The sequence below is a fragment of the Nocardioides sp. SRI_004 genome (assembly GCF_057586415.1).
Window position 1 is genome coordinate 57,672 of sequence record NZ_JBYCZV010000008.1, and the last position, 110,533, is coordinate 168,204.

Annotated in this window: 115 protein-coding genes, 4 tRNA genes and 1 pseudogene (2 of these 120 only partly in view); 43 read left to right on the plus strand and 77 right to left on the minus strand. The window is 69.9% G+C overall.

Features of this window, described 5'->3' with window-relative positions; translation table 11 throughout:
- On the minus strand, window positions 1–1,168 hold the 5' portion of the coding sequence (locus AC2YHB_RS12560) for a nitrite/sulfite reductase (RefSeq protein WP_179651747.1). The gene continues 566 nt to the left of window position 1, outside the view; the window shows 1,168 of its 1,734 coding nt (coding positions 1–1,168); its start codon is at window positions 1,166–1,168; its stop codon lies beyond the left edge, outside the window.
- Between the two features lie 380 nt (window positions 1,169–1,548).
- Between AC2YHB_RS12560 and AC2YHB_RS12565 the strand changes: the two genes are divergently transcribed.
- Entirely contained in the window at window positions 1,549–3,000 is a 1,452-nt protein-coding gene (locus AC2YHB_RS12565) for a glycine hydroxymethyltransferase (RefSeq protein ID WP_179651745.1), read from the plus strand.
- An 81-nt stretch (window positions 3,001–3,081) separates the two neighbouring features.
- On the opposite strand, the gene AC2YHB_RS12570 is transcribed toward AC2YHB_RS12565, so the two are convergent.
- The gene (locus AC2YHB_RS12570) at window positions 3,082–3,774 is read right to left on the minus strand and encodes a response regulator (protein ID WP_036544909.1); all 693 of its coding nucleotides are present in this window, start codon (window positions 3,772–3,774) and stop codon (window positions 3,082–3,084) included.
- Window positions 3,771–5,369, minus strand: coding sequence for a sensor histidine kinase (locus AC2YHB_RS12575; protein WP_308645698.1), 1,599 nt, complete (start codon window positions 5,367–5,369; stop codon window positions 3,771–3,773). Before AC2YHB_RS12575 ends, AC2YHB_RS12570 begins: the two co-directional genes overlap by 4 nt.
- Window positions 5,370–5,517: 148 nt before the next feature.
- Here AC2YHB_RS12575 and AC2YHB_RS12580 point away from each other — a divergent pair, with 148 nt between their 5' ends.
- Window positions 5,518–6,891, plus strand: a complete 1,374-nt coding sequence (locus AC2YHB_RS12580; protein WP_179651741.1) for a cation:dicarboxylate symporter family transporter — start codon at window positions 5,518–5,520, stop codon at window positions 6,889–6,891.
- Here AC2YHB_RS12580 and AC2YHB_RS12585 read toward each other — a convergent pair.
- Window positions 6,879–8,015, minus strand: coding sequence for a phosphotransferase (locus AC2YHB_RS12585; protein ID WP_179651739.1), 1,137 nt, complete (start codon window positions 8,013–8,015; stop codon window positions 6,879–6,881). The genes AC2YHB_RS12580 and AC2YHB_RS12585 overlap by 13 nt on opposite strands.
- A 104-nt stretch (window positions 8,016–8,119) precedes the next feature.
- Between AC2YHB_RS12585 and AC2YHB_RS12590 the strand changes: the two genes are divergently transcribed.
- The 5 genes from AC2YHB_RS12590 to AC2YHB_RS12610 all read left to right on the plus strand — a co-directional run bounded on the left by AC2YHB_RS12590 (window position 8,120) and on the right by AC2YHB_RS12610 (window position 11,466).
- On the plus strand, window positions 8,120–9,097 hold the full coding sequence (locus AC2YHB_RS12590; protein ID WP_179651737.1) for a YihY/virulence factor BrkB family protein: 978 nt from the start codon (window positions 8,120–8,122) through the stop codon (window positions 9,095–9,097).
- 179 nt (window positions 9,098–9,276) lie between these two features.
- Entirely contained in the window at window positions 9,277–10,392 is a 1,116-nt protein-coding gene (locus AC2YHB_RS12595; RefSeq protein ID WP_051932199.1) for a potassium channel family protein, read from the plus strand.
- A gap of 147 nt (window positions 10,393–10,539) precedes the next feature.
- Complete coding sequence (locus AC2YHB_RS12600) at window positions 10,540–10,710, plus strand: hypothetical protein (RefSeq protein ID WP_179651735.1); 171 nt, start codon at window positions 10,540–10,542, stop codon at window positions 10,708–10,710.
- A gap of 86 nt (window positions 10,711–10,796) precedes the next feature.
- A complete protein-coding gene (locus tag AC2YHB_RS12605; RefSeq protein WP_179651733.1) occupies window positions 10,797–11,207 on the plus strand; it encodes a hypothetical protein in 411 nt (136 codons plus the stop codon).
- 88 nt (window positions 11,208–11,295) lie between these two features.
- The gene (locus tag AC2YHB_RS12610; RefSeq protein ID WP_179651731.1) at window positions 11,296–11,466 is read left to right on the plus strand and encodes a hypothetical protein; all 171 of its coding nucleotides are present in this window, start codon (window positions 11,296–11,298) and stop codon (window positions 11,464–11,466) included.
- On the opposite strand, the gene AC2YHB_RS12615 is transcribed toward AC2YHB_RS12610, so the two are convergent.
- The 7 genes from AC2YHB_RS12615 to AC2YHB_RS12645 form a co-directional block, all read right to left on the minus strand.
- Window positions 11,457–13,460 carry a hypothetical protein gene (locus AC2YHB_RS12615; protein ID WP_179651729.1) on the minus strand — a complete coding sequence of 668 codons (2,004 nt, stop codon included), beginning with the start codon at window positions 13,458–13,460 and terminating at the stop codon, window positions 11,457–11,459. The two genes, AC2YHB_RS12610 and AC2YHB_RS12615, sit on opposite strands and share 10 nt — an antisense overlap.
- 66 nt (window positions 13,461–13,526) lie before the next feature.
- Window positions 13,527–14,945, minus strand: coding sequence for an exopolysaccharide biosynthesis polyprenyl glycosylphosphotransferase (locus AC2YHB_RS12620; RefSeq protein WP_179651727.1), 1,419 nt, complete (start codon window positions 14,943–14,945; stop codon window positions 13,527–13,529).
- Complete coding sequence (locus tag AC2YHB_RS12625; protein WP_179651725.1) at window positions 14,942–15,439, minus strand: glycosyltransferase; 498 nt, start codon at window positions 15,437–15,439, stop codon at window positions 14,942–14,944. The genes AC2YHB_RS12620 and AC2YHB_RS12625 overlap by 4 nt, the downstream gene beginning before the upstream one ends.
- Entirely contained in the window at window positions 15,439–15,888 is a 450-nt protein-coding gene (locus tag AC2YHB_RS12630) for a polysaccharide biosynthesis protein (RefSeq protein ID WP_036544917.1), read from the minus strand. Before AC2YHB_RS12630 ends, AC2YHB_RS12625 begins: the two co-directional genes overlap by 1 nt.
- Before the next feature lie 115 nt (window positions 15,889–16,003).
- Window positions 16,004–16,687, minus strand: coding sequence for a response regulator (locus tag AC2YHB_RS12635; RefSeq protein WP_036544920.1), 684 nt, complete (start codon window positions 16,685–16,687; stop codon window positions 16,004–16,006).
- Window positions 16,684–18,096 carry a sensor histidine kinase gene (locus tag AC2YHB_RS12640; protein WP_179651722.1) on the minus strand — a complete coding sequence of 471 codons (1,413 nt, stop codon included), beginning with the start codon at window positions 18,094–18,096 and terminating at the stop codon, window positions 16,684–16,686. The genes AC2YHB_RS12635 and AC2YHB_RS12640 overlap by 4 nt, the downstream gene beginning before the upstream one ends.
- 261 nt (window positions 18,097–18,357) lie before the next feature.
- Entirely contained in the window at window positions 18,358–23,799 is a 5,442-nt protein-coding gene (locus tag AC2YHB_RS12645) for a PKD domain-containing protein (protein WP_487354038.1), read from the minus strand.
- A 341-nt stretch (window positions 23,800–24,140) separates the two neighbouring features.
- On the opposite strand from AC2YHB_RS12645, the gene AC2YHB_RS12650 reads away from it, so the two are divergent.
- Genes AC2YHB_RS12650 through AC2YHB_RS12670 form a run of 5 tightly spaced genes read left to right on the plus strand, consistent with a single transcriptional unit; the run spans window position 24,141 to window position 30,398 of the window.
- Window positions 24,141–25,583, plus strand: a complete 1,443-nt coding sequence (locus tag AC2YHB_RS12650) for a hypothetical protein (protein WP_487354039.1) — start codon at window positions 24,141–24,143, stop codon at window positions 25,581–25,583.
- A complete protein-coding gene (locus tag AC2YHB_RS12655) occupies window positions 25,580–27,112 on the plus strand; it encodes an oligosaccharide flippase family protein (RefSeq protein WP_179651716.1) in 1,533 nt (510 codons plus the stop codon). Before AC2YHB_RS12650 ends, AC2YHB_RS12655 begins: the two co-directional genes overlap by 4 nt.
- Complete coding sequence (locus AC2YHB_RS12660; protein ID WP_036544927.1) at window positions 27,109–27,984, plus strand: sulfotransferase family protein; 876 nt, start codon at window positions 27,109–27,111, stop codon at window positions 27,982–27,984. The genes AC2YHB_RS12655 and AC2YHB_RS12660 overlap by 4 nt, the downstream gene beginning before the upstream one ends.
- Window positions 27,981–29,225 carry a class I SAM-dependent methyltransferase gene (locus AC2YHB_RS12665; protein ID WP_179651714.1) on the plus strand — a complete coding sequence of 415 codons (1,245 nt, stop codon included), beginning with the start codon at window positions 27,981–27,983 and terminating at the stop codon, window positions 29,223–29,225. The genes AC2YHB_RS12660 and AC2YHB_RS12665 overlap by 4 nt, the downstream gene beginning before the upstream one ends.
- A gap of 6 nt (window positions 29,226–29,231) precedes the next feature.
- Entirely contained in the window at window positions 29,232–30,398 is a 1,167-nt protein-coding gene (locus tag AC2YHB_RS12670) for a hypothetical protein (RefSeq protein ID WP_179651712.1), read from the plus strand.
- Window positions 30,399–30,452: 54 nt separating this feature from the next.
- Here the strand turns inward: AC2YHB_RS12670 and AC2YHB_RS12675 are convergent, their stop codons facing one another.
- The 4 genes from AC2YHB_RS12675 to AC2YHB_RS12690 form a co-directional block, all read right to left on the minus strand.
- Window positions 30,453–31,892, minus strand: coding sequence for a cellulase family glycosylhydrolase (locus tag AC2YHB_RS12675; RefSeq protein WP_179651710.1), 1,440 nt, complete (start codon window positions 31,890–31,892; stop codon window positions 30,453–30,455).
- Window positions 31,893–32,014: 122 nt separating this feature from the next.
- On the minus strand, window positions 32,015–32,935 hold the full coding sequence (locus tag AC2YHB_RS12680) for a glycosyltransferase family 2 protein (protein ID WP_179651708.1): 921 nt from the start codon (window positions 32,933–32,935) through the stop codon (window positions 32,015–32,017).
- Window positions 32,932–33,663, minus strand: a complete 732-nt coding sequence (locus AC2YHB_RS12685) for a CDP-alcohol phosphatidyltransferase family protein (RefSeq protein WP_179651706.1) — start codon at window positions 33,661–33,663, stop codon at window positions 32,932–32,934. The genes AC2YHB_RS12680 and AC2YHB_RS12685 overlap by 4 nt, the downstream gene beginning before the upstream one ends.
- Window positions 33,651–35,693: a hypothetical protein gene (locus AC2YHB_RS12690; protein WP_179651705.1), complete on the minus strand. Its 2,043-nt coding sequence runs from the start codon at window positions 35,691–35,693 to the stop codon at window positions 33,651–33,653. The genes AC2YHB_RS12685 and AC2YHB_RS12690 overlap by 13 nt, the downstream gene beginning before the upstream one ends.
- A 208-nt stretch (window positions 35,694–35,901) precedes the next feature.
- On the opposite strand from AC2YHB_RS12690, the gene AC2YHB_RS12695 reads away from it, so the two are divergent.
- Together AC2YHB_RS12695 and AC2YHB_RS12700 are read left to right on the plus strand one after the other, a co-directional pair.
- Window positions 35,902–36,741 (plus strand): hypothetical protein, encoded by an 840-nt coding sequence (locus AC2YHB_RS12695; protein WP_179651704.1) that lies wholly within the window; start codon window positions 35,902–35,904, stop codon window positions 36,739–36,741.
- On the plus strand, window positions 36,719–37,417 hold the full coding sequence (locus AC2YHB_RS12700) for a helix-turn-helix transcriptional regulator (protein ID WP_179651703.1): 699 nt from the start codon (window positions 36,719–36,721) through the stop codon (window positions 37,415–37,417). The genes AC2YHB_RS12695 and AC2YHB_RS12700 overlap by 23 nt, the downstream gene beginning before the upstream one ends.
- 186 nt (window positions 37,418–37,603) lie before the next feature.
- Here AC2YHB_RS12700 and AC2YHB_RS12705 read toward each other — a convergent pair whose 3' ends face one another.
- Together AC2YHB_RS12705 and AC2YHB_RS12710 are read right to left on the minus strand one after the other, a co-directional pair.
- Window positions 37,604–38,278, minus strand: a complete 675-nt coding sequence (locus tag AC2YHB_RS12705; protein WP_179651702.1) for an HNH endonuclease family protein — start codon at window positions 38,276–38,278, stop codon at window positions 37,604–37,606.
- A 142-nt stretch (window positions 38,279–38,420) separates the two neighbouring features.
- Entirely contained in the window at window positions 38,421–38,942 is a 522-nt protein-coding gene (locus AC2YHB_RS12710) for a hypothetical protein (RefSeq protein ID WP_179651701.1), read from the minus strand.
- A 176-nt stretch (window positions 38,943–39,118) separates the two neighbouring features.
- On the opposite strand from AC2YHB_RS12710, the gene AC2YHB_RS12715 reads away from it, so the two are divergent.
- Entirely contained in the window at window positions 39,119–39,403 is a 285-nt protein-coding gene (locus tag AC2YHB_RS12715; RefSeq protein ID WP_179651700.1) for an excalibur calcium-binding domain-containing protein, read from the plus strand.
- 42 nt (window positions 39,404–39,445) lie between these two features.
- Here AC2YHB_RS12715 and AC2YHB_RS12720 read toward each other — a convergent pair whose 3' ends face one another.
- Complete coding sequence (locus AC2YHB_RS12720) at window positions 39,446–40,090, minus strand: potassium channel family protein (RefSeq protein ID WP_218864782.1); 645 nt, start codon at window positions 40,088–40,090, stop codon at window positions 39,446–39,448.
- Between the two features lie 59 nt (window positions 40,091–40,149).
- On the opposite strand from AC2YHB_RS12720, the gene AC2YHB_RS12725 reads away from it, so the two are divergent.
- From AC2YHB_RS12725 to AC2YHB_RS12735, 3 genes are all read left to right on the plus strand, one after another.
- Window positions 40,150–41,043: a Dyp-type peroxidase gene (locus AC2YHB_RS12725; RefSeq protein WP_179651698.1), complete on the plus strand. Its 894-nt coding sequence runs from the start codon at window positions 40,150–40,152 to the stop codon at window positions 41,041–41,043.
- A gap of 312 nt (window positions 41,044–41,355) precedes the next feature.
- Window positions 41,356–42,456, plus strand: a complete 1,101-nt coding sequence (locus AC2YHB_RS12730; protein ID WP_056757064.1) for a tyrosine-type recombinase/integrase — start codon at window positions 41,356–41,358, stop codon at window positions 42,454–42,456.
- Window positions 42,457–42,587: 131 nt separating this feature from the next.
- Complete coding sequence (locus AC2YHB_RS12735) at window positions 42,588–43,148, plus strand: hypothetical protein (RefSeq protein WP_257751206.1); 561 nt, start codon at window positions 42,588–42,590, stop codon at window positions 43,146–43,148.
- A gap of 100 nt (window positions 43,149–43,248) precedes the next feature.
- On the opposite strand, the gene AC2YHB_RS12740 is transcribed toward AC2YHB_RS12735, so the two are convergent.
- Genes AC2YHB_RS12740 through AC2YHB_RS12750 form a run of 3 tightly spaced genes read right to left on the minus strand, consistent with a single transcriptional unit; the run spans window position 43,249 to window position 48,056 of the window.
- Window positions 43,249–43,806: a hypothetical protein gene (locus AC2YHB_RS12740; protein ID WP_056756832.1), complete on the minus strand. Its 558-nt coding sequence runs from the start codon at window positions 43,804–43,806 to the stop codon at window positions 43,249–43,251.
- A 33-nt stretch (window positions 43,807–43,839) separates the two neighbouring features.
- Window positions 43,840–45,015, minus strand: coding sequence for a cytochrome P450 (locus AC2YHB_RS12745; RefSeq protein ID WP_056757062.1), 1,176 nt, complete (start codon window positions 45,013–45,015; stop codon window positions 43,840–43,842).
- A gap of 32 nt (window positions 45,016–45,047) precedes the next feature.
- A complete protein-coding gene (locus AC2YHB_RS12750) occupies window positions 45,048–48,056 on the minus strand; it encodes an MMPL family transporter (RefSeq protein ID WP_487354040.1) in 3,009 nt (1,002 codons plus the stop codon).
- An 89-nt stretch (window positions 48,057–48,145) separates the two neighbouring features.
- On the opposite strand from AC2YHB_RS12750, the gene AC2YHB_RS12755 reads away from it, so the two are divergent.
- Together AC2YHB_RS12755 and AC2YHB_RS12760 are read left to right on the plus strand one after the other, a co-directional pair.
- Complete coding sequence (locus AC2YHB_RS12755) at window positions 48,146–48,748, plus strand: TetR/AcrR family transcriptional regulator (protein WP_056757058.1); 603 nt, start codon at window positions 48,146–48,148, stop codon at window positions 48,746–48,748.
- 143 nt (window positions 48,749–48,891) lie between these two features.
- Window positions 48,892–49,251 (plus strand): PaaI family thioesterase, encoded by a 360-nt coding sequence (locus AC2YHB_RS12760; protein ID WP_235536120.1) that lies wholly within the window; start codon window positions 48,892–48,894, stop codon window positions 49,249–49,251.
- 94 nt (window positions 49,252–49,345) lie between these two features.
- Here AC2YHB_RS12760 and AC2YHB_RS12765 read toward each other — a convergent pair whose 3' ends face one another.
- Window positions 49,346–50,359, minus strand: coding sequence for a helix-turn-helix transcriptional regulator (locus AC2YHB_RS12765; protein ID WP_056756829.1), 1,014 nt, complete (start codon window positions 50,357–50,359; stop codon window positions 49,346–49,348).
- 125 nt (window positions 50,360–50,484) lie between these two features.
- Here AC2YHB_RS12765 and AC2YHB_RS12770 point away from each other — a divergent pair, with 125 nt between their 5' ends.
- From AC2YHB_RS12770 to AC2YHB_RS12830, 13 genes and pseudogenes are all read left to right on the plus strand, one after another.
- A complete protein-coding gene (locus AC2YHB_RS12770; RefSeq protein WP_056756828.1) occupies window positions 50,485–50,805 on the plus strand; it encodes a 2Fe-2S iron-sulfur cluster-binding protein in 321 nt (106 codons plus the stop codon).
- A gap of 22 nt (window positions 50,806–50,827) precedes the next feature.
- Window positions 50,828–52,201, plus strand: a pseudogene (locus AC2YHB_RS12775) (cytochrome P450); the annotation flags it as partial.
- An 11-nt stretch (window positions 52,202–52,212) separates the two neighbouring features.
- Window positions 52,213–53,430: an NAD(P)/FAD-dependent oxidoreductase gene (locus AC2YHB_RS12780; RefSeq protein WP_056756823.1), complete on the plus strand. Its 1,218-nt coding sequence runs from the start codon at window positions 52,213–52,215 to the stop codon at window positions 53,428–53,430.
- A 155-nt stretch (window positions 53,431–53,585) separates the two neighbouring features.
- Window positions 53,586–54,953, plus strand: a complete 1,368-nt coding sequence (locus AC2YHB_RS12785; RefSeq protein WP_200958934.1) for a cytochrome P450 — start codon at window positions 53,586–53,588, stop codon at window positions 54,951–54,953.
- Window positions 54,950–55,672, plus strand: coding sequence for a transglutaminase-like domain-containing protein (locus AC2YHB_RS12790; protein ID WP_056756807.1), 723 nt, complete (start codon window positions 54,950–54,952; stop codon window positions 55,670–55,672). Before AC2YHB_RS12785 ends, AC2YHB_RS12790 begins: the two co-directional genes overlap by 4 nt.
- Entirely contained in the window at window positions 55,669–57,198 is a 1,530-nt protein-coding gene (locus AC2YHB_RS12795) for an aldehyde dehydrogenase family protein (protein ID WP_056756804.1), read from the plus strand. The genes AC2YHB_RS12790 and AC2YHB_RS12795 overlap by 4 nt, the downstream gene beginning before the upstream one ends.
- A complete protein-coding gene (locus tag AC2YHB_RS12800) occupies window positions 57,195–58,028 on the plus strand; it encodes an SDR family oxidoreductase (RefSeq protein ID WP_110205675.1) in 834 nt (277 codons plus the stop codon). The genes AC2YHB_RS12795 and AC2YHB_RS12800 overlap by 4 nt, the downstream gene beginning before the upstream one ends.
- An 84-nt stretch (window positions 58,029–58,112) precedes the next feature.
- Window positions 58,113–59,138, plus strand: coding sequence for a BtrH N-terminal domain-containing protein (locus AC2YHB_RS12805; protein ID WP_200958932.1), 1,026 nt, complete (start codon window positions 58,113–58,115; stop codon window positions 59,136–59,138).
- A gap of 74 nt (window positions 59,139–59,212) precedes the next feature.
- Entirely contained in the window at window positions 59,213–59,788 is a 576-nt protein-coding gene (locus tag AC2YHB_RS12810; protein ID WP_082606256.1) for a PaaI family thioesterase, read from the plus strand.
- Window positions 59,789–59,891: 103 nt separating this feature from the next.
- Entirely contained in the window at window positions 59,892–60,557 is a 666-nt protein-coding gene (locus AC2YHB_RS12815; RefSeq protein ID WP_235536118.1) for a lysophospholipid acyltransferase family protein, read from the plus strand.
- A gap of 862 nt (window positions 60,558–61,419) precedes the next feature.
- The gene (mobF, locus tag AC2YHB_RS12820; protein ID WP_238694882.1) at window positions 61,420–64,116 is read left to right on the plus strand and encodes a MobF family relaxase; all 2,697 of its coding nucleotides are present in this window, start codon (window positions 61,420–61,422) and stop codon (window positions 64,114–64,116) included.
- Window positions 64,117–64,286: 170 nt separating this feature from the next.
- Window positions 64,287–64,526, plus strand: coding sequence for a PLC family EF-hand domain-containing protein (locus AC2YHB_RS12825; RefSeq protein WP_056756790.1), 240 nt, complete (start codon window positions 64,287–64,289; stop codon window positions 64,524–64,526).
- Window positions 64,519–64,716, plus strand: a complete 198-nt coding sequence (locus tag AC2YHB_RS12830; RefSeq protein WP_056756787.1) for a helix-turn-helix domain-containing protein — start codon at window positions 64,519–64,521, stop codon at window positions 64,714–64,716. The genes AC2YHB_RS12825 and AC2YHB_RS12830 overlap by 8 nt, the downstream gene beginning before the upstream one ends.
- 99 nt (window positions 64,717–64,815) lie before the next feature.
- Here AC2YHB_RS12830 and AC2YHB_RS12835 read toward each other — a convergent pair.
- The 3 genes from AC2YHB_RS12835 to AC2YHB_RS12845 all read right to left on the minus strand — a co-directional run bounded on the left by AC2YHB_RS12835 (window position 64,816) and on the right by AC2YHB_RS12845 (window position 65,104).
- Window positions 64,816–64,890 (minus strand) — tRNA-Val (locus AC2YHB_RS12835).
- Between the two features lie 14 nt (window positions 64,891–64,904).
- Window positions 64,905–64,978 (minus strand) — tRNA-Cys (locus AC2YHB_RS12840).
- Window positions 64,979–65,031: 53 nt separating this feature from the next.
- Window positions 65,032–65,104: transfer RNA gene (locus tag AC2YHB_RS12845), tRNA-Gly, on the minus strand.
- Between the two features lie 169 nt (window positions 65,105–65,273).
- Between AC2YHB_RS12845 and AC2YHB_RS12850 the strand changes: the two genes are divergently transcribed.
- Window positions 65,274–66,101 carry an aminotransferase class IV gene (locus tag AC2YHB_RS12850; protein WP_179651696.1) on the plus strand — a complete coding sequence of 276 codons (828 nt, stop codon included), beginning with the start codon at window positions 65,274–65,276 and terminating at the stop codon, window positions 66,099–66,101.
- Here AC2YHB_RS12850 and AC2YHB_RS12855 read toward each other — a convergent pair.
- Entirely contained in the window at window positions 66,082–67,260 is a 1,179-nt protein-coding gene (locus AC2YHB_RS12855) for a GAF domain-containing protein (RefSeq protein WP_179651694.1), read from the minus strand. The two genes, AC2YHB_RS12850 and AC2YHB_RS12855, sit on opposite strands and share 20 nt — an antisense overlap.
- A 93-nt stretch (window positions 67,261–67,353) precedes the next feature.
- Here AC2YHB_RS12855 and AC2YHB_RS12860 point away from each other — a divergent pair, with 93 nt between their 5' ends.
- The 5 genes from AC2YHB_RS12860 (at window position 67,354) to AC2YHB_RS12880 (ending at window position 71,320) form a co-directional block, all read left to right on the plus strand.
- Window positions 67,354–69,189: a flavin-containing monooxygenase gene (locus AC2YHB_RS12860; RefSeq protein WP_179651692.1), complete on the plus strand. Its 1,836-nt coding sequence runs from the start codon at window positions 67,354–67,356 to the stop codon at window positions 69,187–69,189.
- A 73-nt stretch (window positions 69,190–69,262) separates the two neighbouring features.
- Window positions 69,263–69,337 (plus strand) — tRNA-Val (locus AC2YHB_RS12865).
- 132 nt (window positions 69,338–69,469) lie between these two features.
- Window positions 69,470–69,739, plus strand: coding sequence for a DUF3263 domain-containing protein (locus tag AC2YHB_RS12870; RefSeq protein ID WP_487354041.1), 270 nt, complete (start codon window positions 69,470–69,472; stop codon window positions 69,737–69,739).
- Window positions 69,740–69,767: 28 nt separating this feature from the next.
- Window positions 69,768–70,352 (plus strand): hypothetical protein, encoded by a 585-nt coding sequence (locus AC2YHB_RS12875; protein ID WP_487354042.1) that lies wholly within the window; start codon window positions 69,768–69,770, stop codon window positions 70,350–70,352.
- On the plus strand, window positions 70,349–71,320 hold the full coding sequence (locus AC2YHB_RS12880) for an ImmA/IrrE family metallo-endopeptidase (RefSeq protein WP_487354043.1): 972 nt from the start codon (window positions 70,349–70,351) through the stop codon (window positions 71,318–71,320). Before AC2YHB_RS12875 ends, AC2YHB_RS12880 begins: the two co-directional genes overlap by 4 nt.
- Window position 71,321: 1 nt before the next feature.
- Here AC2YHB_RS12880 and AC2YHB_RS12885 read toward each other — a convergent pair whose 3' ends face one another.
- Window positions 71,322–71,477: a hypothetical protein gene (locus AC2YHB_RS12885; RefSeq protein WP_487354044.1), complete on the minus strand. Its 156-nt coding sequence runs from the start codon at window positions 71,475–71,477 to the stop codon at window positions 71,322–71,324.
- A gap of 30 nt (window positions 71,478–71,507) precedes the next feature.
- On the opposite strand from AC2YHB_RS12885, the gene AC2YHB_RS12890 reads away from it, so the two are divergent.
- Both AC2YHB_RS12890 and AC2YHB_RS12895 read left to right on the plus strand, forming a co-directional pair.
- The gene (locus AC2YHB_RS12890) at window positions 71,508–71,816 is read left to right on the plus strand and encodes a hypothetical protein (protein ID WP_487354045.1); all 309 of its coding nucleotides are present in this window, start codon (window positions 71,508–71,510) and stop codon (window positions 71,814–71,816) included.
- A gap of 139 nt (window positions 71,817–71,955) precedes the next feature.
- A complete protein-coding gene (locus AC2YHB_RS12895; RefSeq protein ID WP_487354046.1) occupies window positions 71,956–72,378 on the plus strand; it encodes a hypothetical protein in 423 nt (140 codons plus the stop codon).
- 62 nt (window positions 72,379–72,440) lie between these two features.
- Here AC2YHB_RS12895 and AC2YHB_RS12900 read toward each other — a convergent pair whose 3' ends face one another.
- The 34 genes from AC2YHB_RS12900 to AC2YHB_RS13065 form a co-directional block, all read right to left on the minus strand.
- Window positions 72,441–72,644 (minus strand): hypothetical protein, encoded by a 204-nt coding sequence (locus AC2YHB_RS12900; protein ID WP_487354047.1) that lies wholly within the window; start codon window positions 72,642–72,644, stop codon window positions 72,441–72,443.
- 94 nt (window positions 72,645–72,738) lie between these two features.
- Window positions 72,739–73,017: a phage fiber-tail adaptor protein gene (locus tag AC2YHB_RS12905; protein WP_487354048.1), complete on the minus strand. Its 279-nt coding sequence runs from the start codon at window positions 73,015–73,017 to the stop codon at window positions 72,739–72,741.
- A complete protein-coding gene (locus AC2YHB_RS12910; RefSeq protein ID WP_487354049.1) occupies window positions 73,014–74,555 on the minus strand; it encodes a glycine-rich domain-containing protein in 1,542 nt (513 codons plus the stop codon). Before AC2YHB_RS12910 ends, AC2YHB_RS12905 begins: the two co-directional genes overlap by 4 nt.
- A gap of 26 nt (window positions 74,556–74,581) precedes the next feature.
- Window positions 74,582–74,914, minus strand: a complete 333-nt coding sequence (locus AC2YHB_RS12915) for a phage tail fiber protein (protein ID WP_487354050.1) — start codon at window positions 74,912–74,914, stop codon at window positions 74,582–74,584.
- Window positions 74,915–74,966: 52 nt separating this feature from the next.
- Window positions 74,967–76,832: a hypothetical protein gene (locus AC2YHB_RS12920; protein ID WP_487354051.1), complete on the minus strand. Its 1,866-nt coding sequence runs from the start codon at window positions 76,830–76,832 to the stop codon at window positions 74,967–74,969.
- Window positions 76,829–77,026: a hypothetical protein gene (locus tag AC2YHB_RS12925; protein WP_487354052.1), complete on the minus strand. Its 198-nt coding sequence runs from the start codon at window positions 77,024–77,026 to the stop codon at window positions 76,829–76,831. Before AC2YHB_RS12925 ends, AC2YHB_RS12920 begins: the two co-directional genes overlap by 4 nt.
- A 4-nt stretch (window positions 77,027–77,030) precedes the next feature.
- Window positions 77,031–77,333 carry a ubiquitination-like system serine protease family protein gene (locus AC2YHB_RS12930; protein WP_487354053.1) on the minus strand — a complete coding sequence of 101 codons (303 nt, stop codon included), beginning with the start codon at window positions 77,331–77,333 and terminating at the stop codon, window positions 77,031–77,033.
- A 4-nt stretch (window positions 77,334–77,337) separates the two neighbouring features.
- On the minus strand, window positions 77,338–77,571 hold the full coding sequence (locus AC2YHB_RS12935; RefSeq protein WP_487354054.1) for a hypothetical protein: 234 nt from the start codon (window positions 77,569–77,571) through the stop codon (window positions 77,338–77,340).
- Entirely contained in the window at window positions 77,568–78,296 is a 729-nt protein-coding gene (locus tag AC2YHB_RS12940) for a hypothetical protein (RefSeq protein WP_487354055.1), read from the minus strand. Before AC2YHB_RS12940 ends, AC2YHB_RS12935 begins: the two co-directional genes overlap by 4 nt.
- A 2-nt stretch (window positions 78,297–78,298) precedes the next feature.
- The gene (locus AC2YHB_RS12945; RefSeq protein ID WP_487354056.1) at window positions 78,299–78,916 is read right to left on the minus strand and encodes a hypothetical protein; all 618 of its coding nucleotides are present in this window, start codon (window positions 78,914–78,916) and stop codon (window positions 78,299–78,301) included.
- Entirely contained in the window at window positions 78,913–79,536 is a 624-nt protein-coding gene (locus AC2YHB_RS12950) for a hypothetical protein (RefSeq protein ID WP_487354057.1), read from the minus strand. The genes AC2YHB_RS12945 and AC2YHB_RS12950 overlap by 4 nt, the downstream gene beginning before the upstream one ends.
- Complete coding sequence (locus AC2YHB_RS12955) at window positions 79,533–79,829, minus strand: hypothetical protein (RefSeq protein ID WP_487354058.1); 297 nt, start codon at window positions 79,827–79,829, stop codon at window positions 79,533–79,535. Before AC2YHB_RS12955 ends, AC2YHB_RS12950 begins: the two co-directional genes overlap by 4 nt.
- Complete coding sequence (locus tag AC2YHB_RS12960; protein ID WP_487354059.1) at window positions 79,826–80,887, minus strand: hypothetical protein; 1,062 nt, start codon at window positions 80,885–80,887, stop codon at window positions 79,826–79,828. Before AC2YHB_RS12960 ends, AC2YHB_RS12955 begins: the two co-directional genes overlap by 4 nt.
- A complete protein-coding gene (locus AC2YHB_RS12965; protein WP_487354060.1) occupies window positions 80,884–82,767 on the minus strand; it encodes a hypothetical protein in 1,884 nt (627 codons plus the stop codon). The genes AC2YHB_RS12960 and AC2YHB_RS12965 overlap by 4 nt, the downstream gene beginning before the upstream one ends.
- Window positions 82,764–86,600, minus strand: coding sequence for a phage tail family protein (locus AC2YHB_RS12970; protein WP_487354061.1), 3,837 nt, complete (start codon window positions 86,598–86,600; stop codon window positions 82,764–82,766). The genes AC2YHB_RS12965 and AC2YHB_RS12970 overlap by 4 nt, the downstream gene beginning before the upstream one ends.
- A gap of 11 nt (window positions 86,601–86,611) precedes the next feature.
- Window positions 86,612–86,926: a hypothetical protein gene (locus AC2YHB_RS12975; protein ID WP_487354062.1), complete on the minus strand. Its 315-nt coding sequence runs from the start codon at window positions 86,924–86,926 to the stop codon at window positions 86,612–86,614.
- Between the two features lie 107 nt (window positions 86,927–87,033).
- Window positions 87,034–87,648, minus strand: coding sequence for a hypothetical protein (locus AC2YHB_RS12980; protein WP_487354063.1), 615 nt, complete (start codon window positions 87,646–87,648; stop codon window positions 87,034–87,036).
- Window positions 87,648–87,881: a hypothetical protein gene (locus tag AC2YHB_RS12985; RefSeq protein ID WP_487354064.1), complete on the minus strand. Its 234-nt coding sequence runs from the start codon at window positions 87,879–87,881 to the stop codon at window positions 87,648–87,650. Before AC2YHB_RS12985 ends, AC2YHB_RS12980 begins: the two co-directional genes overlap by 1 nt.
- A gap of 94 nt (window positions 87,882–87,975) precedes the next feature.
- Complete coding sequence (locus AC2YHB_RS12990) at window positions 87,976–88,497, minus strand: phage tail tube protein (RefSeq protein ID WP_487354065.1); 522 nt, start codon at window positions 88,495–88,497, stop codon at window positions 87,976–87,978.
- A 6-nt stretch (window positions 88,498–88,503) separates the two neighbouring features.
- On the minus strand, window positions 88,504–88,971 hold the full coding sequence (locus tag AC2YHB_RS12995) for an SAP domain-containing protein (RefSeq protein ID WP_487354066.1): 468 nt from the start codon (window positions 88,969–88,971) through the stop codon (window positions 88,504–88,506).
- A gap of 12 nt (window positions 88,972–88,983) precedes the next feature.
- Window positions 88,984–89,367: a hypothetical protein gene (locus AC2YHB_RS13000; RefSeq protein ID WP_487354067.1), complete on the minus strand. Its 384-nt coding sequence runs from the start codon at window positions 89,365–89,367 to the stop codon at window positions 88,984–88,986.
- On the minus strand, window positions 89,364–89,756 hold the full coding sequence (locus tag AC2YHB_RS13005; protein WP_487354068.1) for a hypothetical protein: 393 nt from the start codon (window positions 89,754–89,756) through the stop codon (window positions 89,364–89,366). Before AC2YHB_RS13005 ends, AC2YHB_RS13000 begins: the two co-directional genes overlap by 4 nt.
- 1 nt (window position 89,757) lies before the next feature.
- Complete coding sequence (locus AC2YHB_RS13010; protein ID WP_487354069.1) at window positions 89,758–90,204, minus strand: DUF6093 family protein; 447 nt, start codon at window positions 90,202–90,204, stop codon at window positions 89,758–89,760.
- 2 nt (window positions 90,205–90,206) lie between these two features.
- Window positions 90,207–90,584, minus strand: coding sequence for a hypothetical protein (locus AC2YHB_RS13015; protein WP_487354070.1), 378 nt, complete (start codon window positions 90,582–90,584; stop codon window positions 90,207–90,209).
- A gap of 58 nt (window positions 90,585–90,642) precedes the next feature.
- On the minus strand, window positions 90,643–91,044 hold the full coding sequence (locus AC2YHB_RS13020) for a hypothetical protein (protein ID WP_487354071.1): 402 nt from the start codon (window positions 91,042–91,044) through the stop codon (window positions 90,643–90,645).
- The gene (locus AC2YHB_RS13025; protein WP_487354072.1) at window positions 91,044–92,090 is read right to left on the minus strand and encodes a major capsid protein; all 1,047 of its coding nucleotides are present in this window, start codon (window positions 92,088–92,090) and stop codon (window positions 91,044–91,046) included. The genes AC2YHB_RS13020 and AC2YHB_RS13025 overlap by 1 nt, the downstream gene beginning before the upstream one ends.
- Window positions 92,091–92,125: 35 nt before the next feature.
- Window positions 92,126–92,521, minus strand: a complete 396-nt coding sequence (locus AC2YHB_RS13030; RefSeq protein ID WP_487354073.1) for a head decoration protein — start codon at window positions 92,519–92,521, stop codon at window positions 92,126–92,128.
- A 38-nt stretch (window positions 92,522–92,559) separates the two neighbouring features.
- Complete coding sequence (locus AC2YHB_RS13035; RefSeq protein WP_487354074.1) at window positions 92,560–93,390, minus strand: hypothetical protein; 831 nt, start codon at window positions 93,388–93,390, stop codon at window positions 92,560–92,562.
- A 115-nt stretch (window positions 93,391–93,505) separates the two neighbouring features.
- Complete coding sequence (locus AC2YHB_RS13040) at window positions 93,506–93,757, minus strand: hypothetical protein (protein ID WP_487354075.1); 252 nt, start codon at window positions 93,755–93,757, stop codon at window positions 93,506–93,508.
- A complete protein-coding gene (locus AC2YHB_RS13045; RefSeq protein ID WP_487354076.1) occupies window positions 93,750–95,297 on the minus strand; it encodes a hypothetical protein in 1,548 nt (515 codons plus the stop codon). Before AC2YHB_RS13045 ends, AC2YHB_RS13040 begins: the two co-directional genes overlap by 8 nt.
- Before the next feature lie 3 nt (window positions 95,298–95,300).
- Window positions 95,301–96,785, minus strand: a complete 1,485-nt coding sequence (locus tag AC2YHB_RS13050) for a hypothetical protein (RefSeq protein WP_487354077.1) — start codon at window positions 96,783–96,785, stop codon at window positions 95,301–95,303.
- Between the two features lie 25 nt (window positions 96,786–96,810).
- Complete coding sequence (locus AC2YHB_RS13055) at window positions 96,811–98,505, minus strand: hypothetical protein (RefSeq protein ID WP_487354078.1); 1,695 nt, start codon at window positions 98,503–98,505, stop codon at window positions 96,811–96,813.
- Between the two features lie 10 nt (window positions 98,506–98,515).
- Entirely contained in the window at window positions 98,516–99,175 is a 660-nt protein-coding gene (locus AC2YHB_RS13060) for a phage terminase small subunit (protein ID WP_487354079.1), read from the minus strand.
- Between the two features lie 503 nt (window positions 99,176–99,678).
- Complete coding sequence (locus AC2YHB_RS13065) at window positions 99,679–100,047, minus strand: hypothetical protein (RefSeq protein ID WP_487354080.1); 369 nt, start codon at window positions 100,045–100,047, stop codon at window positions 99,679–99,681.
- 144 nt (window positions 100,048–100,191) lie between these two features.
- Between AC2YHB_RS13065 and AC2YHB_RS13070 the strand changes: the two genes are divergently transcribed.
- Window positions 100,192–100,917 carry a hypothetical protein gene (locus AC2YHB_RS13070; protein ID WP_487354081.1) on the plus strand — a complete coding sequence of 242 codons (726 nt, stop codon included), beginning with the start codon at window positions 100,192–100,194 and terminating at the stop codon, window positions 100,915–100,917.
- A gap of 54 nt (window positions 100,918–100,971) precedes the next feature.
- Window positions 100,972–102,309, plus strand: a complete 1,338-nt coding sequence (locus AC2YHB_RS13075; RefSeq protein ID WP_487354082.1) for a hypothetical protein — start codon at window positions 100,972–100,974, stop codon at window positions 102,307–102,309.
- Here the strand turns inward: AC2YHB_RS13075 and AC2YHB_RS13080 are convergent.
- The 16 genes in view from AC2YHB_RS13080 to AC2YHB_RS13155 are tightly spaced (each overlapping or abutting the next) and all read right to left on the minus strand, a layout consistent with a single transcriptional unit that may run on beyond the window.
- The gene (locus AC2YHB_RS13080; protein WP_487354083.1) at window positions 102,306–103,568 is read right to left on the minus strand and encodes a hypothetical protein; all 1,263 of its coding nucleotides are present in this window, start codon (window positions 103,566–103,568) and stop codon (window positions 102,306–102,308) included. The genes AC2YHB_RS13075 and AC2YHB_RS13080 overlap by 4 nt on opposite strands.
- Entirely contained in the window at window positions 103,565–103,918 is a 354-nt protein-coding gene (locus tag AC2YHB_RS13085) for a hypothetical protein (protein ID WP_487354084.1), read from the minus strand. The genes AC2YHB_RS13080 and AC2YHB_RS13085 overlap by 4 nt, the downstream gene beginning before the upstream one ends.
- Complete coding sequence (locus AC2YHB_RS13090) at window positions 103,915–104,106, minus strand: hypothetical protein (RefSeq protein ID WP_487354085.1); 192 nt, start codon at window positions 104,104–104,106, stop codon at window positions 103,915–103,917. The genes AC2YHB_RS13085 and AC2YHB_RS13090 overlap by 4 nt, the downstream gene beginning before the upstream one ends.
- Window positions 104,096–104,581: a hypothetical protein gene (locus tag AC2YHB_RS13095; protein WP_487354086.1), complete on the minus strand. Its 486-nt coding sequence runs from the start codon at window positions 104,579–104,581 to the stop codon at window positions 104,096–104,098. The genes AC2YHB_RS13090 and AC2YHB_RS13095 overlap by 11 nt, the downstream gene beginning before the upstream one ends.
- On the minus strand, window positions 104,578–104,823 hold the full coding sequence (locus AC2YHB_RS13100) for a hypothetical protein (RefSeq protein ID WP_487354087.1): 246 nt from the start codon (window positions 104,821–104,823) through the stop codon (window positions 104,578–104,580). The genes AC2YHB_RS13095 and AC2YHB_RS13100 overlap by 4 nt, the downstream gene beginning before the upstream one ends.
- On the minus strand, window positions 104,816–104,977 hold the full coding sequence (locus AC2YHB_RS13105; protein ID WP_487354088.1) for a hypothetical protein: 162 nt from the start codon (window positions 104,975–104,977) through the stop codon (window positions 104,816–104,818). Before AC2YHB_RS13105 ends, AC2YHB_RS13100 begins: the two co-directional genes overlap by 8 nt.
- Window positions 104,977–105,714 carry a dATP/dGTP pyrophosphohydrolase domain-containing protein gene (locus AC2YHB_RS13110; RefSeq protein WP_487354089.1) on the minus strand — a complete coding sequence of 246 codons (738 nt, stop codon included), beginning with the start codon at window positions 105,712–105,714 and terminating at the stop codon, window positions 104,977–104,979. The genes AC2YHB_RS13105 and AC2YHB_RS13110 overlap by 1 nt, the downstream gene beginning before the upstream one ends.
- Entirely contained in the window at window positions 105,711–106,538 is an 828-nt protein-coding gene (locus AC2YHB_RS13115) for an ead/Ea22-like family protein (RefSeq protein WP_487354090.1), read from the minus strand. The genes AC2YHB_RS13110 and AC2YHB_RS13115 overlap by 4 nt, the downstream gene beginning before the upstream one ends.
- The gene (locus tag AC2YHB_RS13120; protein WP_487354091.1) at window positions 106,535–107,179 is read right to left on the minus strand and encodes a hypothetical protein; all 645 of its coding nucleotides are present in this window, start codon (window positions 107,177–107,179) and stop codon (window positions 106,535–106,537) included. The genes AC2YHB_RS13115 and AC2YHB_RS13120 overlap by 4 nt, the downstream gene beginning before the upstream one ends.
- Window positions 107,176–107,463, minus strand: a complete 288-nt coding sequence (locus tag AC2YHB_RS13125; protein WP_487354092.1) for a hypothetical protein — start codon at window positions 107,461–107,463, stop codon at window positions 107,176–107,178. The genes AC2YHB_RS13120 and AC2YHB_RS13125 overlap by 4 nt, the downstream gene beginning before the upstream one ends.
- On the minus strand, window positions 107,460–107,699 hold the full coding sequence (locus AC2YHB_RS13130) for a hypothetical protein (protein WP_487354093.1): 240 nt from the start codon (window positions 107,697–107,699) through the stop codon (window positions 107,460–107,462). Before AC2YHB_RS13130 ends, AC2YHB_RS13125 begins: the two co-directional genes overlap by 4 nt.
- Window positions 107,696–108,211, minus strand: coding sequence for a hypothetical protein (locus tag AC2YHB_RS13135; protein WP_487354094.1), 516 nt, complete (start codon window positions 108,209–108,211; stop codon window positions 107,696–107,698). Before AC2YHB_RS13135 ends, AC2YHB_RS13130 begins: the two co-directional genes overlap by 4 nt.
- Window positions 108,208–108,873 carry a hypothetical protein gene (locus AC2YHB_RS13140; protein WP_487354095.1) on the minus strand — a complete coding sequence of 222 codons (666 nt, stop codon included), beginning with the start codon at window positions 108,871–108,873 and terminating at the stop codon, window positions 108,208–108,210. The genes AC2YHB_RS13135 and AC2YHB_RS13140 overlap by 4 nt, the downstream gene beginning before the upstream one ends.
- On the minus strand, window positions 108,870–109,697 hold the full coding sequence (locus AC2YHB_RS13145) for a hypothetical protein (RefSeq protein WP_487354096.1): 828 nt from the start codon (window positions 109,695–109,697) through the stop codon (window positions 108,870–108,872). The genes AC2YHB_RS13140 and AC2YHB_RS13145 overlap by 4 nt, the downstream gene beginning before the upstream one ends.
- Entirely contained in the window at window positions 109,697–109,927 is a 231-nt protein-coding gene (locus AC2YHB_RS13150; RefSeq protein ID WP_487354097.1) for a hypothetical protein, read from the minus strand. The genes AC2YHB_RS13145 and AC2YHB_RS13150 overlap by 1 nt, the downstream gene beginning before the upstream one ends.
- Window positions 109,927–110,533, minus strand: partial view of a hypothetical protein gene (locus AC2YHB_RS13155; RefSeq protein WP_487354098.1) — the 3' portion only. The gene runs 194 nt beyond the window's last position; 607 of the gene's 801 nt are visible here — the last part of the coding sequence; the start codon falls outside the window, past its right edge — the gene reads right to left on this strand; the stop codon is at window positions 109,927–109,929. Before AC2YHB_RS13155 ends, AC2YHB_RS13150 begins: the two co-directional genes overlap by 1 nt.

Consider the following 110,533-nt stretch of genomic DNA (forward strand, 5'->3'; position numbering starts at 1 on the left):
GCGTGAGGCGGGCGCCCGTGACGCCGTACTCCTCGAGCAGGTCGGCCAGCTGCACCAGCAGCGTGCCGGAGACCCGGCCGGCGGTCGGCGCGACGCCGACGTAGAACTTGCCGTCCTTCTGCTCGTGCACGCCGATGTGGTCGCGGTGGCCGACCGGCGACTCGGGCGAGGCGAGGGTCTCGAGCTTCTTGCCGAGGTACTCGTTCTCGAGGACCTCGCGGAACTTCTCGACACCCCAGTCGGCGACCAGGAACTTCAGGCGGGCCCGCGAGCGGAGGCGGCGGTAGCCGTAGTCGCGGAAGATGCCGGCGACACCGGCCCACACGTCGGGGACCTCGTCGAGCGGGATCCAGACGCCGAGCTTCTGGGCGAGCATCGGGTTGGTGGACAGGCCGCCGCCGACCCAGACGTCGAAGCCGGGGCCGAGCTCCGGGTGCACGGTGCCGACGAAGGAGACGTCGTTGGTCTCGGGGGAGACGTCGTGGCTGGGGTGGCCGGTGAGCGCGGTCTTGAACTTCCGCGGGAAGTTCGAGAAGTCCTTGTTGTTCAGGTAGCGCCGCTCGATCTCCTCCAGCGCCGAGGTGCCGTCGATGATCTCGTCCTTGGCGACGCCGGCGACCGGCGAGCCCAGGAACGGGCGGGGCGAGTCGCCGCAGGCCTCGAGCGAGTGCAGGCCGGCCGCGTCGAGGCGCTCCCAGATCTCCGGGACGTTCTCGATCTCGATCCAGTGGTACTGGATGTTCTCGCGGTCGGTCACGTCGGCGGTGTCGCGGGCGAAGTCGACGCCGATCTGGCCGAGGGCACGCACGGCGGCGGGGGAGAGCAGCTTGCCGTCGGAGCGGACCCGCAGCATGAAGTAGCGGTCGTCCAGCTCCTCCTCCTCCATCGAGCCGGTCCGTCCACCGTCGATGCCGGGCTTGCGCTGGGTGTAGAGGCCCATCCAGCGGAAGCGGCCGCGCAGGTCGGCGGGGTCGATCGAGTCGAAGCCGCGCTTGGAGTAGATGTAGAGGATCCGGTCCCGCACGTTGAGCGGGTCGTCGTCCTTCTTCGACTGCTCGTTCTTGTTGAGCGGCTCGGTGTAGCCGAGCGCCCACTGACCCTCGGCGCGCTTGGGGCGCGGGATCTCGGTGTGCTTGGCTCGTTCGGGCTTGAAGCGCAGGTCGGGCATGCGGAGAGGAGGTCCTTCGCTGATGGGCGCGCCGGGGAGTCAGGCGCGCGGCTCGGGTGGATGCGGCGGCGGCGTCAGCGGGGCCAACACATCATGCTGCGCGTGCGCCCGAAGTCCACGTGGCGTCGTACCACGAGGTGCGCATGGGTGGCAGCGGTGACCATGTCAACGAGTCTCATCCTTCGGACTGCCCGCCACCAAATCTGAATCTCATGATGTGGACATCCGTCTCGGAATATGGAATGCACGGCCCGGATCGCACCGTGGCCACGCGGGACCTGCGACGCACGTCACACGAGGCGGCGCCTCTCACCACACCAGTCCCGGCGGTGCACCCCGGGGCGCCGCCGGGGTCGGCGCGCCCCACTACGCTGTCGCCCATGAGCGACAACTCCGTCAACGGCGAACTCGTCAGCAGCGCCTACCGCCAGGCGCTCGAGGTCATCGCGTCCGTCGAGCCCCGCATCGCCGACGCCACGCGCCAGGAGCTCGCCGACCAGCGGGCATCGCTCAAGCTGATCGCGAGCGAGAACTACGCCTCGCCGGCCGTGCTCCTCACGATGGGCACCTGGTTCAGCGACAAGTACGCCGAGGGCACCGTCGGCCACCGGTTCTACGCCGGCTGCCAGAACGTCGACACCGTCGAGGCGCTCGCCGCCGAGCACGCGCGCGAGCTGTTCGGCTCGGAGTACGCCTACGTGCAGCCGCACTCCGGCATCGACGCCAACCTGACGGCGTACTGGGCGATCCTGGCGCACCGCGTCGAGGGCCCCTGGCTGCAGGACGCCGGCGTGAAGAACATGAACGACCTCTCCGACGCCGACTGGGAGAAGCTGCGCCACGAGCTCGGCAACCAGCGCCTGCTCGGCATGAGCCTCGACACCGGCGGCCACCTCACCCACGGCTTCCGCCCGAACATCAGCGGCAAGATGTTCCACCAGCAGCAGTACGGCACCGACCCCGAGACCGGGCTCATCGACTACGACGCCCTGCGCGCGAAGGCCAAGGAGTTCAAGCCGCTCATCCTGGTCGCCGGCTACTCCGCCTACCCCCGCCGCGTGAACTTCGCGAAGATGCGCGAGATCGCCGACGAGGTCGGCGCCACCCTCATGGTCGACATGGCGCACTTCGCCGGCCTGGTCGCCGGCAAGGTGTTCACCGGCGACGAGGACCCGGTCCCGCACGCCCACATCGTCACCTCGACGTCGCACAAGTCGCTGCGCGGCCCGCGCGGTGGCTTCATCCTCGCGACCGAGGAGTACGCCCCGAGCGTCGACCGCGGCTGCCCGATGGTCCTCGGTGGCCCGCTGTCGCACGTGATGGCCGCCAAGGCCGTGGCCTTCGCCGAGGCGCGCACGCCGGAGTTCCGCACCTACGCCAACGCCGTCGCCGACAACGCCAAGGCGCTCGCCGAGGGCCTGATGAAGCGCGGCACCAAGCTGGTCACCGACGGCACCGACAACCACATCGTGCTGCTCGACGTCTCGTCGTTCGGCCTCACCGGCCGCCAGGCGGAGTCCGCCCTGCTCGACGCCGGCGTCGTGACCAACCGCAACTCGGTCCCGTCCGACCCCAACGGCGCCTGGTACACCTCCGGCATCCGGATCGGCACCCCGGCGCTCACCAGCCGCGGCTTCGGCGTCGACGAGTTCGACCAGGTCGCCGACCTGATCGTCCACGTCCTGCAGAACACCGAGGCCGGTACGACGTCGGCGGGCGCCCCGTCGAAGGCGTCGTACGTCCTGGGCGAGGGCGTGGCCGACAAGGTCCGTGCCGCGTCGGCCGAGCTGCTCGACAAGCACCCGCTCTACCCGGGCCTCGACCTTTCTTGATGGCGCGAGCGCGGCTCCGCCGCAGGGCGGGCAGCAAGCTGCCTGGCGACGGCTCCCGCCGCGCTGCCGCGCGTTGCTGACCTACCTCCAGCTGTAGCTGACCTCGGGCCGGCCGCCGCTGGGTCCGTACCGGACCCCGCGCGCGGCCAGGCCCTGGTCCGCCAGGTGCTCGAGGTAGCGCCGCGCGGTCACCCGGGAGGCGCCGACGACGGCGGCGACCTCGCTCGCGGACAGGTCGTGCTCCGCCTCGCGCAGCGCCGCGGTCACCGCACGCAGCGTCTCCGCGCTCATGCCCTTCGGCAGCGGCGCGCTGCCCGTCGGCCGCAGCGACCCCAGCAGCTGGTCGACCTCGTCCTGGACCACCTCGTCCGGGGCGGCGTCGAGCCGGGCGCGGTACTCGGCGTACTGCTCGAGCTTCGCGCGGAAGGTGGCGAACGTGAACGGCTTGAGCAGGTACAGCACCACCCCCTGTACGACGGCCTGCCGCACCACCCGCGTGTCCCGCGCCGCCGTCACCGCGATCACGTCGCACAGGTGCCCGGCGGCACGCAGCCCGTTGAGCAGCCCGAGCCCGTGCCCGTCGGGCAGGTTCATGTCGAGCAGGACGAGGTCGACCGGGGTGCCGGCCTCTCGGGCCGCGTCGAGCGCGCGGACCGCCTCCCGCGCCGACCGGGCGACGCCGGCGAGGGCGAAGCCGGGGACCCGGCCGACATAGGCCGCGTGCGCCTCGGCGGCCAGCGCCTCGTCCTCGACGACGAGCACCCGGACGCTCACCGTCCTGCCTCCGCCGGGGTGAGGGCCAGGGTCACGGTGAACGCGGCGCCGCCGAGGGGCGAGCGGCCGACGACGATCTCGCCGTCGTGGCGGCGGGCGACCTGTCCGACGAGGGCCAGCCCGAGGCCGCGACCGGTGCCCGGCTCGGCCTTCGTGGTCCAGCCCCGGTCGAGCACACGGGCGGAGGCGTCGTCGTCGAGGCCCGGACCGCTGTCGCCGACGGTGATCGTGACCGAGCGCTCGTCGCCGGAGAGCCGGACCTCGACCACCCGGGGATCGGCCTCGGCGACGGCGTCGAGGGCGTTGTCGACGAGGTTGCCGAGCACGGTCACCAGGTCGCGCGGCGCGATGCCGGTGCCGGACGGCAGCTCCCCGACGATGCGCAGCTCGACGCCCCGCTCGGCGGCCTCCGCGGACTTGCCGAGCAGCAGGGCCGCGACGACGGGGTCGTCGACGGCGCCGACCACCTGGTCGGTCAGCAGCTGGGCCACCTGCAGCTCGTCGGTGGCGAACGCGACCGCCTCCTCGGTCCGGCCCATCTCGATGAGGGAGACCACCGTGTGCAGGCGGTTGGCCGACTCGTGGTTCTGCGAGCGGAGCGACTCCGTGAGGCGGCGCACGACCTCGAGCTCGCCGGTGACCGAGCGCAGCTCGGTGTGGTCGCGCAGGGTCACGACGGCGCCGACGTCGCGGCCCTCCCACTGCGCCGGGGCGGAGGAGACGACGAGGATCCGCTCGCCGGCGAGGTAGAGGTCGTCGGACTCGGCGGTGCGCCCGCGGGCGGCGGCGACCAGCGCCGGCGCGAGGCCGAGGTCCTCGATCCGGGTGCCGACCACGTCGTCGGGCAGCGCGAGCAGGCGCCGGGCCTCGTCGTTGACCAGCTGGACCCGCCCCTCGCCGTCGAGGAGCAGCAGGCCCTCCCGGACGGAGTGCAGGACGGCGGAGTAGTACTCGTACATCCGGGCCAGCTCCTGCTCGCCCATGCCGTGGGTCAGCCGGTGCAGCCGGCGACTGAGCAGCCAGGCACCGGCCATCCCGGCGAGCAGCACGAGGACGCCGCACAGGACCACGATGCTGACGTCGCGCTTGAGCCCGCGGTTGATGTCGCTGACGGTGATCCCGACCGACACCAGCGCCACCACACGACCGTCGTCCTCGACCGGGACGACCGAGCGGACCGACGGGCCGAGCGAGCCCTTGTACTGCTGGGTGAAGATCCCGCCCTCGGGTGCGTCGCCGAGGTCGCCGACGAACTTGCCGCCGATCAGGCTCGGGTCGGGGTGCGTGTAGCGGGTGCGGTCGAGGTCCATCACCACCACGAAGTCGGTGTCGGTGTCGCGGCGGACCTCCTCGGCCCACGGCTGGAGGGTCGCGGTCGGGTCGTCGCTGCGCAGCGCGGCGCGGACGGTGGGGGAGTCCGCGACGGTGAGGGCGACGGCCACCACGCGCTGGGTGGCCCGGCTGCGCGAGTCCCGCCGGGCGTCGTACGACGCCATCAGGATCCCCGTGACGACGAGCAGCAGCACCGTGCCGACCTGGAGGAGCAGCACCTGGCGCGCGACCGGGCGGTCGCGGAGCAGGCGGGGGCGGGGCACGGCGCCATTCTCGCCCACCGGAGGACCGCGGATGTGACGCAGGCCACGAACACAACGAACACAACGGTGACGACCGTCACCTCCGGGCCGAGAGTTGGCGAGGACGCCCCACCGGGGCACCCGGAACGGACCGGACCAGGAGGACCCCATGAGCACCACCAGCACAGGGACGCAGCCGAAGCACGGCTCGCGCGCCACCCACTACCTCTACCTCGCCGTCATCGGCGCGGTGCTGCTCGGCATCGCGACGGGGCTGCTCTTCCCGACATTCGCGGTCGAGCTCAAGCCGCTCGGCGAGGGCTTCGTCAACCTGATCAAGATGATGATCCAGCCGATCATCTTCTGCACGATCGTGCTCGGTGTCGGCTCGGTGGCCAGCGCCGCCAAGGTCGGCCGGGTCGGTGGCCTGGCGCTCGTCTACTTCATGGTGATGTCGACGGTCGCCCTGACCATCGGCATGGTCGTCGGCAACTTCCTCCACCCGGGCGACGGCCTGCACGTCACCGCCGACGGTGCGGCGATCGCGCAGGAGAAGGCCGCGGAGGGCCACTCCGACACGACGGCCTTCCTGCTGGGGATCATCCCCGACTCGCTGTTCAGCTCGCTGACCAGCGGCAGCGTGCTGCAGACCCTGCTCGTCGCGCTCCTCGTCGGCTTCGCCCTCCAGCGGATGGGGGCGTCCGGTGCCCCGGTGCTCACGGTCGTCGGCCACCTGCAGCGCCTCGTCTTCCGCCTGCTCGGCATGATCATGTGGGCCGCGCCGGTCGGCGCCTTCGGTGCGATGGCCGCCGTGGTCGGCACCGGCGGCGCGGACGCGCTGAAGAGCCTCGCCGTGCTGATGATCGGCTTCTACGTCACCTGCGTGCTCTTCGTATTCGTCGTCCTGGGCGCCCTGCTCAAACTCACGACCGGCATCAACATCTTCGCGCTGCTGCGCTACCTGGGCCGCGAGTTCCTCCTGATCCTGGCCACCTCGTCCTCCGAGTCGGCCCTGCCGCGGGCGATCGCGAAGCTCGAGCACGCCGGTGTCGACAAGACCACCGTCGGCGTGGTCGTCCCCACCGGGTACTCGTTCAACCTCGACGGCACCGCGATCTACCTGACCATGGCGTCGATCTTCATCGCCGAGGCCGTCGGGAGCCCGCTGGCCATCGGTGAGCAGGTCTCGCTGCTGCTGTTCATGATGATCGCCGCCAAGGGCGCCGCGGGCGTCACCGGCTCGGGCATGGCGGTCCTCGCCGGCGGCCTGCAGTCGCACCGCCCGGAGCTCGTCGACGGCGTCGGCCTGATCGTCGGCATCGACCGGTTCATGTCCGAGGCCCGCGCCCTGACCAACTTCGCCGGCAACGCCGTCGGCACCGTGCTGGTGGGCCACTGGACCGGCAGCATCGACCGGGCGCAGATGGAGCGCGCCCTGTCCGGCGAGGACCCGTTCGACGAGACCACGATGGTCGACGACCACCAGCCGGCCGCCGCGCCGGAGCCGGGGGACCGGCTCGCCAAGGAGCCTCAGCCGGTCTGATCGACGAGGTCCAGCGCATGGCGGGCGATGGCGGCCCTGGTGGCCGCCATCGCCCGCAGCGCGTCCGTGGGCTCGGCGTCGAGGTGCTCGAACGGGATCGCCGAGAGACCGCTGAACACCAGCAGGTGCAGGGCGTGGGCGCGGCGGACGGTCGCGAGGTCGAGCTCCAGCCCCTCGGCGGCCAGCCCGTCGACGTACGACGCCAGGCAGGCCTCGCCGCGCTCGGCGAGGTCGCTCCCGTCGCCCCGTCCGAGCTGGACCTCGCCGACGAGGAGCTGGCCCAGGTCGAAGCCGACGGGCAGCGCCATGAAGAACCCGAAGTCGATCATCGTGAAGCCGTCCCGGTCCGGGCGCACCAGCAGGTTGTTGGGGCAGGCGTCCCCGTGGCCGACGAGCTCCGGCAGGGCGAGCAGCTCGTCGGTCAGCTCCGGCAGCCGGTCGACCGCGGCCAGCAGCCGTGGACGGAGGTCCACGAACGTCCCCGCGACGAGCGGGTGCCGCCAGATGCCCTCGTCGCCGAGGATCGGCAGCACCTGGTGGCCCAGCCGGCCGTCGACGTAGCTGCGCACGTCCCACTCCCGGCTGCCGATCCGGGCCAGGGCGCGGATGCCCGGACGGGCGGCGAACCGCCCGAGCAGGTGGGCCGCCCGCCGGTAGCGGTCGAGGTCCCACGCCACCTCGACCGTGGGCACCACCTCCAGCCACACGGCGTACGCCCGGTCGTCGATCTCGTGGATGCCGACCGCCCGCGGCATCGCCAGTCCCTCGGGCAGCAGGTCGCCGAGGCCGGCGCGGTAGACCGCGCCCTCCGTGCGCCACGGCACCATCCCTGCGGCCCACTCGCGCACCTCCGGCGGCACCATCTCGAAGAAGGGCGAGCGTGACCACTCGTGCACGTGCTTCACGAACAGCGTGAAGTCCCGCTCGTGGCCGTCGATCGATGCCGTGCCCCGCACCCACCACCGCCCGCCGGTCGTGATCGCCGGCAGCTCGTAGTCGACCTGCACCGCCTGTGAGCGCAGCACGGTGACGGAGGCGTCGCCGGCGTCGTACAGGGTGGCGACCATGGCCGCGAGCGTGGCGTCGGAGACATCGGCGGGGCCGAGGGCGGAGCGGTCGTGCACGGCGTCCTCCGGAGCGTGAACCCGAGCTGAGCGATGCAGATCACCCGACTCTAGGCCGCTCGGGATGCCTCGGTCAGGGTCTTGCGGCAGATAGCGTGAGGGCCATGGCGGACGATCCGGGGACCCAGGCCCGGCCGTCGTACCTCCGCAACGCCGTGGACCGTCTCCCGGGGCCGGTACGACGGTTCTTCCACCTCGTGTGGCGGCTGATCGTGACCACGGTCAGCTCCTGCCTGCGCTACCGGGTCACGGGGCTGGCCGCCGAGGGGGCCTTCTTCGCCGTCCTGTCGGTGCCGCCGCTGATCTTCGCGCTCGCCGGCGGTGTCGGCTACGTCACCGAGCACTTCACGGCCGCCCAGGTCGAGGAGGTGCGCCGCGCCGTCATCGACCTCTTCTCGGCCTTCCTCACCGACACGGCGGTCAACCGGGTGATCGTGCCGACGATGAACGACGTGCTCGAGGGCGGCCGCTTCGACGTGATCTCGCTCGGCTTCGTGCTCGCGCTCTGGTCGGGGTCCCGCGCGCTCAACGTCTTCGTCGACACCATCACGATCATGCACGGGCTCGGCGGGCACCGGGGGATCGTCAAGACCCGCGCGCTGGCCTTCGTGCTCTACATCCTCGCCGTCATCACCGGGGCGATCACGCTGCCGCTCGTGGTCGCCGGACCCAAGCTGGTGCGCTCGTGGCTGCCGAACCGCGCCGAGTTCCTGATGGGCTTCTACTGGCCGCTGATCGTGGTGATCTGCATCTGCTTCCTCGCCACGCTCTACCACGTGTCGGTGCCGGTGCGGACCAACTGGAGCTTCAACCTGCCCGGCGCCACCTTCTCGCTGATCAGCTGGATCGGCGGCTCCTACCTGCTGCGCTGGGTGCTCACCGTGACCGCGCAGGACTCGCACTCGATCTACGGCCCGCTGGCCGCGCCGATCGCCATCCTGATCTGGCTCTACATCGCCGCGCTGGCCGTGCTGATCGGGGCCGGCGTCAACGCCGCCTTCGACGAGGTCTTCCCGCAGGAGACCACGCAGCGGGCGCGCCGGGAGCTGATGGCCCGCCTCCTGCGCCGCCCCACGGACTGACGGCAGGCCACCCCGGATCCCGCCTGCTGCGCGGCGCCTCGGACTCGATCTGGCCGCGTTGGCGACGCTCGACGTGCGCCCAGCATGCGGTCGCGCCGCCGCCTTGCCAGATCGGCCCGAAACGCCGCTCGCGACGCCGGTATCCGGGGCGGCCAGCCGGGTGGAGTAGGTTCCGGGCCGTGGGTGACCAGACAGGAGCGCCGGCGAACAGCCCCTCGGTGGGCCGGGTCGCGCTGCCCGAGCGGATCCGCTCGCCGTGGTGGGAGCTGGGCCGGCGGCTGCTCGCGGCGCTGGCGATCCTCGTCGGCACCGTGATGCTCGTCTACTTCGACCGCGAGGGCTACCGCGACTCCGGTGACGCCACCGCCGACGACCCGTTCGGCACGGTCTCGCTGGTCGACGCGATCTACTACACGACCGTCACGCTGAGCACGACCGGCTACGGGGACATCTCGCCGGTCAGCGACCCGGCGCGACTGGTCAACGCGTTCATCATCACCCCGGCCCGCATCGCCTTCCTCGTGCTGTTGATCGGTACGACGCTCGAGGTGCTCGCGCAGCGCGGGCGCGAACTTTTCCGCATCGCCCGATGGAGGAAGCAGATGGGACACCACGTGGTGGTGATCGGCTACGGCACCAAGGGCCGCAGCGCCGTGGAGACGCTGGTCAACAACGGCCTCGACCGCGAGCACGTGGTCGTGGTCGACCCGAGCCCGGTCGCGCTGGCCGACGCGCACGCCGACCAGCTCGCCGTGATCACGGGCGATGCCACCCGCCGCGGCGTCCTGCAGCGCGCCGGGGTGGCCGACGCCGACCAGGTGATCATCACGACCGGGCGCGACGACTCCAACGTGCTCGCCGCGCTGACCGTGCGCCAGCTCAACCCGGACGCCTGGATCGTCGCGGCGGTCAGCGAGCAGGAGAACGCCCCGCTCATGCGCCAGTCCGGCGCCGACTCGGTCATCACCTCCTCCGACGCCGTCGGCCGCCTGCTGGGCCTCTCCACGCTGTCGCCGACCCTCGGCACGGTGATGGAGGACCTGCTCACCTACGGCGAGGGCCTGGAGGTCGCCGAGCGCGAGCTCCTCGTCAACGAGGTCGGCATGCCGCCGCAGTCGCTGCCGGACCAGGTGATCGCGGTCGTGCGCGACGAGAAGGTCTACCGTTACTTCGACCCGGTCGTGACCCTGCTCGCGCGCGGCGACCGGCTGGTCGTCGTACGGCCGGCCAAGGAGCTGCCCTGGGCGCCGCGCCCGGGGACCCACAACGAGGACTTCGCGGCCGACGAGGACTGAGCGCGGACCGGGGCGGGACCCCGGCCGGGACCGATGGCTCACCCGGACTACCCGGGGTGCCGACGATCGTGCACACTTGCCCGCCACGCGGTCACCAGGACCTTCGGTCCGCGACAACGGGGGTCCGCACCCACCATGCTGAGGGCCATGGGGAAGGACTACGGACCGTGGGTCAGGCACGACTGGTGCCCTCGCTGCTTTCGTCGGACCGAGCAGACGCGGTGGTACCGCCGGCTGCTCGGTGAGCCGCCGGAGCTCGACGAGCGCCGCACGCGCTGCAACGAGTGCTCGAACGACCCGGGCCTGGTCGCCAGCTGACCTCCGCACCGTCGACCACCGGCAGGGTTGACCTCCGCGCTTTGGGTACCGCTCTGGCGAACCTGAACCCACGCAGGAGGATCGACATGAGCAAGAACGCCACCCAAGACCTCGCCCAGGGCCTCGCCCACGACCTCAAGGACGTCGCCGACGACCTTCGCGGCATCGTCGAGACGGTCGTGGTGCCCAAGGTCGGGTCGGCCGTCCACGCCGCCGCCGAGCGCGTGCCGGACACCGTCGTCGACCGGCTCCCGGCCAGCGTCGCCGACCACCTCCCGACGCAGCGGAGCCACCGCGGGCGCAAGCTGCTGCTCGCCGGCGGCCTCGCCGCGATCGCCGCGGCCGCCTTCGCGTTCGCCAAGCGCTCGAAGGGCTCGGCGCCCGCCCCCACGGCGACCCGCTCGCCGTCGTACCCGCGACCGGTGGCGGAGGACTCTCCCACGCCGACCGACGTCCTGGACGACCCGCTGGCGGACCCGGCCGACCGCCGCAACTGACCCGCGGCCCCCTTCCCGTCATTCGAACACATGTTCTATTCTGTGACGCATGGCGGGGGTTCGGCACGTATGGGTGAGGCCGGCCTTCGTGCCGACCGAGCTCGCCGGGCTGGTGCTCGAGTGGCGCTCCGGCGACAAGGGCTGGGAGGGCTACGTCATGTACGCCGACCGTGAGGGCCGGATGGTCATGGAGTGGCTCCCCGCAGCCAACCTGCGGCCGATCAAGAGCTCGCCGCAGACCGGCTCGGCCTACGGCTGAGCGGCGCCCTGGAAGAGGAACATGGCGCGCGAGGACCATCCGGATCCGCTGGGTGCGATGGTCGTGCTCGTCCCCGCCAGGGCGCCGTGGATGCCCCACGTGGCCCGGTTGAGGGAGCCGTCGCTCGAGGCGAAGTAGAGCTGGCCGTCGGCCACGAAGGCGCCGCGCATCGTGCCGTAGGCCACCCCGGGCACCGAGTCCACGGAGAAGCGCTGCTGCCCGACCACACCCGACTCCGTCTCGAAGGAGCGACGGAACAGCCGGTTCGAGCCCAGCTTGGTGAAGTACATCCACCCCCGGTCGTAGAAGAGGGTGGTGACCAGCGGGACGTCACCGTTGTGCCAGTCGTCCTGGTAGACGATCTGGTCCGCCGTGTTGATCGTGACCGGTGCGCCGTACGTCGTGCCGTCGAAGGAGCGGCGGGTCAGGGTCCGGTTGCCGTACGCCGTGTAGAGGTCCCCGTTGACCATGAACGCACCGACCACGGTGCCCCAGCCGGTCCCGTTCGGGGCGTCGCTCGACGCCGTCACCTGGCTGCCGTCGAAGCTGCGCCGCAGCAGCTGCGACTGCGCGGTCGCGACCCGGTAGACCTCACCGGGCAGGGTGCCGTCCCGGCGGGCCGGCAGCCGGTTGCCGGTCGACAGGGGCAGGAACGCGACCTTCCGGTGGGTCTCGCCGGCGAAGACGTCGGTGTCCGAGCCGACGAAGAGGCCCTGGTCGGTCGCGACCATGTCGCGCACGCCGACGCCGAGGGTGCGGGTCGGGTTCCACGAGTACGGCAGGCCGTTGTGCGTGCTCAGCGCAGCGATGCCCGGGCGCGACACCGCGCCCTCGTCGGCGGCGTCGCCGCGCCCCGGGTTGTTCTGCCAGCGCTGGTGGCCCCCGGCGTACACGACGTCGTCGGTGACCTCGACGGACCAGGTCGTGTCGCCGCCCGTGTAGGCGGTCCAGGTCGGCGTCACGGCACTGCCGCTGGCCCCGCGCTCGAACCGGGCAACGACGTCGCACCCGCTCGTGCCGGCCATGCTCGCGGAGTAGCCGCCGTAGGCGCCCGTCGTCGACACGATGAAGAACGTGCCGTCCGGGCTCCAGTCGACGTCGGTCAGGTAGGTCTCGAAGGACGAGCTGCAGGCCGACTCGTACAGGGTGGTGCGGTAGTCGGCGAGGGTCGCGGCGCCGGGGCCGAGGTCGAGCACGGCGAGCTGGTGACGCCGGACGCCGTCCACGGTGTCGAAGTTCCCGATCGCCACCAGCCGCGCATCGTCGGGACTGATCGCGATCTGCAGCACGTTGGTCACCGAGCCGGCCCGGTGAACGCCGGCGATCACCCGGTCGTAGTACGGATCGAGGGCGCCGGTCGAGGCGTTCACGGTCGCGAGCGCGCGGCGTGCCGTGCCCTGGACGTGGGTGAACTTGCCGGAGATCCACAGGCGGTTCCCGCTCAGGGCGAGGTCGCGCACGGACCCGTTCAGCCTGCCGGTCTGGAACTGCGGGATGCGGTTGCCGGTGACGATGTCGGCCCGGAACAGGTTGCTGACGCTCACCGCCGAGCCGGCCGACGTCGCGGAGCTGAAGCTGCCGCCGATGTAGACGGACTGCTGGTCGGCCGAGGGCTCCAGGGCGTAGACCGTGCCGGTGGGATCAGGGGCGAACGACGTGCTGACCTGGCCCGTGGCGGCGTTGAACGCGAAGAGGTTCCGCCGCGGGATGTCGGTCGACGAGCCCGCGTTGCGCACCCTGGTGAAGCTGCCGCCGACCACGATCAGGTCGCCGATCCTCGTCATCGAGTACACGGCGCCGTCCATGACGTGGGGCGTGAAGCCCGCCGGGTCGTCGTCGACGATGCGGCCCGTCTGGGCAGCGGCGGGTGGCTGGGCGGCGACCGCAGCGACCCGCGCCGGGGTCGACGCCGGGGACGAGGCCGCAGGAACCAGCAGGCTCGTCGCGAGTGCGGTGCCGAGGAGGAGGGAGAGGAGCGCCTTGCGTGCCGTCACGGCTCCATCTGACATCGCCACGAGCCGCGGCGAATGCCCGAATTTGGGTGACTTTCGCACCGTTCGTCAGTACGCGCCGCCACCGCGGCACACGGCGCCGACGGTGCGCACCAGGATCCGTGCGTCGAGCAGCAGCGACCATTCGTCGACGTACTGCTGGTCGAGGCGGACCGACTCCTCCCAGGACAGGTCCGACCGTCCCGAGACCTGCCACAGTCCGGTGATCCCGGGGTGCACGGCGAGCCGGTGCCGGACGTCGGGGTGGTAGCGGTCCACCTCGCTGGGCAGGGCCGGCCGCGGACCGATGAGCGACATCTGGCCGCACAGCACGTTGAGCAGCTGCGGCAGCTCGTCGAGGGAGGTGCGGCGCAACCACCGTCCGATCCGGGTCACCCGGGGATCGTCGTGCACCTTGAAGAGGGGACCACTGGCCTGGTTGGCGTGGTCCAGCGTCACCTGCCCGGCGTCGGCGTGGACGGTCATCGTGCGCAGCTTCCACATCGTGAAGCGGGTGTCTTCCTTGCCGACCCGGGTGTGGCGGTAGAAGGCCGGCCCTGCCGAGTCCAGCCGCACGGCGAGCGCGAGTGCCGCGACCAACGGAGCGAGCAGCACCAGCGCGACCAGGGCGACCGCGCGGTCGAGGGCCAGCTTCACCACGTGCGACGCGCCGAAGCGCCGGGGGCGCCGCACGTGCAGCAGCGCGAGCGCGGCGCGGTCGAGCGAGGTGCGTCCGTACGCCGGCGCCGGGACGCCGGTCCAGACGAAGCTCTCCAGCCTCGCCTCGTCGAGCGCCCACTGGAAGCGTCGGAGGTCCGCCGTGCTGAGCGACGAGTCCGGCGCCACGATCACGGCGTCGGCGTCGCAGGCGCGGGCGAGTCCGGTGCAGGTCAGCAGCCCGTGGGTCACGGGTCCCGGCGAGTCCGCGCACGCGCCGTCGTCGGCGACGCAGGTGCCGACGACCTGGAAGCGGCCCGCGTCGGCCTCGCCGAGCTGCGCGAGCAGGCTCGCGATGCTGTCGCTGGACCCGGCGACGACGACGCGGTGGACGAGACCGGCCAGCGGGAACCCGTGCCGGGCGGCCGAGGCCAGGCACGCGCGGCAGACCATCCCCAGGCACGCCGCGGCGAAGCACAGGGCCGTCGTCGTGACGGCGTGCAGCGGGCGGTGGGCGAGGCTCGTGGCCAAGACGACGAGCGTCGGCACCACGAGGGCGGCCAGCCCGACCCGGCGCGCCCGCACGGGCAGGGTGCCGGGGAGCCGGTAGTCACCCGTCGCGGCGACGGTGACGAGCCAGATCAGCACGAACACCGCGCCGACGTCGGCGGGCAGGCCGACGGGCGCGGCGTTCGCGGTCGCCGCGACCAGGACGGCGGCAGCGCCGTCCCCGGCAGCGATCATCCGGCTCGCCCGGTGCACGACCGGCGCCATCCGTTCGCGCCCGGCGGTCGCGGGCATCGCAAGGGCGCGGGCCTCGACGACGGTCACTTGCGAACCAGCTCCTCGATCATCGCTTCGAACCGGGCAAGGGTCGGGGAGTCCCTGCGCCGCGCCGGCACCGAATGTCCCGCCAGGGCGGCGAGGTGCAGTCGCGCGGCGAGCTGGTCGATGTCGTGGGCGGTCGTGACCACGCCGCGGGCGCCCAGGAACCGGGCGAACCGGAGCTGGTGGTCGTCGACGTGCTCGCCGAGCCGCGGGTCACGCGGGACCACGACGGGGACGTGGCCGCGGTCGCGCGCGTCCATGATGCTTCCGGGACCGGCGTGGGTCACCACGGCGTCGGCGCAGTCGAGGAGCGAGACCAGCTCCGTCGAGTCGAGCATCCGGCTCCCGGGCAGGCCCTCGGGCAGCGGCGTCGAGCCGTGCTGCACGTGGAACCGGTAGCGGCCCTCGGCATGGAGCCGGGCGGCCCACCCGACGAGCCGGTCGAACGGGTGGTGGTCCGTGCCGACGACGACGGCGACGAGCGGACGCGCGGACATCACCACAGCTCCCCGACGACGACCGACGAGCGGTAGAGGTGCTGCTGCTCCTGCCACTGGACCAGGAACAGGTCCGTCGCGGGCCGGCACAGCCGCCCGGTCAGCGTGGGCGTCTCGACCCGGTCGTAGACCTCGAGGTAGACCGTGGAGCTGCGCTGCCGGCTGTGCATCCAGAAGTAGGGAACGGCGACGGCCGCGCCAGTCGACACGATCACGTCCGGATGGGTCAGGCTCAGCACGCGCCGCGCCTGCACTGCGTTGCGCAGGAGGTTCTTCGCGTTGCGCGTGGTGGGGTGGTGCGCCCAGGTCACGTCCTCGCCCTGGAGCTTGGCGACCGCGTCCTCGGTGTTGAAGGTCACCCAGTGACGGTCGTGCTTCTCCCACCACGAGCGCAGGCACATCAGCTGGGCGAGGTGTCCTCCCGACGAGGAGACCAGCAGCAGTCGCATGGGGAGCTCCGTGGGAACGAGTGATGGGCGCGCTCCGACCCTAGGATTCGGAGGGGGCACCCGCATGCCCGAAATGCGGGAAGGTGACCGCGGTGCCAGGAGTGGCGCGACACGCCTAGTCGCCCGGAGGCCGCCAGCCGACGCGGTAGGCGGCACCGACGGCGGCCAGCTGCGAGCTCAGCTCGAGCTTGGCCAGGATCGCCTTCACCTGGGTCCGGACCGTCGCCTCCGACACCACGCTCTCGCGGGCGATCTCCCGCACCTGGGCGCCTCGCATCAGGGAGCCCAGGACCTCCATCTCGCGCCGGGTCAGGCGCTCCAGGCGGGCCCGGATCTCGCGATCCTCCTCGTGCCCGTTGACTGCTTCGGCCAGGAGGTGGTGGCGCTCCTCGCGTGTCATCAGCGGGAGGCCGTCGCGGGCGCGGCGCACGATGGTGATGACGTCCTCGAGCGGGCTGGTCTTGGCCAGCACGGCGCTGGCGCCGCGTCGTACGCACTCCCCGCGCCAGGTCCGCTCGACGCTGCCGGTCACGACGATGACGACGATGCCGGCTCCGGCCAGGGGAGTGATGAGCCGCATCCCGTCGCCGACCTGCCCGAGCTCGAGATCGAGCAGGACGACCCGTGGCCGCCCGCGCAGCGCTGCTGCGAGGACGCTGGCGAGGGTGGCGTGCGGCGTCGTCAGGTCGATCCTCCGGACGTGGTAGCCGTCCGCCTCGAGGGTGATGGCCACCGACTCCGCGAACAGAGCATGGTCGTCGATGATCGTGACACGAGTCTCGAGGCCGGCCGCCGTCATCCCGTCATCCCGACAGCCTGGCCGAGACGTGGTCTGCGTTCGGTCGCGCGTGCGGGAGCGCGGAGGGAGACGACGAAGGACGTGCCGGCACCCGGTGTCCCGGGTTCCACGTGGCGCAGGTCGCCCCCGATCTCCTGCGCCAGTCGGCGGGCGCGCTGGAGGCCGATGCCCTGACCGGGCGAGTCCGCCGTGCGGGCCCCCCACTCGAAGAGACGGTCGCGGACGTCGGGCGCCAGGCCGGGACCGCGGTCGGAGACCCAGATCTCGACGAGGTCGCCGGTGCAGGCAGCATGGATCGCGGTGTCCCGCCCCGTCGCGTGCCGGGCGGCGTTGACGAGGAGCACGTTGACGATCTCCGTGACGGAGTCGTACCGGCCGACGGCCTGCAGGCCGGACGCCGTCCACAGCACCTCGTGGCCCTGCGCGGCGTGGGCGGTGACCAGCGGGGCGATCAGGTCGTCCAGGTCGAGGACGGTGATCTCCTGGACCTCGGCGTGCGACATGCGCCGATCCAGCCGGGCCGCCTCGACGTCGACCATGTGCTGGAGCGCCCGGCGCCGCGGTCCCGGGGGGAGCCGGTCGTTGGCCAGCAGGTGGACGCCCGCGACGATCCCGGCGGTGGCGGCACGGACCTCGTGGACGACCTCGCGGTCGTGCCGCACGGTGGCCTCGGCGATGGCCGCGCGCTGCCGCAGGTCCTGCTCACGGACCTCCCGCAGCCGCAGCGTCTCGAGCAGCAGCGCGATCGACGTGGTCGCGAGGATCGCGCTCGAGAGGGTGACGCCCACGATCGAGACGAACGGCGGGAGGGGGGCTTCGGTCACCGATGCCCACAGGCGCGCCATGAAGAGCGACGCGACACCGATGCTGATCCTGCTCGACGCCGACGGCGGCAGCGGCGAGCGCATCAGCCCGATGCAGACTGCCGCGGTGAACAGGCTGATCGTGGCCAGGAGCGCCGCGTCGAAGAGGTCGCCGACCCGCAGGTACGGCGTGGCGTCGGTCATCAGCAGCACCAGCCGCACCGCGAGTGTCAGCAGCCCGAGCACGAGGCCGGCCACGAGGGGGTTGCTCCGGGGCGGGCGCCCGCTCCGGCCACCGGCGCGGACGAGCAGCCCCACCACCAGCACGGTCATCAGGTGTCCGGAGGTGATCCGGTGCGCGTAGCCGCTGCGTGTCGGGTCCGCGACCGCGATGATCGCCAGGGGCAGGTCCTGCACCGCGACCAGGGTGGCGATCGTGGCCAGGTTGGCGCGCATGGCGCAGTGGGCGGCGCGGGCGTCGACGGCGAGCACCAGGGCGCTGCCGAGGAGGACGAGATCCGCGAGGACGATGCAGATGTGCGCCGCGAGGGCAGCGGGATCCGCCCCGGTGCCGTCCAGGAGCAGGACGACATACGGGTGGAGCATCAGTGTCGCGAGCGCGACCGGCCACCACAGCGGAGTGTGTCCCTCCCGCTGCCGTACCCCCTGTGCAAAGTAGTGACGGCTCTTCATTCGAGACCCACCCCCACGTAGGCGAGACGAGGCCCGTCCCAGCGGCCTCTCGTCTAGGGATTATGCGCGCGGCGGCGCACGCCGGTGGTCGAACGCCGGAACGTACCCAATTTTGGTGTTCTCGGTGCCGTAACCGATAACGCGTTCCAGCGTTGTTTATCCCCCTTGGGACAGTCACGGGGTGGCGACGGTCACGACCCTGGTCGTGGTGGCCGGAGCTCCCCACCCGTCGGTGACGGTCAGCGAGACGGTGTAGGTCCCGGCGGCCGGGAACGTGTGCGAGGTGGACGAGGCGGTGGAGGCCGGCGTCGCGTCGCCCCAGTCCCAGCGGTAGGTGATCGCGTCGCCGGGATCCGGGTCCGCCGAGCCCACGGCCGAGAAGTTGCAGGACAGGCCCGCGCACGCGGGCGCGTTCAGCACCGGGGTCGGCGCGTGGTTGTCCGCCGGCACCGCGATGGTGACGGTCTGCGTGGCCGTCGCGGTGACCCCCCATTCGTCACGGGCCGTGAGGACCACCGTGTAGGTGTTGGCCGCCGTGTACGTCCGGGTCGCGACCGGTCCGCTCCCGGTGCCGTTGCCGAAGTTCCAGGAGTACGTCAGGGCGGTGGCGTTCTCGTCGGTGGAGCCTCGAGCGTCGAAGGTGCAGACGTTGCGGGTGCAGCTGGCGGTGAAGCTCGCCACCGGCGGGTTGTTGGGCGGGTGGACCACGGTCACGTGGCGCTCGTACACCACGCTCACGAAGTTGTGCTGGTCGATGGCCCGCACCCGCACCGTGTAGCTGCCCGGCGGGACGACGGGCGTCGTGAAGGAGAAGTTGGAGCCGGGCGTCCCGGGACTGTTGAGGAAGGCGGTACGCCAGCTCGCGGTGGTGCTGGTGAAGGTCCCGGTGGAGCTCATGTACTGGCCGAGCGAGTTGACGATCCCGACCTCGACCCGCTGCATGGCCTGGTCGTCCTCGGCGCGGCCGCTCACGAAGATCTTGCCGTCGAGGAACTCGGTGCCCTCGAGGGGGTTGAGCAGTGCCTCGTTGAGCACCGGAGGCTGGTCGCCGGGGTAGATCGGGTAGCGCGAGGTGGCGCCGGTCGTCGACGGGTCCTGCTGCCCGGCGGTGTCATAGGCGTAGGCCGTGACCGCCCAGTCGCCCTGGCTGGGCAGGGAGACCGCCAGGCTCCACGACGTGCTGGTGGCACCGGGGCTGGCCAGCGTGGCGTCCAGCGTGGCGAACGCGGCGGCCATCGTGCCTCCGGGCTGCAGGTAGCGGCTGGTGTCCCGGTCCTGGATCGCGATGCCGACCCGGGCGACGCCCTTGTCGTCGGTCGCGGCACCGGCGAGGTTGAGCGCGAGCACCTGCTGACCGGTGATCGTCCCCGTCGGCGTGATCGTCGCGTTGGGTGGGCTGTCGCCGGGGATCTGGGCGTTGACGGTGAGTCGGCCCTGCATGCTCGACGGCGTGCCCAGCCCGATCTGGTCCTCGGCGGTGACCGTGAACGAGTAGCTGCCGGGACTGAGGTCGAACGGCGTCGTGTAGCTCCAGTTGTAGCTCGCCTGGTCGAGGTTGACCGGCGAGACCCGGTAGGAGCCGGCGATCACGCCGGTGCCCCAGGAGCCGTCGGAGGCGAGCCGCTCCCCGGTGGAGTTGTTGCGCAGCGTGATCGAGACCTCGTTGAGCGCCTCGTCGTCGTTGGCGGAGCCCGCGAAGGTGATCGGGCTGCCGGGGCTCACCGTGACCGGTTGTGCGGTCGTGGGAGGCACCATGCTGGCCGGCTGGGTGATCGAGACCGTCGGCGCCTGGCCGTTCTCGGTCACGATCCACCGCCGGTCCGCGGTGTCCAGCGACGACTGGCCGGCCGTGTCGCTCGACCTCGCCTGCGCCCACCACTCGTCCTCGAACGGCACGGTGATCTCGTAGGACCAGGTGGTGCTCGTCGCTCCGACGACGTCGGGCTCGACCTGGAAGGTGTTGTAGGTGCCGGACACCGTCCCGTCGTCCTGCAGGTAGCGACCGCGGGTGTCGCGCAGCGTGAAGCTGACGCCGTTGACGCCGAAGTCGTCGGAGGCCGTGCCGGTGATGGTGAACGTGAGCTGGCTCTGCGGGCTGGGCGGTCCCGTGATGCTGGTGGTCGGCGTCCGGTCGGTGGTGCCGAACGTCTCGAACTTCTTGGCCGCCTTGGTGTTGTCGGCGGTGCCGTTGCCGGCCACCGCCCTCGCCCGCACGATGAGCTCGCGGTTGGCGTTCATGGTGAGCGGCAGGCGCCACGTGCGCGACGTACCAGTTCCGGGGTCGAGGACGGCGTCGAAGGTGTTCGTGGCCGTGGAGCCCCACGTCGTCAGGTCGTCGGCGAGGTAGCGGTTAGACGTGCGGTCCATCACCTCGACCTCGACCCGCTGGATCCCGCTCGCGGCCGTCGCCGTCCCGGTGATCTCGAACTCCTCGTCCACCGGCTCGATCCGCCCCTCGATCGGGGCGGTGATCACCGTCTGGGTGCCGTTCTGGGCCGGCACGTTGTTGAAGTCGAAGAACGCGATGCGCCCGACGTTGTAGCTGCCCTTCGTGTTGCCGTCGCCGCCGACGAACAGCCCGCGCGGGGTGGCCTCGATGTGCTTGTCGCCCTCGTAGGAGTTGGACGGTGCGAACCACTCGAGTGCGTGACCGTCCGCGGGGTCGAGCGCAGCGAGGTGGAAGCGCTTCACGACCGCGTCGCCGAGTGCGTACGCCGACAGGCCCTGGCCGGTGCCGTAGCCGACGTCGTCGAGGCCCGGCCACGGGACCGGTGCCGTCGCCGACTCGGCCCACTGGAAGTGGCCGCCGATGTAGATGCCGGCCTCGGTCGCGGCGACGGAGTACACCGAGTCGAAGTGCCGGGAGATCCAGGTGGGCTGGGCGTTGGTGTCGTCGTCGTCGAAGTCGTAGCGGATGACGGTGTCGTTGATCGGCGGGCGGTCGCCGCCGGAGCCGCTGGTGACGACGAAGTACGAGTCGTCGGGTGCGATGTCACCGCCGTAGATGCGCTGGATGCCGCCCACGAACTGGAGGTTGTCCTCCCACAGCGTCGTCCTCCACGGCGTCAGCTTGTTGGTGCGGGTGTTGATGATCGCGATGCCGTACCGGTCCTTGCCGTTGACCTGCCGACCGGTGTGGACGACGAGCAGGCGTCCCTCGTCGTGGGTCAGCTTGAGTCGTTGCACGGCGAGCTCGCCGTTGGTGCCGATGCCGCCGGTGATGTTGTTGACGAAGTCCGAGCGGACCGCACCCGTGACGCCGTCGACGGCGACGAGCGCGCCCCGCGGCACGTTGTTGATCGTGCTGAACCGCCCGCCGGCGTACACCGTCGAGTTGGTGACGGCCAGCTCGTTGACCTTGCCGTTGGCGTTGGCGGTGAAGCCCTCGATCGGCGCGCCCGTGGTCGGGTTGATCCGCGCGATCGCCTTGCGGCTCAGCCCGTTGACGGTCCCGAAGTTGCCGGAGATGTACAGCTTGGTGCCGTCGGGCGAGGCCTCCACGGCGTCGACCTGTCCGTTGGTGAAGGTCGGCCGGAAGGTCGTGTCGACCTGCCCCGTGCTCCAGTTGTACGCCGCCAGGTAGGCCTGGTTGATCGTCGCGCCGTTGTTGGGCTGGCGGATGGAGGTGAACGACCCGGCGACGTAAACGCGGTTGCCGACGACCTCGATGTCCCAGATCTCGCCGGTCGTGATCGTCGGCTGGTTGGTGCGCGGGGTGTCGGGGACGAGCGCGGTGTGGCCGGGCGCGGGGTTCGGGGGGACGGCGCTCGCGCTGCTCGTGGCCTGGTCGACGTGGCCGTGGCCGTCGTCGACGGTCAACGTCACCGTCCGGGTGCCGGGGGTGGCGTAGGTGTGCTCGGGGTTGACGCCCGTCCCGGTCTGGCCGTCCCCGAACTGCCAGCTGTAGGTCAGCGGGTCCTTGTCGACGTCGAAGGAGTGCGCGGCGTCGAACTCGCAGGTGAGCCCGGCGCAGCCGGTCGAGAACTCCGCCACGGGAGGCTCGTTGGTCCCGGTGCCGTCGACGCCCGGGTCGAGCACGATCGAGAACATCATCGACCGCGAGACCGACGTGCTGGTGGTGGCGGTGCGGCCGGCCAGCGGACCGACGGGGACGGCGCCGTCGCTGTCACCGAGGATCCCGCTGATCTTCCCGGTCCCGGTGCCGGTCGCCTGGCTGCGGCTCGACGTCCCGGCCGGCAGGGTCCAGGTCGTCGGATCCGTGGACTTCTCGCTCCACAGGTTCACCAGCCACGAGTTGGCCTGCGTGGCGGTGGTCGCGGGCGCGGTGTGGCTGGAGGCCGGGGCGTTCGCACCCCCCAGCGCGAACGCTCCGACCTCCGCCGGTCCGGTGCTCCGATAGGCGGCGACGGTCATCACCGACTTGACGTAGGCGCTGCCGGTGACCGTGACGGTCCGCCCGGCGTCGGCGGCGGTCGCGCTGCGGGTCCATGCCAGCCCACGGATGCCGTTGCCGTCGCGCGACTGCAGCAGGTCCCACCCGGCGGGCGCGCCGTCGATGGTGCTGGAGGTGGAGTTGGTGACGAGGAACAGGACCAGCCGGTCGCCCGGCTCGACGGCGGCCGGGATCGTCACCGAGTGGCCGGGCCGGTTGCCGGCGGTGCTGGCGGCGGCGACGAAGGTCACCTGTCCCGCCGTCACCGCGACGTCCGGGGCGACCTGCCGCGTCGCGGTGTCGTCGTTGGTCCCGTCACTCACCGTGAGGGTGACCGTTCGTGGGCCCGCCGTGGCGTACGTGTGCTCGGGGGTCCTCCCGGAGCCCGTGCTGCCGTCCCCGAAGGTCCAGGCATAGGTCAGGGCGTCGCCGTCGGGGTCCGTGGAGCCGGAGGCGTCGAAGGAGCACACGAGGCCGCTGCAGCTGGCCGTGAACGCGGCGTCGGGCGGGTTGTCCGGCAGGTTCCCCGGGCTGATGACGACGGAGTACGTCGCCGTGCGCGACGCCGTCGTACTGGTGGTCGCGGAGCGGGCGGCCGCAAGCCCGGTGGGGACGGCGCCGGCCGAGTCGTCCCAGATGCCGCTGATCTTTCCCGTCCCCGTGCCCGCTGCCGAGCTGCGCCGGGTGACGCCGGAGGGCGAGGTCCAGGTGGTGTCGGTCGACGACTTCTCCGCCCAGACGCTGACCACCCAGGAGCCGGGGTCGGCGACCGTCACCGCCGGGGCGGCGTGGCTGGTGCCGGCCGTGTTGGAGCCGCCCGCGACGCCCACCACCGCCGGGTCGGCACCGGTGCTGCGGTAGGCGGCGACGGTCATCACCGACTTGGCGGAGGCGCTCGTGGTCACGGTGACGTTGGCGTCGACGTCGGCTGCGGTGGCGGTCCTGGTCCACAGCCGGCTGCGGATGCCGTCGCCGTCGCGCGCGGCGACCTCGGTCCACCCGGCGCCGGGGTCGGCGATCGTGCTCGCGGTCGAGTTCGTCGTGAGTGCCATCAGCAGGACGTCGCCGGCCCGAACGCTCGCGGGCACGCGGACCGTGTGGGCGGTCCGGTTGCCCGCCGTGCTGGCGGCGTCGACGAAGGTGATCGCTCCGGCGGCCGCCTGGGCGGGTGGCGCGATTGGCGCGAGTGCGGGGAGGGCCGCCAGGGCGATGATGGGGAACAACACCCTGACGATGTGTCGCCGTAGTCGGCCTGGGACCGGTTGGCGCCGACTGGTGGTGGTTGAACACATGTGCTTCACGTCCCCGCACTCGCATGTCCCTCGGTCCCGAGGGCCCTGCGATCGTGACAAGCGGCGGGCGCCTCGGGCATGACCGATATTGGGCAGGTTCGGCACCTGCCCGCGGACGGCGAGGCGGCCCCCGGCGGCGGGATCGGGCATGACGTCCCACAAATTGGGGGTATCGACGCATCTCGGGTCCGCGGCACCGGGACCTTGCCCATGATGATCCGGTCGTCGGGTGACCGGCCCGGCGCTGGACCGTTCGACGGCGGTGATTCGGTATGGCCAGGATGACCACGGGGCGTCCCTCGGGACGCAGCGTCCGGGTTCTGGTGCTGGCCTCCGCCGTCGGCGTGGTCTGCGCTCTGGGCGCGCTCGCGGGCGGGGCCTGGGCGCTGCTGGCCGACCGGCAGCACGTCGCGACGTCGACGATCATGCTGCACCCGCTGGAGGGCAATGCGTACAGCCCGGGCGGCCGGGGTGACGACCTGGTCAACCTCGAGACCGAGGCGCAGGTGCTGAGGTCGGATGCCGTCGCCCGTGCCGTCCTCGAGCGGCTCGACGCACCCGGGACCGCGGCCGCGCTGCTGTCCAGCGTATCCGTGGCCGTGCCGCCGAACACCCAGCTGCTCGAGATCACGGTGACCGCGGCGGACGAGGCGACGGCAGTGGCGCGCGCAACGGCCTTCGCCGAGGTGTACCTCGAGTTCCGCAGGGCGCGCACGGAGTCGTCCATCTTCGGGAGGACCTCGCGGATCGAGGAGCTCGTCGAGGTCCGTGAGGACGAGCGCAAGGCGGCGCTGGCACGGCTCGCGAAGCTGTCGTCGTCGGCGCCCGAGCGGCGGCTCGTCGAGCAGCAGGTCCAGGAGATCGTGGTCCAGATCGGGTCGCTGCGCGCCCAGCTCGCGACGGCACAGGCGATCGGCCTGGACCCGGGTCAGGTGGTCACCCCGGGGCACGTCGTGGAGCCCGGGCCCCTCGCGAGCCCGGTGGTGATGGCCATGGCCGGTGGCGTGGCCGGCCTCGCCCTCTGCCTGACAGTGGCCGCCGCACGCTCGGGGCGGCGCGCCGCGACGATGATCCGGGACCTCGACGACCTGGCCGACGCCGGGGTCGTCCCGCTCGGGGCCGTCTCCGAGCCGGTCCGCAGCAAGGACGACGTCATCGCCCGGATCAGGTCCGCAGTGCTCCACGGCGGACCCGACCGTCCACTCGTGGTCGCCGTCGCCCCGCTGTCGACGGGTCGCTCGGCGACCTTCGAGCCGTTGGTCGCGTCGTTGACGCGGGCCCGCTACGAAGTGGTGGCCGTCGACCTCGAGAACGAGGCCGATCGTACGGCCCTCGTCGAGCTGGTGCTGGCCCAGGCCGCGGCCAGCGACGTCCTGGTCGAGGTCGCCGAGTTCCGCAGCCGTCTGCAGCCGGTCGAGGCGGAGCACGCGACGTCGGGCTTCGCCGACCTGATGGCCTCGGCGCAGATGCGCACCTGCCTGGAGGAGCTGGCGAAGCGCGCCGACCTGGTCGTCGTCAGCTCGCCCCCGCTGGCCACGCCCGTCGGCCGCGCGATCCTGCACGCGTCCCGCACGGTGGTGATGGAGGTGGCTCCCGGCGAATCGACCCGGGTCGAGCTGGCGGACGTCCAGGCGGAGATCGACCGCCAGGGCGGCGACCTGTGCGGTGCGGTCGCCGTCCGCACCCGGCAGGGCGGGAAGGCAGGGCACGCGTGAACCATCCGGAGCTCGCCGAACGCTCCCACGTCCATCTCCGGGCGGTCGCACGGGGGAGTGCGGGCACGCTGCTGGGTGCGGTGGTCAGCACCGTCGCGGGATTCGCCCTCGTCCTCGTGGTGACGAGGAGTGTCTCCACCGAGACGGCCGGCCGGTTCTTCACGGCGTCCGCGGTGTTCCTGATCGCGCTGGCGGTGTCGGGCCTCGGCACGGACACCGGGCTCGCGCGCTTCGTGCTGCGCACCGGGAGCCGCGGCGCGGTCCGGGCACTGGTGCGGACCGCATCCGTGCCCGTCGTGGTGGTGGCCCTCGCGATCGCTGCGGTCGTGGCGGTGGTCTCGCCCGATGCGCGGTGGCTGGTCTGGGCGCTGCCGCTGGCGGCGCTGTCGGATCTCGCGTTGGCCGTCATCCGGGCCCACGCCCTGTTCCGGGCGACGGTGCTGATCGACCGCGTCGCACGCCCCGCGATCCAGCTGTTGCTGGTGACTCTCGCCGTGGCCACGGCGGGCTCGGGTGCGGCGATCGCAACGGCCTGGGCGGCCGGCTACGCCGCGAGCGCGTTGTTGTCGTTGCGCGCGCTCCGCCGGGTGCTCGCGCGCCCGCCGGTCCCGCTCGACGGCGCAGGCGACGACGTCGCCCCCCGGGTCTTCTGGCGCTTCACCTGGCCCCGTGCGGCGGCGCGCGTCGCACAGATCGCCATCCAGAAGTCCGACATCGTCATCGTGGCCTGGCTGCTCTCGCCGGCCGATGCCGCCCTGTACGCCGTGGCGACGCGCTTCGTGGTGTTCGGCCAGCTGGCCAACCAGGCGGTCTCCACGGTGGTGCAGCCGCGCTTCACGATGATCCTCGCCGGCTCCGGCGAGTCCGGCGCGTCCGACGAGTCCGGCGGGTCCGGCGGGGACCGGGCACTGCTCGACCGGGTGTTCGCCGTCACGACGGGCTGGAGCATCCTCTCGGCCTGGCCGATCTACCTGTGCGTCGCTGCCGCGCCGGCCGGCTACCTGGGCTGGTTCGGAGACGGCTACGACAGCGTCGAGTCCCGCGCGGTCGCCGTCGTCATGTGCTGCGGCATGCTGGCCGCGGTGGCCTCGGGGCCCGTCGACACCCTGCTGCTGATGACCGGTCGCAGCGGGCGCAGCCTCGCGAACACCCTGGTCGCGCTGGCCATCGACGTGGCCCTGTGCCTGGTGCTGGTGCCGCGGGTGGGGATCGCCGGTGCCGCAGTGGCCTGGGTGGTGGCCGTGGTCGTGCGCTGCATCCTGGCGACCGTCCAGCTCCGAGCGGACATCGGCCTCGCCCTCCCGGTCAGGACGCTGCTCGGCGCGGCGGCGCTGCCGGTCGGATGCATTCTCCTGCCGCTCGGGGCACTCCAGTTCGCGTTCGACCTGGCACCGGTGACCTGGCTGCTGTCCTCCGGACTCGTGGGTGCCGGATACCTCGCGGTCGCGTGGCGGCTGCGCGAGCCGCTCGCCATCGACCTCTTCGTCGCCGGGCTGCGAGGGCACGGGAAGCAGGTGGTCACGACATGATCCGGACGATCACCGGCCGGCTGCGCCAGCGCCTGCCCCTGCCGGCGCGCCGCGCGGCCCGCGCCGTGCTCCTGGCCTGGGGCTGGCTGACGGCCGACCTGCGGGAGCGACCGGGACTGGTCGTGGTGGGCGCCCAGCGAGCCGGCACGACCACCCTGTTCCGGCTCCTGAGCGACCACCCGCAGCTGAGCCGGCCGTCGGTGAGCAAGGGAACCGGCTACTTCGACGACGGCTACCGGCACGGCGCCCGGTGGTACCGCGCCCACTTCCCCCTGCGACGACCGGGCAGGTGGCGTCAGATCGCCTTCGAGTGCAGCGGCTACTACCTGTTCCACCCGCTCGCGGCCGAGCGCATCGCGCGCGACCTCCCGGGGTGCCGGGTGGTCGTGCTGGTCCGCGACCCCGTCGCACGCGCGTACTCGGCCCACCGGCACGAGCTGGCGCGTGGCTTCGAGACCCTGTCGTTCAGCGAGGCCGTCGGCAAGGAGCAGGAGCGCACGTCCGGCCTCACCGAGCTGCTCGCGGCCGACCCGACCAGCGTCAGCTACGCCCACCGCCACTTCGCATACCTGCAGCGCGGCGAGTACGCCGCGCAGGTACGACGGTTCGTCGACGCGGTCGGGGCGGACAACGTGTTCGTCGTCGATGCGGACGAGCTGTTCGCGGACCCGGTCGCGGTGTACGTCGGCCTCCAGGAGCGACTCGGGCTGGCGGTCCACCGGCCCGAGCACGTCGGGCGCTGGAACGAGCGTCCGGGCGCGCCGCTCCCAGCCTCCCTGGTCGCGACGCTGCGCGCCCACTTCGATCCGCACGACGCGGAGCTTGCCGAGCTCCTGGGACATCTCCCCAGCTGGCGAAAGGAATCAGCATGACGGCTCTCAACACACCACGAGTCGGGGGTGCGATGCTCAGCGCAGAGACGCGCCATCGTCTGGCTCGCGCCGCCAAGTGGCACCCGGGAAGCCGCCAGGTCCCGGTGTCCCGTCTCCTGCTCGGTGGGCAGAACGGCACGACCGGGCACCAGTTCGCCGCAGCGCTCGGCGACCCGATGTGGCCCTCGCGACCCGTGGTCGACGGCCCGCACGCCGAGGTGCTCGCCCGGGGCTCGGAGCGGACCGACCAGCAGATCCTGTCGTCGTCGTACGGCCGGATGGCGATGACCTGCATCCGGCACACCGGTCGCTACTTCTCGGCGACCGACGAGGCGGGCGTGGTCGAGCAGGCGCGCGAGTTCCTCGCCAGAGCGGCGGGGGAGCAGACCGAGGTCCCGACCGGCGACCACCACTCGCCCCCCGGACTGCCCGTCCTGGTGGTGCCGATCGCCGACTCCGACTGCTTCCAGGTGCTCGACGGGCACCACCGGATCGCGCTCGCGGCCGCTGCCGGGATGACGACGATGCCCGTGCGCGTGCGCCGGGGACGGGTGACGACGCCCCTGCAGGACCTGCTGCGCCGGATGTCCTGGCTGAAGGGTGGCCAGGAGCTCTACCAACCCATCGACGCGCCCGAGCTCGAGGCGCTGTGGCCGACGGTGCGGTGTTGCGCCGATCGCCTCGAGGCGATGGAGACCTTCCTGCGGCACCAGCTGCCCGAGCTCTCCGGCACCTACCTGGACGTCGCGAGCTGCTACGGGTGGTTCGTCCACCAGATGGGGAACCTCGGCTTCGAGGCGGAGGGGATCGAGCAGGACTCGCTCGGTGCGACGGTGGGCCGCCTCGTCTACGGGCAGGACCCCGACCGGATCCGGATCGGCGACGCGGCCTGGATCCTGCGGGGCACCCAGGAGCGCTGGGACGTCGTGTCCTGCTTCAGCCTGCTGCACCACTTCGTCCTCGGCCGTGGGAGCTGCGAGCCCGCGGAGCTGGTGCGCCTGCTGGACCGGGCGACCGGGCGCGTGCTGTTCCTCGACACCGGGCAGGAGCACGAGAAGTGGTTCCGGACCTCGCTCCGGGGCTGGAACCCCGAGCACATCCGCAACTTCCTGCTGGAGAACTCGACCTTCGACGCGGTGCTCGACCTCGGCCCGGACCGCGACGCGGTCGGTCCGTACGCCGAGAACTACGGCCGGCACCTGTTCGCGTGCGTGCGCGACGACGGCGCGGGAGCCGGGTGACCTGCCGTGGAGCTCCTCGAGACAGCCGCCGAGCTGTGGCCGGGGGCGGAGGTGGTCCCCGCCGGACGGACCGGTGACGACCGCCCGGTCCGGGCCCGCTACGCCGTGATCAGCAGGTCACAGGTGCCCACGGTCCTGGTGCCGGTCGAGACGTCCGTCGCAGCGGGCGCCTCGCTGCGACGGTTCAGCACCGCGTCGACCTGGTGGGAGTCGGCGTCACGTGCGGCTGCGGGTGCCGCGGTCCGCTCGGCGCCGGCGTTGCTGCGGAACCGTGTGGAGATCCGCGGTGGTGACGACAGCCTGGCCCAGCACCTCGCGGAGGTGCTGGGCACGGAGGTCACCTTCAGCATCAGCATCGGCACGGCGCGGGTGAACCGGAAGCCCGTGCTGCAGGTCTTCGACACGTCCGGAGCGTGCCGGGCGTTCGTGAAGGTCGGTTGGTCCGACAGCACCGTGACCGACGTCGTCGCCGAGGGCGAGGCGCTGGCCCGCGTCGGCGAGCACGAGTTCCGTCACGTGGTCCCACCGGCGTTGCTGGCACGCACCTTCTGGCGCGGGCGCCCCATCCTCACGACCGGTCCGCTCGAGCCGTCGGCCTGGTCCCGACGCCGTCGCGCGTGGGATCCCCCGGAGCGCGCGATGTCCGAGCTCGACGAGCACTTCGCGCTCGACGAGGTCGAGCTGGCCGCCTCCCCGTGGTGGTCCAGCCGCTGGGAGGCGGCAGGCTCGATCGGCGACCCGGTGACGCGCGGCCGGCTGGAACAGGCCATGGAGGTCGTCGAGGCGATGGCCGGGGAGCGGTTGGTCCGGTTCGGTGCGTGGCACGGGGACTGGACGCCGTGGAACATGGCGTTCGCCGGGGAGCGGGTGCTGCTCTGGGACTGGGAGCGCTTCGAGGTGGGCGTGCCGTCCGGCCTGGACCCGCTCCACTACCGGGTGAACGTGATGAACTCCGGCACGCCCGCGTCGGCGGAGGGCATCCTGTGGGCGCTCACCCTGGCGGCGTACCCGGACCGCAGCCTCGGCGGTGAGCCGCACATCCGGGCCCTGCTGTACCTCGTCGAGATCCTCTGCCGCTACCTCCGGCTGAGCGAGGTGCCCGAGGGCGAGCACATCTCCGAGCGGGCGCAGCACACCCTGGTCGCCCTCGAACGCCTGGCGGGCCTGGCCTGATCGCGGTGTCGTCCGCGACCGGCGCAGGCCCGCCAGGGCTCGTCGGGTGAGTCGTCAGTCGAGCCGCGTGGTCTCGGCGAGCGCGTTCGCGAACGACGTCCGCTTCGTGGTCGTGCTCAGGCTCCAGTTCGCGACGCTGTTCAGCGTGGTGTCGAAGTAGCTGTACGCGACGCCGCCGTAGGCCTCCATCCGCTGGACGCTGTCGACGATCTCCGACGGACGCGCGGCTGCCGCGGCATCGGTCACGCCGGTCTCACCGAGCGCCCAGTCGACCCCGACGGTCTTCGCCCAGCTCGAGATCTTGCTGTAGTAGTCGTCGAAGCTGGTCCACTTGGTGGTCGTCGTGCCGTTCTTCACCACGCCGTACTGCTGGTAGATGTCGAATCCTGCGACATCGATCTTCACGCCGCGCGGCCAGATCTCCGACAGGCGGTACTCCGCAGCCCCGTAGAACTGGTTCCAGCCGGTCATCACGACGGTGAAGGCGACGTTCGGGGCCGTCGAGCGGACGAGGGGCGCGAGGTGCTCCTGCATCCGACGCCAGGCCTGGATGTCACCGTCGCCCTCGGGCTCGTGGTGGAAGGCGACCCACACCGGGCCGTCGAGCGCTGAGAGGCGGACAGCGATGTCCTTCGCCCACGCGTCGCCGCGCCCGGCGGCCATGTCCTCCCACGAGTAGGGCAGCTTGAAGCTGATCCACGGCAGCCGACCGGCCGCGAGGTCGGTACGGGCCGTCGACACGGCCTTGTCGACTCCGGAGGCCGTGAAGTAGGTACGCCGGACGGCGAGCTTGCGACCGAGGGTCTTCTCCAGCGCGGACGGGTCGGTGTTCGACCCGTGCGCGGCGCCGACGTACACCCCGCAGGCCGGGATGCCTCGCGCGGAATGGCCGCACTCACCCGGCACGGAGGGCTCCGTCGCGGGCGGCGTGACCGTCCCGCTGGTGACCGGGCGGAGCACCCGCACGTCATCGACGAGGACGCGGTCGCCCGTGCGCAGCTTGGGGGAGCGGACCCGCACCCGGAGGGTCGAGTCGCTCGTCAACGTCGTGACGGCGAGGGTGACGCGCCGCCAGACCTTGGGGCCGGCGATGACCCGGAGCACCCGGGACTGGACCACCTTCCCGGCGGCGACCTCCTGGACCACGAGCGCCACCACGCGGCGGGACGAGGCGCGTGCCCACCCCTCGACCGTGTAGCGGGCACCCCGGGGATGCGCGCCCACCGACCGGTTGGCCTGGGTGGCGGCGGGGCCGGTGCGGGTGGCGCGCAGGACCATGGCCCGGCTCTGGTTCCTGCCGGCACCGGCGCGCGACAGCGCGACGCGGCTGTCGGCGACCTTGCCGAAGCCGGACAGGCTGCTCTCGAACGTGCTGGTGTGGATCGCGGTCGTCTCGGCGGAGCGCGCCGTGGGCACGACGGTCAACACTCCTGCGATCACTGCGAGCAGCCCGGCCACGAGCCATGCTCCTCGATTGGCGTACGTCAACGCCATCAACCCCTCCCGTTGTCGGAACACCCGTGCGGTGTGCCGCTGCGTGGTACGGCAGGGATTCCATCGGCAGGAACCGGCCCGGAACGAATCGTGTCCCCCAAAATGGGGGACGGGGAGTGCGGTCAGATGCCGCGGCCGCGGCGGTGCGCGGCGGCCAGGAGGCGCTCCGCGCTGACCAGCCGCAGGGCGACGAGAGCCGCGAGATAGGCCCTCGGCTCGCGGGCCGAGGCGCGGGCCGACCGCACGGCGCACGGGAGGGCTCGCCGGTCGTGCAGGGCCGCGAGGGCGAAGGCCTTGCGGCCGAGGAGCCGGGCCAGGGCCCGGGGGTCCTCGTGGAAGACCTGGTGCTTGGCCAGGCCGTAGTCGATGGCCGCCGCGATGGTCGCCCAGTTGCGCGAGAACTGCGACCCGCCCCATCGCACGCGCACCAGCGGCGCGGTGACCAGGTGGAAGCCCCCGGCCAGCGCTGCGCGGATCATCCAGTCGAAGTCCTCGCCGTAGCTCCCGGGGATGTCCTCGTCCACCAGCCCGATGCTCGACAACAGTGCCGTGCGACGTACGACGACCGACGAGGGGTGGGCCTCCATGACCCGGTTGCGGACCAGGTTGCGCAGCTCGAGCGCCTCCGGAGCCGGGACCCGCACGTGCCGGCTGCCCTGGTAGACGATCTCGACCCCGCTCACGCAGGTCGGCGGGCCGCCGGTGACGAGGAGCGCCACCTGGCGCTCCAGCTTGTCGGGCAGCCACAGGTCGTCGTCGTCGCAGAAGGCGACCAGCTCGCCTGCCCCCGCGAGGATGCCGGTGTTGCGGGCGCCGGCCAGGCCCCGCCGCCGCCGGTTCGCCAGCACCTCGACCGAGCGCAGGTCGCCCCGGACTTCGAGCGACTCGTCCGGTGTCGAGCCGTCGAAGACCACCAGGCACCGGATCCGTCCCTCGTAGGTCTGGTCGAGGACCGCCGCGATCGCCTCCCGGACCAGCTGCGGCCGGTCATGGGTGGCGATCACGACGTCGACGTCGGGAAGGACGGCCGGCTGCTCGGTCATACTGCCTCCTCCGGTCGGCGCGAGGCAGCGGCGTCCAGGCGCCCCGCGATCCGCCACGAGCGGCGCAGGTTCACCGCCGTCGCCAGGCCGTAGAAGGCCGCCGCCCCCACCAGGCCGGTGGCCGCCGCCGAGGGGCCGGCCAGCGGGAGGAGGCCGAGCGCGAGCGTCTCTGCCTCGACCGACCAGGGGACCGGTCGCATCCGGGTCCGGTGGCACAGGCGCAGCCACCAGCCCAGGACGGGCGTCGTCGACGCCGGGGGGAACGCGGCACTGCCGGTGCCCTCGCCGGCGGCCGCGGCCAGCTGCTTGCGGTGGGCGAGCGACCAGCCGTAGGTGCCCAGCGCGCCCAGGAGCAGCAGCGCGGGCGCCGGGTGGACGTGGTCGGTGCGCAGGGCCCACCAGACCAGCGCGACGTACGCCGCCGTCACGGTCACGACGTCCGTCGCGACGTCGAGGAAGGCACCGCGCTGCGAGGTGGACGCCTGGGCGCGGGCGACCTTCCCGTCCAGGCAGTCGGCGAGGAAGCGGAGCAGGAAGAGCGCACCGCCCAAGCGCAGCAGGCCGACGGCCAGGCAGGCCGCGGCGGCGAGGCCGAGGGCGCCCGCCACCGCGGTGATCCGGTTGGGGGTGATCCGCTGTCGCGGAGCGAGGATGCGGGCGAGCGGATCAGCGATCGGGTCGATCGCGACGCGGGTCCAGATGTCGCGCGTGGGGCTCACCGCTGCCATCGCGACCTCCGGGGACGATGTCCGGCCACGGCCGTCAGGCCGACGCCGAGCAGGCCGCCGAGGCCACCGCCGGTCGTGACGGGCACGGACCGGTCGTCTGCGACGCGGTGCACGTCGCTGACCCGGATGATGCGACCGACCTCGGGGTGGTGGGTGGTGAGGTGGTCGATCGCCGCGCGCAGGTAGTCGCGCGAGGTGCTCCAGGCCGGATCGAGGGGGTCGGTCGCGGCGAGGTTCGTCGCCAGTCGCGCGGCCAGGTCGTCACGGCGCGCGTCGAGGAATCGCTGGCGCTCGGCGAGGTACTCCTCGGCCACGGCCAGTGCCGCGGTCGAGGGGTCGCGCGGCGCCGAGGTCGTCATCGTCACCTCGATCACGGTGGACAGCGGCGGTGCGGCGAGCGTCATGCCGCGGCGGAGCTCGCGGGGGGTGAGGTCCGAGCGGTTGCCCGCCCGGGTGAGCGCGCGCTCGGAGAACAGCAGGGCGGCCTCCGTGTCCACGCTGCTGGTGGTCGTCACGTCGGCGATCGCATCGACCTCCGGGCCGCTCGTGTCCGCTCCGACGTCCAGGTACGTCGGTGCCGTGGTCAGCGCGATGGTCACGGTGCTCGCGAGGCGGTCCCCGGGGGAGAGGTCGACCAGGGCGACGACCGCGCCGAGGAGTGCGCTCCCGGCGACGATGGCGACGGCGGGCCCGCTGGGGAGGTGGAGGCGGGCACCCTCCTCGCGCTCGCGCCACGCCAGGCCGACGGCGGCCATCACGAGCATCATGGGCAGCCCGAGCGTGTCGTACACGGTCAGCTGCAGGAGGAAGATCCCGACCACGAAGGTCGCGACGGTGGCGTTCAGGGTCTGGCACCGCACGGTCCGGGCGAGGGCCAGCACGAAGAAGGTGAGGAAGAAGGCGGCACCGATCCAGCCCTGGGAGAACAGGACGAGCCACAGCTGGCCCTGGGTCCCCAGCGGAGGGACGCCGCAGGCCGCGCAGTCGGCGGTGGCACCGCCGGCGATCGAGGTGAACGTGCCGGCGGCGTCCCGTGTGCTGCCGTAGCCCACCGCCGGCGATCCCTCGCTCATCGAGGCGATGGTCGCCACGATCAGCTGGGAGCGCCGGTCGTTGCTGTGGGGGTGGTCGAGCCGGGAGAACACCGTCTCGCCGAGCGGTGTGGACGTGATCGCCACCCCGAGGAAGACCAGCACCCCGACCAGCCCCGCGAGGGCGAGGGTGTGGCGCCGGAGCGCGGCGAGGGCGAGGACGCCGGCAGCGGCGGCGATCAGGGCGAGCCACAGCCCGCGGTTGAGGCTGAGCACCACCGGCACGACCGCGACCGCGAGCACGGCCACGACCGCGGGGTGCCAACGGCGCTGGACCCTCGCCGCCGCGGCGAGGAAGTAGACCAGGGACAGGGCCATCACGCTGCCCCAGGTGTTGGTGTAGGGGAACGGAGCCTTGGGGCGGGCGCCCTCGTCGCCGAGCACCTTCTGGACGTCCGCGAACTCGGCCGACACGAGGGTGCGCACGAACTCGTTGCTGCGCAGCCCACCCGGCAGCACCCGCTCGGCGAGGGTCGTGACCGCCAGGTCGGGCAGCAGCACACCGATCAGGCCGCCCACGACCGCGACGACGAAGACCGACCCGAACACACGGTGCAGCAACCGGTCCGGCACGAAGCGGGCGGGCGTGTTGCCGATCCACAGCAGCATGACCGTGCAGGCGACGTACCAGAGGAGACGGAAGCCGAAGACCAGGATGCGGGTGCCCCCGCCGGCGTCGGCCGTGCCCGGCGCCGTCGCCCACAGGGTCCCGACGCCGATGACGACCCAGACCAGGAAGAGCAGCCACCAGCCGAAGTGCCGGGGGACCCGCAGGCCGCGCCGGGTCCACAGGTCCCAGGCCATCGGGACGGTGACGAGCAGGGGCACGGCCGAGGCGAGCCCGAGGACCCACCACACGGGCAGGCCCACGATTCCGACGACGAAGGCGCGCCGAGCGGCCCTCGTGGCCGGAGGTTCGGTCCCAGGCACCTCCGCCATGGAGCAAGGGAACCCTGCGGAGCGCGGACGACGACTCACCAATTTTGGGTGACTATCGCCGCCGACCGGTTCGCGGCCGCCCCGTCGGCCTACGGTCGGAGGAGTCCGGGCCGAACGCGTGGGAGGGAGACTGCGAGGATGCCCACCGTCTCAGGAGCCCGAGCGCGCACGGAGCCCAGCCCGCTCGTGTCGAGAGGCCGGTGAGCCCATGGGCATCCGGGGTGTGGTGCTCGCCGCTCCGGTCCTCCTGCTCGCCAGCGCCTGCGGCGCGCCGGGTGGGTCTCCGGGCGGGTCTGCGGGCGAGACGCCGGCCGTGCTGTCCGGCGACCAGGACGACGTGGCGCTCGACGGCTACGACGTCGCGTTCGACTTCGACGCACCGGTGGTGCCCGGCGACGTCGTACCCCGGGTGAGGAGCGTGGGGACCGCCCGGGTGCACACGACCGTCGTGACGGCCCGCGGGGGCGAGCTGACCTGGACCCACGACCGGGGCCAGGGGTGGGCGGTGCGGACGCCGGCCGCTCGACCCGAGGGAGCCGTCGAGGCCGCCGCGATCGTCGTCTGGCCGGACCCTGCGGACGCCGACGCCCTCCAGCCGGGCTCGCGGCCCGTCGTACTCCAGGTCGACTTCCGGGCGGACGCACCCGCGCCGTCACGTCCCGGCGACGACGGCGACAACCTCGTCCAGTGGGGCCGGTACGGCGACCGGGCACAGCTCAAGCTGCAGCTCGACCACGGCACGCCGTCCTGTCGGGTCGCCGGCATCGGCGGCGTCGTGCTGGTCGCGTCGAAGCAGGCGGTGACGTCGGACCGGTGGTACCGGCTCTCCTGCTCGGTCACCAAGGGCGAGGTCACGATGCGGCTGACCGACCTCGACGCCGGGGGAGAGCCGCTGGAGTGGGTCAGGCACGCCGACCCGGGTGAGCTCCGCTTCGGCCGCGTGCCGCTCTCGATCGCCGCGAAGGTCGCGGCGAGCGGCGAGCTCGACCGCAACTCGGTGGACCAGTTCAGTGGGACGATCGATCGTGTCGTCGTCGACATTCGGTGATGCGACCGCACGCCGGGTCGTGCTGGTGTCCGACCGGAGACTGGTCGGCCAGGCGATCGCTGCGGCGCTGAAGGCGCAGGGCTTCCTCCCCGCCGTCCTCGAGTGGCCGGAGCGACGACGGATGATGGTCTACCGGAGACAGCTCGACTTCACCGGTGCCCGGGTCGGGCTGGTCATGTGCGACCTGCGCACCCCTGACCTCCTGCGCGACGTCGAGCTCCTCGTGTCGTGGCGGCCGGTGCGCTGGCTCGTCCTCACCGACAGTCCCGTGGGAGCCCGTTGGGGGACGGTGCTGTCGGCGGGCGCGGTGGGGGTGTTGCCGACGAGCACCACCACGGCGGGGCTGAACGTCGCCCTCCGCGAGACCCTCGCCGGCCGCTCGCCCACCCCCGACTCCGTGCGGACCCGGGCCGTCCGGGCGTGGGAGAACGTCGCCGACGAGCAGCGCGACCTGATCCGCCGCATGGAGCTGCTGACCCATCGGGAGTACGAGGTGCTCGGCTTCCTGTACGACGGCATCGGGGTCAAGGCCATCGCGGAGGCGTCGGGGGTGGCGGAGGCGACGGTGCGCAGCCAGGTGAAGTCGCTGCGCCGCAAGCTCGGAGCGGAGTCGCAGCTGGCGGCCGTCGCCATGTACCGCAGGTCGCTCGACGTCTTCCCGAGGTCACGGTCGTGACCTGATCGCGACCCGGCTCCGGTTTCCTGAAGATCTGCGGAATTTCGCGCCCGGACCCGCGCGGAACCACTACCGTCAGCGTCGGTTCCCCAACCACATGCGCCCGACGAACCCCACAACCGCCGGGCGCGAGGACGCTCCGCCCTGCCGTCCAGCAGGGCGGAGCGTTCTGTGTCCGGGGCGGGCTCAGGCGGTGGTGACCGTGATCGTGTTGGAGCAGCTGGCGGCGTAGCTGTTGAGCACGCTCTTCTCGGCGGAGTCGGCACTCAGTCCCCAGCGGATCTTCACCGCCACCCACTCGGCGACGTAGCGGCACTTGTCGTAGGTCGGCAGCCACGTCGAGGGATCCTGGTCGCCCTTGGACTGGTTGACGTTGTCGGTGACGCCGACGAGCGTGCGGTAGTCGCCGAGGTCGTTGGCGTACGCCTGCCGGCGCGAGGTCGTCCAGCTGCGTGCACCGGACCCCCACGCCTCGGCCAACGGGACCATGTGGTCGATGTCGATGTCGGCGGCACTCGTCCACGTCGCTCGGTCGTAGTAGGAGAACCACCGACCGCTGGCGACCGTGCACTTGCTCGACGAGGTGTAGGTGACGGCGGCGTCGGCCTCGCTGATGAGGACCTCGGCGCGGGTGTTCTGGCAGTCGCCGTTGGCGTCGACCCAGTGCGGGAACAGGGCCCGGTCGTAGCCGGAGTTGCTCTCCGCCGCCGTCGGGATCTGCGCGATGCCCTGGGCGATCGTGCCGGAGAAGGTGGTGGCGGCCTGGGCCGGTGCGGGCTGCAGGCCGAGGACGACGACCAGCAGCGCGCTGGCGGCCAGGGCGAGCCGGGTGACGGGGGAGAGGATCCGAGAGCGCGACATGGGGAGGCTCCTGCGGTGGGGCCGGGCCCGTTGCCCGGCGGTCTGGTGTCCTGTCTAACCGGATCCGCGGGCGGGCGACAGTGATACATGGGGTCGTGCCGCCACATTTCACGGGACCGTCACGGGGCGAGCCGGTGGGGGATCAGTCGCCGCAGCGACCGCACTCCTCCGCGACGAACCAGCGCGCCATCACCTGCTGGTGCGTGGCCGGGCCCGGCTCGAGCTCGGCCGCCCGCATCGCGACGAGGACGAAGAACCCACTCGTGCCGAGGATCGCGCTGACGCCGTACGACGACAGCAGGGCCGCGATCGCGCGGTCGAGCTCGCCTCCCGCCAGCTCCTCGGGCAGCTCCATCAGGTGCAGGCAACAGACCAGCTGACGCGCCAGGCCGGCCGGGACGCCGTACTCGCCTGCCTCGTCGGCCAGGGCCGTCAGCTCGAACGCACGCCCGCGCCGTCCGGCCAGCCGGCCCAGCTCGCAACAGCCGTGTCCCACCCACCGCAGGAGCTGCCGCACGAACGGCGCCGTGTCGCCGGTGCGTACCTCGTCCAGCACAGCGGCGACGGCCGGGTCGCTCATCACGTAGTCGGCACAGCCGTGCGCAGCCAGCAGCCGGCGGGCGAGCCGGTCGAGCTCGAGCCCCGTGACGTCCTGCGGCTCCATGCTCCTTGACTGTCCCAGCGGAGGGCGATCCTGTCCGGAAAACCCGGCCAATCAGCGACCCTCGGATGAGAGGGACGGTCCCTCGATGGTCCGTCCGGGTGGGTGCACACGGGACGTTCGGACGAACCCTCACCATTTCGCTGCGGCGGCTGGGCCGGGCCCCCTAGCCTCCCGGCATGATCTCCCGACGCATCGTCTCGGCCGTCGCCGCCACCGCCCTCGCCCTCCCCGTCGTCGCGCTCTCCGCGCCGCAGGCCGACGCTGCCGGCCTCACCTACTCCAGCTGCGCCAAGCTCACCCGCGTCTACCCGCACGGCGTCGCCAAGAGCGCGACGGCGGCGGCCAAGCAGGTCCGCCAGGGCTACGGCCGCCCCTCGACGACGGCCCGGGCCAAGAGGGTCTACTCGGCCAACTACAGGAACCTCGACCGCGACCGCGACGGCACCGCCTGCGAGCGCTGACCTCTTCCCACGGCGCGAACTGCCGGGACGGGGTCCCGGCCCCTACGCCTCGCGCTCGACGTTGGCGACCAGCCATGCCGCCACGGCTGCGGTGACCGAGCCGACGACGGCGATGCCCACGACCATGAGCGCCACGGCGATCAGCCGTCCTTCCGTGGTCACGGGGAAGCGGTCGCCGTAGCCGACCGTCGTGACGGTGGTGGTCGCCCACCAGAGCGCGTCGCCGATGCTCGTGATGTTGGCGTCCGGAGCGTCCCGCTCGGCGTCCAGCACGGCGATCGCCCCGAGGGCACATGCTGCGAGTGCGGTGCCGATGACGTACGTCGTGACGCGCCCGGCCAGGTTGCGGGTGAAGGTCCGGTTGAGGATCCGTGCGAACGCCAAGGCGCGCAGTAGGCGAAGCGGGCGGAGCATCGGGAGCGCGATCAGTGCGACGTCGTACCAGTGCCGGCGGGCGTAGGAGGCACGATGCTTGGCCAGGGCGACCCGGATGCCGAAGTCGATGGCGAAGGCTGCCCAGACCGTCCAGGAGACGGCCGTCAGGGTCGTCTCCAGGTCGGGCTCGAGCCGCGGGTCGAGGATCGGCCATGCGTAGGCGACCAGGAAGGCCACCGCGAGCAGGAGCAGCGGCACCTCGCTGTGTCGCTCCCATGCCCGGACCCGGTCGTCGTGCGTCTCGTCGGTCACGACCGGGAGCCTAGGATCATGGCGACCGGCGGTCCGGACAACGACCACAAGGAGCGCACATGGGTGTCCCCCAGAACGGGATCTTCGCCTTCGGCACGTCCGCCCACGGCTACTTCGAGCTGGACCTCGCGCCCGGAGCCGTCGCGGCGGACGTGGTCGCTGCCGTCGCCGACCACCTGCTGAGCGAGACCTCGATGCAGGCGGTCAACCTCGTGGCGGGGTTCCGGCCCGAGCTGTGGGCCACGGTGGCGCCCGGCCGGATGCCCGCCGAGGTCACCGGCTTCACCGAGCCGGTCGTCGGCCCCGACGGCTTCACCCTGCCCGCCACCCAGCACGACATCGGGGTGTGGATCTCAGGACCGGCGCCGGACGCGGTCTTCGACGGCGGCGTCGAGATCGTCACCGCACTCGCCGGCAAGGCCGTGCTGGTCGCCGAGACGATGGGCTGGTCCTACCACCGCGACTACGACCTGACCGGCTTCATCGACGGCACCGAGAACCCCAAGCAGTCCGAGGCCCCGAGCCGCGTCCTGGTCGCGCCGGGGGAGCCCGGCGCCGGCGGGTCCGTCCTGCTGCTGCAGCAGTGGGCCCACGAGACGGCCGACTGGATGAGCCTCGGCGTCACCGACCAGGAGGCCGTGATCGGACGCACGAAGGCCGACAGCGTCGAGCTCGACGACCGCCCCGCGACGTCCCACGCGGCGAGGACCGACCAGGACGAGTACGGCACGATCCTGCGCCGCAACACGGCGTACGGCACCGTGCTCGACCACGGCACGATGTTCGTCGGCTTCAGCGCCACCCGGTCCACCCTGCACGCGATGCTGCGCAGCATGGCCGGTCTGGACGGGCCGCGGGACGCACTGACCCGCTACACCCGTCCACTGACCGGCGCCTACTACTTCGTGCCGTCCGTGGATGACCTCGGTGTGGTCGCCACACCCGATCGGTGACCGTGTGGACGTCATGCGGACCGAGCGCCATCGCGGCCGGTTCGTATGACGTCAGAGGGGCGGGTCGAGGTGGGCCGCCGGAGAACGAAGAAGCCCCGACCCTGCGTGTCCGCAGGTCGGGGCTGTTCGTAGTGCTGGTGGGCGATACTGGGTTTGAATCTTGTTTCACGGGATGCGGCGATACTGGACATTAGTGGACAAAACGCCCCTGACCTGCGGAAACAGGATCCAGTATCGCTTTTGCATCTGGACAGAAATGCACGGGTTTTGCCATCCTTGTTGCACGTTGTTGCACGAAAATGGGGAGTGGGCATGCCACGCAGGCGCGGGTTCGGAGCGATCAGGAAGCTTCCAAGCAAGCGCTATCAGGCGTCTTACCTCGGTCCCGACCTAGTCCGGCACAAGGCATCGGTGACATTCGAGACGGCTGAGGATGCCGAGGCGTGGCTCGCCGATCGGCGTCGCGAGATCAACAACGAGGACTGGACGCCGCCTAGGACGACTAAGCCACTCACGTTCGGGGAGCACGCCGAGCGCTGGCTCACGCATCGTCAGTTGAAGCCGCGCACTCGCTATCACTATCGCCAGATTCTCGACGCGCGGATCTTGCCGACGTTCGGCGACGTCGCCCTGAAGCACGTGACTGCCGATCTGATCGACGATTGGCACTACCGGATGGGGGAGGCGACCCCGACCGCCACTGCACATGCCTATGGCCTGCTCAGGACGATCCTGGGCGACGCCGTGCAACGTCGTCTGATCGACTTCAATCCCTGTCACATTCGCGGCGCGGCCAACACGAAACGCGTCAAGCAGATCACCCCTGCGACCCTGGCTGAGCTCGAGGCACTGACGAAGGCGATGCCTGAGCGCTACCGGCTGATGATCCTGCTCGCGTCATGGTGCGGACTCCGCTTCGGAGAGATCACCGAACTACGCCGCCACGACTTCGACGTGATCAACGGCGTCGTCAAGATCCGCCGAGCCGTGGTCCGCGTGAAGGGCGAGTCCATCATCGGCACGCCGAAGTCAGACGCGGGCACGCGCGACGTCTCGATTCCACCGCACCTTCTCCCCGTCGTGAAGGCGCACCTGAGCGACAACATCACCGGAGGCCGCGATGGCCTCCTGTTCCCTGCCGCTGGCGACCCAACGAAGCACCTGGCGCCCGCCACCCTCTACAGGGTCTTCTACAAGGCCCGGGAGGCCGCCGGTCGACCTGATCTCCGGTTCCACGATCTTCGCCACACCGGAGCGGTCCTGGCTGCCAGCACTGGCGCAACCCTGGCCGAACTGATGTCCCGCCTCGGACACTCCACTGCCGGCGCAGCGTTGCGCTATCAGCACGCGGCCGAGAACCGCGACAAGGTCATAGCCGAAGCCCTGTCGAGCCTGGCCACGAAGGACCTCTGACCGATCGCTGAGGAGCTTGGTTGCATCGATGCGAGGGAAGCCGTTACCGAGTTAGATAATGGTAGAATCCGGGCATGGGACAGCCACTCGACCGCGACAGCGCCGAGGTCATCACCCTCCTGCGAGACGCGGTGACCATCAGCGGCCTTTCCCAAGCCGGTTTCGCCCGGGCACTGGGGACCTCGGCGCCGCGGCTCTCGACCTACCTCACCGGCGACACCCGACCCTTCGCCCAGTTCCTCATCCGCGCCCAGCGGCTCGGTCGTGCTCTCGGCGCCGCGAAAGCCCGTGGGTTGATGTCGGCGCCTGCCACCGCTGCTGCGATGCGGGGCTACTTCCTCGCCGGCGAAAGGGAGTGGATCTGGCGGATGCTCCTCCAGGGCCGCGACCACCTCAACGCGATCGTCGGCGAACAAGACGACACACTGCGCCAGATCCTCCTCGATTCATGGGCGGCCGAGCCCGCCTCGGTCGGATCGGCCGAGTGGGATGCATTGCTGGCTGCGGTCGTCGCTCACGAACTCGAGTCGGCAGGACTCGACGCGCCGGCCTGGTCGATCCGCTCATCGCTGCCCACGCCGTGGACACCCGAGCACCCGTTCCTCACCCCGGACCGGGTCCGCGCACAGACGCCTGACTGGCTGAGCCGCCGGAACATCTACGTCCCGGCGCGGGACCTGGTGACGGCGTGAACGCGCCAACCCCGGCCGCTCCTAGGCTCGATTAGGGCCCGCCGCGCGGATCAGTGGCTTCGGCGAATGACATTGGCCCGACTCCCCAGGAACTTGGACACTAGGTATCGGAGAGCGGTGAGGTCGAGGCGCGGCCGATGATCGCGTCCTTGAGTCTGATGAGAAACCCTCGTTCGTGCGGGTCCCGGGCCGTGCTGCGCTCGAGCTGGTTGCGGCGGCGTGCCTCCAGCTCCATTCGATGGCCGACGCGGGCGGCGGGTTCGTCGAACCCGCTGGCCAGGCCGGCGGCGATGGCCATGGCTGCCCAGTCGTTGCGGGCGGTCATGCGGACGGCTTCGGCAATGGTCTCGGTCGGTGGGTTCTCCGTCAGTTCGTCGATCACCATTCGCACGCCCCAGTAGATCCAGGTGGCGTGGCGCCATGCCTCGATGACGGCTTCCTCGCGATCCTCGGGTTCATCGGACAGTCCGCGTTCCAGCGATGCGATCAGGCGTGTGTGCCAACGTAGAAGGAGTGCGCTTGCAAGGTCCTCGATGCCGTCGAAGAAGTTGTCGATACCCTCGATGTCGGTAGGGATCTGCCCGTCTCGTCGGGCAAGCGTGGTGTCGATGACCGCGTGCAGGACGCTGGCGCGACTCGGTTTGGGCTCGGCCTTCATCGGTACCTCCTTCGCTGTCGTTGATTGGGTCCGTTACTGCACGGGAAGTGATGCGTAGCCGCGGATGGGGCCGGAGTGAAGTCGTTTGGCGGCGGGTAAATCGGCGAACCACTTGAAGGACGTGTGGTTGAGCAAGGCGTGAAGAGCGATCCGTGTCTCCATGCGGGCGAGGGCGGCTCCGAGGCAGAAGTGAGGTCCTCGCCCGAAGGCGACTTGGCGTCCCGGCTCGCGTTCGACCTGGAACTCGTCGGGGTTGGCGAACGCTCGATGATCACGGTTGGCGGAGCCGAAGAGGAGCAGGGCTGTCTGCCCGGAGTGGAGCGTCTCGCCGTGGAGGGTGATGTCACGGGTCAGGGTCCGCGAGAGTCCTTGAACGGGGGAGTCGTAGCGCAGCAGTTCTTCGATTGCCGAGGCCAGGACCGCAGGCTCGTGTGCCATCCGGGCTCGGTCCTGGGGACGGGTTGTGAGGATGGCCATGCTGTTGGCAAGGAGGTTCGTCGTGGTCTCGTGGCCGGCCACCAGGAGCAGCAGGCAGAACCCCAACACCTCGTCGTCAGTGAGTCTTTCGCCCTCGACCTCGGCATGGACCAGATCGGAGATCAGGTCTCTCCTGGGTGTGCGGCGTCTTTCGGCGAGGAAGCCGGCGAAGTACTCGTAGAGCGACGCGGCTGCGGCAAGACCATCGCGCGCTCCGTGGATCGGGTTCGCTTGCACGAGGGTCGATGACCATGCCCGGAACTGTTCGCGGTCGTCGGCGGGAACCCCGACCAGTTCGGCGATCACGATCGCAGGCAAGGGTCCCGCGAAATCGGAGACGAAGTCCCATGGGCCCGGGTTGATCTGCCCGAGAAGGTGGTCAGTGGTCTGCCGGATTGAGGTCTCCATCGAAGCAATGCGTCGCGGCGTGAAGGCCCGACTGACGAGGGCGCGCAGCTGGGCGTGCCGTGGTGGGTCGGTCATGATCAGCATCGGTAGGAAGAGGTCCGACTGATCGACGCCGGGTGGCGACGGGAAGATCCCCTTGGCCGAAGAGAAGGTCTCTGGAGCGGCGAGAGCCGCGGAGACGTCGTCGTAACGGCTCAGGACCCAAGTGTTGGCGTCCTCGGCCCAGTACGCCGGGGCCTCGTCTCGCAACTGCTCGTAGACCGGGTACGGGTCCTGTTGGACCTGTGGGTCGAACGGGTCGTAGATCCTGACGGGTTGGCTCATCCTGAGGTGTCCCTTCTGCTCTCGATCGGCGATCACGCGGACTCGCTGGCCTCACCAGTGCCGGGTCGCGTGGGCCACCAGTTGTGCTCCTCGAGCAGGGCGGCGCACGCGGGGACAACGAGGGTGCGGACAACGAATGTGTCGAGGAGGAGTCCGACTGCGACGGCGAATCCGGTTTGAGCCAGTCCGTGCACGGACGAGCCGATCAGCGCGACGAAGGCACTGGCGAAGATGACGCCGGCCGAGGTGATGACGGGGCCGGTGGCGGTGACGGCATCAGCAACGTCGCGTCGGCTGAGGCTCAGGCCTCCTTCTCGCATCCGGCTCATCAGCAGGATGTTGTAGTCGGCGCCGACGGCGACCAAGAGGACGAACGTGATGACGGGCACGTTGAACTCGATGTTCTGCCCCATGAGGTGTTGCCAGAACAAGGTGGTCAGGCCGAGTGCCGCGCCGCAGGACAAGATCACCGAGGCCAGCAGGTAGACGGGAGCGATCAGTGACCTGAGGGTGAGGATCAGGATGAGTAACACGATGAGAAGGACCAGTCCGACCACGAAACGGGTGTCGTGGTCGAGGTAGTCCTGGAGGTCTGCTCCCAGCCCGCCGGCTCCTGTCGCGAGCAGGTCGGCGTCAGCCAGGGTCGTGCCGCGGATGGCTCGTGCTGCGGCATCGCGGGTGACGGTGTAGCGGTCGACGCCATCGACGCTGAGCGGGTCGGTCTCGCCGCTGATCTGGATCCGGGCGACCCGACCGTCGGCGCTGAGGAACGTTGTGCGGGCCAGCGCGAAGTCCCGGTTCTCGAGCGCGCTGGCGGGGAGGTAGAACCCGCCGGCATCCGCAGTGTTGGCTTGTGCGCCCACGTCGGAGAGGTAGGTGCCTGCCTGGTCGAGTCCGTCGGTGAGTCGGGAGGTCTCGTCTGCGAGCTGATTGATGCCCGGGCTCAGCGCACTGGTTCCTGCGGCGAGCTCTTCGGTCCCTGTCGCGAGTTGGAGGAGCTTGGTCCGGAAGACCTTCTGCCCGTCGGCGAGTTGTCCGCTGCCCTTCTCTGCGCGGACCAGGCCGCCGTGGAGCTTGCGGAGTCCGTCGGCGAGGGTGCTTTGTCCATTCGCGATGCTCAGGGCGGCGTCAGCAGCTTCCTGGAGGCCGCCGAGGAGCTGTTCGTCCTGGGCATCGACGATCTGCTTGAGTCCCTTTCTCGCCTTATTGCAGACCGGGTCGACACCGCACAGGAGGTCCTTGGCAAGCGCCTGCTCGATCGCCTTGAGTCCCTCGACCCCGAGGGTGGCCTTGTCATGCGCGCTCTGAAGCCCACGGGCGAGCTGGAGTGCGCCCTCGGCGAGGTCGCCTGCGCCAGACGCAGCGGTATCGGTGTTGTCTGCGGCAGTCTCCAGCCCTTCGTTGAGTTCGGTCAGGCCGGTGACGAACTGGTCGACGCCGTCCACGGCCTGCACGCTGCCGTCGGCCAACTTGTTGGCGCCTCGGTCCAGCTCGGCGGCTCCGTCGCTGAGTTCGATCAGGCCGGGTTGTGCCTTGGTGAGCTTGCGGTCCGCCTTGTTCAACTGCTTTGCCAGGGTGGTGAGCTGCTTGCTGATCTGTGCTTGCGACAACGGCTCGCCGCTGGGCTGGGTGATGCTGCGTACCGAGGTCACCCCCGGGACCTTGGCGATGGCACGGCTCAGGGTGTTGAGGCTGGCCAGGTCCTTCGGGTTGCGCATGTCGCGTTGCGCCGTGACCAAGATGTAGTCGGGCCGAGTCTCGTTGGGTGCGAAGTGCTTGGTCAGTGCAGCGTTTCCGATGTTGCTCGGCGTGTCTGAGGGCTGAGCTGCCCGGGTGTTGAACGACAGCGTCATCGTGGGCAGGAACGCTGCCAGGATTCCCAGGAACAGGACACTGCCGACGAGCACCCGAGCGGGTCGTGCTGCGACGAGCGTGCCGACCCTGCTCCACAGGGACTCGGGGCGGATCGCCGGCGCAGGTCCGATCCGGGTGCCGGTCCAGGCAATGAGGACGGGAGTGAGGGTGAGGGTGGCCGCCAGGGACACTGCGACCGCGATCGCCATCCCCGGACCGGTGGTGGAGAAGATGCCGAGCTTGGCCGCGATCAACGTGCTCGCGCCCAGAATCACCGTGGCAGCGGAGGCGACCAGCGCGGTCCCGATCCGCGTCGTGGCCGTCTGGATCGCCGTCGCCACCTGGCCGGTGTCACGGTACTCGTCCCGGAACCGGCTGATCAGGAACACCGAGTAGTCAGTGCCAGCACCGAGCACGATGGCCATCACGAACGCCGAGGTGTACGACGACAGTGCGAGCCCCGACTCACCGAGGATCGACAGCACGCCCCGTGTGCAGACCAGGGCCACCCCGATAGTGACCAGCGGAATCAGCACGGTGACCAGTCGCCGATAGATCAGCGCCAGGATCAGCACCAGCAAGCCGACGCTGATGAGGTGGATCCTGTCCGAGGCCTCCTCGACCGCCGTGGTCAGGTCAGCCACCGTCGCCGGGTCGCCCGTGATGTGGACCTTCGTGCCCGGGGCAGTGCCCGCGTCATCGACGATGCCGCGTAGGAGCGCCACATCCTCGTTCGACCGAGGCGACCCGATAGGGGCCTTCAACCCGACTGGGATGTAGGTGGCGCGGCCGTCCTTGCTGGTCAACACAGTCCGCAACTGAGGTTGCTCCAGATAGTCCTGGACCTCGACCACCTCATCCGGATGGGCATCGAGCCCGGCCACGAGACGCCGATAGGTGGCCCCGTCGGCCTTGCTCAGCCCGTCGTCGTTGACCAGGACGATGAACGCGTAGGCCTCCGCCTTTCCCGTGCCGAACGCAGAACCCATCGCGTCCAGGCCACGCACGCTCGGCGCCCCGTCAGGCAGGAATGCGGTCGTGCCTCGTTCGACAACGTCTTCAAGGCTCGGCGGAACGACGACCAGAACTGCACTCAGTGCCAGCCAGATGGCGACAGTGAGCGCAGGGAACTTCAGGGCCGTGCTCGACAGCCACGTGACCGGGTTCCCGCGAACAGGCGCTGGCATGGGCCGATCTCCTTGGCATCTAATGTTGGAATCCGATTCCAACACAAAATTCTGCAAAAACATAGGATGATCGCGTCATGGGAGGACCGATGAAGCCACTGCCGGTACAACTAGCCAGCAAGATCTACGCAGCCTCGGAACTGATCGCGGAGCGAGGACTGGACGACACCAAGATCGAGGACATCGCAGAAGTCACCGGGATACCCGTCTCCACGCTCTACTACCACTTCAGAGGGAAGGCCGAAATTCTCGCGTTCCTGCTCAACGACCTGCTGACGGCCATCGCAGCTGAGGTCGGTGTCGCGGTCGAGAGTCAAGGGACCGCGCGGGAACGCCTGACGCGAGTGATCCGTGCCCAGCTGAGCGTGATGCTCCAGAACCCGGCTTCGTGCCGAGCCCTGGTCGGCGATCTCGGTCGCGCAACCCGCCTCCCTCAACTCGCCGGTGCCCTCAGTGCAGCCTTCTACCAACCCGTCGAACAGCTGCTCCGTGACGGCGCCGACGACGGTTCGCTGCTGCCGTCGGAGGACACGATGTCCGACGCGGTCATGATCTTCGGCGCGGTCACGGTCGCTGGGTTGATGGAGGCAGTGGTCGGAAGTCAACGGCCGATGGAAAGCATCGCCGACGCCGTAGCGCGACTCCTCTTCGACGGACTGGCGCCACGCACATTCGATGAGACCCACGCGTAATGGGTGAGAACACCTTCGACCACCTGCTCGCCGGATGGCGACAAGACCCAGACGTCTCCCGCGGAGTCGGGGCGACCCTGCCATCGCACCACAGCCACTGTCTCGGGTGCGGCGCGGAGAACCCACATGGCCACCACCTGGTCGTGACCCGCAACGCCCCCGACACGGTGGTTGCCACCCACACCTTTGACGCTCGCCACGTGGGTGCACCCGGCATCGCGCACGGTGGCGCAGTGGCCACTGTCTTCGACGATCTCTTCGGATTCCTGCTGTACTCCATCGGAGACCTCGCCGTTACCCGCAAGCTCGACGTCGAGTACCTGAGCCCGGTGCTGCTGGGCCTCGAATACACGCTTCAAGCCAGCATCGCGGAACGTGCTGGACGCAAGATTCACATGGCCGCCACCCTCCAGGCCTCCGACGGTGCCTTGGTCGCGAGGTCGGGTGCCCTCTTCGTCACCGTTGACTTCGAGCACTTCAAGGGTCCGGGACGACCGTCCTGACCGATGGCAGCGATCGGCACCGCCAACCGCAATGAACCGACCTTCCCCGCCGCTGCCGTGTTCGACATCAGCGTGCCCGTCCGGAAGGTCTCAGCTACCAACTGTGACTGGATTCTCGAAACTGCCTCGGAGACTGACCAGTCCACCTCTTGAAGGCGTGCGAGAAGTTGGTGAGGTCGCTGTACCCGAGCTCGACCGCGATCTCGCTGATCGACATGGATCGGTCGAGCAGGCGTAGCGTGGCGCGCTCCAGCAATGACGTCTCGAGCAGGTCGCGGAATGTGGTGCCCTCTTCCTGGAGGCGCCGCTTGAGGGTGCTGGCAGACATCGACAGCTCATCGGCGACCGTCTGGCACGTCTTCAGTTCAAGAGCCTCGTCCAGGGAGATCCGTACCCTGCTCGAGTAGGACGTCGGCCCGATCCTGTGCTCGAGGGACTCCCGGAGATCGGCAATCGCGAGGCGATATGCAACCGGGTCGGAGAACCGACAGACCTCATTCAGCGTCTCCGTGGGCACGTGGAGGAATGTCATCGGAGACTTGAAGACCAGGTGCCCGTCCAGTGAGGCTTCGTGCTGAGTCACGGACGCGGGCGCTGGCCAACTGGTGTGCAGTCTGACGGTCGACCCGTCGCCGACGAGCATCTGGATCAATCTCCGCAGTGCCGAGCCGCAGTAGGTAACGAGCAGACAATCCAGATCCGGATCGCCGATATGACCCGTGAGCCCGACTGTGAGGCCCTCGTCGTTCGGGTGGAACCGTGTGGTGACGGCTGTCGTGATCAAGGGCAGGTAGGTGAGAAGTTCCATGATCTCGGCCACGGATCCTGCGCTGATCAAGGGGAGACTCAAAGGGCCGAACGAGGTCAGTTGAGCCTGTTCTGCGAACGTGTGGCCGAGTTCGGTGGCGTGGTGGGCATCGAGCGTGGGGTAGACCTCCCGGAACCACCGCACTGGGATCTGCCCGTCGTGCTGCAGCAAGGTCGCCTCGGTGACGCCCTCACGGGCCATGATGGCGCGGAACCGTGCCACAGCGCCCGCTCCAAGTGCCTGGCTCTCGAGCAGCTGCGCGAATGCCGTGTAGGGCACTCCCGCTTCATTGAGGTTCATCGAACCCGCTTCCCTGAGCCGAACTCACAACTAACTGGCCCGGGCGAACATAGCCACGACCGGCGTCCGCGGCAAGAGTTGACCCAAGGCCTTGTGCCCTCCCTACGACGCATCAGGAGTTGATCATGGCAGTGGTGATGTTCGTGTCGCACGACGGCGAGACGCACACGGCGTCCTTGGACGCGGGGCAGTCGTTGATGCAGGTCGCGACCAACAACGCGGTGCCCGGCGTCGACGGCGACTGCGGTGGGGAAGCTGCCTGCGGAACCTGTCACGTCATTGTCGACCCTCAGTGGTCCGAGCGGGTCGGGCTCTCCGGCCCCGATGAGGAGCAGATGCTCGCGATGAACCCCGAGCGTGAACCGACCTCCCGACTGTCGTGCCAAATGGCGGTCTGTGACGCATGGGACGGGCTGACCGTCCGACTCCCCGAATTCCAGATGTGACCAGCGAGAACGGGCAGAAGTGATGAAAATTCCTGAGGCGGTCACCGCCAAGGTCCAGGCAACCATCCCGATGGAGCGGCAGATTCAGGGCGCACATCTCTACGACAAGACCAGGAGGTGGGTCACGGGGACCAATGGCAAGAAGATGTTTGTCGAGCGCCCCATCCCGCCGGTCGAGGAGATCGACCTCGCCGACATCGACATGAGCAATCCGTTCATGTACCGGCAGGGTCGCTGGAAGTCCTACTTCGAGCGTCTGCGCACCGAAGCCCCCGTGCACTACCAGCCCAACAGTCCCTTCGGCCCGTTCTGGTCTGTCACCCGGCACGCCGACATCATCGCGGTCGACAAGGACCATGACTCGTTCTCTGCCGAACCCCTGATCGTCATCGGCGTGCCACCACGGTTCCTCGACATCGAGATGTTCATCGCGATGGATCCGCCGCGGCACGACCTGCAGCGGCAGGCGGTCCAAGGCGTCGTCGCACCGAAGAATCTGCGCGAGATGGAGGGGCTCATCAGAGAGCGCGTTCGCGAGGTGCTGGACGAACTCCCGGTGGGTGAGCCGTTCAACTGGGTGCAGCGCGTCTCGGTCGAGTTGACTGCGCGCATGCTGGCCACGTTGCTGGACTTCCCCTACGAGCAGCGTGACAAGCTCGTCTACTGGTCAGATCTTGCGTCCTCGATGGAGCAAGCCAACGGTGGTCCCTCGGACAACGATGAGGTCTTCCGTGGCATGCGTGACATGGCGGGAGGTCTGAGCGCCCTCTGGCACGACAAGGCCGCCCGGACTGCTGCCGGGGAGGAACCCGGCTTCGACCTGATCACCATGTTGCAGAGCAACGAGAACACCAAGGACCTCATCGACCGCCCGATGGAGTTCCTCGGAAACCTGGTGTTGCTGATCGTCGGAGGCAACGACACGACCCGCAACTCGATGAGTGGTGGTGTCCTTGCGCTCAACCAGTTCCCGGATCAGTTCGAGAAGCTGAAGGCCAACCCTGACCTTATCCCCAACATGGTCTCGGAGGTCATCCGTTGGCAGACTCCGCTCGCCTACATGCGCCGGATCGCCAAGGTCGACACCATCCTGAACGGCCAGTTCATCCGTGAGGGCGACAAGGTCGTGATGTGGTACGCCTCGGGCAACCGCGACGCCGCCGTCTTCGATCGGCCTGATGAGCTGATCATCGACCGTGCCAACGCGCGCAACCACATCTCCTTCGGGTTCGGCGTCCACCGCTGCATGGGGAACCGGCTGGCCGAGCTGCAGTTGCGGGTCCTGTGGGAGGAATTGCTTCCGCGCTTCGAGGAGATCGAGGTGGTGGGCGAGCCGGAGTACGTGCAGTCAAACTTCGTACGTGGCATCAGTGAGTTGATGGTCCGTCTCACCCCGAAGGCCGGCGCATGACCGGGCAGCGAGCGGTGATCGTCGGCGCAAGCCATGCCGGCGCGCAGCTCGCGGCGAGTCTGCGCCAGGAGGGGTGGACCGGGGAGGTCGTCCTGGTGGGCGATGAGTCGGCGCTGCCCTACCAACGCCCGCCCCTGTCGAAGGCCCTGCTGGCGGGCAAGAGCACCCTTGAGGATCTGGCGATCCGTAGCGCAGCGTTCTACGCCAAGCAGGAGATCCAGCTTCTGGATGCAACGATCAAGTCGATCGACCGCACCGCTGGTCACCTGGTGCTGGGCAACGGCGAGTCGCTGGGCTACGACAAGCTTGCCCTGTGCACCGGTGCTCGGCCGCGACGACTTCTCGTGCCGGGCGCCCTACTTGGCGGTGTCTACTACCTGCGCACCGCCAAGGACGTCGAGCTGATCCGTGGAGCCGCCTCGCCCGGACGGCGAGCCGTCATCGTCGGTGGGGGCTACGTCGGGCTGGAGACAGCCGCGTCGTTGCGCGCGTTGGGGCTCGATGTCACGGTGCTCGAGGCGACCGGGCGTGTCCTCGAACGAGTGACGGCCCCCGAGGTCTCAGCATTCTTCGAGCGGATCCACCGAGATGCGGGCGTCTCCATTCGGACGAATGCACTTGTCGAGGCCATCGCCGGGGACACCCAGGTCCGCGAAGTGTTCCTGTCGAGCGGCGAATCAATTCCTGCTGACTTCGTCATCGTGGGCATCGGTGTTGAGCCGAACACCGAACTCGCCTCGGCATCAGGACTGGTTGTCGACAACGGCATCGCGATTGACGATCGAGCCCGCACGAGCGACCCCGGCATCGTTGCGGCCGGCGATTGCACGAGCCGCACCATGGCCAGTCACGGTCGTCGAGTTCGTCTCGAGTGCGTACCGAGCGCGGGGGAGCAAGCCAAGGTGGCCGCCGCCACCCTCTGCGGGAAGGCCAAAGAAATCACTGCGCTTCCGTGGTTCTGGTCAGATCAGTACGACGTCAAGCTCCAGATCGCCGGACTCAACACCGGCTACGACGAAGTCGTGCTCAGCGGTGATCCCCGTCAAGACCGCGACTTCACCTGCTTCTACCTCCGCCACGGTGTGCTGATCGCCGCGGACTGCGTGAACCGTCCCCGTGACTTCATGTTGACCAAGCGGCTCCTGGCGCAAGGTGCTCCGCTGCTGGGACGGGCGGAGCTGGTTGTCCCAGATCTGACCGACATACGCGGGTAGGCCGAGCGGCGTAGTACGCCTCCGTTGCTGACCACCGGGAACGCTCATAGACAGGACATCAAGTGACGAACCTCCTCCCACGAGCAATCACGAAGAGGCGCGACCGGCTCTCGTCGTTGCTCCTGGCGTCGCTACCGAGTAGATGGGACGCGGCCCTGCGCGAGGCCAGCGACCGGTGGCCGGTCCACGAGCTCGCCCCAGTTCCGGAAGGCTCCGGACTCAAGCCCGTCCGAGGGACCGCCGGACTCCCTCTCCTCGGACACACCGTCGACTACATCCGCTTCGGGTCGGACTTCACGCGTGCCCGATACAGGCGCTTCGGTCCGGTGTCCTGGATGGGGGCGTTCGGCACCAAGGTGGTGGCGGTGGCCGGCCCCGACGCCACACAAGAAGCACTGACCACCAAAGCGAGGTCCTTTTCCCAGGACGGTTGGACCTATCTCATCGACGCGTTCTTCCACCGTGGCCTGATGCTGATGAGCTTCGACGAACACAAGATGCATCGACGCATCATGCAGGAGGCGTTCACCCGTGACCGGCTTGCCGGATACGTCGACCAACTCGGACCGACCGTCGAGGCGAACATCCAAGGCTGGACCGCCGGCACGTCCAACCGGCTCTACCCCCTGCTCAAGAGCCTGACTCTCGACGTTGCCACGGACGTCTTCATGGCGGGGCGCGGCGGGAACCAGGACACCGATGCGATCAACGACGCCTTCGTGTCGACCGTACGGGCAGCCAGCTCGATCGTGCGGATACCGCTGCCCGGGACACGCTGGCGAGCTGGTGTGCGTGGGCGAGCGGTGCTGGAGGCCTACTTCGCACAACATCTGCCTGCTGCCCGCGAGGGTCAGGGCGGCGACCTGTTCGCGGGACTGTGCCATGCGCAGACCGCCGAAGGGGACGCCTTCACCGATGAGGACGTCATCAACCACATGATCTTCTTGATGATGGCCGCCCACGACACCTCGACCATCACCACTGCGGCGGCCGCCTACTTCCTCGCCAAGCACCCGGGGTGGCAGGAGCAGGCCAGGGCCGAGTCCGACCGACTCGGCGACCGGACCCCGAACATCGTCGACCTGGAGTCGCTGGCGACTCTCGATCTGGTGATCAAGGAAACGCTGCGCCTGGTGGCGCCAGTGCCGATCGTCATGCGCAAGACCGTCGAGGACGTCGAGATTGCCGGGAGCCACATTCCAGCAGACACGCTGGTTGCCATCGCTCCGGCCGCCAATCACTTCGACGAGACATGCTGGACCGACCCCGACAAATTCGACCCTGGACGCTTCAGTGAGCCGCGTCGGGAAGACCAGCACCACCGCTTCGGGTGGATCCCGTTCGGTGGCGGGGTGCACAAGTGCATTGGTCTCCACTTCGGGACCCTGGAGGTCAAGGCCATCCTGCACCAGATGCTGCGCACCTACAGCTGGACGGTCCCCGACGGCTACGAAGTCAGATGGGACAACACCTCACTACCGATTCCCGTCGACGGGTTGCCGATCACCCTGGAGCGCCGATGAGTCAGATCCTTGCGTCCCACCTGGAGCCGACGGAATTTCTCGACTTCGAGCACGAGGACGTCCGCGACTTCACCGCGGCCACGGTCGGTGACGCGAGGACCGACACCGAGAAAGCGAGACGACTGTTCGCCGCCGTCCGCGACCGGGTCTGGTACGACCCCTACACGGTGTCGGCCGACCCTGCGCACTACCGCGCGAGCTTCGTGCTCCAGGCCGGTCGCGCCTACTGCGTCCCGAAAGCCGTGCTGCTCACTGCGGTGTGCCGCGCGGCAGGCATTCCGGCGCGTTTGGGTTTCGCCGATGTCCGCAACCATCTGCAAACCCAGACCCTGCGAACACTCATGGGCGGCACGGACCTGTTCGTTTACCACGGATACAGCAGTCTCCACATCGACGGCAGGTGGCTCAAGGCGACGCCGGCGTTCAACGTCGAGCTGTGTGCTCGTTTCGGTGTTCCTCCGGTGGAGTTCGACGGTGAGCACCACGCACTCATGCACGCCTTCACGGCAGACGGAATCCAGCACATGGAGTACGTCCACGAGCGTGGCCTCTTCGACGACCTGCCCTTGGCCGAGATCCTGAGCGAGCTTCGCCACACCTATGGCTCGATGGTGGATTCCTCCGCGCCTGCGGTTGACGACGCTTTCACCATCAAGTCGACGAGCCAGATCCAAACTGACGCTTCACCCGGGTCTGCGCACCCACAGGAGGACCGATGAGCCCAACAACCACAGCGACCATGCTTGAGGTGCGCAACCCAGCCGACGGCCGGTTGGTGGAGACCATCTCCGTAGATGATCGTGACGCCGTGACGCGCATCGCTACCGAGCTTCGCCTCGCCCAAGTTACCTGGGCCGAGGATGGTCCACGGCAGCGTTCACAATGGTTGCACCAGTGGCGGGACTGGATCCTTGCTCATACCGACGAGCTCACCGACCTGCTTCAGGCCGAGACCGGCAAGGTGCGTCCTGACGCCCTCGTGGAGACGACCGCGTCCTGCGAATTCATCACCTACTACGCCAACCACGCCGAGGACTTTCTCGCCGACGAAAGGGTCAGGTCCGCGGGACTGCTGAGCCTGCCGAAGCGACTTTCCAAGACCTACCGGCCCCATCCTCTCGTCGGCCTGATCACCCCCTGGAACTTCCCGATCACTCTCTTTCTCATGGACGCAGCTCCCGCGCTGGCTGCCGGGTGCGCGGTCCTGGTGAAGTCCTCGGAAGAGACACCACTGACCTGCGCACGGGTCATCGAAGGCTGGCACGAGATCGGCGCCCCGCCCGTTCTGGCACATGTCACGGGGGCCAGCGACACTGGCTCCGCCGTCGTGGATGCCGCTGACTTCGTCCAGTTCACAGGCTCGACAGTGACAGGGCGTGCGGTCGCACTTCGTTGCGCTGAGCAGTTGAAGCCGGTGAGTCTCGAACTTGGCGGCAAGGATCCAGCAATCGTCCTGGAAGACGCCGACCTCGCCCGTGCGGCCGAGGGCATCGCCTGGGGTGGCTTGTTCAATGCAGGGCAGGTCTGCATTTCCGTCGAGCGCGTCTATGTGGTTGCCCAGGTGTACGAGGAGTTCGTGGCTCGGCTGACCGAGCGCGTGCAGTCGCTGACCCAGGGGGTGGGCGCGCGCGACGATGTCGGTGCCATGGTCACCGCAAGGCAGGTCGAGATCACCGATCGCCACGTCAGCGAGGCGGTAGCGTCCGGCGCGAACGCAGTGGCCGGCGGACGACGAGGCGAGGCCGGGAACTACTACTTGCCCACAGTCCTGATCGATGTCGATCACACGATGGCGTGCATGACCGAAGAGACCTTCGGCCCCACGATCCCCGTGATGCGCGTCGCCGACGAAGACGAAGCCATCCGACTGGCCAACGATTCGCCGTACGGATTGTCGGCCACGGTCTGGACTCGTGACCACGCTCGGGCCCAGCGCATCGCACGACGCCTGGATGCTGGAGCGGTCAACATCAACGACGTCTTCAGCAACCTGTTCGCGATGACGCTGCCGCACAGCGGGTGGAAGTCGTCGGGGACGGGCGCGCGGCTCGGGGGAGCCGACGGGCTCCACAAGTACTGCCGGGTGCAAGCGGTGACCGAGCCGCGATTCCCCGTCTTGACACGAGAACTCACGTGGTACCCGTACTCCGCCCGGCGTACGGCCATCGCCCGAAGAGTGTTGCGCACGGTAGCCGGTCGCGGCTTGCGTCAACGCCTGGGCCTGCACCAGGAGCACATCAGATGACTCGCCCCACACTCTTTCCCGCCAAGACGATCGCGATCACCGGCGGAGCCCGCGGTATCGGTTACCAGACGGCCAAGGAACTGATCGGACGCGGCCACCGCGTCGCCATCGGCGACATCGACGAGGCCCGTGCCAAGGAGGCCGCTGATGAGCTCGGCATCTCCTCCGTCGCCCGACTCGACGTAACCGATCCCGACTCCTTTCGGGCCTTCCTCGACATGGTCGAGACGCAACTCGGTCCCATCGACGTGCTGATCAACAACGCGGGCATCATGCCCACCGGGCACGTGCACGAGGAGGAGGACACCGTGACCCGGCGGCAGGTGGAGATCAACGTCCTTGGCGTGATCTTCGGAACCAAGCTGGCCCTCCAGCGGATGTTGCCGCGGCGCGCCGGGCACATCATCAACACTGCGTCGTTGGCCGGCGAGCTCTCCGTGCCCGGCTTGGCCACCTACTGCGGCACGAAGTTCGCCGTCATCGGGTTCACTGAGGCGGCCCGCCAGGAGTACCGCAAGTCCGGAGTCTGCCTGTCAACCGTTCGGCCCACCTTCACCAACACCGAACTGGTCGCTGGAACGTCCGGGGCGAAGGGTCTGCGTAACGCCGAGCCGCAGGAGATCGCGCGGGCGACGGCCGATCTGATCGAGCAACCCCGTCCGTTCGTACGCGTCACCCGCGTTGCCGGCGGCATGGTCGCAGCAATGAAGTTCGTGCCCGGACGACTTGCCACCGCGCTCGGCTCCGCCCTTGGCACGGACTCGGTATTCCTCGACGACGTCGACATGGGGGCCCGCCAGGCCTACCTGGAGCGAATCCGGAACAGCTAACCCCCGCATCTCTGAACCAACCGGCAAATACGAGAAGGACGTCCCGTGCCCCGAAGAACCCTGATCCAGAACTACCCCCACCGAATGGGAGGGCACTGCGGTTCGGGTGCGATGCGCGACCTGCTGCACTGGAACGGCTTGGGATGGGACGGACCGCCCGATGAGGGTCTGGTGTTCGCGCTCGGCGGCGCCCTGGGGCTGTCCTACCTCCGATCGACCGACCTCTTTCCCCCGCTGTATCTGGTCGGGCGCGGCGCCGAGTTCGAAGTAGATCTACCGCTACGTCTGGGTGGGCAGGTGCAGGTCCTCACCACCGATGATCCCGAGGAGGGGTGGTCGTGGGTCCGAGACGAGCTCGACGCCGGACGACCCAGCCTTGTGTGGGGCGACATCGCGGAACTGCCGTACCTGCGGGTCCAACTGCAGATGAGCCGCCACGACATCGTGGTGATCGGCTACGACGAGGAGAGGGAGCTCGCCTTCGTCGTGGACAACGACCGCGCAGACGTCCAGGAAGTTCCGCTCGAAGCGTTGGCCCGGGCACGGTCCTCCACGGCGTTCCCGCAACCCACCCGCCATTGCACTTACCGCATCACCTGGCCCCGCTCGCTTCCCGCCCTCGAGGAAGTCGCCGCAGGGGCGTTCAGGCAATCCGCCGCCAACATGCGTGAACCATCGCCCCACAGCATCGCCGATCCGACGACGGCGGCCCTCGGTACTGAAGGCCTGGAGGCCGTTGATCTGTTCGCCGCAGACGTCGCGACCTGGGCAGAACTCCCGGACGACGAACTCGGAATACTTCTGTTCAGCGTTGGCGCGTTCATTGAAAAGGCAGGAACCGGCGGCGGTCTGTTCCGCCGTCTGGTCGCCGACGGCTGCGCAGAGGTCGCACGGCTGACCGGCGACGCCGCGACCACAGACCTTGCGACCAAAGCCGCCCGCTGTGCGCAGACCTGGACCGACGCCGCGCGCGCCGCGGCCAAACGCGACGCCGAACCACGCTCTCGGATCGAGCAACTGGTCCTGATCGCTGGTCGTCTACCAGAGCTGGAGTTGCATCTGGTCGAGTCCTTGGAGGCTGCTGCCAGGTCGTTGGCTGGTGATCACTGATCGACTCCTGCCGTCACGATGACCGATCGCATCAAGAGCGATATCAAGTCCGTGGAGAAGAAAGAGCGACGCACATGGCGACACTGGGGGACCACGACTACGACTACGCATCTGTTGTCCGGCACGAAGAGCTCGACTACCGCGATGGGGGTCTGATCGCTGGATGGGCGGCGCATCTCGCCGGTCAGGTCACTGTGGAGGTCGGCCAGGTGCTGCCGCCACATTCCCCGCACTGCGCGGGGTGCGGGCCAGACAATTCCGCCGGTCTGCACCTTCGCGCGGTTCGCACCGCCTCAGGCGTTGAAGCGGTGCACTCGTTCGACGAGGCCCAGGTCGGCGCTCCCGGCATCGCTCACGGTGGAGCTGTGGCCCTCGCCTTCGACGACCTTTTCGGCTTCTCGCTCTACACCGTCGGAGCACTGGCTGTCACGCGCAGTCTCACCGTCGAATATCACGCGCCGTTCCTACTGCACCATCCCTACACATTCCGGGTACAGGTCACGAATCGCACAGGACGCCGGCTCCTGCTGCACGCTGAGGCGTCTGATGCAACCGGCAAGAAGACCGGATCAGCCGACGCCACCTTCGTGGTGGTCGATCCCGGTCACTTCGCCGCCGGCGCCGAACAAGAGCAGAGCCAAGGACAATGACCTCCGCAGATGCGCGACGTGCGCGGCGCGTGGTTCGCAGGGCCCGGGCAATCATCCTGTGACGTCTCCTGGAGGGCACACGGACTGGGGCGTTGCCTGGTGGGTGGCCGTCGTGATCTGCAAGCCGGTTCTGATTCTGGTGCGCCGGCGCGACTGGCGTGGAGTCGAGCGGATACCCGCACGCGGCCCAGCCGTACTCGCCGCGAACCACATCTCCAAACTGGACCCGTTACTCGTCGCCGAGATGGTCCTCGCCAACGGAAGGATCCCGGCGTTTCTTGCGAAGAGCAGCCTGTTCGAAGAAAAGATCGTAGGGAGGTGGTTCCGTGCGGCCGGACATGTGGAGGTGGATCGATCTCATGGTGCCGACGGATTCGGCGCCGCCCTGACGGCACTTCGCAGCGGTGCACTGCTCGTGGTCTATCCCGAAGGAACGATCACCAAGGACCCTGACGGCGGCTTGATGGAACTCAAGACAGGCGCTGTGCGGCTGGCAATCGAATCAGGAGCGCCGCTCATTCCCGTTGCCCAACGAGGCGCCGAAGAGATCCTGCCGGCCTACAGCCGCCGCCCGAAACTGTTCAAACGGCCCACCGTCACCATCGACATTGGTCCGCCGCTTGACCTGACCGATCTCAGGCAGCTCGGGCCCGGTCCCGAAGCGGCGATCGCCGGTACGCGCCGACTTGCCGACGCTCTGGCTCAGATGCTGGATCAACTGGCAGAGCGACACGGCGCGAGCGACCAATCCTCACGCTGCCGGTCATGAGCAACGTCCTCGTGACAGCCCGGTGAAGAATAGACGGGATTGGTGGCGAGATCTCCGCGTCCGAAATGGCGATGGCCCCGAGAAGTCCTGGGGCCATCGGCGACTGAATGTGAGTCACTCGATCAGTTCTGGACCTGATGTCGTCGTAGATGTGGAAACTGCCGGCCAGCACCGCCACTCACGATGATGCGCAAGCCGCGGGGAGCCCATTCGGGCCGATCTGGTGGACGCCGACTCCCGGCTCGTCCCCGAGCAGCCAGGACAACGAACGTCCTCTGAACTCAAGGAAGTGCGCAAAGACCAGTTGAGAGCGCTGGCATGATCGTGCGGGTCGCGCTCGGCGAAGGCGGCCAAGCGAAACGCAACGCCTACACAACCCACGCTGTTCGCAGCCCAGGGGACTGCTGATAGAAGACGGTGCGGGGTCCCAACATCTTCGGCATCCGCTAGATCGATTCTCATCGTCGAGGATCGACTGGGTCAACGTAAATCGACGCCAAGACGACCTCCGGTGCTGTCGTCGATCGGCATGCGCGGCAGCTCTACATAGCTTCTGCCGCGGCGCCCGCGCAGCCCGCGAACCGTCGGCCCTGTGCCTCCGGGAACGTCCCGCTTGGTGGTCGTCTGCCCCTGCAGTCGCACCTTGTGCGACCCCGAGGACATCACTGAGTACATCTCATTGCTGCATTCAGCTGTGAGCCCCAATGACGATTGTTGACGGACGCTGGCGAGTCCCAAAACCCGATCCCCACCAGGTGATTGGAAGGCTCGAAACCGGGCGGCACGCATGCTACGAAGGTTCGTAGATGGTCCGTCCCCCGGGGGGACGGACCGGTGTCATTTCAGGGGTCTTTGACGAGACGTGACGGGCGGTGACGAGGACATCATGCACGGTGGGGTGAAGTTCTACCGCGGCTCGGCAGCCGCCGCACGCTCCTATGTCGAGGCCGACCACTCACGTGGCGATGACTACTACCTCGCCGAGGGAAGCGGCGTTGCCGAGCACTACGCCGTCAACGTGAGCGGCGACGGAACTGTCATCGATCGGCGTCCCGATCTCGACGGCCCGACGTACGAAAAGTGGGTGGCCGGGTACGACGTGTCCACCGGTCAGCCGAAGGGCCGGTTGCGCGATGACGATCGCGCGTTGAGGTTCGTCGAGGTGGTCGTCAATGGACCCAAGACCTGGTCGCTCGCGGCCGCACTCCATCCGGATCTCGCTGCTGCTTACGAAGCGGCACAGACCCGCGCGGCCGAGGAGGTCATCGGGTGGGTTGCCCAGCACGCAACCACACGCGTCGGTCCGCGCGGACGCCAGGTCCAGGTACCCGTCGAGAAGATCGAGGCCGCGGTCGTGCGGCACTACACATCGCGTGCCGGTGACCCGCACCGTCACCTGCACGTTCAGATAAACGCGCGCGTGCACGCGGCAGGTGCATGGCGTGGCTTGCACTCCGTCGGAGTTGTTGACTCCATCGAGGCGCTCAATGGCATCGGTCACGCCGCCGTGATGTGCGACCCCGAGTTCCGCACCGCGCTCGCCGAACATGGCTACACGCTCGACGACTCCGGCGAGATTCAGCAGCTCGCGCCGTACGCCGGTCGGTTCAGCCAACGAACCTCGCAGATCAACCGCAACGTCGACCGCTACGAAGCCGCATGGCGCACCGAGCACCCCGGCGAGGAGCCGGGGCCGAAGCTGCGACAGTCGTGGGATCGTCGCGCGTGGGCTGATGCACGTCCCGACAAGGTTGTACCGGCCGACGGCGTCGACCTTGTCACTCGGTGGAACGTCGAGCTGCACGACCTCGGCTTCCGTCTACCGATAGAACCCGTCGAGGTTCGAGCGACGACTATCGGTCGGTTGCGTCGCGACGCTGCCGTTGATCTCGTCCTCACCCGGCTCGGAGCGAAACGCTCGGCCTGGAACGCCGCCGACATTCGCGGCGAAGTCGAGAAACTGATCCCCGCGGTCGGCATCATCGCCGACCGAGCCGCACGCACGGAGCTGGCCGAAGACCTCACCGCACGCGCGGTCGCCTGCTGCCGGCCGTTGCGCGAACGCGGTGACGTGCCGGACCACATCAGGAACCTCACCTCCGACCGGGTACTCGACGTCGAAGCGAAACTCATCGACGCCATCGCAACGCGCGTACTGCAACCGGTCCAACGTCCGGGCCGGATCACGAACAGCGACCACCTCGATGCCGCGCAACGGGCGGTCGTCGCGGCACTTGCCGGCGACGCCGGCCTCCTCGTCATTGAGGGTGCGGCCGGCACCGGAAAGACCACCACCCTCGCCGCCGCCCGCGCTGCCCTCGATGCGCAGTACCGCCGACTTCTTGTCGTCACACCGACCCTCAAAGCAGCACAGGCTGCGCGACAGCAGGTCGGCACCGATGCGTTCTCCGCGGCTTGGCTCATCCACCAAAATGGTTTCCGATGGGACCAGGACGGCCACTGGTCACGCATCAACCTCGCCCGCGAACAGATCAACGTCGCCGCACGGCTGTCACCCGGCGACGTCCTGCTCATCGACGAAGCCGGGATGCTCGACCAGGACACTGCCCGCGCACTGTTTGCGATCGCCGACCGCGCCTGCGCGACTGTTGCGCTTCTCGGGGACCGCCACCAACTGCCCGCCGTCGGTCGCGGCGGGCTACTCGACATCGCCGCACGCTGGACACCACCAACCGCACATCTCGAGCTCGAGTCCGTGCATCGATTCGTCGATCCGGAGTACGCCGACCTCAGCCTGAAGATGCGCGAAGGCGACCACCCAGCCGACGTCTTCGACGCCCTCCTCGAGCGCGGACTCATCAGCGTTCACGCCACCGATGTCGAACGCACCGCCGCCCTCGCGGACATCGGCGCCGCAAGCGAGGACCTGATCATCGCCGACACCCGCGAACAGGTCGGCGCGCTCAACGCCGCCATCCGCGACCACCGCCAGCCCCGTGATGAGCGGAACGGTGAGCCCGTCACCCGCAGTGGTGAGCGGATCGGCCTCGGTGACCGTGTCGCGACGCGTCGCAATGACCGCGAGCTCGGCGTCGCCAACCGCGACGTGTGGACCGTCGCCGGTATCGGCGACGACGGGAGCCTGCTGGTCACCGGTCGCGCCGGTCAACGAGAACTGCCCGCCGCCTACGCCGACCGGCACGTCGAACTGGCCTTCGCCTCGACCGTCTACGGCGCCCAGGGCGAGACCGTCGACTCCGCCCACCTCGTCGTGGGCGAGACCACCGGAGCAGCATCTGCGTACGTCGCCATGACCCGCGGCCGCCACAGCAACGTCGCCCACATGGTCGCCGATTCTGTCGAGGACGCCCGCGAGCAATGGGCGGGCGTGTTCAGTCGCAATCGAGCCGACCTCGGCCCAGGACACGCAGCGACCCGCGTCGACGAGGACATCGAGCGCTACGGCACACGGGCGCTGGCGCATTCCGAATCACTGCAGGCCGCCGCCCTGACCGACGGACTGGCCGAGCGCCCGCGGCGGCTTGAAGAGCGGCAACCCCTGAGCACCCCTCCGCGGGGGCAGGGAATCGGTCGTTGACCAAGTCCCATCGTTCAGGTGATCGCTCGCGGGACCTGAGACGACTTAGGTGACCAAGGAGCAGCCGGTCTCGACACGAGCGGTCAGCGGACGTCCGACCCACACGAGGGGCGGTGCTTCTCAACCAGAGTCGCCGAACCCGTCGGCGGCCAGCAACGAAAGGCGACGTGATGGTGACACCCATCGGGATCCCCGAGGACTGGGACGACAACGGCCTGATCCTGTTCGAGGAGTTCTGCGAACTCATCCGCACACCGCAACGCACCGTCCGTGACTGGCGTCGCCGTGGCATCGGCCCGCGATGGACGCGCTTTCAGGGCGTTGGCCGGCTCTACGTGACGGTCGCGGAGGCCCGTTGCTTCCTGGCCTCCGCCAAGGTCACCCAGGTCGAGGTGCGTTCCGATGGCTGAGCGACGAGCCATCGCGGTCTACGTGAGCCTCGAGGAGGCGGCCGAGTCCATGTCGGTCTCGGTCAGGACGATCCGGCGCTGGATCGCAGCCGGCACGCTTCCGGCGTACCGCTGCGGAAAGCGGGCCATCCGGATCAAGCTCGACGACCTAGAAGCCACTCCGCAAAAGATGCCCACAGCGCAACTCTGAGTGCCGCTGACGAGGTGCGCGCGCCGAATCCTTGTTGCACGTATGTTGCACGAAAAGCAGAACAGAGGCCCCAAAAGGGCCTCTGACCTGCGGCTTTACTGGTGGGCGATACTGGGTTTGAACCAGTGACCTCTTCCGTGTCAAGGAAGCGCGCTACCGCTGCGCCAATCGCCCTTGTGGAGTTGTTGTGGAGGTGGGTACGGGATTTGAACCCGTGTACACGGATTTGCAGTCCGTTGCCTCGCCTCTCGGCCAACCCACCGCAGGTGGCCCTTTACACACTGGCCTGGTCAGGCAGTGGGTCTGACCACTCCGAGCGGACGACGAGGCTCGAACTCGCGACCTCAACCTTGGCAAGGTTGCGCTCTACCAACTGAGCTACGTCCGCATCGCACTGCTTTGCCGGCCTTTCGGCCCGCTCTGCGGTGCGGTTGAGAACATTAGCCGATCCAGTGAACGGCGCCAAAACGGGGGGTCACTTTCGGCATGTCGGGGGTTCTCGCGGCCCTCGTCGGAGCCCTGCGGAAGGCGTTCGCGGAGCCTCCTAGGCTGGCCCCATGCGCGTGTGGATCAACGGTGAGCTGCTGTCCGACCCCAAGGCCCCGGCGGTGCCGGTGACCGACCACGGCCTCACGGTCGGGGACGCGGTCTTCGAGGCGGTCAAGGTGGTGGACGGCCAGCCGTTCGCACTGCAGCGCCACCTCGACCGGCTGGAGTCCTCGGCGGCCGGGCTCGGCCTGGTGGGCCTCGACGTCGACGACGTACGACGCGGGGTCGGCGCCGTGCTGGAGGGCGAGCCGATCGCGCTCGGCCGGCTGCGGATCACCGTCACGGGCGGGAATGCGCCGCTGGGGAGTGGGCGGGGCAGCGACCCGCTGACGGTCATCGTGGTGGCGAGCCCGATGGACCCGGCGCCGGAGACGACGGCTGTCGTCACCGTGCCGTGGCCCCGCAACGAGCGCGGGGCGCTGGCGGGGCTGAAGACGACGTCGTACGCGGAGAACGTCGTGGCGCTCGCCCAGGCCCAGGCGGCCGGCGCGAGCGAGGCCGTCTTCGCCAACCTGGCCGGCAACCTGTGCGAGGGCACCGGGACCAACGTGTTCTACGTGGTCGACGGGGAGGTGCGGACGCCGACCCTGGCGAGCGGCTGCCTCGCGGGGGTCACCCGCGCGCTGCTGATCGAGTGGTTCGGCGCGACCGAGGTCGACGAGCCGATCGAGGTCGCGGCGGGCGCTGACGAGATCTTCCTCGTCTCGACCACGCGCGACGTGCAGGGCGTGCACCGCTGGGACGACCGCACGCTCGAGGCGCCGGGACCCGTGACGAAGGCCGCCGCTCAGGCGTGGCGCGACAACGAGGCCGCGCTCATCGGCCTGGATCGCTGACGACGCTGAGCTCGACGCCGTCGCCGAGCCGGTAGGGGTTCGTCGCGAGCAGCGCGCCGAGCGCCTTGCGCATCCGCGAGATCTCGGCGCGCACGGTCACCTGGTGCTCCCCGTCGCCGTACAGGCGGTGGCTGAGGACGCCGGCGGTGAGCCCGCCGCGTCCGGCCGCGGCCAGCGCTGCGAGGACGTCGGCGTGCCGCGGCGACAGCGCCACCCGCCACGGTGCCTCACCGCCGCGCACCTCCAGCATCGCGGGCGTCGTGGAGAGGTCCAGGGTCGCCCGCAGCACGGTCTCGCCGGACTGGGGCCGGATCAGCCAGCCGCCCCGCAACCGCTCCGGCAGGCACAGCCCGAGGCCGGGTACGGCGACCGCCCGGTCGGCCCGCGGCGCGTCCACCCGGTCGCGCACGGACACGCCCTGGTGGGCCGCCACCCAGCCGTGGTCGTCGACGACGAGCAGCGGGCCGTTGGCACCGGACAGCAACGGCTCGGCCGTACGCCGCAGCTGCTCGAGGCGCTCCTCGTGGTGGCGCCACAGCCGGGCCTCCGCGAGCCGGACCGACGCCGTCACCAGCGCCTCGATCGCGGGGTGCAGCGTGAGGGCCGGACCGCTGACGTCGACGATCCCGAGCAGGGAGCCGTCGATGGGGTCGTGGATGGGGGAGGCGGTGCAGTACCAGGGCAGCTGGGCCCGCTCGAAGTGCTCGGCCGCGAAGAGTTGGACCGGCGCACCCTCCTCGAGCGCAGTGCCGATCGCGTTGGTGCCGACGCTGCCCTCGGTCCACAGCGCGCCCTCGGCGAAGCCGAGCCCGTCGGCCTGCCGCTTGACCCGCGGCGAGCCGCTGCGCCACAGCAGGATGCCGTCGGCGTCGGTGACGACGACCAGGTAGTTCGACGCGTCGGCGGCGCTGAGCAGCAGCTCCCGGATCTCGTCGATCACCAGCGCCAGCCGCGAGCTCCGGCGGCGCTCGTCGACGTCCGCGGGCGACAGCGGGTCGCGGCCGTTGCGGCCGTCCGGGTCGATGCCGAGGCCGATCACCCGGCTCCACGAGCGCGCCACCACGGCCCGCGGCCGCTCGGGCGGCGCGGAGCCGGAGAGCACCGCGTCGTGGATCCGGACCAGGTCGCGGGCCCGCATCGCGAGGTCGTGCGTGGCCATGTGTCCACAGTAGGCGGGTCCATGTGACCGGGGCCACATGCAACATCGTGCAACGGTTCCTGCAGCGGTGCGCCCGGGAGTCTCCTTCTCGGCATGACCCAGCTCGACGACCGGCCCGTCACGACGGCCGACACCACCCCAGCTCCGGACCCCGCCACCGCCTGGTTCGCGGCCTTCGAGGACGCCCTCGCCGCCCGCGACATCGACCGCGCCTCCGGCCTCTTCGCCGCCACCAGCTTCTGGCGCGACCTGATCGCCTTCTCCTGGAACCTCACCACCGTCGAGAACCCCGACGGCGTCGCGGACCTGCTCGCCGCCACCCTCGACCGGGTCGACCCGTCCGGCTTCCGGCTCACCGAGCCGGCGGCCACGGCGGACGGCGTCACCACGGCCTGGTTCGAGTTCGAGACCGCGGTCGGTCGCGGGCGCGGGCTGGTGCGCATCGTCGACGAGGACGGTCCGAAGGCGTGGACCTTCCTGACCACCCTCTTCGAGCTCAAGGGCCACGAGGAGCCCAAGGGCGTACGACGCCCGATGGGCGCCGAGCACGGCGCGAACAAGGAGCGGGTGACCTGGCTCGAGAAGCGCCAGGCCGAGGACGCCGCGCTCGGCGTCGACACCCAGCCCTACGTGCTGGTGGTCGGCGGCGGCCAGGGCGGCATCGCCCTCGGCGCGCGGCTGCGCCAGCTCGGCGTACCGGCGCTCGTCATCGACAAGCACCCGCGCCCCGGCGACCAGTGGCGCAACCGCTACAAGTCGCTGTGCCTGCACGACCCGGTCTGGTACGACCACCTGCCGTACCTCAAGTTCCCCGACAACTGGCCGGTCTTCGCGCCGAAGGACAAGGTCGGCGACTGGCTCGAGTTCTACACGCGGGTCATGGAGGTGCCCTACTGGTCCAACACGGTCGCCACCAACGCGTCCTACGACGAGGACGCGGGGGAGTGGACCGTCCACCTCCAGCGCGAGGGCAAGCCGCTGGTGCTCAAGCCGACCCACCTGGTGATGGCGACCGGCATGTCCGGCAAGGCCAACATCCCGAGCTACCCCGGCGCGGACGTGTTCCAGGGCGAGCAGCACCACTCCTCGCAGCACCCCGGCCCGGACGCCTACGCCGGCAAGAAGGTCGTGGTCGTCGGCAGCAACAACTCCGCGTTCGACATCTGCGGCGCGCTCTGGGAGCACGGCGCCGACGTGACGATGGTGCAGCGCTCGTCGACCCACATCGTCAAGAGCGACACCCTGATGGACATCGGCCTGGGCGACCTCTACTCGGAGCGTGCGCTCGAGAACGGCGTCACCACCGAGAAGGCCGACCTGATCTTCGCCTCGCTGCCCTACAAGATCATGCACGAGTTCCAGATCCCGCTCTACGACCAGATGCGCGAGCGCGACAAGGACTTCTACGACCGGATGGAGGCCGCCGGCTTCGACCTCGACTGGGGCGACGACGGGTCCGGCCTGTTCATGAAGTACCTGCGCCGTGGCTCCGGCTACTACATCGACGTCGGTGCCGCCGAGCTGGTGGCGAACCGCGACGTGAAGCTCGCCAAGGGTCAGGTCGACCACCTGACCGAGACGTCCGTGGTCCTCGCCGACGGCACCGAGCTGCCGGCCGACCTGGTCGTCTACGCCACCGGCTACGGCTCGATGAACGGCTGGGCCGCCGACCTGATCAACCAGGAGGTCGCGGACAAGGTCGGCAAGGTGTGGGGCCTGGGCTCCGACACCACCAAGGACCCCGGTCCGTGGGAGGGCGAGCAGCGCAACATGTGGAAGCCGACCCAGCAGGAGAACCTCTGGTTCCACGGCGGCAACCTGCACCAGTCGCGCCACTACTCGCTCTACCTGGCCCTCCAGCTGAAGGCCCGCCACGCCGGCATCGACACCCCGGTGCACCGCCTGCAGGAGGTGCACCACCTGGGCTGACCCGTCCCCGATGTGAACCGCGGTCGCGAGATGCGTTAGAGTCTCCGACCGCGGTTCCTTGGGTTCCGCGTCCGGGCGATTGGCGCAGTGGTAGCGCGCTTCGTTCACACCGAAGAGGTCACTGGTTCGAACCCAGTATCGCCCACCAACCGGAAAACAGCCCCCGACCTGCGCATGAGCAGGATCGGGGGCTGTTTCGTTCTTCGCGGATTGCTACGTACGTGCTATCGCCAGGCCGCCGTGTCGCGATGTGTCGGACCTCGGTCGCAAGGTCAGTCGCATGACGTCCCAGCTCAACCAGCGCGACCAAGCAATGCTCGAGTTCGAGCGGCTGACCTGGCGCTACCAAGGCGCGAAGGAGTCGGCGATCAGCGAGCAGTTCGGGATGAGCGCGACCCGCTACTTCCAGATCCTCAACGAGCTGATCGACCAGCCGGAGGCGCTGGCCTACGACCCGGTCACGGTGAAGCGGCTCCAGCGGCTCCGGGCTGCGCGGCGTCGAGCACGGACTCCCCGGGCCTCGCGGCACGATGCAACATCGGTTGTGTAGATTCCACAGCCAATGTAGTATTTCGGGCATGCAGCAGGAACGGCTCAGCCCGGTCGCCCAGCACCTCATTGCCAGTTTCCACGACACCGGCGCCTACAGCCGTCAGTTCCGTGACGAGCACGGTTCGCCGCCTTCGCTTATGGCGAAGGTGCACCACATGCGGTCTGTGATCCAGGCGCTGTTCGTCGACGACGACAACTACGAGTTGTCGCCTAACTACGTCGACTACGGGAGGGTTGAGGTCACGGAGTTGCGGTCGGGCGAGCGCTTCCTCCTCAAGAGCTCACGTGCCGTCGCCATCGAGACTGCGACGTCTCGTCAGCAGGACGACGCCTTGTTCCCGATCGCCAATCTGGTCCGGTCTTCGGACGTCCAGGTCGTGGTGTATCGGTTCCACGGCACCGGCCTCGACCTTTCCCTCGCGCCCGGAAGCACACGTGGGCGCTCGGAGAGGATCTATGTCGCCGATGCTCCCGTTCCCGTCGGCACATGGTCCTACGAACTCGAAGACCTCGCCGACGAGCAGGTCATGCCCTTCGATCAAGACGCACGCGACACGTTCCGTGACATCGGCGATCTTGGTCACGACGAGGGGGCAGGCGGGTTCGAGTGAATCGCCTTCGCTCCTACCGCATGATCGAAGGGCTCTCGCAAGACCAACTGGGGGAACTGGTCGGCCTATCGCCGCAGATGATCTCAGCGATTGAGGGCGGTCGTCGCGTGTTCACGGGCGACCTCGAGCCTCTGGGTTACGCCAACGACCGATTCGAGCTCCCGGACATGTCGGAGCCGCTCCATCGTCAGCGCGCGTCGACCAGGGTGGCTACGCGGAAGCGCGCCAAGGAGCTGGTCAGGCTCGCCGGCGAAGTCTTCGGCGAGCTGCGTGCTCGCACGGATGGAGCCCCTGAGATCCAGTTGCGTCCCGGAGCCGCCCCCATTTCGATGGATGATCTCGACGACCTCGCGCTCGACGTTCGATACTCGCTTCGCCACGAGGAGTCCGGTGCGATTCGCAACCTGACCGCTCTGGTTGAGCGCGCCGGGGTTTGCATCGTTCCGATTGTCGGGCTTGGGGTAGACGGGATTTCGTCGTGGGTGGGCGACGTTCCGGTCATCGGTTTGGCCCCGAATGTTCCTGGCGATCGGTTCCGCCTGACTTTGGGGCACGAACTTGCCCATCTGCTGTTCCACAAGCGGCCGACCGCGACGACGGAGCACGAAGCCAACCGCTTCGCCTCCAACCTGCTGTTCCCCCAGGCGGAGTTCGAAGCCCAGATGCCTGATCGGCCCCAGCTCAAGGACTTCGTTGCGTTGAAGTCCGCATGGGGGGTGTCGGTCGCAGCTCTCGTCTACCGCGCGCACGACTTGGACATCATCGACGACAGTCGCTACCGGGCCTTGCAGATCCAGATGTCGAAGTGGCGGAAGAACGAGCCTGCACGGTTCGAACCGGTCCATGGCGAGTTGATGAACCGGCTCGTGGCGACCAATGGCGGTCCGGCGGTGGTCTCAAAGGACTTGGGAGTGAACCCCAAGCACCTCGCGGAGCTGACTAACTGGAGCCACCTTCGGATCGCATGACCTAGCGCTCAGGCCGCACCCACAGCAGCACCCAGTCCTCGGGCACCGCGGCGTCGATCTCGGCCTTGCCGGTCTCATAGTCGGTCGCCTCGACGCTCCAGTGCACGATCTCGGCCGCGGTGTTGTCCTTCGGTCGGCGGGCAGCGTGGATCAGCACGATGTCGGAGCGTAGACCTAACCTCCGACCATGGCCGGTCGTGGTGAGCACAAGCAGACCGACGGGGTCCTGGTCGCGCGGCTGCACGGCACCGCGCGGCGGATGGCCACGGAGGAGACCACCACCGAGGAGGCGGTCGCCGAGCTCCGCGCGATCACGACGCGTGGCGAGCTGCTGAGCAAGGCGGCCGGCACGCACATGGCGATGTTCCGGTCAGGGACCAGCCCGTTCTCCCGCGAGGCAGCCGACCTCCTGCTCGCGGCCGGTGCCGACCTTGAGCAGGCCGAGGTCGAAGCCGCGGCGGTAGCGGCTGACGAGGCGGCCCGTCACACCCGGTGAGTGGCCCCTCGGGTCAGCGTTGTCTCTCGCCCTCCCGAGGGGCGCATCCCTTCTCGGGGGACGTCGCCAACGGTACGACGGTGGCGGAGGTTGCAGCAACGGCTGCGACTGACGGCCGGTCGGCCTAGTCTCTGTCGCCATGAGGACTCGACTCGGACTGACGGTCGCTGCTGCGCTCCTGCTCTCGGGATGTGGGGACGACGGCGGGAGCGGATCAGACGCACAGCCTGACACTCCAACGACGACCGCAGCGTCGTCCGAAGCCACGGAGACTGAGCAGATCGACCTCGCCCGCGCCTGCGAGATGATCGCGGCAGAGTTCGACAACGACACCCTCAGCGAGGCCTCTTGGTCGAACAACGACACCTTGTTCGACCGCCTTCTCGCCGACGCCGACGTCGAGACCCGGCGGGCGCTGGCCGAGATCTCGGCGGCGACAAAGCTAGGTGTGGCCACGATCAACACTCTCGATTTCGCAGAGGCCTCCGCTGCTTTCGACTCCGCGGTACCCGAGCTCGCCGGGCGGTGCTCGGGAGCCGGCGTTGAGTGGAACCTCAGCTGAAGCCAAAACGGAAAAGCCCCGCCCTCCGAAGAGGGCGGGGGTTCGTCCGAATGGGGCGCGGTTCAGCGGTCACGGGCAATCTTCTCGAGGAGCTGAACTTGGGCGCGTTGCTCATCGCCGATCATCGCAAGCCGTTGAATCACCACCACCAGGATGAGGCCAAGACCAAGCAGCGATCGCGTGGCGTCGCCGTCAGCGGCGACTAGCAGGGCCAGACCGCCGAGTGTCACCACGACGCTGAACAGGTCCATCAGGTAGTTCATCACGAGGCCATCGTGCCGAATGGCGCGAGGAGCCGAAAGCCCCGCTTCTCCTCCTGCGCGGAGAGAGAAGCGGGGCGGTCGGCTTGCGGTAGCGAGGTCAGCGGTTCCTGATCACGATGTCGAAGGTGCGGTCGTCCGTGCGACCGGCCGCGGTAGTGATGCGGTTCGTGACCGGGTAGCGGGTGCCGACAGTGCCGCCCTTGAGCCAGATGGTCGCGGTGGTGTCGTCGTGGGTGTCGCCGTTTGAGCCGATCTCGAGGCCGTCGGGAAGGATCCACGTGGAGGTCTCGATGGTGTCGTCGACCGCGGCGAGCCAGTCGGCCCAGGAGCGGGTGTAGTCGAGCTCGGCGTCGGGGTCCTTGATGAACGACGTCATGTGGGTCTCCTGGTCGGGGCGGTGCGGGCTTCGGGTCGAACGACTGCGCTGCGGAGCTCGGCCGGGACGACAACGAGACGGGCCTCGCGTGCGGTCTCGCCGGTACGGCGCTCGGTCGCGGTGGTGGCGGTCCTGCTGGCCGGGGTGACGACGACCGCGGGCAGGGAATGGGTTGCAGTCCAGGCGTGCGCCCCAGACGATGCGCCTTGGGGGTGTCGTACGCCGGCCGCGGTGCCGCCGTAAGTGCAGGTGGCGGGAGCGGTCCCTCGGGGGCGGCGGGCGCCGACGGCTGCACCGGTGGAGGCGTGGCTGCCTGCTGCGGTGCCGTGGGTGTCGCGGTGGCCGGCAGCGCTCGAGCTCCATGCGTGGGCCCCGGTCGCGGATCCATCTCGGTCTCGATGGCCGGCGGCAGACCCGGCCCAGGTGTTCGCTCCGGCGCTGTGGCCGCGGCGGGTGGTGTGTCCGGTTGGCTCGGCGGCCCAGGCGTGGGAGCCGGTCGCGGTCCCGTGGGGGACGGTGTTCGAGCTGGCCGATCCGGTCCAGATGTGACTGCCGGCCGCGGTCGCGCGTGGGTGACGGACGCCGGTACTCGCGCCGGACCAGCCGTGCAGCCCTTCCGAGGCGCCGGACTGGTCGCGGTGTCCAGCGGCGGTGCTGGTCCAGGCGTGTGCGCCCGCGGTCGTGCCCGACTGGTCGCGGTGGCCCGAGGCCGCGGCGGTCCAGTTGTGGGCTCCGGCGGTCGTACCGTGGCGAGCGGTGCGCCCTGCGGCCGTCCCCGCCCAGATTGCGGCGCCGGCAGCAGTGCCGCGGGGGTCCTTGCTGCCGGCCGCGGCGCCGGTCCAGGCGCTCGCGCCGCCGCTGGTGCCGTGCTGGCGGCGGCGGCCGGCGGCCGTCGCTGTCCACGTATGGCCACCCGTCGCGGTGCCGTGGGGCGGCGGGACGGTGTAGGTGATGCGGACGACGCCACTGGTGCCGGCGCCGCCGATGCCGCCGCTGTTGTTGCCCTTGCCGCCGCCTCCGCCGGCGCCGTACCCGGTGCCGACCTTGCCCGCGAGGCTGCCCGTGACGCCGCCCGCTCCACCGACGGCACCGAGGGTGGTTCCGCCGCCGGCAGCTCCGTCGGTCCCGGTGGAGTTGGTCGCGGTGCCGCCGGCCGCGCCTGCCGTGGCGGTTCCGCCGGACCCGCCGGTGCCACCTGCGCCGCCGTTGCGCGCCGAGGCGCCGGTCCCGCCCTTGGCGATGACGGTGCTGGTGTTGAACGAGCTGTCGCCGCCGGTGCCGCCGGTGGCGGCGGTGCTGTACGCGGCGCCGGCGCCGGCCGCGCCGACGGTGTAGGGGTAGTTCGTGCCGGGGGTGACGGCGACGTTGCTGAGGATCCGGTACTCGCCCTCACCGCCGCCACCACCACCGGCTCCGAGCGCGGTGCCGCCCTCGCCGCCTCCGCCGCCGCCCTTGACCTCGACGCTGTCGAGCATCGTGACGCCGGCCGGGCACGTCCAGGTGCTGCTGCCGGGTGTGGTCAGGGTGACGGTGGTCATCGCTCAGACCGCGGCTGTGGCTCGGGTCAGCTGCCGGCGACGGTGAGGGAGTCGAGGGTGTACTCGCCGGCGGAGTTGAACGAGGCGTCGCCGGTGACGCCGCGGAAGGTGCCGCCGCTCGAGGCGGTCCACAGGCCGACGTGGGTGACGGCGCCGTTGGATGCGCCGCCGGTGAACGCTTTCGCGCCGCTGATCGCGATGTCGCCGCCGGCGGCGGCGCCCCATCCGGCGGCCAGGCGTCCGGCGGTGGTCTGGTTGGCGCCGGTGGTGCCGGGGTCGGCGGAGTGGAGCGCGAGGTGGGTGGCGTCGGCGGCGAGCGCGTTGGCCATGAGGTTGAGGGCGCTGTCGTGCAGGGGCATCGGGGTTTCCTTCGAGGGTGGTGGTCAGGTGCTCCCGAGAGGGAGGCGTCGGTCAGGTCCAGATGAGGCCGGGTCGCGCGGACAGCTCGTTTAGGCGGGCGAGGATGGCGTCGGTGACGATGCGCTCGCCGGCGTCGTTGAAGTGCGCGTAGGCGCCGTCGCGGTCGGAGATGTGCAGCGCCTTGTCGTAGCCGTAGGCGATGACGTCCATCGTGATGACGGACTCGTCGGCCGGCCAGTGGGCGACCTCATCGTCGATGAAGCCGTTGTAGATCTGGGTCTTGGCATACGAGGCGCCGTAGGCGGTGAGCTGGGAGTAGTAGGCCGCGGGGAGCTCGACCTCCTTCATGATCAGCACGGTCGGCGGGGTGAGCGACTCGACGAGTAGGCCCTCGTCGCCGAGCACCTTGCTGGCGCCGCTGCTGGTGATCGCGATGGTGTGCACGCCGGCGGGCAGGACGCCGAGGTCGATCGTCTTCTGGCCGTAGCAGTAGTCGAGGGCGCCGAAGCGGTGCTCGTTGCTGGTGGTCCCGACGATGGGTGTGCCGCCGTCGACGACGATGGAGTAGCCGGCGCCGCCGGTCCCGCCGAACGGGGCGCCCTTGGCGACGTACTCGGCGTCGTCGATCGCGGTGGTGACCCAGTGGACCCGTCGCGCGGTGGGCAGGTGGATGACGTAGGTCGCGGTGGTGGCGTCGGTGATGGTGCGGACCATGTTGCCGGTCGAGAACGCGGTGCTCGTCTGCGTGGCCCACCCGGCGCTGTAGACCGGGGAGAAGGTGAGCGTGACCGACGCGCCGGCGGTCGCGTTGACGTCGACCTGGCTGGTGCGGCTCGAGGAGAGCTTGAACCCGCCGAGGCCGCCGTTGATGAGGTCACCGACGTAGGTGTTGGGGGGGATCCCAGCGCCCTGGACGAGCATGCCCTTGTACCAAGGCGAGGCGACGGCGTTGGTGATGTTCGGCGAGCCGTTGGTGGTGGTGTAGGTGCCCTGCAGCACGGACTCGATGCGGACCTCGGCGCGAGTGAGCGCGACGATCGAGCGTAGGGCGTTCTTCGCCGACGCGCGGGCCTTCGCGGTCGTGGAGTTCCGGTCCGAGCGTCCGTCCTGGGCGGCGTCGTTCCCGAAGGGCCAGATCATGAACACCGCGGCCTGCATGGCCTTGTTGACGAAGGTCGACGCCCCGACGCTGGGGCTCCACTCGTTGTCGCCGCCGCCCTGTCGGGAGGTGTCGGCGCGGGTGCCGTACATCAGAGCTGCAGCGTCGGCGGCGAGGTGGCCACCGACGGACCCGTTGAAGAAGAACCCGGAGCCGAGGCGGCGGCGCAGGCGGTTGTAGTGGATCCGCTGAGCGGTGACTCCCACGCCGCGGGACGGGCCGTACTGGAACAGCGCGCGGCCCTCGATGATGCCGTTCGGCAGGACGTCGACGATCGGCTCGAGGGCAGGTGCGATCGCGGCATCGAAGGCTGCCCGGGTCTGCGAGCTCTCGTCGGCGAGGTTCGCCGCAGTCGCTCCGTCGATGGTCGACGGCGCGGGTGCCGGAACGGCGGGGAGGCCAGCAGTCGACCCGGCCTTGCTGGACAGGTCGGCGTCGGCGAGGTGCTGGAAGAACCCGGAGGTCCACGTCCACTTCTGGCCGGTCGCGTCGGCCCACGAGACGTCCACGGCGTAGCGAAGACTGCCGTCGGCGATGTTGGTGCCGGTGGAGTCGGTGGCGATGAGGTCGATGGAGAAGGTACGGCCGTCGTCGAGGGTGATCCGCTCGGGGCCGCGCATCATCACCACGCCGGCGTCGAGGTCGACCAGGGCCTCGTCCGTTCCGGTGAGGTTGGTCCGGACGGTCGCGAACACCGAGCGGGCCTCGGCGTCGAGGATGGTGCCGAGGTCGCCGGTCAGGGTGTGCTTTGTGGTCACCGAGTCTCCTTCGGTCGACGCGGGTAGCCGCGCCACAGGTGGGGGATCATGTACGCGCTCAGCCCGCCCCAGAACGGGACGACAGCCCAGCGCGGGATGTAGCGGCGGAAGGTGGCGCAGATGGTCGGCAGCCCGCGGCGGTGGCGTAGGTAGTTGAGGGCGATGACCCCGAGAAGCCCGACGACGCCGGGCACCGTCTCAGCCCTCGCTCGCGGGCCACTCGGGCAGATCAACCGTCTGCCCGGCGAACTCGTGGGTGCAGTCGCCGAGGAACTGGATCCGGCCGTCGGCCACGAACGAGTGGCACACCGTGCTGAGGTGTTGGTTCGGCGGGCTGACGTCGTACCGGACGAGCACCGACGGGGTGAACGTCGGGCGCTCGAGGTCGCCGTTCCACGACCAGGTCCCCTCGACGATCTGGTGGGCGTTGTTGCAGCCGGGGCACCAGAAGTGCACCATCGTGCGCCCGTCGACGGCGCGGCCGGTGCTCGCGCGAGGCACGGCGCTACTCCTCGGGGAAGAGCAGGCCGCGGCGACGGCGGGCGGGGGCGGGTCGGTTGCGCGGGGCGGCGTACACCGCCGCGGCGGTGACGAACGGCGTGGCGGCCGCGGTGATCCACTCGGCCGCGGTGATCGCGGACCCGCCGTCACTGACGGGCAGCACGGCGGCGATCAGGAGGCTGGCGCCGGGCGCGACGAAGCCGACGGCGGCCTTCCAGTAGGGGGCGATGCGGTTCATGCTGCTGCTCCGATCTGCTCGTCGTAGACGGCGTTGAAGTGGTCGGATCCGCGCTTCGCGCCGAGACGGCCGACCCAGCGCCGGCCGACGGCGTAGGCCCAGTCGGTGCCCGAGCCGGTGAGCACGGGCCGGGCGCCGGCAGCGCGAGCGTTCTCCCGGGCGGAGAACTCGTCCTCGACGGAGGGGGCCTGGTTCTGGTCGCCAACGTCGATGAGGTCGCCGACGTTGCCGGCGTGCGCGCGAAGCTGGATGCCGAGGTCGCGGTGCGCCGCGGCGTTCTTGCGCGGGTTCCACACTGCGTGCAGTCCCCGGACGGTGAGGTCGCCGCGCGGGGTGTCGATCGTGACCCACGGGACTGCGCGGCCGTCGATGGTCTTGCCCTGGGGGCCGGTCCAGTCGACCTTGGTGCGGATGATGCCGTGGTCGAGGACCTCGACGTCGCGGCGAACGAGGATCATCGTCGACGCCTCGATCTCGCCGCGGCCGGTGTACCGGCGGTAGCCGTGGGCGCGGATCCGGGACCGGTTGCGGCGCTCGAGCCAGAGGTCGATGGCGGCCCGGTTGCCGCCGGTCTCCATGAGGACCATGACCTCGGTGCCCCCGCGGGCCAGGGCGTTGAGCGCGCGGCGGATCTGCCGGGCACCCTTGCGCGTCCGGCCGCGGCCGACCTTCATGTTCCACGCGATGACGCGGACGCCGCGCCGGCGCACGATGGGGCGCGACATCGTCAGCCCTCGTCCTCGAGGAGCGCCTTGATGTCGTCGACCTTGGCGCCCAGCTGCTCGGCCACCCGCACGATGAGCCGGGTGTTGACCTGGCCGCGGGCGACCGCCCGGGCGGAGTCTCGGGCGGCCTGGTCCAGCTTCGCTGCCTGCTCGGGGGTCATCTCGTTCTCCTCCATCTGGGCCTGGGCCCACTCGATGCCCTGGCGCCAGGTGCGCAGGGGCCAGTGCACGCCGACGCGCGGGCCGTTGTCGGGCACGCCGGCGTTGTCGTACAGCGGGCCGGTGCCGTCTCGGCCGGCGTTGAGGTCGGCGACCTGCGGCTGCGCGATCGTGTTGTGCGTGCAGCCGTTGAGCCGGACGTGGCAGTGGTAGTTCGTGCCGCCGTCGGCGTTGCGCCACCAGCGGTTGAACGCGGCGCCGCCCATGTTGCGGGCGGTGCGGAGCTCGTCTTCGGAGAGCGGCTCGTAGTCGGCGGAGCCGCCGCGCTCGTGGAAGTTGGCGCTGGCGGGGGCGTCGCCGACGAGTTGGAAGAGGCGCGGCTGGCGGCCGATGAGCTGCTCGAAGGCGGGCAGCCAGGCGGCGAGACAGGTGCAGGCGGGCAGGCCGCGGTAGCTCGTCATCGTCGTGCTCCTTGGTCAGGGTTGCCGGGGCCGACGCACGAGGAACCGGCGACGGGCTGGGAGGTGCCGTCGGTGTAGGTGACGACGAACTGGCCGCCCTCGCAGGTCACGGACTGGATCCCTCGGCCGTCCTTGCCGTCGACTCCGTCACGACCATCCGCACCAGGCGCGCCGTCCTTGCCGTCGATGCCGTCCTTGCCGTCAGCCCCCGGAGTTCCGGGAGTTCCGTCGCTCCCGTCTGCGCCACCAGCGCCGGTGCGTCCTTGGTCGCCTCGACAGCGGGGGTAGCCGATCTCCTCGATGCATGACAGGCCGCGCGGTCCGGGGATCGGGACAATCTGGCCGGGCTCGGGCGGGTCGCTGGGCTCGACGACCGGCTTCTCGCCGAGCTGTCGGAGCTGCTCGGCGAGCGCCTGCATCGCGGCTTCCTCGCGGTCGAGGCGCTCGGCAAGGTCGCGGCGGTCTGCGAGGGACTGCTCGTCGCGCTTCTCGAACCCGCGGTTCTCCTCGTCGAGCGATGCCACACGGCCTGCGAGCCAGACGAGGGCGAGCAGGACGACGACGATGACGAGCCACGCGAGGACAGCGATTGCGCGGCGAGACGGTACTGGTGCCTTCATGATGCGACCCCTTGGACGCGGGTGATGATGTCGGCGACGAGAAGGACGAGGCCGATGAGAACGCCGGCCGTGACTTGGCGGCGAAAACCCGCCTGTGCCTTGTTGTCGCCCTCCAGCTCGCCGAACCGACGATCGTCGGCCTCGCGGTGGGCGGTGTACTCGCCCCGAGGAACGTAGGTGGAGGCGAGCGTGGATGTGAGCGCGTCGAGCCGGGCCGCGAGCGTGTTGATCTGCGAGACCGCCGCCCGGAGCTCGATCATCAGCTCGCGCGTCGTTGGGTCCGTGGTCGTCATCGGGCGGCCTCCGTGGTCGCTTTGAAGTCGGCGAGGATCTCCTCGAACGTGGTGGCGACCAGTCCGACGGGGTCGATCTGGAGGCGGCGTTCCTTGTGGCGGCGGGTCTTCTCGCCGATCACGAAGTCGAGGTAGCCGCGGCCGTTGCGGGGGTCGATGGTGTCGAGCATCCGGGCGGTGTCGCCGGTGTGGACCTTGGCGAAGTTCGCCGGCCGGAACCCGAGGGTGCGGATCTGCCCCTCGGCGAGCTCGAGTCCGTTGAGCCAGCCGGTGCGGCCGGCCTGGGCCTTCTTCCAGATGCCCTGAGCGATCGATGTCGCGCGCGCAGCAGACATGGGGCCGCGGTGCACGACGGACGCGCGGCGGCCGATCCCTCCCGCAGGAGTGGACGCGGGGTAGAACGCGGTGCGGTAGCGGCCCGAGGTGGAGTCGAGATACCGCAGCGCGACCTGGTCGGTCACCTCGACGTCAGAGACACCGAGGACACCCGCGCCAGGGACGATCAGCCACTTCGGCGTGGCCTCGTCTTCCGGGCGCGTGACGAGGCGCCGGTCGGGGTGAACGTACCACTGGCTGTCCTGCTCGTCGGCCCACAGGTTCAGCAGCTCGTCGAGACTGCCTGGTTCGGGATCGTCGTGCGTGGAGTCACCCTCGGGGCCCGCGATGTCGCTGTTCCCGAAGCTGCTGATCCGGACCCAGTCGGTGTACCCGAGCGCGGCGGCCTGGTCGATCGCGGTGTTCGGCTTCGAGGTGAGCGCGCCGAGCGCGTTGAAGCACGGCGCTCCCTCACCCTGTCGGGCGATCCCGATCGCGGCGAACTGCTTCTCTTCCCAGTCGGGCTCGGCGAGGGTGCCGGACCAGGTGAGCTCGGCGCCGGAGTAGATCTCCACGCGGGCGCCGCGCTTGAGGCACGACGGTCGTTCGCGGTTGCCCAGCGCCATCGACCATGTCGCGTCGAGCGGACCGTGTCGGCCCTCCACTTCCTCGAGGTCGCCCCAGGCTGCGACGGTGGCCAGCCATGTCGTGCCGACGCGGATGCTGGTCGCCGCGGTGGTCACGCTGCCTCCGGGTCCACCAAGGCCGGGCCGGGTCGGGTGAGGAACCGCTCGAAGTACTCGAGCTCGCAGGCGGCGTACTTCTTCCCGTCGGCCACGGTGAGCAGGTGCATGAGGCCGGGCTTGAACAGGTGGGTGCCCATCCGGTTCGCCATCCGGGTCACGTCCTGGGAGCCGTAGGCGGCCCAGGTGCCCACGACGGCCGGGCGGGGGGAGTCGAGTTGGGGGGAGCGGAGCTCGAGCTTGTAGGGCCCGGTGCTCGCGGTGGTGTTGATGACGGTGACGGCGCCGTTGTCGTCGTCGAGCAGCCAGCCGTCGTCGAAGTCGACCGCAGCGCCGCCGCTGGCCATCGAGATCGACAGCTCGATCTTGTGGGTCGACTCGTCGTCGAGATTGGCGAGGATCGGTAGTGGGATCGTGCCGAGCTGGTGGATGGCCCAGACGTCGCTGTCGTTGCTGAGGAGGATCTCTCCGGACTCGACGACCTCGGAGCCGGGGAAGTCGGTGCCGGCCGAGTCGACGAGGTTGGCCGACCAGGTCACGGTGATGGAGCCGGTGAACTTGAGGCGCGCGAAGATCGCGTAGTTCGCCTCGCTGACCGAAGAGACCGGGATGCGGGCGACTGTCGGAGCCGACAGGTCGTTCGAGTGGCCCGACACCGAGTCGGCGTCCGGTGCTGCGAGTGCAGACGAGAAGACGAGGGGACGCAGAGCCACGGCCGGGTTGGCGCCGGTGTAGATCATCGCCGTGCGGGTCATCAGCTGGTCCGTGCCCGGGTCGCCGTCCAAGGTGGTCGCGAACCGCACCGCCGCCTGAGTGGGCGCAGTGCCGCCGACGACGACGGTCCTGGCCATCTGGTAGCCGTCGGTGCCGGTGAGGCCGAGGCGGTCCGTCCGGCTGACGTCGACGACTCGCAGCACCACGGCCCGCGTCCGACTGCCGCGCTGCACCCGCAGGCGCACGAGCACCTCGTCGAAGGTGGTCGGCGCGAGGAAGTAGTAGCGGTCGACGGAAGGGTCGGACGTCGGTGCGATCGCGACGGGGTCCTTGATCTCGTCGAGCTGGCTACCGGTGAAGCGCGCCGAGATGGCCGAGGTGTCCGCCCAGCCCTGTGGACCGTCGGCGTTCGAGGCGGACTTCTCGATGTCGATGACCAGGTACGGGGTCCCGGTCATCGTGACCGTCTGGTCGAGCTCGAGCGAGAGCCAGCCGTAGCCTGAGCCTGCCGCGAGGGTCCCAGTGGTGCGCACTCCACCCGAGACGAGGGTTGGGCCGGTGAGCGACGACCAGGCCCCGGAGGTCGGGGACACCTTGCGCGTCCAGCCTGCGAGCGTGGAGGCGTCGTTCACGGACACGATGACCGGGTCGCCGTCAGGGTCCTCGGGCACCTCGAGCGCCGGCACCACGACCGTCTCCTCCGGGTGCGTCCACGGCAGGCACTCGAAGGTGAGGGTGTAGTACAGGCACGCCCGCATTACCTCGTCGACGTCCCACCCGTCGGAGTAGTCCCCCTCGAGCTTGACCGTGACGACGTCCAGCACACAGGGCCACGCGTCGCCCGACGGCGGCCGCCACACCAGCGGCGCCGGCCGTTCGGCGAGCGCCGCGGTGGTCAACGCCGCCTCTCCCTGGGCCAACGCGAGGCCGTCCGGCGCCGAGACCCGAACACGGACCGTGGCTTCGCGGTTGCCGTAGGACGTGACCACCGACAGCGACCCGTCGGTCAGCATCGACTCGACGACCTCGACCATCGGGACCGGGTTGCCCAGCGTCGACCCGTCGGCCATCGTCTCGACCTTGAATGGCAGATCCGGTGAGACCTCGGCGTCGAGCGCCAGCGCACCCCACGTCAGCTCGTGCGCTTGGGCATAGAGCAGCGTCACGTTCCCCTGACCTTCCCTCGATGCTGTGAGCGGCCCGCCGAACGGCCGCCCTTGCGCTGGCTCTGCCGGTCCTTCTCGTGCTCGCCGGAGTTGCGGCGGCCGTTGCGGTCGACCGTCCGCTCAAGGCGGTCGATCTTCTTGCCGATCGCGGCCAACGCCGGGCCGTAGGCGACGCTGCCGGCGATCGAACCGCCGGTAGCGACGAGCGAGGCCCGCTGGTTGAACAGAGCGCTGAACTGCCGCAGCTGAGCCGGCGTCATGCCGGCCATCTGCCTGACGCGATCCACGTCGCCATCACGCAGGATCTCCGCAAGCGCGGCGCCGGTCAGGCCCTTGCGGCGCAGCGTCCGCGCACCGGAGTTGAACGCCTTCGCGTCGGCGATGTCGCCGCGCAGCACGGAGAACGGGTCGCCGCGATCCGACCACGGGTCGCCCTCCCACAGCGGAGACACCAAACCGGTGCCGACGCTGTCGCTGAGCTCCGAGCGCCGCTCGAGCAGGCTCTCCCGACGCCGCTTGAGCTTCTTGAGGCTCGACTCGCTGGCCCTGGCCTCCTTGGCCAGCCCCTTGAGTGCCGACGCAGCCCCGCGGGCCGCCCGGGTCCCGGGCCCACCGCCGTCCGCGCGCATCGCGGGGCCGCCCAGGTGACCGCCGTCGGCGAACCGCATCAGCGAGTCGTCGACGGCATAGCCGAGCCGGCGGCCGGTCTCGGCCCAGATGTCACGGTTCCGCTCGCGCTGGCTGGGCTTCCCGCTGATGTACGCCTCCCAGCCGGTCTCCTGCTCGCCCCACAGGATGTTCGCGCCGCCGGGCACGATCTGGGACTGGCGCTGGTAGTAGCGGCCGTCGACGCCGTACCCGCCGTCGGCGAACCGGAGGCCGCTGTCGGCGTAGGTGTAGAGCCCGCCGTTGGCGTTGGCGTCCTTCTTGTGCTCGGTGACGTAGACGTTGACGTACTTGTCGTGCAGCCCGTCGAGCCGCGACTTCACCCCCGCGAGCGCGGTGTTGGCCTGCGTGGCGTCGACCTTGACCTCGGGCGTGGCCTTCTTCTTGTCGGCCTTCTCGAGGAGCTTGATGATGTCGGTGGTGCCCTTCTTCGCACCCTGGTCCTTGAGCTTGATCAGGGCCGTCCGCTGCTTCTCCGTCAGCCCGAACTGCTTGACCAGCTTGTCGACCTCGGCCGTGGTCTTCGGCACGCCGTTGGCCTTGATGTCGGTCTGGATCCACTTCGGCAGCGACGCGTAGCCACGGCGCAGAACCTTGACCTTGCGCGAGACAACCTCGATGCCGGCAGCCTCGATGGTGGTGCGGACGAGCTCGGGCGTGAGGCCCAGTTGGCGCAGGTAGGCGCGCATCTGACGACGCGAGATCCCAGCCGCCTCGCCCGCTCCGAGCAGCGTCTCCCGCTGCTGCCGGAGCGAGCGAGCCAGGTCCTCCGACGACGCACCAGCGGCCGCCTGTGCTGTCAGGGTCGACTGGAGCTGCTCGACCCGACCGCGGATCGCCTCACGGTTCTGCAGAGCCGCGTCGCTGTTGCCGCGTAGCGTCTTCGAGTTCTCCGAGAGATCGTCGTTCAGGGACCGAATGCTCTTGACCCAGTTGTCAGTCTGTTCCGACAGGGAGAGCCCCGGCTGCAGGGCCCCCGAGAGCGCCTCACCAAAGGCGGCAGCCCGCATCTCGGCGCTGCTGAACTGGTCGTCAAGGTTCGCGATCGCGGTACCGACAGCGTCGATCCGGGCCGCGTTCGAGTTCATGTAGGTGAGCTCTTCGTTGAAACGGGAGGCGAACTCGTTGATCTCCTTGAAGTTGCTCCCGTCGAGCTCGCCCATCTCGGCGAACTCCTCCCACGTGACGCCCATCTTGTCGAGGACCGGCTGCAGCTGGAGGGCGCCCTTTTCGATGTCCTTCATGTCGTAGAGGACGCCGTCCTTGAGGTCCTGCAGGTGGACGTTCAGGCCGAGGCTCGGCATCAGGTATCCGACACGATTGACGAAGTCGGCCGATTCCTGCTGGGTCTTCTTCTGGAAGTCGACCGGGAGCATGACGCCGTCCTTCTTGGAGACGGTCATGCCCAGGTACTGCTTGATCGAGGTCGGGTTGAGCCCGCCCATCTTCGCGTCGGTCTCGGCGATCGAATCCGACAGCGCCTTGAAGCTAGAGATGATCGTCGGGAGATCGTTCGACTCCAGGGCGTCGTTCCAGCCCTCCACCGTGTCCTTGGCCGAGTCGGCGGACTTCTTGACGTCGAGGAACGCGCCAACGAGACCGCCCGCGACTGCACCCGCGCCTCCACCCATCATGGCTCCGGTGAGCGCCAGCGTCGCGGTGTTCGCCATGCCCATCTTGTCGGCCATGCCAGAGGACGCGAACATGACGCCACCCATGAGCGCCGCCTGCTTGCCGAGAGCGGCCGCAGACTGGCGGAGAGCGGCCGCACGGGACTGCTGGGACTTGGTGTTCTTGTCGGCGGCGGCCGTGGCCTTCTGGTCGCTGTCGGCCGCGGCCTCGTTCGCCCCCGTGAGTTCGCCGGCCTTCTCGGCCGCCTCCTCCACGGTGTCGGCCAGCGACGCCTTCTCTTCGGCGTTCTGAGCGGACGCCTCGGCGGACTCGGTCTCCGCGTCGGTGGTGGTCTTGAACGCTGAGGCGAGGTCCTTCGCGTTGGCGATCGCGTCGGTGATGCCAGCGCCGATCGGCGACGACGCGGCGGCAGCGTAGCCCTGCTTGGCCAGGCTGGCTACCGATGACGTCGCGGCGAAGCCGACGAGTGCTCCACCGAGCGGCGACGAGGCGATGGACTCGACAGCGCCGGCGAGAGCCTGAATGCCGTCGAGGACGGGCCCGGAGAGGGGTGCGGCGGCGGTGCCGATGGCGACGACGGCTTCGGCGAGGGAGAGGGCAGTGTCGACGACCTCCGGGCCGGTCTCCTGGACGTAGGCGAGGAACTTCTCGAAGCCCTCGCTGTCCTTGAGTCCGGAGGCCCACTTGTCGAAGACGTCGGCGCCCTTGGCTAGGCCGCCGAGGACGTCGTCGTTGGCGGGGTCCATGGCCATCCACAGCTCGGACATGCCGTGGGCGAGGTCGCCGACGGCGCCGCCGATGGTGGTGAGAGTGGGGCGGGCCTCGCCTTCGAGGAAGTTCACGAACTCGGTCCACCGGCCGGAGGTGAGGTCGACGGCACCGCCGGCGATGAGGTCGCCGATGACGTCGGAGTAGGTGCCGACGAACTGCTCGAGTCGGGGGAGGGCGTCGTCGAGCTCGTCGAGGGCCCGGCCGGCGCCGTCGAAGATCCCGGCCGCGCCAGTGTTGCGGACCTCGCGGAGCGCGGGGATCATCCGATTCAGCTCGAGCACGAACGATGCGGCCTCGGGGGCGAGGAGCTTGAGCTGGCGCTGGGCTTCCTCGATGTCCTTGGCGGACCCGGACAGCTCGGCCTTGGCCAGTGCCTTCGACGCCTCGCCCACGCCCTGAACCGCGATCGCGGTGACGCCGGCGGCGACGGTGGCGATGCCGAGGACGTTCGCGAGTCCCGAGATCGCGGGGATGGCCGAGGCCGAGATCCCCGAGAACGCAGGGGTGAGCGCCAGGCCCGCCTTGCCCATCAGCCCGAGCCGCTTGGTGTAGGAGTCGAGCCCGGACTCGCCGCGCTTCAACGAACTGGTCAGCCGGTCGGTGTCCCGGATCGACGTCTCCGTCAGCGAGCTCTGCTTGATGCTGGACTTGCTGAGCGACTGGATGTTCCGGTCGAGCAGCTTCGTCGCAACCGCTGCCTTGGTCGCGGTAGGGGTGAACTGGTCCTCAAGGCTGAGAACAACGCGCTCGTGCCTCGTGGCCATCGGTCACCGCCTCACTTCTTCGGGGCCGCCGCACGCGGCGGAACGGGCTTGATGAACGTGCGCCGGCCATCGGCGGGCCGCGGCTCGCGTGCGGGCGCGTCCTTGCCGAGCCCCTTGAGGAACTCGTCGTCACGCTTGTCGAGGAACCGGCGGTACTGGGTCGCACCGGCGCAGACGGGGCAGACCTTGTCCTCGAAGGTGACGTGCAGCGTGCTCGGGTCGATGACCGACTCGTGGAATCCGCAGTCGCAGACCCCGGCCTCGTAGTCGGCCAGGGCGAGCATCTGGTCCCGCTCGGCGTCGTCCCACTCCGGCTCGCGTGTCACGACGGTGCGACCGGTGACGTTGCCGTCGGCGTCGTAGTGGGTGTGGGTCTCGGTCGGCTCCCAGCCCAGCAGCCGCTTCTCGCTGATGCCCAGCGAGCGGGCGAGGGTCAGTCGCTCTCGTCGCTCGGGGTCGCCGACGAGGGCCTCAGCGATTTTGGGACCAGACCCACCTTCTCGTGAAGCCGCACTACCTGACGGCAGGTCTGCTTGAGGTCGCCCGGGGCAGCGTTCTGGGCGATGAACTCCCAGTCCGCGGCGGTGATGGGCTCGCCGTTCCACGCGGCTGCGTAGGTGCCGAGTGCCGTCAGCAGGTCGGTGCCGTTGACGATGCCGTAGGCGGCGTCCTGGTCGAACTGGTCGATGGCTGCCGGCGCGCCCTCTTCGCTCTGCGGGGAGAGACGAGCGGGGTGTGCGTCGGCCCAGCGGCGCCACTCGCCGGCCGAGATGGCTCGGAGGGTGAGGGTGCCGGTGTGCTCGCGCATCCTCTCGAGCAGGACCTCGAGCTCGGCGTCGATCTCGGCCACTCGTGCGGAGTTCGGATCGCCGACACGACCGGGCTTCTTCGCCTTGCCGTCGTCGTCGGTCTCGGGGGTGAAGTCGGCCTTCTCGGCCTCGAGCTCCTGGATCTGGCTCACGAGCTTCTGCGACAGGCAGATGCGGACCTTGGCCTCCGGGAGGCCGGTCTCGTTCGATGCGCGCATCTCTGCGATCGACAGCGCCATCAGGCTGCTCCGTCCTTGGTCGCGTGGACGCGGGCGTCCGGGAGGTCGACGTCGAGGTGCGCGGAGACGCGCATCTGGACGATCCACTCGGCGTTCGGGTCTCCGGGCTTGGATGACTTGATCTCGAAGCCCTCGGCGAGCACGTGGTCGGTGATGTCGACGCCGTCGACGACCAGCTGGGCGATCTTGCCGTTGGTCGTCGCGTCGCCCGTGCGGAACTGGACGTGTGCCACGGTGGGTGCTCCTTCGTCGGGATGTCGGGATGGGTGTCGGGATCGGCGGAGCCCCGCTGGCCGGCTCCCGACGAACCGGCCAGCGGGGAGCGGGTCAGGCCGCGATGGCGCCGTAGGTGACGTCCTGGTTGGGGAAGAACATCTGGCTGATCTCGAACTCGGCGAAGTCGTCGTCACCGGAGGTGACGCGGTTCTGCCGGCCGAGGTAGCCGCGCCACGCCTCGTACTGGTCACCGACGGTGCCGGCGGTGCCGAACGGGATGCCCTTGCGGAACACGAGGATCCCGACGGCCGACTGCACCAGCGCCGCCTTGGCCTCGTTGTCCGCGTCGGCGTCGTCGCCCTGCGGGTCGTAGACGTAGCGCAGGTCGAACGCGGAGATCTCGGTACGGCCACGCTGCGGGAGGGTGATCGTGGTGCAGATCCGATTGGGCGCCGAGCCGGTGGACTCGGACGCCGACGGGTTCAGCGGGCGGAGGAAGCAGGAGAGGTCGACGGACGACGCGGCGTTCCACTCGGTCGCGAGGCTGATCGAGTCGAGGTCGGCCGCGGTGGAGATCCACCGGACGGCCAGGTTGCCGAGGACGGGGGTCGCCTCCGGGAAGTAGACGGACATGGTGGGTCACTCCTTGGTGTTGGTGAGGGTGGAGTCGGCGGCACCCTCGGTGGGCGTGACCGCCTCGTCGGACGCGTCGGCGTCCGAGGTCTCGGAGTCGTCGGGATGGGTGCCGGTCTGCCCCGGCGTGGTGTGGGCGGCGGCCTCGTCGTCTCGCTCGAGGAGCGCGACCAGCTCGGCCTTGTTGCCGCTGACCGGCAGCTGGGACTCGGCGTCCCTGCGGTCGTTGCGCTCGGCGATCTCGCCCTTGAGCTGCTTGACGGTCATCGCCTGGTAGTCGTCCGGTCCGGCCAGTGGGTCGAGGTTGCGCCGCGGCTTGACGGGCCGGCCGTTGGCCCGCACGGGACGGACGGGGCGCCCGTTGGGGCGCACTGCGTCGCCTTCGACGATCTGCAGGTTGCGGCGTTCGGCGAGCGCTCGCGAGACGGGGGCGATGATCCCGTTGTCGTGGAGCACGAGGACGAGGTCGGGCATGGAGATCCGCTCCTAGATGACGAAGGTGTAGGACTGCAGGCCGGAGAACCATCCGTCGTCGTACGCCGCGGGGTCTTCGGTCTCGAACTGGAAGGGCGTCGACGTGCGATCGCCGACGATGAGCCGGAGAAACTCCAGCTCGGTCCGGCAGGTCTCGAGGGACTTGCGGACGTTGGACACGGCGAACTGGCTCACGGCGCGGGTGGTGAGGCGGTAACCGGTTGTGCCGATGCCCCCGCAGTTGCGGCGCTGGCCGCCGAACATGCGGGTCAGGGTGAGCTCGACGTACTCGCTGGGCCGCTCAGCGGGCACCTCGTCGAGCTCGAACGCCTTCTTCGGCGCGAGGGCAGGGTCGAGGATGGCGACGATCGCGTCGGCAGTCTGCTGGGCGGTCACCAGAACCACTCCGACAGCTGGTCGTCGACCGAGCGTAGGAACGAGGGACCGACGATGTCGGCGGACCGCGCGAGGTCGAGGTGGGGAGGCTGGTTGCGAGAGCCGGTCTCGAACGACATCCCGCCCTGGGGGCGGGTGATGTCGGGCCCGTACTCGCCCGAGATGGTGTTCGCGAACAGGCCGAGACCGGAGTGCATCTCCGACGTGATGGCCTTCGGGTAGTGCTTGCCGTGCTTCCCGGCGGTCCTGCGGGCGTTCGAGCGGGCGAGGTTCGTGCCGACGCGCAGGCCGTCGCGGATCACGCCGCGCATGTCGGGTCGGACGCGACGAGCGATCTGCTCGAGGTCGCGCGCGAGGTCGCTGACACCTCCGGTGACTCGTACCTGCATGTCACACCTCCACGACGTCGAGGCGCCTGGCTGTGGCGAAGGACTTGGCCGGGGTCTCCACGACGAGGTAGCGGCGCCCCAGAAGTGCGGGGTCTGCGCCGCCTCCGACCGCGACGACCTCGTACTCCCAGCCGACGCCTCGCTGTTCGCCCGCGGTGGGGACGGGAGCCGAGACGGGGATGTGCAGCCCTCCGGTGAGGACGGCTCGGTCGACGTCGCCGATGCGGACGGACCTGGTCGAGGTGTCGCTGCCGACGCCGCTGCTGCTCTGGACCTTGCCGGGGGTGTGGACGACACCGGTGGCGTACGGCACGAGGGCGTACGACGGGACCTTGTAGCCGTCCGGCCCTGGGCCGAGGCCGGTGGGCCGGTAGGCGGCCAGCGACAGGGTCATCTGGGACTCTGCGTCGGCCTGGTGTTCGGCGAGCTCGGCCGGGCTGATGATCATGCTCAGCCGACCTGCAGCCGGATGGTGCCGTACCCGTGGCCGCGGCGGGTGCGCCCGGCGTTGGCGAGGCGGGCCTCTTCTTCTGCAGTGAGGAAGAGGCCGGCACGGGCGGCGGCGTCGGAGAGCCGTTCGGTCCGCGACGCGTCGTCGACGTGGCGGGTGACGCTCGCGTAGCCGCCCGGGTTGCGGAGCGGCCGTGCAGCGACCTCGAAGGTGATCGCGCGCACCCACGTCGGGATCTTGTCGGCGTCGGTGGGGTTCGCCCACTTCTCGATGACGAGCCCGTTGGCCAACTCGACGATCAGGTCGAGCCGGTCCCCGTCGACAGCAGTGCTGGCCCCGAGGTAATCCTTGAGCTCGTCACCGGTGATGATCTCCACGGCTGTGCTCCCTTCCTCGGGGCCAGCGACTGCTGGCGGTGATGCCGGGCTGACTGGGTCAGTCGGCGTTGGCGGCCGCGTCGGCCTGGGCGGCGTCGTCGCCCTCGAGCGCGGCAGCCAGGTCGGCCACCGTTCCCTTGCCGTCGACGACGATCAGGTCGTCGTCCTCACGGCCCTCGTTGCGGCTGGCGACCTCGGCCTCGAGGTCGGCCTTCTTCCACTTCGGGTAGGGCTTCACCTCGCCCTCACCGTCGCTGTCGTCGCCGGTCTGGTCGGCGTCGGCCGGGGTCTGGCCGCCGTCGTCCTCGGACTCGTCGACGTCGTCCGAGCCCCAGGCCTTGGGGTTCGTGATCTGCTTCGCCGCCCACTTCGGGACGTCGTCCCCGGGGTCGTAGAAGTGGACCTCGCCGTCCTCGTCGTGCACGTAGACGCGGCTGGTGCCGCCCAGCTGGCGACCCATCACGCCACGTCCGCGATCATCAGCTTGCGGGCGTTGGTGATGATCGGCATCGCCACGCCGTCCACGTAGGTGAACTGGCGGTACGGCGGGCCGATCTTCTCGACGACACCGACGATCCCGGGCGCGTCCTCGAAGGACAGGTCCGACTCGTTGGAGTTGACGAGCTCGAGCGCGGTGGCCGACACGCCGTACGCCGTGTAGCCGACCTCGCCGAGGTCCTGCGGGAGCAGCACGACCTTGTCGGCCGGCAGGACCCGCGTGGTGACGCCGTCGACGTCGAAGCTGCCCTCCATGGGCTCGTCGAACGTCGGCAGGCCCTCGCTGGCGAGGTACGCGTTGAGCTCGTTCAGCGAGACGCGGGTCTTGCCGAGCAGCGAGCCGTAGATCGCGGCGATGACCTCGTCGCAGCGGCAGACCGCGCGGATCCGGGCCAGGGAGGTCTTGATCCGGGCCGGGCGAGCGCCGTTGGTGGTGAGGTAGGCGTCCGACCAGGTCTCGAGGTCGGTCAGCGGCGTCATGGTGGCCTTGTTGGCCACCGTCCACTGCACGGCCGGCGTGACGAGGTTGCCGAGCGCGGCGAGGCCGTAGTCGGTCTCGCCGGCGTAGCCGTTCTCGCTGATGGTGAGCTTGCCGTCGGCGAACAGGTCGCCCCAGGCTGCCTCGAGGCGGTTGAGGACCTCGCGGGTGAGCTGCTCGGCCTCGTTGTAGATGGCCCGGGCGAGCGCCTGCTGGTTGCTGCCACCGAGGCGGGCGAACTCGAGCTGGAGGCGCTCGTACTCACCCATGGACAGGGACGTCGAGAGCGGGATCATGCTGACCCGCTTCTCGGAGCCCACGTCGCGCTCGGAGACGTGGATGCGGCCGTCGTAGGACCGGTACCGGGCGGTCCGGTTGGTCCGGACGATCTCGGCGAAGTCGACGGTGTTGGTCTCCGTGTCCCGGCGGGGGAACTCGGAGAGCAGGCGCAGGTCCTGGGTGACCGGGACCTCGCGCACGAAGGTGGTGAGGTCGTCGGGCTCCACGGGAGCGTCGAAGAAGATGACCATGGTGGGTTTCTCTCTCTCGTTCGGTGGGGCCCGGGTCAGGCCGAGAAGTGGCAGAGCTTGAGGTCGGCCTTGCCGGCGGCGTCGATCGCCCGCGGCAGCTTCGACTCCTTGATGAAGCCGGCCACGACGAGCGCACCGCCCGGGTCGGTGCCGTTGGACGGCACCTTCACGGCGGAGTGCAGCAGGCCGGCGCAGACCTCGCGGCCGTCGCTGGCGGCGTTGTCGTAGGGCCCGTACAGGCCGGTGGCCGTGATCTTGCCGAGCAGCTCGCCGGACTGGATGAAGCCGTTCGGGAAGTGGGTGCCGGCGGTGAAGGCGGACTGGTCGAGCACGATCGAGGGGTTCTCGCCCGGGCCCTGGCCCCACTGGCTGAGCAGCCAGCTGCGCTTCTCCACCTGGTACGCGGTAGTGGTGAGGGAGATGTCGGACATGCTGGGTTCCTTCCGGGTTCCCGGGGCGAGAGCGGTCGCTACTCGCCGGAGTTGGACTTGCCGAAGCGCTTCTGGGCCTCGGCCTTCCCGGCCGCTCCGCGCTGCTTCTGGCCGGAGCCGCTACCGCGGTTCCCGCCGCCGAAGTCACGGCGTCGGTCGGTGTTGCCCGTACCGGGCGCGGTGGTGAACCTCTTCGCGAAGTTCGTGATCTTGGTCGTATCGACCCCGTCGTCGCCGACGAAGTTGGCGACGTTGAAGTTGGAGACGAGCTCGTCGAGGTCGTCTCCGGTGATGCCACCTGCCTCGAGGGCGCCGCGGAACACGGCGGTGGCGGACGTTGCTCGGCTCTCGGCGAGAGCCTCCTTGCGGCCGGCCTCGCGGGCGTCGGCGAGGGCCTGCTCGGCGGGGGTCTGCTGGTCGCGCTGGATCTGCGCGTACGCGTCGAGGTCGGCCTTGATGTCGTCGAAGCTGCGGTCGCCCACCAGGCTCTCGAACCGGCCCTGGTGCTTGCGAGACTGGTTGCGCCAGTACGCCGCCTGCTGGGCGTCGGTCATCTCGGCGACCGGGGTGTCCTTCGGGAAACCGAGGTCGCGGCCCTTCTCGTCGACTGCGTTGCCGCTGCCGCCGGCGGCGCCCGAGCCGTCCGCGCCGCCCTGGCCGCCGTTCTGGCCGCCGGCGCCGCCAGTGTCGCCGCCGCCCTGGCCGCCAGCGCCGCCCTGGCCGCCGTTGTCGTCGGGCGAGGCGCCCATGATCGGCCAGATGGGCCGGCCGTTGGCGCGCAGGCCGATCGCCTGGAGCGCGACGCCCGTGTGGGGGTGGCGCATCGTGGGGTGGATGGGCAGGACGAAGGGGTTGCCGAAGTTGGCCATCGTGGTACTCCCTGTCGGAGATGGATCGGCCCGTATCGGGCCCGAAATGGCGAACACCCCGCCAGTCAGGACGGGGTGTTCGAGGTTGCGGAGTGCCGGATGGCCGCCAGCCTGATCAGGCTGAGGTCAGGGAGATCTCCCATTCCGGCACCGCGTCGCCGATGCGGTCGGCGAGGTCGGTGATGATCGAGCGGAGCTCGACCTCGTCGCTGAGGTCGATGTCGACGACGACGGTGAAGCCGGGGAAGTCGTCGGCCTCTTCGACGTTCACTGGGAGCCGGCGGTCGTGCTCGACCTGCCACTCCTCGACGGCGCGCTCGACAGACGCCAGGGGCGTCTGGCGCACGTAGAGCGAGAGGTCAGCCACGTCGCCAGTGTACTGCGGTTCCGTCGCCGAGGAGGATCACGATGAGGTCGAGGTCGTCGCCGTAGGTTCCGACCGCGCCGCGCAGGCCGCGGATCGCCTCGTCGCGCGACAGGTTCTCGTCAACGCCGTCCACGACCGCGACTCGGGCTTGGCTGCGTGCCTTTCGGAGCTGCCTCTTGATCGCGGAGGACTGGGCCTCACCGGGTCGTGCGTCGATGCCCTTGATCTCGACGCCGATCGTGGTGCCGGTGAGGACCGAGTCGGGGCCGCGGCGGTCGGGGACGTCTCGCGGGAGGACCTTGTCGAGCTCCTGCACCGACAGCAGCGAGATCCGCGGCTCGGCTGCAGCGAGACGATCTGCCGTGCGCCGCTCACGTGGGAGGAAGAACTCGCCCGGGTTGTCGGCCGAAGCGATGTACGGAGCGATGCGCTCGTAGGCCGGCGGCGGGTTGCTGAGTCGGTGGGGAGAAGTCACGCCGGCCTCGATGCGGTCTCCAAGCGCCAGGTCGTCCAGCGGGTCCGGCTCCCCGGCAGGCGCTGGCGGAGCGTCGTCGTTGTCGTCGCCTCCGCTGCCGCCGCGGCTGGCCAGCTCGGCCCGGATCTCGGCGATGCGCTTGCCGGTGCCGTCGCTGGCGAACTTCTCCTGCGACCGCTCGAGCTGGGCGAGGGTCTCCTCGAGCTGCTCGGTGCTCCGCTCGCCGTCGACGTTGCGGTTCTCGATCTGCTTGGCACCGGTGTACTTCTGGCCGCCGGCGACCAGCACCGGGCCGAGCTCGCCGTGCTCGACGACCTTGACCCGCAGGTTCCGCAGCTCGTCGCGGTTCGTGGTGCCGGCTTCCTTGTAGACCCGGCGGCGGTCTTCCTCATTGAGCTGCTCGGCCGGGTCGTTGCCGTCGATGATCGGCATCGTCTTGCACTTGCAGCCGTTGTGGATCGGGAGCAGGTCCTCGATCGAGTAGACCTCCAGCGACGCTGCCACGCACAGCAGGCAGGAACCGGACTGCGACAGCTCGGGCCGCAGCACCCGCCGGTAGTGGGTGACGCCGAGGTCTCGCATCGCGCCGAGCTCGGCCTGCCGGCTGGCGAGCATGATGTCGTCCTGGAGGAGCTGGGCCTCCTTCGCGATCGCGGCCTCCATCGCCGCGATCTCGGAGTCGACCTCCGCCATGGTCAGCCGGTAGGCCTTCATGGTCCGCTCATGGACGAGGTCGAGCGACGCGCCGTTGCGGATCACCGGTGCGCCGATGGCCGGGGTGCGCGCCGGGGTTCCGGTGAGGAGCGACACGGTCTGGGCGACGTACTCGGCCATCGCGTCAGCGACCGCGGTCTGCGCCTCGAGGGACAGCGCCGCGAGGTCCGCGGTCATGGCCGCGATCTCCGTAGGGGAGTACCAGCCGTCGTACGCCGTCAGCAGGCGGGCGGCAGCGGCCGCGGCCCGTTCGGTGACCGCTGCGGTCGCGGCCGCGGCCTGGTCGACCCACACTGCCGCCGCGGCGGAGGTCCCGACGGCTGCCAGCTGCTCGGGCGTGGAGACGGTCACCGGCTACTCCGCCGGCGCGGGGTCCTGCGGGGGCTGCGGGAGCGCGCCGTAGAGCAGGTCGCGGCCGCGCAGCGGGCGAAGTCGGTCGACCACGTCTGCGGGAGGCCGCTGGAACACGTCGGTGAAGATGGCCTCGACCGGGTAGCCGGCGCCCTTGAACTTCGGTCCGGCGTCGGCCATCTCCGCGAGCGAGTACCGCTCCACCGGGCCCCAGATGGGCTCGATCTTCGTGACGTCCGCCCGGTCGGTGTCGCCTTGGAACTCGAAGGCCATCGCCAGAGTCCTGGCCCAGCTGTCGGACGCGCGGGCGATGCGGTCGAGCACGTCGAAGGCGTGCTCCTCCCGCTGAGTCGAGGCGCCTTCGGCAGACCCGTTGGCGGCGTCCGGGGTGATCAGGTAGAGCGGCTTCGACTTCGTGAACGCCAGCCACTGCAGCTCGGCCTTGATCGACTCGGTCATCTGCCGGATGTCGGTGACGCCCGACTCCCAGATCTTCGACCCGGGCGGCAGCATCCACATCGCGTCGGGCGCCGAGGTGAACATGCCCGACAGCTCCGCGGCGGTCAGGCCTCGGAACCCGTCGTCATCCTCGTCATCGACCGCGGCGCCCTCGTCAGTCTCCTCGGCCATCTCCAGGGCCCGCTGACGGAACGCCTGGATCTTCCCGATCCACCACTCGTTGAAGAGCTTGTCGTTGATGCGGTCGAGGTCGTCGAGGTAGCCCTCGATCTCGCTCTTCCCGTCCTTGTTCTGGAACCGGACCATCGCGACGCGGTCGCCGGGGACGTCGTCGAACTTCGCCTCGTCCCAGTCCCAGCGGTCGGAGATCACCCACCGGTTGCGGAAGAGGGTGGTCGTCGGTGCCTCGCACTTCGCGACCCACAGCTCGCCCGGGAGGAACAGGTAGGCGTAGTCGACCTCGAGGTCCTCGTCGCGGAACATCTTCAGACCAGCGATCTCGACGCCGGTGTGCGGGTCGTGCGCGGTGATGCAGTTCAGCGGCGACTCGGCCGTGATCAACGACCACGACCGGGTGCTGTCCGGAGGCGTGGTGATCGTGTACCCATCGCCCAGCCCGAGCATGTAGTCGTGGACCTGGCGCGACTTCACGACCATGCCGTTGTGTCGCATCAGGTCCCGAGCTGCGACATCGCCGAGCTCGTCGTCGGCGGCCGAGGTGCGGAAGTCCCGGATGGTCATCCGGTTCGCGGTCGCCGACACCAGTTTGGGTGCGATGTTGAGCCGGCCCATCCGCAGGAACTGCCGGAACGGCTCAGCCCATCCGGAGTGGATGTCCTCGCGCAGTGGCGGGTCGCCGTCGAGGTAGTCCTGCAGCAGGTTCAGGCCGGGACGGATTCTGGACGGCTCGATGGTGCGACGGCTGTACCGCTTCGTCCCGGAGCGGCCCGCGCGGCGGTCGTGCAGCTTCGTGGCGAGCGTGTTGAGCCACCAGCCGGGGGAGCCGGGAGTGTCGGTGTCGATCGGCACGTCGGGTCTCCCTTCTCGTGGTGGGTCAGCGGATCCGCTGTGGGGCGACCTTGCGGCGGCGCTTCGGGGGCTTGGCGTTGGCGCGGAGTGCCGCCAGGCGCGCTTCCCAGGACAGGACCGCGGCCATCTGGACGTCGAACTTCCGCTCGGGGTGCAGCTTCTGCAGGATGAACAGCTGTTGCCCGTCGTCGTCCCACATCTTCAGATCGCGTCGGCCGGCGGCTGCCGCGTGCCGTGCGAAGACCTGCTCGAACGGGTCGTCGGACCCGTCAGTGGCGGGCGGCCTGCCGCCGGGCCGCGCGGTGTCGTCGTACGCGAACTTCACGGCACCCGAGGCGAGCGCCTCGCGGTAGGCGCGAATCGCGAGAGCCATCGGCCGTTTCCGTGCGGTCCACCACTCCTCGACGCATGGCCACCGTCCGGCCCAAGACCCGACGGTCTCGGTCCAGTGCGGCGGGTCTGCGTTGAACCGCCACACGTTCATCTTCGACATCAGCTCGGTGACCGACTCGGTGACCTCGTCCTCGTCGATCTCCCACTCGGCGTCCTCGGCCAGGTCGCGCGGTCGTTCCCACGCGGCCCAGAGCTGCTGCACGCCGGTCGCGATGTCGGTGATGACGATCCCGGTCGCGTCCCGGAAGCGAGCGCCGTCGAAGCCGGCCGTGACGAACGATCCAGGCGGGAGCCGCCCGGGCACGAGGAGCTCGGCTCGGCGGATGATGTCGAAGGCCTGCTCGTCGGAGCGGGTCCACCGGTTCAGCCACACCCGCTCGAGGTACTTCTTGTCGGCCTTCGGGTCGTCCCACTGCGAGGCGATGTCCTCGAACTGGCCGGGCCCGAACTCGCCAACAGGCCCGGTGGCCTCTTCGATCGCTGCGATCCGCTCGGCCTTGTTGGACAAGTCGTAGTCACCTGCGGCCCACCGGTGGACGTAGAACAGCCGCGGTTCCTCGATCTCGCCGCGGCCGATCGCTTCTGCCTCCGCGTGCAGGTCCTCCGCCACCGATCCCTGACCGGGTTCGCCGGCTGTGCCGACGTACAGCGCCCAGGGGTCTTCGAGTGGTCGCTTCGGCAGGTTCGCGCGCATGGTGGTGTGCGCCTGCTTCTGCATCGGCAGGTGGAGGCGGTGCGGTTCGTCGAACGCCTGGAAGGTTGTCCGGGCACCGTCGCGAGCGCCGGGGGAGTTGGCCAGCGGGACGGCCTTCCCGTCGGCCTTGCCGCTGGGGCTGAGCCTGATCGCTCTCTCGTTGGTGACGTCGAACAGGTCGGCATCGGGACCCTCGGTCAGCATGTAGACCAGCGCGCCGTACATGAGCTCTTCGACCTGGTCGACCGTCACCGCGAGCATCGGGATGTACGGCGCAACCACGGGCCGGCCGACTGGCTGGCCGTTGGCGTCGAACCCGTCGCACCGCACCGGGCCCTCGGGGTGCAGCTCGGCTTCGACGATCCACGCGCCGAGCTCGGTCTTGGCCAGGCCCTTCCGGACGCAGTAGCCGCAGCGCTTGTAGCGGCGGCGGCCGGCGAACCGGTGACGCTGAGGGTAGACCTCGTAGAACGAGTAGATCGCCGCGCGCTTGTCGTCGTCGAGGACCGCGGGCTCGCCCTGCAGCGACCCGGGGCCGAAGATCATCCGCTCTTCGATCAGGTCGCAGATCTGCGGGCCGAGAGTCGGCCAGGGCTCCTCGGGATCGAACCGCGGGACGACGAGTGTCGCCACCGGGCGCTACTTACGGGACCGCGGCGAGGTGAGCGCGAGGGTCGGGCCGGTCCTTCTTCGGCTGGGTGGCCGGCTTCGAGCCGTTGCCGCGGCGCTTCTCGCCGCGGGCCTTCGCATCCTCGGCGGTCTCGATCGTCCACTCCAGCCGGCGGCGGCTGTAGGGCGACAGGCCGAGGTCGGCTCGCTGGAGTCGGTACTCCGACAGAGCCTCCTTGCGCTCGCGCGCAGTGGCGGCGCACCAGATGTCGTCGTACAGCAGCGCCAGGGTGAAGAGATTGTGCCGGTCGGAGTCGTCCCACTCGCCAGCCATAGGCGAGGTCCAGACGTCGTTCCACCAGGCCTCGGTCTGTGCGTGCCAGTCGACGTCGACCTCGTAGCTGTCCTCGCCCTCACCGATGAACTTCGGCGGATGCGGCGGCAGGTCGGGGATCTGCCGCTCGGCGGCGACGAGCATCTCGACGAGCTCGGCCTTCGTGCCGCGCTTGGGGATCTGTGCGTCGGCCGGTCGGCCGCCGTTGACGACGTCGATCGCTTCGCGCAGCTGCGCCAGGGTCATCGTGGCGTAGGTGTCGGCGTTGGTCGCATCGTCGGCCACGCGGCGGAGCGTCGCCTTGGTGGCCGCCTTGTTGCGGCGGGCGCGGACCGACGGGTCCTTCTTGCGCTGGGGCATCGGTGGCCTCCCGTACCGGGATCGGTGCCCGTATCGGGCGAGGTGGATGTGCGCGCGAGGCCGGCCCCGAGAACCCGGGGAACCGTACGCGGCAGATTTGCAAGCCGCCCCCGGTCCTCCCAGGCGCACCCCGGGGCAGGGGGTCCCCGCCCAGGGGTACGGCGCTGCAGGAGGCCGTCAGGAGGCCGCTGAGGGCTGCCCAGCGCGCTCGTTGCACCGCCGGTGGGCTGGAGCGAGTGGGCCGCGCTTGTCGCGCGTGAGGTGGTGTGCCACGAACGAGCGAGGATGCGGAGATCGCAGCGAGAAGTCGATGCTCTCTTCGCACAACGAGCAAGGCCAGTCGTTCTGTTCGGCTCGCTCACGCAGGTGAGCGGCCCGGGCCTCGTGCATCGCGTCGTACCCGCGGGACTGACGGCTCGGCCGGCGCTCGCGACGGGAGTGGATCGGGCACGGCATCTGCTCGTCGCAGTCCTTCGCCCCGCATCGACGGATGGCTCTGGGCATCAGGTCGCTGCTGCCCAGAGCCAGGCTGCGATGAAGCCGACGAGGTAGGCGAGCGCTTCGGAGTTGCCGTCGTAGGGCTGGCCGATGTGGTCGAGCAGGCTGCCGGCTGCGTGGGCTGCCTCGTGCGCGACCAGGTCGACGAGGTCGGCGCCTTCGTCGGTGGCTTTGAGATCCAGCCACACCGTGAGGTGCGGGGTCACGCGGCCGTTGTCCGCCGTGTGGAGTGTCAGGCTCACCGAGCCTTGGGCGTTCGGGTCTTCCTCGAGCGACGGAAGCTGCCGACGCAGGGACCGCCACTGCTTGGGAGTCGTCGCGCAGTGGACCCAGGCGCCGTAGATGTCGAGCTGGTGCGAGAGTGGCTTCGACATCCGCACCCCCTGAATGACGAAGGCCCGCGGGTTGGCGGGCCGATTCCGGTATCAGGGGATGCGGTCGCTCACCCATCCGGTGCCAGAAGCATAGCGTGGACGATTCGACATCCGCGAGGCTTGGCGGTGGCGTAGGTTCTGCGCGTGTCGAATGTGCCTGAGAAGCGAGTCCCGCTGACGCCGCAGATGCTCTTTGGAGGTGCAGCGGGCGCACTGCTCGTAATCAGCGCGGGCTGCGCCGTGGCGTACTTCACGGACGGTGACTGGTCAGACGCGGCAGGTTGGATCGAGGCTCTGGCTACGGTCGCCGCCTTCGGTGCTGCGGTTCTGGCGGCGATCTTGGTGGGCCGGACTCTCGAGCTGGAGCTACAGCGCGAAGACCAGCGACTTCAGTCAGACCGCAGCGGACAGGCAGCGCTAGTGGCGGCTTGGCCGAAGTGTCACCTCGGTGACGGTGACTACGACACCGACCCCGACGGAACCGAGTTCTGGAGAACGTCCGACATCAGTGGCGCGATCCTGAAGCTGCGGAACGCTTCACCTGTGCCGGTCACGTCGGTGCGGGTCGATGTCGAAACCACGCTGCTCGCTGCCACAGGAGCAATCGTCGGCACTGTCGAGTCGGTCTACCGCACGGCGTTTCTCCCTCCCCAAGCGGAGCCGATCGAAGTGCAGGTGTGGGGTCCGAACGGTGTCAAAGTGCCGCAAGGCCTTCTCATTCAAGCGAACGGCGAACTCCACGAGAACGTGTCTATCGAGTTGAACTTCTACTTCACCGACGCAGCCGGCGTCCGCTGGCACCGCAGCGCCAAGGCGTTGCGGAGCGGTCTTGAGGCGGTTCCGCCTGAGAAGATGGCAGCGACATTCTGAGTCAGTCTCAAGTCCGTGGTGCCGTCGCGGGGTCGATTTGATGAGATTGCTGTCGTGACCGACTTCGATCTCACGAAGCTGCCGACGGGCGAGCTTGGGCGGCGGGCCCTCCTGGAATACGTCAAAGACTCCGATGACCGAGTCGAGCGCTACTTCTTGGAGGTGAAGTCGGACATCGATCTCAACTCCAAGTCGGGCCGTGCCAAGGTGGCGAAGTTCGTCTTGGCCGCCGCGAACCGCGATCCCGTCAGGTCGGCGAAGCGCTTCGATGGATGCGCGATTCTCGTCATCGGGGTCGGTGGTGGCCAGGCGCCTGGGGTGGGAGCCTTCGAGGCTCACGAGCTCGCTGATGCCGTAACGAAGTTCATTGGTGCGGACGGGCCGAGTTGGGACTTCGAGCGCATCAGGGTCGACCAAGACCACGACGTGATCATGGTTGTGGTCGACCGACCGGTCGGCGAGGACCAGCCGTGGACGTGTCGAGCAGACGGGCTCGACGGGCTTGTCGACGGTGGAATCTACGTTCGTGGAGACGGTGACACGCGCCGCGCTACCGGGGATGAAGTACGCGAGATGACGCGGCGACGGTCGTCAGGTTCAAAGCCGATCGAGATCGAGGTGTCCATCGAGGCGGACGTGGTCGGGTGTCGCGTCGATGAGCAGCCGTTCCTTGACGAGATCAACCGTGTCGCTGACGCGATGGTGCCGCCCACGCCGGGACGGCAGTCGGTGGCGGGCATGGTGACCGCTGCGCGCCTGCTGATGCCTGACCGGCGGTCGCGCGCGCAGTTCGAGGCAGAGGTCGAAGAGTGGCGAGAGGCGGCCCTTGGGGACCCGTTCGCAGGAGTGCGGGGAATCCTTGCCAAGGCCAGGCCCGGGATCTGCATCAAGGTGATCAACAAGACGATGACCTACCTTCGGGATGTCCGGCTCGACATCGAGTTCGACGGGCCTGTGCGAGCGCTCGAGTGGGAGCCTGCCATCGAGAAGGGCGACGACATCAGCTGGCTGCCCGGTGATCGCCCGGAACCTTGGGGCACGGACAGCCTTTCCTCGTTGGCCTACTTGCCGCCGATTCCCCGGGGATCCTTGGTGAGTAGCAACAGTCGAGACGGCATCACGACGATCAAGAAGGAGGAGCCGGCGCAGCTCACTCTGCATTTCGACGACCTGCGCTCTGACGAGACTCGGCTGTCTGACGACGACGATGTCGTGCTGATCGTCTGGCCGATCGACACGCAGGTCGAGACAGTGACCGCACGCTGGCGCTTGACCGCCGCCGAGGTGCATGGCGTCTTCAGCGGCGAGCTGGAGCTACCTGTACAGCGACTCGACCTCGACGCGTACTCGCTCTTCAGCACGGCCGAGGAGACCGACGGCGACCAGCCTTAGGCGCTCGCCGCGCGAGGGGTGGTGCGGGTGGTCAGGTGGAGGCGCCAGAGGTCGGGCCACCAGAGCCAGGTGACGTGGGTGGCGGGGTCGCACCAGCCGTCGACGACGGCTTCCGCGTCGCCGTGCCAGCGCTCCTCGAGCAGGCCGCCGCACTCGACCGGCTCGCCGCCGTCTTCCTCGGGCGGGAGCGTGGCGGGGCAGGCCGGGTACTCCTGGTGCTCCCAGATTGCTGCGCACTCGGTGCAGCGGTCGACGAGCTCGAGGCGGGGTGCGAGCCAGCGGCGGATGGTCCGCTCGCCGCGGCCCTGGGACCTCAGGGTCGCGACGGCCTCCTGCATTCGGACCCATCGCTCGGCCTCGGGGCGCCACAGCATCCGTCCGTGGGCGCGCAGGAGTTCGTCGTCGGTGTAGCGGTGCTTGCAGGACGGGCACTTCCAGGTGTCGCGGCCGGGGTCGCTCGCGAGGACCTCGGCCGGCGGGTCGAACGAGGCGCATCGCGCGTTGAAGCACGCGGCCGGCGGCTCGGTCACGACGGCGGTCGGGGAGCCGCAGCGGACCCGCGCCTTCCGTGGACCGGTGAGCCGCTCGCAAGGCGCGGCAGACGGCGGCTGCGCGTGGTTGCGGTCGGTGCACCGGTACTCGGCCGGGGTGAACGTCTGGCAGCCGGCGCAGCGCCAGCCGGCGAGGTAGCGGGGGCTGTAGGCCTTGACGAGTCGGGGGTGGCGTCCGCAGCCGTCGCGGTCGCAGACGATGCGGGAGCGGTCCGCGCGGTAGCCCTCGGCGACGAGGTTCTCCGCAGCGAGGCGGGCGCGGCGTACGTCGGTGGTGAAGGTCAGCCACTGCGGTTCGTGGTCGCGGGCCCAGCCGAGCGCCTCACGGACGTAGTTGAGCTCCGAGGCAGTGGTGCGGACCAGGCCGTCGTAGTCCTCGCCGCGGACGGCCCGCCACCGGCCGGCCCAGTAGGCGATGACCTGCTGCGGGGGCCAGCGGTCGTCGTCGTCCTCGTCGGGCTCGCTGGTGTAGATCCGGCGGAGGTGCTCGTCGGGGTGGTCCTGGTAGGCCGCGGTGGTGTCGTTGAGGTTGGCCCAGGTCTCGAGGTCGGCGACGGGGCCGAGGGCGACCATGGCGGCGCCGCCGGGGAGGTCGGGGTTGCCGCCGTCGGCGATGGCTTGGGCTCGGAGCTCCTCGAAGCAGCGGGTGATCTCGGTGAGGTCGCGGGCGACCTTCACGATCGGGTCGGTGGTGGGGGTGGTGTTCACTCGATGGCCTCCCTGTTGTCGAGCGAGTGGTGGACGTGGAGCCAGCCGTTGGAGCCGCTCGGGCGGAACACGGCGTGGGTGGTTGGGCCGCAGACGCAGTCCTCGTCCTCGGCGTGGTCGATCCGGTCGCGGAGCGGGATGACGTGGACGTTGTCGCCGCCGTCGACGGTCGAGGTCTCCCAGCGGTGGCTGCAGGTCCCGGTAGCGCAGTCGTCGTCCTCAACATCGTGGGCGTCGTCGATCAGCTGGAGCAGCCGGGCGGCGGGGCGTACGACGACCGCGGCCACGACGGTCGCAACCAGGTCGCCGATGACGCGGCTGGCGCCGAGGGCGCTGCGCAGCCACGTCATCGCTTTACCGCCCACGTGTTCGGCTGCGGCGCGCCAGGCGGCACCGGCGACTTCAGCACGTCGGCCACAGCGCGGGCGGTCTCGGCGACCGCGCTGAGTGCGACGAGCTCGAGGCGGCCGCGCTGGTTGACGATCCACATGTAGGGCTTGCCGAAGTGGGTGGCCAGGCGTCCGTCGTCACGGGCCATCGTGGGTCTCCTTCGGGGTGTCGGTGAGGTGCTGCCAGGGCGTGCGGGTCACGGTGCGGTGGGCGACGCCGAGGGGGCCGTGGGTGCCGTGACCGTGGGCGCCGGCGAGGACGTCGGCGGGGCAGGCGGCGTCGGCGATGTGGATGACCCGGCCGTCGGCGACGACAGCCCACTCGACCTCGCCGTGGCCGATGACTGGCCGCCAGCCAAGGTCGAGCATCACCTGGACCATCTCGGTCGCGTAGAGCTCGCTGCTGAGTCGCGTTCGCGCGTGGCTCCAGAGGTCGAGCACGACCACCTCGGGCACGCCGGCTGCGTCGCCGGCCGTCACCGCTGCCTTGCGGTAGCGGGCGACGTCGGCGCATCGGTCGACGTGCGTGCCGGTCACGCCTGTGCTGGGGCAGTACGGGCAGCGTTCGTACCGGTCGCGGGACCGGCGGGCCGCGATGCTGGCGGCAGAAGGGATCTGGCTCACCGATCCGCCTCGTTTCTCGTCCCCGCGTCCGCCACAGGCAGGTCGGCGGGTCCGAACTCGAACCCGAGCGCGTGGGTCTTGACGAGTTGCATCTGAGGAAGTCGTGCGAGCACGTCGTCCATCGCCCTCTGGTGGTCGGCGCAGAAGTAGATGCTGGTCGTGACCGGCTCGGCATTGAACCGCTCGCGCTCGGCGTCGGTCAGCGTGGCCGCGTAGCAGGCGCGGCAGGTCGGGTCAGTCATGGTCACGCGCCTCCTCGGCGTCGGTGGTGGGCGGGGTGGTGTGGGGGTGGTTGGGCAGCAGGTCGATCAGGCGCTGGTAGTGGTCGACCTGGCTGCCGCCGAGGAGTCGGGACTGCCGATATGCCTCGTTCCAGCAGGGCTCGCAGACGGCCATCAGCCCTGCCCCTCAGCCTCGGTGGGCGGGGTGGGGCGATCCGGGCAGGACGGCGAGCGGCGGTTGCATTGGACCTTCCCGGGGCGCACGACTTGCAGATCGCAGCCAGTACCGCAGGTGGTCCAGTAGCCGCCGAAACCGTCCTCGATCTCCTCGGCCTCGGCGGGCGGGGTGGGCAGCTCCGGGCCAGGAGCACCGCAAGCGCAGCGCTCGGTGTCGCCCCGGTAGGCGTGGAAGCCACCGACCGGGCAGGGGTCGAGGTGGCGGAGGTGCTCGATGGCCTGGTCCCCCGGGACGCCGCGCCAGTCCGGCCACTCGCGGGCCTCGTTCCTCGCCTGCTTGGCCTTGACGGCGTCGATGATCGCCTGCGGCTCGTGGCCGGCACGCCAGGCGCCATCGAACGCGAGGATGATCACGTCGACCCACTCCTCGAGCACCGACGGGTCCTCGTCGACCTCCTCCAGCTCCTTGCGGATGTGAGCGAGCGGTCCCCGCGGGCCTCGTGCTTCGGCTGGTCCGAACGTCGCCGTCGACCACGCGCGCTGGTGCTCGATGTGCGTGGCGTCGATCACGGGCACGCTGGCCGCATCGGTCACTGTCCGAAGATCAGCGATCGTGAGGCTCCCCAGGCCGCTGACGCTGGCGATCGCACCGTCTCCGACGTGGGGGCGACCGATCGGCACGATACGAAGGAACTCGCGGACCCGCTCGACAGCGGCTGTGACATTGGTGCTCATGCTTCGGTCGCCTCCTCGGCGTCGGTGGTGGGCGGGGTGTAGGTGCACGAGCAGTCGTGGTCCGATGCGAGGTTCGGGCAGAACCCGAGCGACCCGTGCGGCATGTGGCGGCACTCGGGGCACCGCTCGATCGCGGGCTCGCCGCGAGCGGGCCACGGGACTCCGTCGCGCTCGAAGCGGTGGTCGTGCGGCCACGTACAGGCGTCGGGGCAGTAGCCGGAGCCGGCCGCCTCCTCGGTCTCGGCGGGCGGGGTGGGAGCGGCGGCGACCAACGACAGCGCGCCTTCGAGCCGACCGACCAGCAGGATCGTCGCGGCGTGAACGTCGTCGGACGCGTGGAACGAGCCGAGCGCCTTGTTGATCCGCTCGACCACCTCGGCCAGCGCGGCGACCTTCTGCCCGGCAGCCTCGGCCGCTGCGCGGACGCGGCGGTGGCACTCCTCGTGCTGGGCCCGTGCCTCGTCTCGCTCGGCGGTCAGGTCGGCCACCTGCCGGCGGAGCGCCGCTGCTTCGGTGCGACGTCGCTCTGCCGAATCCTCCTGGTCGGCCGTGACGCCCTTCCACCGGTCCCGCTCGGCCTCGGCCTGCCGCAGCCGCTCGATCAGGGCGAGCACGGTCGGCGGGTCGAAGGTCGCGATGTGGGCGGCGTTCGCTCGGCCGTAGTCCTCACGGTGGAACGCGGTCGCGACCCCGCCGCCGGACAGGATCCCGCGACCGACCTCGTGGACGATCGGGTCACCGTGGATGTTGTCGAGCACCTGCCAGTCGTTCTGCGTGGCTGCCTTCGCCACCGCTTCCAGCGCGTCGAGGTCGTGGTCGCTCATCGGGTCACTCCGAGCACGGCGGCGGCCTGCTCGACGCGGTCCCACTGCGTGCGGTCTCCGCCGTTGCGGTCGGGGTGCGCGGCGGCGCGGGCCCGACGGATCAGGGCGGAGTCGTCGTTGTCGCTGTTGATCACGACCTCGGACCCGAGGAGCTCGCGCAGAACGTCGTACGCCGCCTCGGTGGTCATGTGGCTGGGCGGCATCGCGCGGCCGGCGGGAAGGGCCTTGAACCCGGTGTACTGCTGGCCGGTGTCCGTTGCGCCGTACCGGTCGACGGCGCGGAGCGACTGCAGCGTGAGAGCGATCGCGCGGACGTTGTGCTGCCAGTGCTTGCCCTGCCAGGTGTACGGCGCCTCGAAGGTGTCGCAGCGGTAGAGCATCGGACCGTGTTTCGACTCGAATGCGACGATCACGGCCGGGGTGGTGGCCTCTCGGGCGTTCGACCGGATCGTGCCGTCAAGGCGGAGGTCCTGCTCGCGGAGGTCAACCTCGATGACGAGATCGCGACCGTCGAGGTGGGCGACCTCGTCGAGCAGCAGCTGCTCGGTCTCGGCCCACTTCGCGCTGAAGCGCGTTGACTTCCGGTCGGCGGGATCGCGCAACCAGGTGCGGTCCGAAAGGGGACGAACTGTGTAGGTCATGGGGTTTCCTTCCACCACGGGTCGGGGTTCACGGTCGGCGGATGGTCGCCGGGACAGCGGTTGAAGCCGTGCCACGAGTGGCACACCCGCTCGGTGCGGCCCTCGGCGAAGCCCTCGCGCCAGCAGCGCTCCTCGCCGCGGGTGATGCGCCGCGGGAAGACCTGATGGCGGCCCTGGCCGCCGCCGGCGGCGTAGCCGTCGAAGTACGCGATGACGCCCAGGTCGCGAGGCTCGCGCGCCTGCTCCTCCGGAGTGAGCTGGTCGACAACACCGAGGAGCGTCATGACCGCCTCCGGCGCGGGATCAGGTCGTCGCGGGACTCCTCGCCCGCGGTCACGCTGGGCGGGAGGTTGCCGATGTGCCAGAAGTCGCCGCACCGGTAGGCGTTGAGGTGCCTGCCTCCGCGGCCACCGCCGCGCATCTGCCGGATCCCGCGCTTCGCCGCGGCCCGGCTGGAGAACCGAAGCTTCCCGCACGACGGGCACGTGGTGCCACACGCCATCGGGTCGCGGCCGCTCATGCCGGCCTCCAGCGCGGGTCGGGCCGACGTCCGCCGTCGTGGTCGTGGAAGTACCAGTCGCCTCCCTCGAGCAGGAGCGGCACCGCGGCGGTGTCAGCGCCGGCGCCGACGAGGAGCCCGAACGTGTAGGCCTCGGTGCGGTTCGACTCGATCCAGCCGTGGCATCCGCTGGTCCCGGTCCCGCAGACCAGGAGCAGGTTCGCAGGCGAGTTGATCTCGAGGCGGCTGGTGCCGCCCATGCCTCGGGGTTGGCGGTGGTGGATCGAGTGCGGCTGGTACGACGTCCGGGCGCCGGTGTGGGACCAGGCGATCAGCGGGACACCGCACATCTCGCAGCAGCCCATGGCCCGGTCCTCGACGACGTCACGCTGAACCCGCGTGGGACCGGTGTCGCGTCGGGCCTTCGCGACCTGAGCGCGAACTGCCCTCGCCCGGGCCATCGGCTTCGTCTGCTGCAGCGGCGTACGACGCAGCTCGCTGCGGCGCCCGAGGGCGGACCGACGGAGGCTCACGCTGCGGCCTCAGCACTGGAGGTGATGCCGGTGAGGGCGTCGTGCCAGCGCAGCGCCCAGCGTGCGTCCCCGAGGGCGGTGTGGCGGTCCTCGCCCGGCGCCGGGCTAACACCGACCGCGGCCGCGAGCTCGTCGGACTTCCAGCGCAGCCCGACGACATCACGAGCGAGCGCGATGCTGCCGTCGACCGTCGGTACGACGTACTGCGGGTCGACAGCGAGGCGGCCGCGGAGGTAGCCGACGGTCTCGGCGACCAGGTCCTCGAGGTGGTAGTCCCACGGCTCCGAGGGAAGGCCCTCAGCTCGCAGCAGCGGCGCGAGGGAGACCACGTCGAAGGTCGGGTTGACCCCGATGACGTGAGCGTCGAACAGCAGCTGGTGTACGCGCTCTGCCGCGGCCCGGGTCGACAGGAGCTCGACGTCGGCGGGCAGTGGTGCTTTGCCGGACAGCTCGCGGCCGCGAGGGTGCCGGTCGAAGAACTTGCCCACGCTGAGGCCGTACGCATCGCTGAGGCGGAAGTCGGGCACCCGAACGAAGAAGTGGTGCTCCTTGTCCAGGGCGCCGAGCTCACGACGGATGATGGCGACCTCCCACACCTGCCGTCCGGTGTGGAGGCCGTCGGACTCGACGTCGAGGTAGCAGATCGGCTGGGTCGTGGTCATCGGGCGGCCTTTCGTTCGGAGGCGCACTGCACGCAGTGCCTGGTGGTGCCGGTGTGGCCCGGCTCGGTGCAGGGGTCGTCGGGGACGGCGGCGAGGTCGCCGGGCTTGCGGAGCTGGCGCCATCCGGGGATCCAGCCCTGGGCGAAGACGATCGGCTTGTCGGGCCGGAACTCGCGGAGCGCCTGTGTGACGAGCGCGGCGTCGCCGTGCTCGGTGACGAGGTGCTCGATCTCGGCGATCTGGGCGGCCTTCAGGCCGTCCCAGCGGACGACGAGCTTCCGGGCTTCGAGGGCGGAGCGGAGGATCTCGAGCGGCGGCGGCAGCGGCTGTGCGATTGCATCGCATGCTGCTGCAGCAGCATCGGGTACGGGTACGGGAGCGGGGCGATTCGCAACCGATTCGCTAACCGATCGCACGGTGCGATCCGTGTGCGATTCGCTGACAGAGTCGCAGTGTTCGCAGCCGGGGACCGTGAGGCCGCGCTTCTCGTGCCAGCGGCGGTGGTTGCCGAGCGAGCCTGCGCCGGACTTCGCGCCGCGCATGGCGGCGACTGACTCGGCGTCGGGGTTGCGGTCGACCCACTCGTGGAAGCGCCAACCCTTCTCGCCGTCGTGCTCGGCCGGCGTCCAGAGGCCGACGGCGACGAGCTTGTTGGCGTCGGCGCGGGTGCCCCAGCGGGTCAGTACGTCGGCCGGGACGAACCCTCCGGTGCCGTGGTCGGACGACCAGGAGCCGGCGAGGACCCACACGCCCATGGCGGCCTTGCCGGCGGCGCGTGCCTTGCGGTGGTCGTGGAGCTTGTCGTCGACCTTGAACCAGGTCATCAGGCGGCACCTCCCGAGAGCCGCAGCCAGGGGAATGCGGCGGTGAAGGACTGGCGGACCCAGCGGCGGGTGTGGCGCTGGGTGAACGCGAGGGTGGTCGCGGTCGACGCACGGGCGGGGTCGCCCCACAGGAGGTGGGAGACCTCGCGCTGGTCGTGGCCGGCCTCGACCAGCTCATGGAGTATCTGGACCTCGAGGTCGCTGCAGGAGCAGTCGTTGTGCGTGGCCATCACGAGGCCTTCCGCTCGAGCCGGCGGCGCTGGTCGCGGATGGTCTCGTAGGCCACGCCGACGCGCTCGGCAGCGACCTCAGGGTGCACGCCGTGGGAGACGAGCCAGTCGAAGTCCTCGACGTTGTCGGGCGCGACCTCAGGCCGGCCCGCGCCGCGGCGCTCGGCCGGGGCGTCTGGCGTCCACCCGAACGGCATCGCCGGCACACCGGGGTCGTCCCACGCGAGCGGGTGTCGGTGACCCTTGTTCCGCGCCTTGACCGCTGTGGCTCGCGAGTCGCCGGCCAGCGGGGCGATCTCGTAGACGCGTTGGATCGTCCGCGCCGTGGCGAGGGAGACGCGCTCTTGCTGGCGCCACCGGCCCGAGATGGGCAGTCGGTCGCCGGCTTGGTCGCAGATCCACGCCAGCGGGTGGCCGGCGGCCATCATCGAGAAGATCCGTGCCCTGGTGAGGTCGGCGCCGCACAGGGCGTGGTCGGGCGGGGAGTCCCAGGTGAGGCTCAGCACGGCGGTGGCGGTGCCCTTCAGGCACACGTCACGGACGCCGGCGGCGAGGTCTCGGAGGGTGCCGTCGCCGATCCCGGCGGCGCGGGTGATGGCGGTGAGC

Bases quoted from the DNA above. Each gene is read 5' to 3' on its own strand.
- AC2YHB_RS12565 (WP_179651745.1), top strand. From the start codon at position 1,549: ATGAGCGACAACTCCGTCAACGGCGAACTCGTCAGCAGCGCCTACCGC.
- AC2YHB_RS12580 (WP_179651741.1), top strand. From the start codon at position 5,518: ATGAGCACCACCAGCACAGGGACGCAGCCGAAGCACGGCTCGCGCGCC.
- AC2YHB_RS12590 (WP_179651737.1), top strand. From the start codon at position 8,120: ATGGCGGACGATCCGGGGACCCAGGCCCGGCCGTCGTACCTCCGCAAC.
- AC2YHB_RS12600 (WP_179651735.1), top strand. From the start codon at position 10,540: ATGGGGAAGGACTACGGACCGTGGGTCAGGCACGACTGGTGCCCTCGC.
- AC2YHB_RS12605 (WP_179651733.1), top strand. From the start codon at position 10,797: ATGAGCAAGAACGCCACCCAAGACCTCGCCCAGGGCCTCGCCCACGAC.
- AC2YHB_RS12625 (WP_179651725.1), bottom strand. From the start codon at position 15,439: ATGTCCGCGCGTCCGCTCGTCGCCGTCGTCGTCGGCACGGACCACCAC.
- AC2YHB_RS12630 (WP_036544917.1), bottom strand. From the start codon at position 15,888: ATGCGACTGCTGCTGGTCTCCTCGTCGGGAGGACACCTCGCCCAGCTG.
- AC2YHB_RS12635 (WP_036544920.1), bottom strand. From the start codon at position 16,687: ATGACGGCGGCCGGCCTCGAGACTCGTGTCACGATCATCGACGACCAT.
- AC2YHB_RS12640 (WP_179651722.1), bottom strand. From the start codon at position 18,096: ATGCTCCACCCGTATGTCGTCCTGCTCCTGGACGGCACCGGGGCGGAT.
- AC2YHB_RS12650 (WP_487354039.1), top strand. From the start codon at position 24,141: ATGGCCAGGATGACCACGGGGCGTCCCTCGGGACGCAGCGTCCGGGTT.
- AC2YHB_RS12660 (WP_036544927.1), top strand. From the start codon at position 27,109: ATGATCCGGACGATCACCGGCCGGCTGCGCCAGCGCCTGCCCCTGCCG.
- AC2YHB_RS12665 (WP_179651714.1), top strand. From the start codon at position 27,981: ATGACGGCTCTCAACACACCACGAGTCGGGGGTGCGATGCTCAGCGCA.
- AC2YHB_RS12675 (WP_179651710.1), bottom strand. From the start codon at position 31,892: ATGGCGTTGACGTACGCCAATCGAGGAGCATGGCTCGTGGCCGGGCTG.
- AC2YHB_RS12680 (WP_179651708.1), bottom strand. From the start codon at position 32,935: ATGACCGAGCAGCCGGCCGTCCTTCCCGACGTCGACGTCGTGATCGCC.
- AC2YHB_RS12685 (WP_179651706.1), bottom strand. From the start codon at position 33,663: ATGGCAGCGGTGAGCCCCACGCGCGACATCTGGACCCGCGTCGCGATC.
- AC2YHB_RS12690 (WP_179651705.1), bottom strand. From the start codon at position 35,693: ATGGCGGAGGTGCCTGGGACCGAACCTCCGGCCACGAGGGCCGCTCGG.
- AC2YHB_RS12695 (WP_179651704.1), top strand. From the start codon at position 35,902: ATGGGCATCCGGGGTGTGGTGCTCGCCGCTCCGGTCCTCCTGCTCGCC.
- AC2YHB_RS12705 (WP_179651702.1), bottom strand. From the start codon at position 38,278: ATGTCGCGCTCTCGGATCCTCTCCCCCGTCACCCGGCTCGCCCTGGCC.
- AC2YHB_RS12710 (WP_179651701.1), bottom strand. From the start codon at position 38,942: ATGGAGCCGCAGGACGTCACGGGGCTCGAGCTCGACCGGCTCGCCCGC.
- AC2YHB_RS12715 (WP_179651700.1), top strand. From the start codon at position 39,119: ATGATCTCCCGACGCATCGTCTCGGCCGTCGCCGCCACCGCCCTCGCC.
- AC2YHB_RS12725 (WP_179651698.1), top strand. From the start codon at position 40,150: ATGGGTGTCCCCCAGAACGGGATCTTCGCCTTCGGCACGTCCGCCCAC.
- AC2YHB_RS12730 (WP_056757064.1), top strand. From the start codon at position 41,356: ATGCCACGCAGGCGCGGGTTCGGAGCGATCAGGAAGCTTCCAAGCAAG.
- AC2YHB_RS12740 (WP_056756832.1), bottom strand. From the start codon at position 43,806: ATGAAGGCCGAGCCCAAACCGAGTCGCGCCAGCGTCCTGCACGCGGTC.
- AC2YHB_RS12745 (WP_056757062.1), bottom strand. From the start codon at position 45,015: ATGAGCCAACCCGTCAGGATCTACGACCCGTTCGACCCACAGGTCCAA.
- AC2YHB_RS12750 (WP_487354040.1), bottom strand. From the start codon at position 48,056: ATGCCAGCGCCTGTTCGCGGGAACCCGGTCACGTGGCTGTCGAGCACG.
- AC2YHB_RS12755 (WP_056757058.1), top strand. From the start codon at position 48,146: ATGAAGCCACTGCCGGTACAACTAGCCAGCAAGATCTACGCAGCCTCG.
- AC2YHB_RS12765 (WP_056756829.1), bottom strand. From the start codon at position 50,359: ATGAACCTCAATGAAGCGGGAGTGCCCTACACGGCATTCGCGCAGCTG.
- AC2YHB_RS12770 (WP_056756828.1), top strand. From the start codon at position 50,485: ATGGCAGTGGTGATGTTCGTGTCGCACGACGGCGAGACGCACACGGCG.
- AC2YHB_RS12780 (WP_056756823.1), top strand. From the start codon at position 52,213: ATGACCGGGCAGCGAGCGGTGATCGTCGGCGCAAGCCATGCCGGCGCG.
- AC2YHB_RS12790 (WP_056756807.1), top strand. From the start codon at position 54,950: ATGAGTCAGATCCTTGCGTCCCACCTGGAGCCGACGGAATTTCTCGAC.
- AC2YHB_RS12795 (WP_056756804.1), top strand. From the start codon at position 55,669: ATGAGCCCAACAACCACAGCGACCATGCTTGAGGTGCGCAACCCAGCC.
- AC2YHB_RS12800 (WP_110205675.1), top strand. From the start codon at position 57,195: ATGACTCGCCCCACACTCTTTCCCGCCAAGACGATCGCGATCACCGGC.
- AC2YHB_RS12805 (WP_200958932.1), top strand. From the start codon at position 58,113: ATGGGAGGGCACTGCGGTTCGGGTGCGATGCGCGACCTGCTGCACTGG.
- AC2YHB_RS12810 (WP_082606256.1), top strand. From the start codon at position 59,213: ATGGCGACACTGGGGGACCACGACTACGACTACGCATCTGTTGTCCGG.
- AC2YHB_RS12825 (WP_056756790.1), top strand. From the start codon at position 64,287: ATGGTGACACCCATCGGGATCCCCGAGGACTGGGACGACAACGGCCTG.
- AC2YHB_RS12830 (WP_056756787.1), top strand. From the start codon at position 64,519: ATGGCTGAGCGACGAGCCATCGCGGTCTACGTGAGCCTCGAGGAGGCG.
- AC2YHB_RS12850 (WP_179651696.1), top strand. From the start codon at position 65,274: ATGCGCGTGTGGATCAACGGTGAGCTGCTGTCCGACCCCAAGGCCCCG.
- AC2YHB_RS12855 (WP_179651694.1), bottom strand. From the start codon at position 67,260: ATGGCCACGCACGACCTCGCGATGCGGGCCCGCGACCTGGTCCGGATC.
- AC2YHB_RS12860 (WP_179651692.1), top strand. From the start codon at position 67,354: ATGACCCAGCTCGACGACCGGCCCGTCACGACGGCCGACACCACCCCA.
- AC2YHB_RS12870 (WP_487354041.1), top strand. From the start codon at position 69,470: ATGACGTCCCAGCTCAACCAGCGCGACCAAGCAATGCTCGAGTTCGAG.
- AC2YHB_RS12875 (WP_487354042.1), top strand. From the start codon at position 69,768: ATGCAGCAGGAACGGCTCAGCCCGGTCGCCCAGCACCTCATTGCCAGT.
- AC2YHB_RS12890 (WP_487354045.1), top strand. From the start codon at position 71,508: ATGGCCGGTCGTGGTGAGCACAAGCAGACCGACGGGGTCCTGGTCGCG.
- AC2YHB_RS12895 (WP_487354046.1), top strand. From the start codon at position 71,956: ATGAGGACTCGACTCGGACTGACGGTCGCTGCTGCGCTCCTGCTCTCG.
- AC2YHB_RS12905 (WP_487354048.1), bottom strand. From the start codon at position 73,017: ATGACGTCGTTCATCAAGGACCCCGACGCCGAGCTCGACTACACCCGC.
- AC2YHB_RS12910 (WP_487354049.1), bottom strand. From the start codon at position 74,555: ATGACCACCGTCACCCTGACCACACCCGGCAGCAGCACCTGGACGTGC.
- AC2YHB_RS12915 (WP_487354050.1), bottom strand. From the start codon at position 74,914: ATGCCCCTGCACGACAGCGCCCTCAACCTCATGGCCAACGCGCTCGCC.
- AC2YHB_RS12935 (WP_487354054.1), bottom strand. From the start codon at position 77,571: ATGAACCGCATCGCCCCCTACTGGAAGGCCGCCGTCGGCTTCGTCGCG.
- AC2YHB_RS12940 (WP_487354055.1), bottom strand. From the start codon at position 78,296: ATGTCGCGCCCCATCGTGCGCCGGCGCGGCGTCCGCGTCATCGCGTGG.
- AC2YHB_RS12945 (WP_487354056.1), bottom strand. From the start codon at position 78,916: ATGACGAGCTACCGCGGCCTGCCCGCCTGCACCTGTCTCGCCGCCTGG.
- AC2YHB_RS12950 (WP_487354057.1), bottom strand. From the start codon at position 79,536: ATGAAGGCACCAGTACCGTCTCGCCGCGCAATCGCTGTCCTCGCGTGG.
- AC2YHB_RS12955 (WP_487354058.1), bottom strand. From the start codon at position 79,829: ATGACGACCACGGACCCAACGACGCGCGAGCTGATGATCGAGCTCCGG.
- AC2YHB_RS12970 (WP_487354061.1), bottom strand. From the start codon at position 86,600: ATGGCCACGAGGCACGAGCGCGTTGTTCTCAGCCTTGAGGACCAGTTC.
- AC2YHB_RS12980 (WP_487354063.1), bottom strand. From the start codon at position 87,648: ATGGCGCTGTCGATCGCAGAGATGCGCGCATCGAACGAGACCGGCCTC.
- AC2YHB_RS12990 (WP_487354065.1), bottom strand. From the start codon at position 88,497: ATGTCCGTCTACTTCCCGGAGGCGACCCCCGTCCTCGGCAACCTGGCC.
- AC2YHB_RS12995 (WP_487354066.1), bottom strand. From the start codon at position 88,971: ATGCCCGACCTCGTCCTCGTGCTCCACGACAACGGGATCATCGCCCCC.
- AC2YHB_RS13005 (WP_487354068.1), bottom strand. From the start codon at position 89,756: ATGCAGGTACGAGTCACCGGAGGTGTCAGCGACCTCGCGCGCGACCTC.
- AC2YHB_RS13010 (WP_487354069.1), bottom strand. From the start codon at position 90,204: ATGATCATCAGCCCGGCCGAGCTCGCCGAACACCAGGCCGACGCAGAG.
- AC2YHB_RS13020 (WP_487354071.1), bottom strand. From the start codon at position 91,044: ATGGGTCGCCAGCTGGGCGGCACCAGCCGCGTCTACGTGCACGACGAG.
- AC2YHB_RS13025 (WP_487354072.1), bottom strand. From the start codon at position 92,090: ATGGTCATCTTCTTCGACGCTCCCGTGGAGCCCGACGACCTCACCACC.
- AC2YHB_RS13030 (WP_487354073.1), bottom strand. From the start codon at position 92,521: ATGTCCGACATCTCCCTCACCACTACCGCGTACCAGGTGGAGAAGCGC.
- AC2YHB_RS13035 (WP_487354074.1), bottom strand. From the start codon at position 93,390: ATGGCCAACTTCGGCAACCCCTTCGTCCTGCCCATCCACCCCACGATG.
- AC2YHB_RS13060 (WP_487354079.1), bottom strand. From the start codon at position 99,175: ATGCCCCAGCGCAAGAAGGACCCGTCGGTCCGCGCCCGCCGCAACAAG.
- AC2YHB_RS13065 (WP_487354080.1), bottom strand. From the start codon at position 100,047: ATGTCGAAGCCACTCTCGCACCAGCTCGACATCTACGGCGCCTGGGTC.
- AC2YHB_RS13085 (WP_487354084.1), bottom strand. From the start codon at position 103,918: ATGACGTGGCTGCGCAGCGCCCTCGGCGCCAGCCGCGTCATCGGCGAC.
- AC2YHB_RS13090 (WP_487354085.1), bottom strand. From the start codon at position 104,106: ATGGCCCGTGACGACGGACGCCTGGCCACCCACTTCGGCAAGCCCTAC.
- AC2YHB_RS13100 (WP_487354087.1), bottom strand. From the start codon at position 104,823: ATGACTGACCCGACCTGCCGCGCCTGCTACGCGGCCACGCTGACCGAC.
- AC2YHB_RS13105 (WP_487354088.1), bottom strand. From the start codon at position 104,977: ATGGCCGTCTGCGAGCCCTGCTGGAACGAGGCATATCGGCAGTCCCGA.
- AC2YHB_RS13110 (WP_487354089.1), bottom strand. From the start codon at position 105,714: ATGAGCACCAATGTCACAGCCGCTGTCGAGCGGGTCCGCGAGTTCCTT.
- AC2YHB_RS13115 (WP_487354090.1), bottom strand. From the start codon at position 106,538: ATGAGCGACCACGACCTCGACGCGCTGGAAGCGGTGGCGAAGGCAGCC.
- AC2YHB_RS13120 (WP_487354091.1), bottom strand. From the start codon at position 107,179: ATGACCTACACAGTTCGTCCCCTTTCGGACCGCACCTGGTTGCGCGAT.
- AC2YHB_RS13125 (WP_487354092.1), bottom strand. From the start codon at position 107,463: ATGACGCTCCTCGGTGTTGTCGACCAGCTCACTCCGGAGGAGCAGGCG.
- AC2YHB_RS13130 (WP_487354093.1), bottom strand. From the start codon at position 107,699: ATGAGCGGCCGCGACCCGATGGCGTGTGGCACCACGTGCCCGTCGTGC.
- AC2YHB_RS13140 (WP_487354095.1), bottom strand. From the start codon at position 108,873: ATGACCACGACCCAGCCGATCTGCTACCTCGACGTCGAGTCCGACGGC.
- AC2YHB_RS13145 (WP_487354096.1), bottom strand. From the start codon at position 109,697: ATGACCTGGTTCAAGGTCGACGACAAGCTCCACGACCACCGCAAGGCA.
- AC2YHB_RS13150 (WP_487354097.1), bottom strand. From the start codon at position 109,927: ATGGCCACGCACAACGACTGCTCCTGCAGCGACCTCGAGGTCCAGATA.